The 111,972-nt window shown below is 73.1% G+C and carries 108 protein-coding genes and 1 riboswitch (2 of these 109 cut by a window edge); of the genes, 30 read left to right on the top strand and 78 right to left on the bottom strand.

Annotated features, from left to right (window positions below; genetic code table 11):
- The 3 genes in view from ACQPXG_RS16810 to ACQPXG_RS16800 are tightly spaced (each overlapping or abutting the next) and all read right to left on the bottom strand, a layout consistent with a single transcriptional unit that may run on beyond the window.
- On the bottom strand, window positions 1-164 hold the start of the coding sequence (locus ACQPXG_RS16810; protein ID WP_433468625.1) for an RluA family pseudouridine synthase. The gene continues 769 nt to the left of window position 1, outside the view; the window shows 164 of its 933 coding nt (coding positions 1-164); the start codon lies at window positions 162-164; its stop codon lies off the left edge, out of view.
- On the bottom strand, window positions 164-895 hold the full coding sequence (gene lspA / locus ACQPXG_RS16805; RefSeq protein WP_433468624.1) for a signal peptidase II: 732 nt from the start codon (window positions 893-895) through the stop codon (window positions 164-166). The genes ACQPXG_RS16810 and lspA overlap by 1 nt, the downstream gene beginning before the upstream one ends.
- Window positions 868-1,269, bottom strand: coding sequence for a TraR/DksA family transcriptional regulator (locus ACQPXG_RS16800; protein ID WP_433469981.1), 402 nt, complete (start codon window positions 1,267-1,269; stop codon window positions 868-870). Before ACQPXG_RS16800 ends, lspA begins: the two co-directional genes overlap by 28 nt.
- 720 nt (window positions 1,270-1,989) lie before the next feature.
- On the opposite strand from ACQPXG_RS16800, the gene ileS reads away from it, so the two are divergent.
- Both ileS and ACQPXG_RS16790 read left to right on the top strand, forming a co-directional pair.
- On the top strand, window positions 1,990-5,163 hold the full coding sequence (gene ileS, locus ACQPXG_RS16795) for an isoleucine--tRNA ligase (protein ID WP_433468623.1): 3,174 nt from the start codon (window positions 1,990-1,992) through the stop codon (window positions 5,161-5,163).
- Between the two features lie 93 nt (window positions 5,164-5,256).
- Window positions 5,257-6,054 (top strand): DUF1707 SHOCT-like domain-containing protein, encoded by a 798-nt coding sequence (locus tag ACQPXG_RS16790; RefSeq protein WP_433468622.1) that lies wholly within the window; start codon window positions 5,257-5,259, stop codon window positions 6,052-6,054.
- A gap of 33 nt (window positions 6,055-6,087) precedes the next feature.
- Here the strand turns inward: ACQPXG_RS16790 and ACQPXG_RS16785 are convergent, their stop codons facing one another.
- The 19 genes from ACQPXG_RS16785 to mraZ form a co-directional block, all read right to left on the bottom strand.
- Window positions 6,088-7,425, bottom strand: a complete 1,338-nt coding sequence (locus ACQPXG_RS16785; protein ID WP_433468621.1) for a hypothetical protein — start codon at window positions 7,423-7,425, stop codon at window positions 6,088-6,090.
- Between the two features lie 153 nt (window positions 7,426-7,578).
- Window positions 7,579-8,514, bottom strand: coding sequence for a DivIVA domain-containing protein (locus ACQPXG_RS16780; RefSeq protein WP_433468620.1), 936 nt, complete (start codon window positions 8,512-8,514; stop codon window positions 7,579-7,581).
- Window positions 8,515-8,571: 57 nt separating this feature from the next.
- A complete protein-coding gene (locus ACQPXG_RS16775; RefSeq protein ID WP_089312594.1) occupies window positions 8,572-8,868 on the bottom strand; it encodes a YggT family protein in 297 nt (98 codons plus the stop codon).
- A gap of 21 nt (window positions 8,869-8,889) precedes the next feature.
- Window positions 8,890-9,426, bottom strand: coding sequence for a cell division protein SepF (locus ACQPXG_RS16770; protein WP_433468619.1), 537 nt, complete (start codon window positions 9,424-9,426; stop codon window positions 8,890-8,892).
- Between the two features lie 105 nt (window positions 9,427-9,531).
- Window positions 9,532-10,245, bottom strand: coding sequence for a YggS family pyridoxal phosphate-dependent enzyme (locus ACQPXG_RS16765; RefSeq protein ID WP_433468618.1), 714 nt, complete (start codon window positions 10,243-10,245; stop codon window positions 9,532-9,534).
- On the bottom strand, window positions 10,242-10,970 hold the full coding sequence (pgeF, locus tag ACQPXG_RS16760) for a peptidoglycan editing factor PgeF (RefSeq protein WP_433468617.1): 729 nt from the start codon (window positions 10,968-10,970) through the stop codon (window positions 10,242-10,244). The genes ACQPXG_RS16765 and pgeF overlap by 4 nt, the downstream gene beginning before the upstream one ends.
- Window positions 10,967-12,436 (bottom strand): cell division protein FtsZ, encoded by a 1,470-nt coding sequence (gene ftsZ, locus ACQPXG_RS16755; protein ID WP_433468616.1) that lies wholly within the window; start codon window positions 12,434-12,436, stop codon window positions 10,967-10,969. Before ftsZ ends, pgeF begins: the two co-directional genes overlap by 4 nt.
- A gap of 237 nt (window positions 12,437-12,673) precedes the next feature.
- Window positions 12,674-13,420, bottom strand: a complete 747-nt coding sequence (locus tag ACQPXG_RS16750) for a cell division protein FtsQ/DivIB (protein WP_433468615.1) — start codon at window positions 13,418-13,420, stop codon at window positions 12,674-12,676.
- Window positions 13,421-13,483: 63 nt separating this feature from the next.
- Window positions 13,484-14,893 carry a UDP-N-acetylmuramate--L-alanine ligase gene (murC, locus tag ACQPXG_RS16745; protein WP_433468614.1) on the bottom strand — a complete coding sequence of 470 codons (1,410 nt, stop codon included), beginning with the start codon at window positions 14,891-14,893 and terminating at the stop codon, window positions 13,484-13,486.
- Window positions 14,890-15,984, bottom strand: a complete 1,095-nt coding sequence (gene murG, locus ACQPXG_RS16740) for an undecaprenyldiphospho-muramoylpentapeptide beta-N-acetylglucosaminyltransferase (protein WP_433468613.1) — start codon at window positions 15,982-15,984, stop codon at window positions 14,890-14,892. Before murG ends, murC begins: the two co-directional genes overlap by 4 nt.
- Before the next feature lie 39 nt (window positions 15,985-16,023).
- The gene (gene ftsW, locus ACQPXG_RS16735) at window positions 16,024-17,277 is read right to left on the bottom strand and encodes a putative lipid II flippase FtsW (RefSeq protein ID WP_433468612.1); all 1,254 of its coding nucleotides are present in this window, start codon (window positions 17,275-17,277) and stop codon (window positions 16,024-16,026) included.
- Window positions 17,278-17,279: 2 nt separating this feature from the next.
- Complete coding sequence (murD, locus tag ACQPXG_RS16730) at window positions 17,280-18,701, bottom strand: UDP-N-acetylmuramoyl-L-alanine--D-glutamate ligase (RefSeq protein WP_433468611.1); 1,422 nt, start codon at window positions 18,699-18,701, stop codon at window positions 17,280-17,282.
- Window positions 18,683-19,741, bottom strand: coding sequence for a phospho-N-acetylmuramoyl-pentapeptide-transferase (gene mraY, locus ACQPXG_RS16725; protein WP_433468610.1), 1,059 nt, complete (start codon window positions 19,739-19,741; stop codon window positions 18,683-18,685). Before mraY ends, murD begins: the two co-directional genes overlap by 19 nt.
- Entirely contained in the window at window positions 19,738-21,120 is a 1,383-nt protein-coding gene (locus ACQPXG_RS16720) for a UDP-N-acetylmuramoyl-tripeptide--D-alanyl-D-alanine ligase (protein ID WP_433468609.1), read from the bottom strand. Before ACQPXG_RS16720 ends, mraY begins: the two co-directional genes overlap by 4 nt.
- The gene (locus ACQPXG_RS16715; RefSeq protein WP_433468608.1) at window positions 21,117-22,652 is read right to left on the bottom strand and encodes a UDP-N-acetylmuramoyl-L-alanyl-D-glutamate--2,6-diaminopimelate ligase; all 1,536 of its coding nucleotides are present in this window, start codon (window positions 22,650-22,652) and stop codon (window positions 21,117-21,119) included. Before ACQPXG_RS16715 ends, ACQPXG_RS16720 begins: the two co-directional genes overlap by 4 nt.
- 81 nt (window positions 22,653-22,733) lie before the next feature.
- A complete protein-coding gene (locus ACQPXG_RS16710; protein ID WP_433468607.1) occupies window positions 22,734-24,953 on the bottom strand; it encodes a penicillin-binding transpeptidase domain-containing protein in 2,220 nt (739 codons plus the stop codon).
- 34 nt (window positions 24,954-24,987) lie between these two features.
- Entirely contained in the window at window positions 24,988-25,713 is a 726-nt protein-coding gene (locus ACQPXG_RS16705) for a hypothetical protein (RefSeq protein WP_433468606.1), read from the bottom strand.
- A complete protein-coding gene (gene rsmH / locus ACQPXG_RS16700) occupies window positions 25,710-26,726 on the bottom strand; it encodes a 16S rRNA (cytosine(1402)-N(4))-methyltransferase RsmH (RefSeq protein WP_433468605.1) in 1,017 nt (338 codons plus the stop codon). The genes ACQPXG_RS16705 and rsmH overlap by 4 nt, the downstream gene beginning before the upstream one ends.
- A 245-nt stretch (window positions 26,727-26,971) precedes the next feature.
- Window positions 26,972-27,403 carry a division/cell wall cluster transcriptional repressor MraZ gene (gene mraZ, locus ACQPXG_RS16695; RefSeq protein WP_433468604.1) on the bottom strand — a complete coding sequence of 144 codons (432 nt, stop codon included), beginning with the start codon at window positions 27,401-27,403 and terminating at the stop codon, window positions 26,972-26,974.
- Window positions 27,404-27,796: 393 nt separating this feature from the next.
- Here mraZ and ACQPXG_RS16690 point away from each other — a divergent pair, with 393 nt between their 5' ends.
- From ACQPXG_RS16690 to ACQPXG_RS16680, 3 genes are read left to right on the top strand one after another with little or no spacing between them, the layout of a single operon-like run.
- Window positions 27,797-28,813 (top strand): AAA family ATPase, encoded by a 1,017-nt coding sequence (locus ACQPXG_RS16690; protein ID WP_433469980.1) that lies wholly within the window; start codon window positions 27,797-27,799, stop codon window positions 28,811-28,813.
- Window positions 28,814-28,816: 3 nt separating this feature from the next.
- Window positions 28,817-30,106 (top strand): DUF58 domain-containing protein, encoded by a 1,290-nt coding sequence (locus ACQPXG_RS16685; protein ID WP_433468603.1) that lies wholly within the window; start codon window positions 28,817-28,819, stop codon window positions 30,104-30,106.
- Complete coding sequence (locus ACQPXG_RS16680) at window positions 30,103-32,559, top strand: transglutaminase TgpA family protein (RefSeq protein WP_433468602.1); 2,457 nt, start codon at window positions 30,103-30,105, stop codon at window positions 32,557-32,559. Before ACQPXG_RS16685 ends, ACQPXG_RS16680 begins: the two co-directional genes overlap by 4 nt.
- A gap of 78 nt (window positions 32,560-32,637) precedes the next feature.
- Here ACQPXG_RS16680 and ACQPXG_RS16675 read toward each other — a convergent pair whose 3' ends face one another.
- The 6 genes from ACQPXG_RS16675 to ACQPXG_RS16650 form a co-directional block, all read right to left on the bottom strand.
- The gene (locus tag ACQPXG_RS16675; protein ID WP_433468601.1) at window positions 32,638-33,030 is read right to left on the bottom strand and encodes a DUF3040 domain-containing protein; all 393 of its coding nucleotides are present in this window, start codon (window positions 33,028-33,030) and stop codon (window positions 32,638-32,640) included.
- Between the two features lie 147 nt (window positions 33,031-33,177).
- Window positions 33,178-34,443: a DNA polymerase IV gene (locus ACQPXG_RS16670; RefSeq protein WP_433468600.1), complete on the bottom strand. Its 1,266-nt coding sequence runs from the start codon at window positions 34,441-34,443 to the stop codon at window positions 33,178-33,180.
- 7 nt (window positions 34,444-34,450) lie between these two features.
- Window positions 34,451-35,236, bottom strand: coding sequence for a methyltransferase domain-containing protein (locus tag ACQPXG_RS16665; protein WP_433468599.1), 786 nt, complete (start codon window positions 35,234-35,236; stop codon window positions 34,451-34,453).
- Between the two features lie 58 nt (window positions 35,237-35,294).
- Window positions 35,295-35,711, bottom strand: coding sequence for a transcription antitermination factor NusB (gene nusB, locus ACQPXG_RS16660; protein WP_433468598.1), 417 nt, complete (start codon window positions 35,709-35,711; stop codon window positions 35,295-35,297).
- On the bottom strand, window positions 35,711-36,268 hold the full coding sequence (efp, locus tag ACQPXG_RS16655; protein ID WP_433468597.1) for an elongation factor P: 558 nt from the start codon (window positions 36,266-36,268) through the stop codon (window positions 35,711-35,713). The genes nusB and efp overlap by 1 nt, the downstream gene beginning before the upstream one ends.
- 33 nt (window positions 36,269-36,301) lie before the next feature.
- Complete coding sequence (locus ACQPXG_RS16650) at window positions 36,302-37,378, bottom strand: M24 family metallopeptidase (protein WP_433468596.1); 1,077 nt, start codon at window positions 37,376-37,378, stop codon at window positions 36,302-36,304.
- Between the two features lie 153 nt (window positions 37,379-37,531).
- Between ACQPXG_RS16650 and ACQPXG_RS16645 the strand changes: the two genes are divergently transcribed.
- The gene (locus ACQPXG_RS16645) at window positions 37,532-39,010 is read left to right on the top strand and encodes a flavin monoamine oxidase family protein (RefSeq protein WP_433468595.1); all 1,479 of its coding nucleotides are present in this window, start codon (window positions 37,532-37,534) and stop codon (window positions 39,008-39,010) included.
- Window positions 39,011-39,136: 126 nt separating this feature from the next.
- Window positions 39,137-39,844: a hypothetical protein gene (locus tag ACQPXG_RS16640; protein WP_433468594.1), complete on the top strand. Its 708-nt coding sequence runs from the start codon at window positions 39,137-39,139 to the stop codon at window positions 39,842-39,844.
- Here the strand turns inward: ACQPXG_RS16640 and ACQPXG_RS16635 are convergent.
- The 3 genes from ACQPXG_RS16635 to ACQPXG_RS16625 form a co-directional block, all read right to left on the bottom strand.
- The gene (locus ACQPXG_RS16635) at window positions 39,819-40,865 is read right to left on the bottom strand and encodes an LLM class F420-dependent oxidoreductase (protein ID WP_433468593.1); all 1,047 of its coding nucleotides are present in this window, start codon (window positions 40,863-40,865) and stop codon (window positions 39,819-39,821) included. The genes ACQPXG_RS16640 and ACQPXG_RS16635 overlap by 26 nt on opposite strands.
- 61 nt (window positions 40,866-40,926) lie before the next feature.
- Window positions 40,927-41,592: an enoyl-CoA hydratase-related protein gene (locus tag ACQPXG_RS16630; protein ID WP_433468592.1), complete on the bottom strand. Its 666-nt coding sequence runs from the start codon at window positions 41,590-41,592 to the stop codon at window positions 40,927-40,929.
- A 32-nt stretch (window positions 41,593-41,624) separates the two neighbouring features.
- Window positions 41,625-42,071, bottom strand: a complete 447-nt coding sequence (locus ACQPXG_RS16625; RefSeq protein WP_433468591.1) for a PaaI family thioesterase — start codon at window positions 42,069-42,071, stop codon at window positions 41,625-41,627.
- Window positions 42,072-42,172: 101 nt separating this feature from the next.
- Between ACQPXG_RS16625 and ACQPXG_RS16620 the strand changes: the two genes are divergently transcribed.
- On the top strand, window positions 42,173-42,748 hold the full coding sequence (locus ACQPXG_RS16620) for a TetR/AcrR family transcriptional regulator (protein ID WP_433468590.1): 576 nt from the start codon (window positions 42,173-42,175) through the stop codon (window positions 42,746-42,748).
- Between the two features lie 16 nt (window positions 42,749-42,764).
- Here the strand turns inward: ACQPXG_RS16620 and aroQ are convergent, their stop codons facing one another.
- The 4 genes from aroQ to aroC all read right to left on the bottom strand — a co-directional run bounded on the left by aroQ (window position 42,765) and on the right by aroC (window position 46,054).
- On the bottom strand, window positions 42,765-43,214 hold the full coding sequence (gene aroQ / locus ACQPXG_RS16615; protein WP_433468589.1) for a type II 3-dehydroquinate dehydratase: 450 nt from the start codon (window positions 43,212-43,214) through the stop codon (window positions 42,765-42,767).
- 73 nt (window positions 43,215-43,287) lie between these two features.
- On the bottom strand, window positions 43,288-44,361 hold the full coding sequence (gene aroB, locus ACQPXG_RS16610) for a 3-dehydroquinate synthase (RefSeq protein ID WP_433468588.1): 1,074 nt from the start codon (window positions 44,359-44,361) through the stop codon (window positions 43,288-43,290).
- On the bottom strand, window positions 44,358-44,867 hold the full coding sequence (locus ACQPXG_RS16605; protein ID WP_433468587.1) for a shikimate kinase: 510 nt from the start codon (window positions 44,865-44,867) through the stop codon (window positions 44,358-44,360). Before ACQPXG_RS16605 ends, aroB begins: the two co-directional genes overlap by 4 nt.
- A gap of 8 nt (window positions 44,868-44,875) precedes the next feature.
- Window positions 44,876-46,054 (bottom strand): chorismate synthase, encoded by a 1,179-nt coding sequence (aroC, locus tag ACQPXG_RS16600; RefSeq protein WP_433468586.1) that lies wholly within the window; start codon window positions 46,052-46,054, stop codon window positions 44,876-44,878.
- A 78-nt stretch (window positions 46,055-46,132) separates the two neighbouring features.
- Here aroC and ACQPXG_RS16595 point away from each other — a divergent pair, with 78 nt between their 5' ends.
- Window positions 46,133-47,140 (top strand): DUF2332 domain-containing protein, encoded by a 1,008-nt coding sequence (locus ACQPXG_RS16595; RefSeq protein WP_433468585.1) that lies wholly within the window; start codon window positions 46,133-46,135, stop codon window positions 47,138-47,140.
- On the opposite strand, the gene ACQPXG_RS16590 is transcribed toward ACQPXG_RS16595, so the two are convergent.
- The 13 genes from ACQPXG_RS16590 to ACQPXG_RS16530 all read right to left on the bottom strand — a co-directional run bounded on the left by ACQPXG_RS16590 (window position 47,137) and on the right by ACQPXG_RS16530 (window position 61,310).
- Window positions 47,137-50,109: a glycine--tRNA ligase gene (locus ACQPXG_RS16590; protein WP_433469979.1), complete on the bottom strand. Its 2,973-nt coding sequence runs from the start codon at window positions 50,107-50,109 to the stop codon at window positions 47,137-47,139. The two genes, ACQPXG_RS16595 and ACQPXG_RS16590, sit on opposite strands and share 4 nt — an antisense overlap.
- A gap of 52 nt (window positions 50,110-50,161) precedes the next feature.
- Window positions 50,162-50,911, bottom strand: coding sequence for a phytanoyl-CoA dioxygenase family protein (locus tag ACQPXG_RS16585; protein WP_433468584.1), 750 nt, complete (start codon window positions 50,909-50,911; stop codon window positions 50,162-50,164).
- A gap of 55 nt (window positions 50,912-50,966) precedes the next feature.
- Window positions 50,967-51,662, bottom strand: a complete 696-nt coding sequence (locus tag ACQPXG_RS16580; RefSeq protein ID WP_433468583.1) for an SseB family protein — start codon at window positions 51,660-51,662, stop codon at window positions 50,967-50,969.
- An 81-nt stretch (window positions 51,663-51,743) separates the two neighbouring features.
- On the bottom strand, window positions 51,744-52,850 hold the full coding sequence (locus ACQPXG_RS16575; protein WP_433468582.1) for a ring-opening amidohydrolase: 1,107 nt from the start codon (window positions 52,848-52,850) through the stop codon (window positions 51,744-51,746).
- A gap of 44 nt (window positions 52,851-52,894) precedes the next feature.
- A complete protein-coding gene (locus ACQPXG_RS16570; RefSeq protein WP_433468581.1) occupies window positions 52,895-53,857 on the bottom strand; it encodes a carbamate kinase in 963 nt (320 codons plus the stop codon).
- Between the two features lie 77 nt (window positions 53,858-53,934).
- The gene (locus ACQPXG_RS16565) at window positions 53,935-55,032 is read right to left on the bottom strand and encodes a CU044_5270 family protein (protein WP_433468580.1); all 1,098 of its coding nucleotides are present in this window, start codon (window positions 55,030-55,032) and stop codon (window positions 53,935-53,937) included.
- A gap of 73 nt (window positions 55,033-55,105) precedes the next feature.
- Window positions 55,106-55,651, bottom strand: a complete 546-nt coding sequence (locus ACQPXG_RS16560) for an RNA polymerase sigma factor (protein WP_433468579.1) — start codon at window positions 55,649-55,651, stop codon at window positions 55,106-55,108.
- Between the two features lie 57 nt (window positions 55,652-55,708).
- Window positions 55,709-56,893 carry a pyridoxal phosphate-dependent aminotransferase gene (locus tag ACQPXG_RS16555; protein ID WP_433468578.1) on the bottom strand — a complete coding sequence of 395 codons (1,185 nt, stop codon included), beginning with the start codon at window positions 56,891-56,893 and terminating at the stop codon, window positions 55,709-55,711.
- 74 nt (window positions 56,894-56,967) lie between these two features.
- Window positions 56,968-57,573 (bottom strand): response regulator transcription factor, encoded by a 606-nt coding sequence (locus tag ACQPXG_RS16550; protein ID WP_433468577.1) that lies wholly within the window; start codon window positions 57,571-57,573, stop codon window positions 56,968-56,970.
- Window positions 57,570-58,808: a sensor histidine kinase gene (locus ACQPXG_RS16545; protein ID WP_433468576.1), complete on the bottom strand. Its 1,239-nt coding sequence runs from the start codon at window positions 58,806-58,808 to the stop codon at window positions 57,570-57,572. Before ACQPXG_RS16545 ends, ACQPXG_RS16550 begins: the two co-directional genes overlap by 4 nt.
- A gap of 40 nt (window positions 58,809-58,848) precedes the next feature.
- Complete coding sequence (locus ACQPXG_RS16540) at window positions 58,849-59,655, bottom strand: ABC transporter permease (RefSeq protein ID WP_433468575.1); 807 nt, start codon at window positions 59,653-59,655, stop codon at window positions 58,849-58,851.
- Entirely contained in the window at window positions 59,652-60,581 is a 930-nt protein-coding gene (locus ACQPXG_RS16535; protein ID WP_433468574.1) for an ABC transporter ATP-binding protein, read from the bottom strand. The genes ACQPXG_RS16540 and ACQPXG_RS16535 overlap by 4 nt, the downstream gene beginning before the upstream one ends.
- 90 nt (window positions 60,582-60,671) lie before the next feature.
- The gene (locus ACQPXG_RS16530) at window positions 60,672-61,310 is read right to left on the bottom strand and encodes an NAD(P)-dependent oxidoreductase (protein WP_433468573.1); all 639 of its coding nucleotides are present in this window, start codon (window positions 61,308-61,310) and stop codon (window positions 60,672-60,674) included.
- 79 nt (window positions 61,311-61,389) lie between these two features.
- Here ACQPXG_RS16530 and ACQPXG_RS16525 point away from each other — a divergent pair, with 79 nt between their 5' ends.
- The gene (locus ACQPXG_RS16525) at window positions 61,390-61,965 is read left to right on the top strand and encodes a TetR/AcrR family transcriptional regulator (protein WP_433468572.1); all 576 of its coding nucleotides are present in this window, start codon (window positions 61,390-61,392) and stop codon (window positions 61,963-61,965) included.
- Here ACQPXG_RS16525 and codA read toward each other — a convergent pair.
- Together codA and ACQPXG_RS16515 are read right to left on the bottom strand one after the other, a co-directional pair.
- On the bottom strand, window positions 61,962-63,251 hold the full coding sequence (gene codA / locus ACQPXG_RS16520) for a cytosine deaminase (protein WP_433468571.1): 1,290 nt from the start codon (window positions 63,249-63,251) through the stop codon (window positions 61,962-61,964). The two genes, ACQPXG_RS16525 and codA, sit on opposite strands and share 4 nt — an antisense overlap.
- 8 nt (window positions 63,252-63,259) lie before the next feature.
- The gene (locus ACQPXG_RS16515; RefSeq protein WP_433468570.1) at window positions 63,260-64,660 is read right to left on the bottom strand and encodes an acyl-CoA synthetase; all 1,401 of its coding nucleotides are present in this window, start codon (window positions 64,658-64,660) and stop codon (window positions 63,260-63,262) included.
- Window positions 64,661-64,694: 34 nt separating this feature from the next.
- Here ACQPXG_RS16515 and ACQPXG_RS16510 point away from each other — a divergent pair, with 34 nt between their 5' ends.
- The 3 genes from ACQPXG_RS16510 to ACQPXG_RS16500 all read left to right on the top strand — a co-directional run bounded on the left by ACQPXG_RS16510 (window position 64,695) and on the right by ACQPXG_RS16500 (window position 66,149).
- A complete protein-coding gene (locus ACQPXG_RS16510) occupies window positions 64,695-65,306 on the top strand; it encodes a uridine kinase family protein (RefSeq protein ID WP_433468569.1) in 612 nt (203 codons plus the stop codon).
- A gap of 390 nt (window positions 65,307-65,696) precedes the next feature.
- Window positions 65,697-65,948, top strand: a complete 252-nt coding sequence (locus ACQPXG_RS16505) for a hypothetical protein (RefSeq protein ID WP_433468568.1) — start codon at window positions 65,697-65,699, stop codon at window positions 65,946-65,948.
- 78 nt (window positions 65,949-66,026) lie between these two features.
- The gene (locus ACQPXG_RS16500; RefSeq protein ID WP_433468567.1) at window positions 66,027-66,149 is read left to right on the top strand and encodes a hypothetical protein; all 123 of its coding nucleotides are present in this window, start codon (window positions 66,027-66,029) and stop codon (window positions 66,147-66,149) included.
- Window positions 66,150-66,179: 30 nt separating this feature from the next.
- On the opposite strand, the gene ACQPXG_RS16495 is transcribed toward ACQPXG_RS16500, so the two are convergent.
- Window positions 66,180-66,563: a VOC family protein gene (locus tag ACQPXG_RS16495; protein ID WP_433468566.1), complete on the bottom strand. Its 384-nt coding sequence runs from the start codon at window positions 66,561-66,563 to the stop codon at window positions 66,180-66,182.
- A 49-nt stretch (window positions 66,564-66,612) separates the two neighbouring features.
- Window positions 66,613-67,242: a TIGR03086 family metal-binding protein gene (locus ACQPXG_RS16490; protein WP_433468565.1), complete on the bottom strand. Its 630-nt coding sequence runs from the start codon at window positions 67,240-67,242 to the stop codon at window positions 66,613-66,615.
- A 74-nt stretch (window positions 67,243-67,316) separates the two neighbouring features.
- Here ACQPXG_RS16490 and ACQPXG_RS16485 point away from each other — a divergent pair, with 74 nt between their 5' ends.
- Together ACQPXG_RS16485 and ACQPXG_RS16480 are read left to right on the top strand one after the other, a co-directional pair.
- On the top strand, window positions 67,317-67,676 hold the full coding sequence (locus tag ACQPXG_RS16485) for a hypothetical protein (RefSeq protein ID WP_433468564.1): 360 nt from the start codon (window positions 67,317-67,319) through the stop codon (window positions 67,674-67,676).
- Between the two features lie 31 nt (window positions 67,677-67,707).
- Window positions 67,708-68,775 (top strand): hypothetical protein, encoded by a 1,068-nt coding sequence (locus tag ACQPXG_RS16480; RefSeq protein WP_433468563.1) that lies wholly within the window; start codon window positions 67,708-67,710, stop codon window positions 68,773-68,775.
- Window positions 68,776-68,782: 7 nt separating this feature from the next.
- On the opposite strand, the gene ACQPXG_RS16475 is transcribed toward ACQPXG_RS16480, so the two are convergent.
- Both ACQPXG_RS16475 and ACQPXG_RS16470 read right to left on the bottom strand, forming a co-directional pair.
- Window positions 68,783-70,600 (bottom strand): hydantoinase B/oxoprolinase family protein, encoded by a 1,818-nt coding sequence (locus ACQPXG_RS16475; protein WP_433468562.1) that lies wholly within the window; start codon window positions 70,598-70,600, stop codon window positions 68,783-68,785.
- The gene (locus ACQPXG_RS16470) at window positions 70,597-72,636 is read right to left on the bottom strand and encodes a hydantoinase/oxoprolinase family protein (RefSeq protein WP_433468561.1); all 2,040 of its coding nucleotides are present in this window, start codon (window positions 72,634-72,636) and stop codon (window positions 70,597-70,599) included. The genes ACQPXG_RS16475 and ACQPXG_RS16470 overlap by 4 nt, the downstream gene beginning before the upstream one ends.
- Before the next feature lie 143 nt (window positions 72,637-72,779).
- Here ACQPXG_RS16470 and ACQPXG_RS16465 point away from each other — a divergent pair, with 143 nt between their 5' ends.
- Window positions 72,780-73,154 carry an FKBP-type peptidyl-prolyl cis-trans isomerase gene (locus ACQPXG_RS16465; RefSeq protein ID WP_433468560.1) on the top strand — a complete coding sequence of 125 codons (375 nt, stop codon included), beginning with the start codon at window positions 72,780-72,782 and terminating at the stop codon, window positions 73,152-73,154.
- On the opposite strand, the gene ACQPXG_RS16460 is transcribed toward ACQPXG_RS16465, so the two are convergent.
- On the bottom strand, window positions 73,151-73,849 hold the full coding sequence (locus tag ACQPXG_RS16460) for an SRPBCC family protein (RefSeq protein WP_433468559.1): 699 nt from the start codon (window positions 73,847-73,849) through the stop codon (window positions 73,151-73,153). The genes ACQPXG_RS16465 and ACQPXG_RS16460 overlap by 4 nt on opposite strands.
- 209 nt (window positions 73,850-74,058) lie before the next feature.
- Here ACQPXG_RS16460 and ACQPXG_RS16455 point away from each other — a divergent pair, with 209 nt between their 5' ends.
- Window positions 74,059-74,904 carry a polysaccharide deacetylase family protein gene (locus ACQPXG_RS16455; protein WP_433468558.1) on the top strand — a complete coding sequence of 282 codons (846 nt, stop codon included), beginning with the start codon at window positions 74,059-74,061 and terminating at the stop codon, window positions 74,902-74,904.
- A gap of 156 nt (window positions 74,905-75,060) precedes the next feature.
- Here the strand turns inward: ACQPXG_RS16455 and cutA are convergent, their stop codons facing one another.
- From cutA to ACQPXG_RS16430, 5 genes are all read right to left on the bottom strand, one after another.
- Entirely contained in the window at window positions 75,061-77,475 is a 2,415-nt protein-coding gene (gene cutA, locus ACQPXG_RS16450) for an aerobic carbon-monoxide dehydrogenase large subunit (protein ID WP_433468557.1), read from the bottom strand.
- Window positions 77,475-77,960, bottom strand: coding sequence for a (2Fe-2S)-binding protein (locus ACQPXG_RS16445; protein WP_433468556.1), 486 nt, complete (start codon window positions 77,958-77,960; stop codon window positions 77,475-77,477). Before ACQPXG_RS16445 ends, cutA begins: the two co-directional genes overlap by 1 nt.
- Complete coding sequence (locus tag ACQPXG_RS16440) at window positions 77,961-78,824, bottom strand: FAD binding domain-containing protein (protein WP_433468555.1); 864 nt, start codon at window positions 78,822-78,824, stop codon at window positions 77,961-77,963.
- Entirely contained in the window at window positions 78,821-80,248 is a 1,428-nt protein-coding gene (locus ACQPXG_RS16435) for a uracil-xanthine permease family protein (protein WP_433468554.1), read from the bottom strand. Before ACQPXG_RS16435 ends, ACQPXG_RS16440 begins: the two co-directional genes overlap by 4 nt.
- A 203-nt stretch (window positions 80,249-80,451) precedes the next feature.
- Window positions 80,452-82,209, bottom strand: coding sequence for a PucR family transcriptional regulator (locus ACQPXG_RS16430; protein WP_433468553.1), 1,758 nt, complete (start codon window positions 82,207-82,209; stop codon window positions 80,452-80,454).
- A gap of 212 nt (window positions 82,210-82,421) precedes the next feature.
- Here ACQPXG_RS16430 and ACQPXG_RS16425 point away from each other — a divergent pair, with 212 nt between their 5' ends.
- From ACQPXG_RS16425 to ACQPXG_RS16405, 5 genes are read left to right on the top strand one after another with little or no spacing between them, the layout of a single operon-like run.
- A complete protein-coding gene (locus ACQPXG_RS16425) occupies window positions 82,422-83,393 on the top strand; it encodes a DUF2877 domain-containing protein (protein WP_433468552.1) in 972 nt (323 codons plus the stop codon).
- Window positions 83,390-84,841: an FdrA family protein gene (locus ACQPXG_RS16420; protein WP_433468551.1), complete on the top strand. Its 1,452-nt coding sequence runs from the start codon at window positions 83,390-83,392 to the stop codon at window positions 84,839-84,841. Before ACQPXG_RS16425 ends, ACQPXG_RS16420 begins: the two co-directional genes overlap by 4 nt.
- Window positions 84,838-86,250: a DUF1116 domain-containing protein gene (locus ACQPXG_RS16415; RefSeq protein ID WP_433468550.1), complete on the top strand. Its 1,413-nt coding sequence runs from the start codon at window positions 84,838-84,840 to the stop codon at window positions 86,248-86,250. Before ACQPXG_RS16420 ends, ACQPXG_RS16415 begins: the two co-directional genes overlap by 4 nt.
- 29 nt (window positions 86,251-86,279) lie before the next feature.
- Entirely contained in the window at window positions 86,280-87,185 is a 906-nt protein-coding gene (locus ACQPXG_RS16410; RefSeq protein ID WP_433468549.1) for an aldose 1-epimerase family protein, read from the top strand.
- A 50-nt stretch (window positions 87,186-87,235) separates the two neighbouring features.
- Window positions 87,236-88,456 carry a DUF6986 family protein gene (locus ACQPXG_RS16405; RefSeq protein WP_433468548.1) on the top strand — a complete coding sequence of 407 codons (1,221 nt, stop codon included), beginning with the start codon at window positions 87,236-87,238 and terminating at the stop codon, window positions 88,454-88,456.
- On the opposite strand, the gene ACQPXG_RS16400 is transcribed toward ACQPXG_RS16405, so the two are convergent.
- A complete protein-coding gene (locus tag ACQPXG_RS16400; protein WP_433468547.1) occupies window positions 88,453-89,328 on the bottom strand; it encodes a nitroreductase/quinone reductase family protein in 876 nt (291 codons plus the stop codon). The two genes, ACQPXG_RS16405 and ACQPXG_RS16400, sit on opposite strands and share 4 nt — an antisense overlap.
- Before the next feature lie 90 nt (window positions 89,329-89,418).
- Here ACQPXG_RS16400 and ACQPXG_RS16395 point away from each other — a divergent pair, with 90 nt between their 5' ends.
- Window positions 89,419-89,889 (top strand): MarR family winged helix-turn-helix transcriptional regulator, encoded by a 471-nt coding sequence (locus tag ACQPXG_RS16395; protein WP_433468546.1) that lies wholly within the window; start codon window positions 89,419-89,421, stop codon window positions 89,887-89,889.
- Here the strand turns inward: ACQPXG_RS16395 and ACQPXG_RS16390 are convergent.
- Genes ACQPXG_RS16390 through ACQPXG_RS16375 form a run of 4 tightly spaced genes read right to left on the bottom strand, consistent with a single transcriptional unit; the run spans window position 89,867 to window position 93,647 of the window.
- Complete coding sequence (locus tag ACQPXG_RS16390; RefSeq protein WP_433468545.1) at window positions 89,867-90,460, bottom strand: nucleotidyltransferase family protein; 594 nt, start codon at window positions 90,458-90,460, stop codon at window positions 89,867-89,869. The genes ACQPXG_RS16395 and ACQPXG_RS16390 overlap by 23 nt on opposite strands.
- Before the next feature lie 18 nt (window positions 90,461-90,478).
- Window positions 90,479-91,603: an XdhC family protein gene (locus ACQPXG_RS16385; protein ID WP_433468544.1), complete on the bottom strand. Its 1,125-nt coding sequence runs from the start codon at window positions 91,601-91,603 to the stop codon at window positions 90,479-90,481.
- Window positions 91,596-92,741: a vWA domain-containing protein gene (locus ACQPXG_RS16380; protein WP_433468543.1), complete on the bottom strand. Its 1,146-nt coding sequence runs from the start codon at window positions 92,739-92,741 to the stop codon at window positions 91,596-91,598. Before ACQPXG_RS16380 ends, ACQPXG_RS16385 begins: the two co-directional genes overlap by 8 nt.
- A gap of 3 nt (window positions 92,742-92,744) precedes the next feature.
- Complete coding sequence (locus ACQPXG_RS16375; protein WP_433468542.1) at window positions 92,745-93,647, bottom strand: AAA family ATPase; 903 nt, start codon at window positions 93,645-93,647, stop codon at window positions 92,745-92,747.
- Between the two features lie 116 nt (window positions 93,648-93,763).
- Between ACQPXG_RS16375 and ACQPXG_RS16370 the strand changes: the two genes are divergently transcribed.
- Complete coding sequence (locus ACQPXG_RS16370) at window positions 93,764-95,026, top strand: sulfite oxidase (protein WP_433468541.1); 1,263 nt, start codon at window positions 93,764-93,766, stop codon at window positions 95,024-95,026.
- Between the two features lie 39 nt (window positions 95,027-95,065).
- On the opposite strand, the gene ACQPXG_RS16365 is transcribed toward ACQPXG_RS16370, so the two are convergent.
- Entirely contained in the window at window positions 95,066-96,349 is a 1,284-nt protein-coding gene (locus tag ACQPXG_RS16365) for an RNA-guided endonuclease InsQ/TnpB family protein (protein ID WP_433468540.1), read from the bottom strand.
- A gap of 107 nt (window positions 96,350-96,456) precedes the next feature.
- Between ACQPXG_RS16365 and ACQPXG_RS16360 the strand changes: the two genes are divergently transcribed.
- On the top strand, window positions 96,457-97,095 hold the full coding sequence (locus ACQPXG_RS16360) for a hypothetical protein (protein ID WP_433468539.1): 639 nt from the start codon (window positions 96,457-96,459) through the stop codon (window positions 97,093-97,095).
- 15 nt (window positions 97,096-97,110) lie between these two features.
- Here the strand turns inward: ACQPXG_RS16360 and ACQPXG_RS16355 are convergent, their stop codons facing one another.
- Together ACQPXG_RS16355 and ACQPXG_RS16350 are read right to left on the bottom strand one after the other, a co-directional pair.
- The gene (locus ACQPXG_RS16355) at window positions 97,111-98,112 is read right to left on the bottom strand and encodes a carbohydrate kinase family protein (RefSeq protein WP_433468538.1); all 1,002 of its coding nucleotides are present in this window, start codon (window positions 98,110-98,112) and stop codon (window positions 97,111-97,113) included.
- Entirely contained in the window at window positions 98,109-99,158 is a 1,050-nt protein-coding gene (locus tag ACQPXG_RS16350; protein ID WP_433468537.1) for a LacI family DNA-binding transcriptional regulator, read from the bottom strand. The genes ACQPXG_RS16355 and ACQPXG_RS16350 overlap by 4 nt, the downstream gene beginning before the upstream one ends.
- Window positions 99,159-99,296: 138 nt before the next feature.
- Here ACQPXG_RS16350 and ACQPXG_RS16345 point away from each other — a divergent pair, with 138 nt between their 5' ends.
- The 3 genes from ACQPXG_RS16345 to ACQPXG_RS16335 are packed head-to-tail and all read left to right on the top strand — an operon-like array spanning window position 99,297 to window position 102,150.
- Window positions 99,297-100,319: a sugar ABC transporter substrate-binding protein gene (locus ACQPXG_RS16345; protein ID WP_433468536.1), complete on the top strand. Its 1,023-nt coding sequence runs from the start codon at window positions 99,297-99,299 to the stop codon at window positions 100,317-100,319.
- A gap of 8 nt (window positions 100,320-100,327) precedes the next feature.
- Window positions 100,328-101,326 carry an ABC transporter permease gene (locus ACQPXG_RS16340; protein WP_433468535.1) on the top strand — a complete coding sequence of 333 codons (999 nt, stop codon included), beginning with the start codon at window positions 100,328-100,330 and terminating at the stop codon, window positions 101,324-101,326.
- A complete protein-coding gene (locus ACQPXG_RS16335) occupies window positions 101,323-102,150 on the top strand; it encodes an ATP-binding cassette domain-containing protein (protein WP_433468534.1) in 828 nt (275 codons plus the stop codon). Before ACQPXG_RS16340 ends, ACQPXG_RS16335 begins: the two co-directional genes overlap by 4 nt.
- 19 nt (window positions 102,151-102,169) lie before the next feature.
- Here ACQPXG_RS16335 and ACQPXG_RS16330 read toward each other — a convergent pair whose 3' ends face one another.
- The 6 genes from ACQPXG_RS16330 to ACQPXG_RS16305 form a co-directional block, all read right to left on the bottom strand.
- Entirely contained in the window at window positions 102,170-102,616 is a 447-nt protein-coding gene (locus tag ACQPXG_RS16330) for a PH domain-containing protein (protein ID WP_433468533.1), read from the bottom strand.
- Window positions 102,609-103,484, bottom strand: coding sequence for an ATP phosphoribosyltransferase (gene hisG, locus ACQPXG_RS16325; protein WP_433468532.1), 876 nt, complete (start codon window positions 103,482-103,484; stop codon window positions 102,609-102,611). The genes ACQPXG_RS16330 and hisG overlap by 8 nt, the downstream gene beginning before the upstream one ends.
- A gap of 65 nt (window positions 103,485-103,549) precedes the next feature.
- Window positions 103,550-104,062, bottom strand: coding sequence for a 6,7-dimethyl-8-ribityllumazine synthase (gene ribH / locus ACQPXG_RS16320; protein ID WP_433468531.1), 513 nt, complete (start codon window positions 104,060-104,062; stop codon window positions 103,550-103,552).
- Window positions 104,059-105,315 (bottom strand): bifunctional 3,4-dihydroxy-2-butanone-4-phosphate synthase/GTP cyclohydrolase II, encoded by a 1,257-nt coding sequence (locus tag ACQPXG_RS16315; protein ID WP_433468530.1) that lies wholly within the window; start codon window positions 105,313-105,315, stop codon window positions 104,059-104,061. Before ACQPXG_RS16315 ends, ribH begins: the two co-directional genes overlap by 4 nt.
- A complete protein-coding gene (pnuC, locus tag ACQPXG_RS16310) occupies window positions 105,312-105,953 on the bottom strand; it encodes a nicotinamide riboside transporter PnuC (protein ID WP_433468529.1) in 642 nt (213 codons plus the stop codon). The genes ACQPXG_RS16315 and pnuC overlap by 4 nt, the downstream gene beginning before the upstream one ends.
- Window positions 105,950-106,543, bottom strand: a complete 594-nt coding sequence (locus ACQPXG_RS16305) for a riboflavin synthase (protein WP_433468528.1) — start codon at window positions 106,541-106,543, stop codon at window positions 105,950-105,952. The genes pnuC and ACQPXG_RS16305 overlap by 4 nt, the downstream gene beginning before the upstream one ends.
- Before the next feature lie 71 nt (window positions 106,544-106,614).
- Window positions 106,615-106,745, bottom strand: a riboswitch (FMN riboswitch).
- Between the two features lie 144 nt (window positions 106,746-106,889).
- Between ACQPXG_RS16305 and ACQPXG_RS16300 the strand changes: the two genes are divergently transcribed.
- Window positions 106,890-107,327: a DoxX family protein gene (locus ACQPXG_RS16300; protein ID WP_433468527.1), complete on the top strand. Its 438-nt coding sequence runs from the start codon at window positions 106,890-106,892 to the stop codon at window positions 107,325-107,327.
- A 147-nt stretch (window positions 107,328-107,474) separates the two neighbouring features.
- On the top strand, window positions 107,475-108,968 hold the full coding sequence (locus ACQPXG_RS16295; protein WP_433468526.1) for a P-loop ATPase, Sll1717 family: 1,494 nt from the start codon (window positions 107,475-107,477) through the stop codon (window positions 108,966-108,968).
- Window positions 108,969-108,972: 4 nt separating this feature from the next.
- Here the strand turns inward: ACQPXG_RS16295 and ACQPXG_RS16290 are convergent, their stop codons facing one another.
- The 4 genes in view from ACQPXG_RS16290 to ACQPXG_RS16275 are tightly spaced (at most 13 nt apart) and all read right to left on the bottom strand, a layout consistent with a single transcriptional unit that may run on beyond the window.
- Window positions 108,973-109,611 carry an HAD-IA family hydrolase gene (locus tag ACQPXG_RS16290; RefSeq protein ID WP_433468525.1) on the bottom strand — a complete coding sequence of 213 codons (639 nt, stop codon included), beginning with the start codon at window positions 109,609-109,611 and terminating at the stop codon, window positions 108,973-108,975.
- Complete coding sequence (rpe, locus tag ACQPXG_RS16285; RefSeq protein WP_433468524.1) at window positions 109,608-110,285, bottom strand: ribulose-phosphate 3-epimerase; 678 nt, start codon at window positions 110,283-110,285, stop codon at window positions 109,608-109,610. Before rpe ends, ACQPXG_RS16290 begins: the two co-directional genes overlap by 4 nt.
- Window positions 110,286-110,297: 12 nt before the next feature.
- A complete protein-coding gene (locus ACQPXG_RS16280; RefSeq protein ID WP_433468523.1) occupies window positions 110,298-111,236 on the bottom strand; it encodes a phosphatase PAP2 family protein in 939 nt (312 codons plus the stop codon).
- 13 nt (window positions 111,237-111,249) lie between these two features.
- Window positions 111,250-111,972: the 3' portion of an RsmB/NOP family class I SAM-dependent RNA methyltransferase gene (locus ACQPXG_RS16275; RefSeq protein WP_433468522.1), read on the bottom strand. The gene runs 684 nt beyond the window's last position; the window shows 723 of its 1,407 coding nt (coding positions 685-1,407); its start codon lies beyond the right edge, outside the window; the stop codon is at window positions 111,250-111,252.

The following is a 111,972-nucleotide window of genomic DNA, read 5'->3' as shown; positions in this document are numbered from 1 at the left end:
CGCTCGGACTTGGTGGCCACCTGGGCGCCGTCCAGCAGCACCTCGCCGGCGGCGATGATCTCGGCGGCGCTGCCCCGCGACACCCCGAACAGCCGGGCCAGCGCGGCATCGACCCGCTCGCCCTCCAGGCCGTCCGGCACGGGGAGGCTGCGCACCTCGCCCATCAGGACTTCTCCTCCGGCGCCGGAACCTCGGCCTCGTCGCGGGTCTCGGGCCCGGGCGCGTCATCGGCCTCGTCATCGGCCTTGGACCCGGCCTCCGGTTCGGGTTTCCCGGCCTGGGGGGCGGTCTCGCTCGCGGGGCCGGTCTCGTCCTCGCCGGGGGCCTGGTCCTTGCCGGTGATGCGCGTCCCGTCGACCTGGAGCCCGCGCGCCGCCAGCAGGACGGCCAGCACACCGCCGCAGACGATCGCCGAGTCGGCCAGGTTGAACACCGGCCAGTGCGGCAGCTGGATCCAGTCGACGACATGGCCCTTGAGCGGGGCCGGGGCCCGCAGCAGCCGGTCGATGAGGTTGCCGATCGCGCCGCCGAGCAGCAGGCCGAGGCAGACCGCCCACGGCGCGCTCCGCAGGTTGCGGGCCGTCCGCAGGATCGCCACCACCACGCCGCAGGCGATCAGGGTGAACACGATCGTGTAGCCGGTGCCGATCGAGAACGCGGCGCCGCTGTTGCGGGTCTCGCGCAGCGTCAGCAGCCCGCCGAGCAGCCGGACCGGCTCCCGGTCCTGCAGCGTCGCCACCACGACGATCTTGGACACGATGTCGGCGGCGAGCGCGGCCAGGGCCACGCCGACCAGCACGCCGACGCGGCGCGGCCGAGGAGACCCCGTGGTCTCCCCGGCCTCGCGCTCTGGGTTCGTTGAGTCGCTCAGCGACGTTCCTCGCGTTGTTTGCATGTCACACACAGGGTCGCACGCGGAAAGACCTGGAGGCGCGCCTTGCCGATCGGCTTGGCGCAGGACTCGCAGGTCCCGTACGTGCCGGCTTCCATCCGCTGGACGGCCCGCTCTATCTGGGCGAGCAGGTCCTGTGAATTGTAGGCCAGCGCGAGCTCGTGCTCGCGCTCGTAGGTCTTGGCGCCCGCGTCGGCCTGGTCGTCGCCGGCCCCGTCGCTGGTGTCGCCCTCGGCGATCTGGCTCGCGGACGCGGCGATCTCGGCCCGCAGCGCCGAGATCTGCTCCTCCAGGCCGGCCCGCACCTCGGCGAGCTCCTCCGGCGTCCACTGGTGCTCCCCCTCGCGGACCGGCAGCGCCGCGGCCGTCGCCGTCACCGGCTCCCGCCGGTCCCGCACCCCCGCCTTGCCGGCCTTCCCCGCCTTCGCCGGCGCCCGCCTGCCCTGCTTCGCGGCGGCGCCCGCGGCCGCGGGACTCGTGGCGGCGGGCGGCTTGGCCGCGGCCGTCCTCCCGGTCGCCGTCCTGCTCTGGGACGGCCGCGCCGGGCCCCGGGTCTTGCTTGCGGCGGGCGTCGCGCCCTTCCTCGCGCCGGGCATGTCGGCCTCCCTCGCGCTGGTCGCCTCGACGGGCAGTGCGGGCAGCATTGGTCCCCTCTCTCAGACACGGTAAACAACCTGGGCCGTGTTACCGACCGCTTATGCCCGGTCGCCGATCGGCGGGAAACCCCAGGACACCGCACGAGATCGCAAAGGAACCGCGCGGCCCCGCGCGGCGCGGAAAACGGGAAGAGGAAGGGACCGGCGTGCGTTAAAGTCTGGACGAGCAGTCGTATGGCAGGCGCTGATGGGGACACCTGCCGCCGCACGCAGCCATGAGCGACCCGGGGACGGTGCGAGCCCGGGGGCGAGCCCGGCGGTCTGATCACCCCGGAGCCGCCGGAAGAACCGCCTCCCTCCACGGAGCGCGCGAGACCCGGCAGCCGAGACTCGAACGAAGCGGGCCGTGCCGTCCAGGCATGGCCAAGGAGGGTGGTACCGCGGGGCGTACGCCTCGTCCCTCCGGTCAACGTGCCCACGTCGATCCGGAGGTCCGCCATCGTGAGCCGAGCTTTTCGGCCGCTGCCCGCGCAGGTCGATCTGCCCGCCCTGGAGCGGGACATGCTGCGCCGCTGGCAGGAGAACAAGGTTTTCGAGCGGTCGCTGGAACGCACCGCGTCCGGTACCCCGTGGGTGTTCTACGAGGGGCCGCCGACCGCCAACGGCATGCCGGGCGTCCACCACGTCGAGGCCCGCGTGTTCAAGGACGTCTTCCCCCGCTTCAAGACCATGAAGGGCCACCACGTCCCGCGCAAGGCCGGCTGGGACTGCCACGGGCTGCCCGTCGAGGTCGCCGTGGAGAAGGAGCTCGGCCTCACCGGCAAGAAGGACATCGAGGAGTACGGCGTCGCGGAGTTCAACGCCCGCTGCCGCGAATCGGTCCTGCGCCACGTGGACGCGTTCGAAGAGATGACCGAGCGCATGGGCTACTGGGTCAACACCGACCAGGCGTACCGGACGATGGACCCCGAGTACGTCGAGGCCGTCTGGTGGTCCCTGAAGCAGGTGTTCGACAAGGGCCTGCTCTTCCGCGACTTCCGCATCACGCCGTACTGCCCCCGCTGCGGGACGGGCCTGTCCGACCATGAGCTGGGCCAGCCGGGCGGGTACGAGACGGTGTCCAGCCCGTCGGTGTACGTGCGGATGCCCGTCACGTCCGGCCCGCTCGCCGAGATGGGCGCCGCACTGCTCATCTGGACCACGACCCCCTGGACGCTGGTGTCCAACACCGCCGTGGCCGTCCACCCGGACGTCACCTACGTCGCGGCCCGCCCGAAGGGGTCGGACGAGGTGCTCGTCGTCGCGGAACCCCTCCTGGACCAGGTGCTCGGTGAGGGCGCCGAACGGCTGGCCACGTTCCAGGGCACCGAACTTGAGCGGACGACCTACCAGCGGCCCTTCGAACTGGTCGACATCCCGGACGCGCACTACGTCGTCCTGGGCGACTACGTCACCGTGGAGGACGGCACCGGCCTCGTCCACCAGGCGCCGGCGTTCGGCGGCGACGACATGGCCGTCTGCAAGCGCTACGGGATGCCGATCGTCAACCCGATCGGGCCGGACGGGCGCTTCCTGCGCGAGGTCCCCCTGGTCGGCAACAAGTTCTTCAAGGACGCCGACGAGCCGCTCACCGACGACATGCGCGCGCGCGGGCTGCTGTTCCGCGGCGGCCACTTCGAGCACAGCTACCCGCACTGCTGGCGCTGCCACACGCCGCTGCTCTACTACGCGCTCCCCGCCTGGTACATCCGCACCACGCAGATCAAGGACCGGCTGCTGGAGGAGAACGAGAAGACCAACTGGTACCCCGAGACGGTCAAGCACGGCCGGTACGGGGAGTGGCTGCGCAACAACGTCGACTGGTCGCTGTCCCGCAGCCGCTACTGGGGCACGCCCCTCCCCCTGTGGGTGTGCGGCGCCGACGAGGACCACGTCACCTGCGTCGGGTCGCTCAAGGAACTGGGCGAGCGGGCGGGCGAGGACCTGTCCGCCCTCGACCCGCACCGCCCCTTCGTCGACGACATCGCGTTCCCCTGCCCCGAGTGCGGGACGGAGGCGCGCCGAGTCCCGGACGTCATCGACGCCTGGTACGACTCCGGGTCGATGCCCTTCGCCCAGTGGGGCGCGCCCTTCCGCAACAACGAGGTCTTCGAGAGCTCCTACCCGGCGCAGTACATCTGCGAGGCCCAGGACCAGACCCGCGGCTGGTTCTACTCCCTCATGGCCGTCGGCACGCTCGTGTTCGACCGGTCGTCCTACGAGAACGTCGTGTGCCTCGGGCTGATCCTCGCCGAGGACGGCCGCAAGATGAGCAAGCACCTCGGCAACGTCCTCCGGCCCATCCCGCTGATGGACGAGCACGGCGCCGACGCGGTCCGCTGGTTCATGGCCGCCAACGGGCTGCCCTGGGCGTCCCGCCGCGTCGGGCACGCCGCCCTGGAGGAGATCGTCCGCAAGGTCCTCCTCACCTACTGGAACACCGCGTCCTTCTTCGTCCTGTACGCGAACGCGGCGCAGGCGCAGGGCCGCGCGTGGACGCCGGACCGGCTGTCCGAGGCGCCCGCCCCGGCCGACCGTCCGCTCCTGGACCGCTGGGCGCTCGCCGAGCTGCACGGCACGGTCCGCGAGGTCGACGCGGCGCTGGAGGAGTTCGACACGGCCCGCGCGGGACGGCGCCTCTCCCAGTTCGTCGACGACCTGTCCAACTGGTACGTGCGGCGTTCGCGCCGGCGCTTCTGGGAGGGCCCGGAGACGCCTGAGGGCTCGGCCGCGTTCGCGACGCTCTACGAGTGCCTGGAGACCCTCACCCGTCTCATGGCGCCGATGGTCCCGTTCATCACCGACCACGTCTGGGACGTCATCCGCCCCGAGGACGCCCCCGAGTCCGTGCACCTCGCCGACTGGCCCACCGTCGACGAGGCACTGCTCGACGAGGAACTGACCGCGCAGATGGCGCTCGTGCGCCGCCTGGTCGAACTGGGCCGTGCCGCCCGCTCGGCGAGCGGCGTCCGGACCCGGCAGCCCCTGGGCCGCGCCCTCGTCGGCGCCGCCGGCTGGTCCGCGCTGCCCGCGCAGCTGCGCGCCCAGATCTCCGAGGAGCTGAACGTCCTCGGCTTCGAGGAGCTGTCCTCGATCGGCGGCGACCTGGTCGAGTACGAGGTCAAGCCCAACTTCCGCGAGCTGGGCAAGCGCTACGCCAAGGACACACCGAAGGTCGCCAAGGCGATCACGTCCGCCGGCCCGGCGGACCTCGTGCGGGCGCTGCGCGCGGGCTCCGCCGAGGTCGAGGCCGCCGATCTCGGCACGGTGCCGCTCGGCCCCGACGACGTGATCGTCACCGAGCGCCCGCGCAGCGGGTGGGCGGTGGAGAGCGCCGCCGGCGAGACGGTCGCGCTCGACCTCGCCGTCACGCCCGAACTGCGCCGCGCGGGCCTGGTGCGGGAGGCCGTCCGGCTCGTCCAGGAGGGCCGCAAGGCCGCCGGGCTGGAGGTCACCGACCGCATCGACCTGTGGTGGGAGGCCACCGGCACCGACCTCGCCGAGGCGCTGCGCACCCACGGCGGCGAGCTGGCCGCCGAGGTCCTCGCGGCCACGGTGGCCGAGGGCCGCCCCGAGGGCCTCCCCGCCACCCGCGACGAGGACCTGGGCCTCACCTACTACCTCCGCAAGGCGTGATCGTTCTCCGCCGGGCCGCATCCGGATGCGGCCCGGCGGAGAAGTTTCGTGATGGGGTTCTTCGCGACACATCGCGTTTGCGATGATGGGCGGGTGAATCTTCCCGAGCAGCCTTCGGGCTCCGAACCTCCGGCGCGGCCCTCCCCCGCGAGCATGCGCGCGTCGGACGCCGACCGCGACGAGGTCGCCGACCGCCTGCGCGAGGCCCTGGCGGAGGGGCGCATCACGCCGGAGGAGCACGCCGAGCGCATCGACGCCGTCTACAACGCCAAGACGTACGCCGAGCTGGAGCCCGTCCTCAGCGACCTGCCGCCGGAGTACGCGCCGCGCCCCCGGGTGGACCTGCGCAAGGAGCCGCAACCGCTCGCGCCGCCCCCGCCGCAGTCGCCCAACATCGTGGCGATCTTCTCCGGGGCGGAGCGGAAGGGCCGCTGGCTCGTCGAGCCCACCACCAACGTGTCGTGCGTGTTCGGCGGAGTGGACCTGGACTTCCGGCAGGCCGTCCTCAGCCGGAGCGAGGTGACGATCAACGTCAACTGCGTCTTCGGCGGCGTGCACATGATCGTGCCGCCCGGGGTCAGGGTCGTCGGGTCCAACGTGGCGATCTTCGGCGGGAACGATCTGCCGGAGGACGACACCACCGACCCGGACGCGCCCGTCATCCGGCTGACCGGGATGCTGCTGTTCGGCGGCGTCTCGGTGCAGCGCCGCGCGCCCAAGGAGAAGGGCGGGCGACGCGACCGGCACCGGGAGATCCACCAGCTGCACAGGCGGCACCGCGAGGAAATGCGGGAGCTGCAGCAGGAGCGGCACGAGGAACGGCGGCAGCGGCGGGACGAGCGCCGTGACCGGCTCCGCGAGCTGCGGGACGAGCGCCACCGCGGCCGCTGATTCCGGCCCCGCGCCCGCCCGGGCGCGGGCCGGTCAGTCGCGTACGTGCTCGCGGTCGGGCTGGCAGACCAGGCAGGGCGTGCAGCCCCGCGACTTGGCCTCGGCGCGGGACAGCGACTCCAGGTCGTCGGCCTCGTCGCCGATGTCCTCGATGAGGGCGCAGTCGACGCGGTGGTAGCGCTTGGTGCCGCTCAGGATGCGGACCTGCGGGCCGTCGCCGTCGGGCTCGTCCGCGGACGGCTCGGACGGCTCGGACGGCTCGGACGGCTCGGCGGGCTCCTGCTCCGCGACCGGCTCGGGTTCCGGTGCGGGGGCGTCCTCCTCGCGGGGCCGCGGGGCGGGCGCCGGGGCGTCGGCCAGGCCGAGCGCCGCGGAGCCGAGGTCGACGGTGATGTCCGGCGGCGCCGATTCGGTCTCAGCGGGCCGTTCCACCGCGGAGTCGTCCTCCGTCTCGGCTTCGGCGGGATCGGCCTTCTCCGGCGCCGTGAGAGCCTCCTCGGGCTCTTCGCCCGCCATACCGGACGCGAAGACGCCCGCGACGGGGATGTCCGCCCGGGTCGGCCCCGCCTGACCCCGCACCGGGGTGTCCGGTTCCGCGGCGGGCTCGTCCGCCTGCGGGATCTCGGTCGTGGCGTCGAACGCGCCGCCGGGATCGCCCGAGGCGGGCTTGTCGAACGAGGGGGGCTCGTCGAACGAGGTGGGCGCGGACGCCGACTTGGCGAGGCCCGCCAGGCCGCCCTCGGATCGCTCCACGCCGGGCTCGCGGATCGCGGGTCCGGCCCCCGCCGCCTTGCCCGCGTCGGGTGACGCGGGTGCCGACACCGCGGCGCGCGCCGCCAGTGCGGTGTCGGGCATGCAGGCGGTACAGGGGCTGAACCCCTCCTCCTTGGCCTCGGCGAAGGTGAGCTCCTCGGTCTCCCGGCCGGCGAGCTGCCGGCAGGTGTCGAGGTGGTAGCGCTTGCGGCCGCGGACGACGAAGACGAGCGCGTCGTCCGGGACGTCGACGGCCGGGGCGGGGAGTTCCACCTCGTCGTCGGCTGGCTCCACGGCCGGAGGCTTGGCGTCCGGCACGCCCTGGGCGTTCGCCGCCGGGGCGGGAGGCTCGGCCTTCCCGCGCTTGTCCTTCTTCTTGGCCTTCTTGCCCGAGCGGGCGGGAGCGGGCGGGGCGCCCGGGCCGAACAGCTCCTTGCGCCGCAGGAACACCCCGATGGCCAGGCAGAGCGCGGAGACGATGCTGACGGCGATCGATATGTAGATCACCACCAGCGCGTCCAGGCCGAAGACCTGTGCGCTGTCTCCGTTGCCGGCGACGATTCCCGCTACCAGCAGGGCGATCGCCACCACCACGAGAACGCCACTCAGGATGATCACAGGGTCTCTCCCACTCGTTCGGACCGCTCGGTTCCGGGCCGCGCGAGGGGCCCGGCGGCCGGCCACGAGGGGGCCGCCCGGCGCCGCGGGGATGGCGGCTCGGCCATCCCCGGCGCGGCGATCAGAACGACACTATCGCCTGCGGCTGCCCGGTCAGCGCCTGTCGTGCGGCGGGTTGTCGCCGCCCGAGTGGAACGCGCCGGTCGCCGAGTGCTGGACCTGCTGGGTGTGCTCCGGTGCCGGGAAGGCGCCCGGCGCCGGCGCCGGCGCCGGTCCGCCCGCGGTCCCGTTGCGGTTCTCGGCGTGCGGCAGCGAGTTCTGCGGGCTCGGCTGCGGGGCCGGCTGCGGGGGGTTCTGCGGCGACTGGGCCGGAGCCGCGCCCGGGACGGCCGCGAACGCGCCGGTCTCGGTGCTGCCCGCCTCGAGATCGCGCAGCTGGCCCTCCAGGTACACCTTCAGGCGGCTGCGGTACTCGCGCTCGAACGCGCGCAGGTTGTCGACCTCGCGCTCCAGCTCCTCGCGCTGCTGCACGAGCGAGCCCATGACCTGGCGGTGCCGCTCCTGGGCGTCGCGGTCGAGGGCCTCGGCGCGGGAGCGGGCCTCGCTGACGATCTGGTCGGCCTGCCGGCGGGCCTTGCCGAGGATCTCCTCGGCCTCGCGGCGGGCGCGGCCGAGCGTCTCGTCGGCCTCCCGGCGGGCGTCGGCGATCGCCTGGTCGGCGGTCTGCTGGGCCAGCGCGAGGACGCGGGCCGCGGTGTCCATGTTGTCCTCGCCGGTGGGCGCGGGAGCCATGCCGAGGCCGCCGAGCACGGGCTCCGGCTCGGGCTGCGGCTGCGGTTCGGGACGAGGAGGCTCGGGAATCTTCTGGACGTCCGGCTTCGGCTCCACGATGGGGGCGGCCATGGCGGGGACCTTGCCGCGCAGGCACTCGGCCAGCTTGGCCCGCAGCTCCTCGTTCTCCTGGATGAGGCGGTCGAGCTCGGCCTCGACCTCGTCGAGGAAGGCGTCCACCTCCTCCTCGTCGTACCCCGGCCTCAGCCTGGTGGTACTGAACTGCTTGTTCCGCACATCGGCGGGTGTCAGCGGCATGTTCTCGTCTCCTTGGCGCGCTTGGAGTCTGTCCCCGAAGGACGGTATCCGATCGACCTAACCTCCGCCGAATATGGAGCCGACGAAGACGATCAAGACCCAGACCACAAGTATGAGCACGGTGAAGCTGAGGTCCAGTGCAACGTTACCCAGCCGGATGGGCGGGATGAAACGCCTGAGCAGCTTCAGGGGCGGATCGGTGACCGTGTAGGTCGCTTCGGCGATCACCAGCACCACCCCGGTCGGCTTCCATTGCCGGGCGAACGACTGCAGGACCTCCAGGACCAGCCTCCCGATCAGGAACAGCAGGAAGAGGTACAGAACGCCCTGCAGGACGGATCCAACGATGTTCACGGATACTCTCGCATGCGACTCTCAGCTTTGGTTGAAGAACCCTCGTTCTGCCATCCGGGCCTTGTCCTCGGCCGTCACCTCCACGTTGGCGGGCGACAGCAGGAACACCTTGTTGGTAACACGCTCGATGCTGCCGTGCAGGCCGAACACGAGACCCGCCGCGAAGTCGACCAGACGCTTGGCGTCGCTGTCGACCATCTCGGTCAGGTTCATGATCACCGGCGTGCCCTCCCGGAAATGCTCCCCGATGGTCCTCGCCTCGTTGTAGGTCCTTGGGTGCAGCGTAGTGATACGCGCAAGGTCGGTGGTACCCGACTCGTAGAGCGCCACGGAGCGTCGCTCGATCGTCGACGTGGAGTGATGGTCGCGATCCCGGTCCGAGGTCTCTTCCGCTCGGGTAAGCTGACCGCCGGATTCGTCCTCGCGACGACGGCCCTGGCCGGTGTCGGTCTCCTCGTCGTAGACCTCGTACTCGTCGTAGTCGCCGTACTTGTCGTCGTAACGGTCGTCCTCCACCAGGCCGAGGTAGACCGCCATCTTGCGCATCGCGCTGGCCATACGCCCCTCCGTGTCCTGTGGATGCGGCGGCCGGGCGCGTCCGGCACCGCTGTGGACTGGTCCGTCGTGGCGGCCCGCGTTCCGGCAGGTACCACTGGGGGGACATTACCTGACGATTGCCCGTCGGCCGCCGAGCAACGCCGTACCGACCCGCAGGTGTGTCGCGCCGCACGCGATCGCCTGTTCCAGATCGCCGCTCATACCCGCACTGACGATCGAGGCGCCCGGATGGTTCCGCCGCAGTTCCTCCGCGACCCCCGCGAGGCGGGTGAAGGCGGGCAGCGGGTCGGCGCCGAGCGGCGCGACGGCCATCACCCCGCCGAGCTCCAGGCCGGCGGCCCCGGCGATTTCGTCGGCCAGTCCCGGGACCGCGCCGGGGGCCGCCCCGCCCCGCCCTTCGGCCTCGTCCAGCGACACCTGGACGAGGCAGCGGAGCGTGCGGCCGGCCCGGACGGCGCCGTCCGACAGGCCGGTGACCAGCCTCGACCGGTCCACGGAGTGGACGACGTCGGCGTACCCGGCGACGGCGCGGGCCTTGTTGGTCTGCAGGCGTCCGACGAAGTGCCAGGTGAGCGGCAGGTCGGCGCATTCGGCGGCCTTCGGGCGGGCCTCCTGGTCGCGGTTCTCCCCGACCTCGGTGAGCCCGAGCCCGGCCAGCAGCCGCACGTCGGACGCGGGGAACGTCTTGGTCACCGCGATCAGCGTGATCTCGCCCTCGTCCCGCCCGGCGGCGGCGCAGGCGGCGGCGATGCGCGCCCGGACCGCCGCGACGCCCTCGGCGATCTCGGCGCGCCGCTCGGGAGCGTCCGGTCCGGTCACGCGTCTTCCTTGAGCCAGACATACCCGGCGAAGCGGCCGGTGTTCCCCTCGCGACGGTAGGAGTAGAGGACCGGGTCCTCGATCGTGCAGCGCGGGTCGGCGTCCACCGCGGTCACTCCGGCGGAGGCGAGCTGCTCGGCGACACCGGCGCGGATGTCGAGACCGGGCGTGCCCTTCGACGTGGTGGCGTAGGCGGCGGGGACGGCCGCGGCGACCTCGTCCCGCATCCGCGCGGGGACCTCGTAGCAGCGGCCGCACGCGGCGGGACCGATCGCGGCCGTCATCCGCGCGGGGTCGGCGCCCCGTTCGCACATCGCCTTCACCAGCGCCGGCACGACGCCCGCGGCCGTTCCGGGACGGCCGGAGTGCGCGGCGCCGACGACCCCGGCGGCGGGATCGGCCAGCAGCACGGGCGCGCAGTCGGCGACGAGGACGGCGAGGGCGAGGCCGGGGACGGTCGTGACGATCGCGTCGACCGGACCGGGCAGATCGGGGGACGTGACGAACGCGACGTCGGCGCCGTGCACCTGCCGCATGAAGACGGTGCGTCCCGGGTCGGCGCCGAGCGCGGCGGCGGCGCGCCGCCGGTTGTCCAGGACGGCGGCCGGGTCGTCGCCGACCGCGCCGCCGAGGTTGAGGGAGTCGTAGGGGGGCCTGCTCACGCCGCCGGCGCGGCCGGTGAAGCCGGCGCCGACGCCGTCGCCCAGGGCGACGGCGGTGATCACTTCAGGAAGTCGGGGACGTCGAGGTCGTCGTCCTCGTCGAACACCACGGGACGGCGGCGCTGCCCGGAGGAGGCGGGGCCGCCGTCGTTCTCTCCCGCGTGCACGCGGGACGACGCCTGCTCGGAGGGCGGGCGGGGCGCGGGGGTGCGCGCACCGCCGGACTCGCCGGACGATCCCGCCTCGCGGTCGCCCGGAGGCCCGGGCTGCCCGGACGAGGTCCCCTCGGGCCGGGAGGGCTCGCCGCGTCCGGCGGCCCGGTCGCCCTGGCCCTGCGCGGCCGGCTGCGCCCGGTCGCTCTCGGGCCGCGGCGGAGCGGGGGCCGGCGCGGACGGCGCGGCGGCGGCCTGCGCCACCGACTGCTGCTGCGCGGACGGCTGGCTTCCCGCGGCCTCGGCCCGCCCGACCCGGCTGGGGATCGGGTTGGCCGGGGCGGCGGGCGCGGGTGCCGGCGGCGGGACGGGCCGCGGCGGCGGCGGTGGGAGCCGCTTGCTCTCCGGCCCGGGGGCCGGCTTGGCGGGGCGCCCCTCGTCGAAGCCCGCCGCGATCACCGTGACCCGGACCTCGTCGCCGAGCGCGTCGTCGATGACCGCGCCGAAGATGATGTTGGCGTCGGGGGCGGCCGCGTTGGACACCAGCTGCGCGGCCTCGTTGATCTCGAACAGGCCGAGGTCGGAGCCGCCGGAGATGGACAGCAGCACGCCGTGCGCGCCGTCGATGCTGGCCTCCAGCAGCGGGCTGGAGATCGCCATCTCGGCGGCGGCGACCGAGCGGTCGTCGCCGCGCGCAGATCCGATGCCCATCAGCGCCGAGCCGGCGCCGGACATCACGGACTTGACGTCGGCGAAGTCGAGGTTGATCAGGCCCGGTGTGGTGATCAGGTCGGTGATGCCCTGGACACCGGAGAGGAGGACCTGGTCGGCGGCCTTGAACGCGTCCAGCACGCTGACCTGCCGGTCGGAGATCGACAGCAGCCGGTCGTTGGGGATGACGATGAGGGTGTCGACCTCGTCGCGCAGCGTCTCGATGCCGGCCTCGGCCTGCATGGCGCGGCGCTTGCCCTCGAAGCTGAACGGCCGGGTGACCACGCCTATCGTCAGCGCGCCGAGCGAGCGGGCGATGTTAGCGACCACGGGCGCGCCGCCGGTGCCGGTGCCGCCGCCCTCCCCGGCCGTGACGAAGACCATGTCGGCGCCCTTGAGCACCTCCTCGATCTCCTCCCGGTGGTCCTCGGCGGCCTTGCGGCCGACGTCGGGGTTCGCGCCCGCGCCGAGACCCCGGGTGAGCTCGCGGCCCACGTCCAGTTTCACGTCGGCGTCACTCATCAGCAGCGCCTGGGCGTCCGTGTTGATCGCGATGAACTCGACGCCCTTGAGTCCCTCTTCGATCATCCTGTTGACGGCGTTGACGCCGCCGCCGCCGATGCCGACGACCTTGATGACCGCGAGGTAATTCTGCGGTGCTGCCACGACGAGGGGCCTTTCCGCTCTCTCCGACCGCCCTGACCGGTCTGCCGACCGTGCCGCCGCGGTGTTCCCGACCTGTGTGCATGTTGGGTGCGGGTTTGAACCCTCACCCTCAACTTGAGGCTTACACTTATGTCAACCTGAGGACTGATACGGACAGTAGGGCGGCCTTACCGCCAGGGTCAACTAACCTGCCCCCAACCGCTCCGGCGTGTCGCATCCGGTGCGCATCCGCCCGGGTCACTTCGTCTTGAGCACCTCGGGCGAGCTGATATCGACGGTGCGGATCGCGCGCCCGGCGGCCGTGCGCCGCAGGGCCTCCAGAAGCCGGATCTTCTCCGCCGACCGTTCCGCCGCGCCCCACTCCACCGTCTGGCCTCCCGCCAGGTACAGGGTGACGGCCTCCGGGCCGGTCGCCTCCACCTCGGTGAGCCTGTCGCCCAGGCTTTCGGGCAGGCCGGTGAGCACCGTGAGCGCCGCGAGGGTCGCCTTGTCGGACGGCCCGGGCGACGCGACCGTCAGCGTCGGAAGCCCCGGCGGCCGGGACTCGCCGTCGGCGACGGTCACCCCGTGCCGGTCGAGCAGCAGGTAGCGGCCGCCGCGGGCGAACACGGCCACCGGCACCCGTTCCCGCACCACGATCCGCACCGTGCCCGGCCAGTGCCGCTCGATCTTCACCGAGTCGACCTCGCGCAGCCGCTCCACCCGGTCCCGGACCGCGCCGGTCCGGAGCCGCGCCATCGGCGTCCCGAGATCGATCCCGGCGGCGGCCACCACCCGGTCCCGCGGCGCGAGGTGGGTGCCGGTCACCTCGACGTGCCGCACGACCAGCAGCCGGGACCCGAGCAGCACCCAGCTCACCGCGCCGAGCGCGCCGAGGACCAGCAGGGTGACGAACACCACCTTCCACCGGTTCGGACGGCCGCGACCGCCGGGCGCCGCGTCCTCGTCCGGCGCCGCGAGCCGGTCCGTCCGCGCCTCGGTCATGACCCAAGCTTGACAGTGTTCCGCCCGTCCGCCGCCGACCGCGCGGGCCGCGGCGTGTCATCCTCACGCTCCGGCGAGACGTTCCAGCACGATCGGGCCCAGCTGCGTCACGTCCCCGGCGCCCAGCGTGATGACGACGTCGCCGGGCCTGGCCAGCGACGCCGCGATGCCGGGCGCCTCGTCGCGGACCGGGACGTACACGGCCTCGGTGCCCGCCGGGACGGCGTCCGCGACGAGCGCGCCGGTCACCCCCGGCTCCGGGTCCTCACGGGCGCCGTACACGTCCAGCACGACCGCGACGTCGGCGAGCCCGAGCGCGGCGCCGAACTCGGCGGCGAAGAACCGGGTGCGGCTGTACAGGTGCGGCTGGAACACCGCGACGATCCGGCCCTGCCCGCCCTTCTCCCCCAGGTAGTCGCGGGTGGCCTCCAGGTCGGCGGTCAGCTCGGTCGGGTGGTGGGCGTAGCTGTCGAACACCTCGACGCCGCCCGCCTCGCCCTTGCGCTCCAGCCGCCGCATCGCCCCGCCGAACCCGGCGAGGCCGGCCCGCACGGCCTCCTCGTCCGCGCCGAGGGCCCGCGCGACCGCGACCACGGCGGCGGCGTTGAGCGCGTTGTGCCGGCCGGGGACGGCGAGCGCGACCTCGCCGGCGCCCTCGATCCCGAACCGGGAGCCGAGGCCGCGCGGGGTGAACCCGGTCACGCGCAGGTCGGCGCCCTCGGCCGCCCCGTACGTCAGCACCGTCAGCCCGCGGGCCCGCGCCTGTTCCGCCAGCTCCATCGCGACGGGGTCGTCGGCGCCGGCGACGAGCGTCCCGCCTGGCTCGATCCGGTCGACGAAGCGGGCGAAATTCTCCTTCACCTTCTCGAAGCCGCCGTAGTTGTCGAGGTGGTCGGCTTCGACGTTGGTGACGACCGCGATGCGCGGGGTGTACATGAGGAACGACCCGTCGCTCTCGTCGGCCTCCGCGACGAACACGTCCCCGGTGCCCTCGTCGGCGCCGAGCCCGGTGGTGACGAGCTGCCCGCCGATGCAGTAGGACGGGTCGATGCCGGCGTGCTGGAGCGCCACCGTCAGCATCGACGTCGTGGTGGTCTTGCCGTGCGTGCCCGCCACCGCCACGGCGCGCCGGCCCGCCATCAGCGAGGCGAGCGCGGCGGAGCGGTGCAGGACGCGCAGCCCGCGCTCGCGGGCGGCGACCAGCTCGGGGTTGGTCTCCCGGATCGCCGTGGACACCACCACCGTGTCGGCGTCGCCCACGTGCGCCGCGTCGTGCCCGACGAAGACCTTGGCGCCGAGGTCGCCGAGCTGGGTGAGCAGCTCGGAGTCGCGCGCGTCGCTGCCGGACACCCCGATGCCGCGGCGCAGCATGATGCGGGCGACGCCGGACATCCCGGCGCCCCCGATCGCGATGAAGTGCACCCGGCCGAGCTCGCCGGCCGGCACCACCTCGCCGGGGTCGATCAGGCTCATCGGGCGGCGCCCGCCGAGCGGACCACGTCGTAGACCATCCGGGCGAGCGCGACGTCGGCGTCGCGGCGTCCCATCCGGCCGGCGGCCTCCGACATGTGCGCGACGCGGGCCGGGTCGGCCAGCACCGGCAGCAGGTGCCGCGCGATCCAGTCGGGCGACAGCTCGGCGTTGTCGACCAGCATGCCGCCGCCCGCCGCGACGATCGGCTCGGCGTTCAGCCGCTGCTCGCCGTTGCCGATCGGGAGCGGGACGTACACCGCCGGCAGCGCGACCGCGGCGAGCTCGGCGCAGGTCATCGCGCCCGCGCGGCACATCGCCATGTCGGCGGCGGCGTAGGCGAGGTCCATCCGGTCGCAGTACGGGATGGTCACGTACTGGGGGCCGCCGGACGCGGGCTCGGGCTCCTCGGTGTTCTTCGGCCCGACGATGTGCAGCACCTGGATGCCCGCCTGCCGGAAGTACGGCGCGGCGGCGACGGCGGCCTGGTTCAGCGAGCGGGCGCCCTGCGAGCCGCCGAAGATCAGCAGCGTGGGCAGGTCGGGGAGCAGCCCGAAGTAGGAGCGGGCCTTGTCGCCCATCGCGAGCCGGTCGAGCGTCGCGATCTCGCGTCGCAGCGGGATGCCGACGAACGTGGAGTTCGGCAGCGGCGAGTCCGAGTGCGACACCGCGACGTGGTCGGTGAAGCGGGCGCCGAGCTTGTTGGCGAGGCCCGGCTTCGGGTTGGCCTCGTGCACGATGATCGGCACCTTGCGCTTGCGCGCCGCCAGGTAGCCGGGGGTGGCGACGTAGCCGCCGAACCCGACCAGGACGTCGGCCTGCGCCTGGTCGAGGACGGACGCGGCCGCGTTGATCGCCCCGCGGAGCCGGCCGGGTACCGACAGCAGCTGCGGGGTCAGCGTGCGCGGCAGCGGCACCGGCGGGATCAGGGCGAGCTCGTAGCCCCGCTGCGGGACGAGGCGGGTCTCCAGCCCCCGCTCGGTCCCGAGGCAGACGATCCCGGTGTTCGGGTCGTTGCGGCGCAGCGCGTCGGCGAGCGCCAGGGCGGGCTCGATGTGTCCGGCGGTGCCGCCGCCGGCCAGGACAACCCTCATGTCCGTTGACAACTCCTCAGCGTGTTCGGAAGGGGGATTTCAACGCCGTGCCAGACCCAGCCAGCTTAGAGCCCTCACGACCGGTCCGGGACCCCGTGCGGAGAGTGCCTGCCGCGCGCCGGGCTCCCGTTTGGCGAACGCGAGCAGCATCCCGAGCGCGAACAGGGTCGGGATCAGCGCCGAGCCTCCGTAGGAGACCAGCGGCAGCGGGATGCCGGTGATGGGCAGGACGCCGATGACGGCGCCGATGTTCACGATCGCCTGCACCACCAGCCACGCCGTGGCGCCGGCGGCGGCGAGCCGGGTGAACGGGTCCTTCACGCGCCGCGCGATCCGCAGCCCGGCGTAGGCGAGCAGCCCGAACAGGCCGAGCACGACGAGGGCGCCGACCAGCCCCAGCTCCTCCCCCACGATCGCGAAGATGAAGTCGGTCTCGGCGTGCGGCAGATAGTCCCACTTGGCGCGCCCCTCCCCGAGACCGGTGCCGAAGAACCCGCCCGAGGCGACCGCGTACAGCCCCTGGGTGCCCTGGTAGTTGATGGTGAGCTTGTTGCCGGAGGAGTCCAGGAAGCCGGTGAGCCGCTGCATCCGGTACGGCTCGACGACGATCAGGATGGACACCAGCAGGCAGACGAGACCGCCGATGCCGAGGAACAGCCGTCCGGGCGCGCCGACGACCCACAGCAGCGCCAGGAAGATCGTGAGGAGCACCAGCGTGGTGCCGAGGTCGCTGCCCAGCATGACCAGCAGGACGAGGACCCCGGCCCCCGGCATCAGCGGGACGAGCAGCGGCCGCCACTCGGTGAGCTGGCCGAGGCGGTCCTTGCGGGCCAGCAGGTCGGCGCCCCACAGCACGAGGGCGAGCTTGGCGAGCTCGGACGGCTGGATCTGCACCGGGCCGAGATCGACCCAGCGGGTGGCGCCGCCCGCGCTGCGCCCGAGCCCGGGGACCAGCACCATCGCCAGCGCGACGACCGACAGCAGCAGCAGCGGGTAGGCGAGCGCGCGGAACGTCTTCACCGGCAGCCGGGACGCCAGCCACATCCCCGGCAGCCCGATCGCCACCCACATGGCCTGCTTCTGGAACAGCGTGTACGCCGAGCCCGTCGCCTGGAGCTGCTTGACGCTGGACGCCGACAGCACCATCGTCAGGCCGAGCGCGAGCAGCATCACCGAGCAGCCCAGCACCAGGTAGTAGGAGGTGAGGGGCCGGTCGAGCAGTCCGACGGCGGCGACCACCTGCTCCCGTGGCCCCGGACGCCGGCCGCTCTCCTCCTCGGCCGCGGCGGTCACGGCTAGCCGGCGTTTCCGGCGGCGAGGCGTCCGACGGCCGCGATGAAGGCGTCCCCGCGGGCCGGGTAGTCGGCGAACATGTCGAAGGACGCCCCGACGGGCGCGAGCAGCACGGTGTCCCCGGGGCGGGCGAGGCCGGAGGCTTCGTTGACGACGCGGTCCATGGCCCCAGTGTCGGTGTCGGGGACGTCCACCACCGGGACATCCGGGGCGTGTCGCGCGAGTGCCTCGGCGATCCGGTGCCGGTCGCGCCCCATGAGTACGACCCCGCGCAGCCGCGCGGCGCACGAGCGCACGAGATCGTCGACGTCGAGGCCCTTGAGAAGGCCGCCGGCGATCCACACGACCGGCTCGTAGGCGGCGAGGGACGCGGCGGCGGCGTGCGGCTGGGTCGCCTTGGAGTCGTTGACGTAGGCGACGCCGGCGACGTCCGCGACGTGCTGGATGCGGTGCGGGTCGGGCACGAACGCCTGGAGCCCCGCGCGGACGGCCTCGGGCGGCACGCCGAACGCGCGGGCCAGCCCGGCGGCGGCCAGCGCGTTGGCGACGTTGTGCGGCGCGAACGGGCGGACGTCGGCGAGCCCGGCCAGCTCCTCCGCCTGGCTCACGGGATCCCCGGTGAACGCCCGGTCGACCATCAGCTCCTCGACGACGCCGAGCTCGCCGGGGCGCGGCACCTGGAGGGTGAAGCCGACCTTCCGGTCCAGGCCCTCGGCGCGCTCCGCGAGCGCGGTGGACGTGGCGTCGTCGGCGTTGTAGACCGCGACGCAGCCGGGGGCGAAGATCTTGGCCTTGGCGCCGACGTAGGCGTCCATGGAACCGTGCCAGTCGAGGTGGTCCGGCGCGACGTTCAGCACCGCCGCCGCCTGCGGGGCGAGCGTGCTGGACCAGTGCAGCTGGTAGCTCGACAGCTCGACCGCCAGGACGTCGTACGGCTCCGCGACGGCCTCGACGATGGGGGTTCCGACATTTCCGACGGCCAGGGCCTTGTGGCCGGCGGCGGTGAGCATGCACGCCAGCATCCGCACGACGGTGGTCTTGCCGTCCGTCCCCGTGATGGCCAGCCAGGGCGCCGCATCCGGCGCACGGAGCCGCCACGCCAGCTCGACCTCGCCGATGATCTCGATCCCGGCCGCGGCGGCCGCGGCGAGCAGCGGCACGTCCGGCCGCCAGCCCGGCGAGGTCACGACGAGCTCGGTGCCCGCCGGGAGGCCCTCCCCGTCGCCGAGCCGGACGGTGACCCCGCGGGCCTCCAGCTCGGCGGCGTGCCCGCGCTGCTCCGCGCCGTCGCGGGCGTCCACGACGGTGACGCGGGCGCCGCGCCCGGCGAGGACGCGGGCGGCGGCGCGGCCGGACACGCCGAGCCCCGCCACGCACACCGGCAGGCCGTCCCAGGGGCGGTCGCTCACTTCTTCGGCATCCATTCCAGGTAGAACAGGCCGATGCCGATCGCGACGAACGTCGCCGACATCAGCCAGAACCGCACGACGATCGTGGTCTCGGCCCAGCCGGACAGCTCGAAGTGGTGCTGCAGCGGGGCCATCTTGAACACCCGTTTCCTGGTCAGCTTGAACCCGCCGACCTGGATGATCACCGACAGCGTGATCATGACGATCAGGCCGCACAGGATGGCGAGCAGGAACTGGGTGCGGGTGAGGATCGCGAGGCCGACCAGCACGCCGCCGAGGGCGAGCGAGCCGGTGTCGCCCATGAAGATCTTCGCGGGCGGGGCGTTCCACCACAGGAAGCCGAACACGCCGCCGAGCACGGCCGCGGCGACCACCGCGAGGTCGAGGGGGTCGCGGACGCTGTAGCAGTTGGGGGCGAGGGCGGCGGCGCAGCTGTTGCGCAGCTGCCAGTTCCCGATGATCACGTAGGCGGCCAGCACCATGCCGGCCGGGCCCGCCGCGAGGCCGTCCAGTCCGTCGGTCAGGTTCACGCCGTTGGACATGGCCGCGATGAGCAGCAGCGCCCACACCACGAACAGGTACGGGCCGATCGAGGGGCCGAAGTCGCGCAGGAAGGACAGGTGTGGGTCGGCGGGGGTGACGTCGTAGCCGTTGGGGAAGTTCAGCGACCCGACGGCGAACACGACGCCGACGAGGATGATGCCGATCATCTTGGCGCCGCTGCGCAGCCCGAGGCTGCGCTGCTTGAACACCTTGATGTAGTCGTCCACGAACCCGACGAGGCCGAGGCCGGTCATCAGGAACAGCACGAGGACGCCCGAGATCGTGGGCGCGTCCCCGGTGAACAGGTGCGCCGCGGCGTAGCCGACGAGCGAGCCGACGATGAAGACCGTCCCGCCCATCGTGGGGGTGCCGCGCTTGTTCAGATGGGCCTCGGGGCCCTCGTCCCGGATCATCTGGCCGTAGCCGAGCCGGTTGACGATCCGGATCCACACCGGGGTGCCGACCATCACGAAGACCAGCGCGATCCCCGCGGCGATGATGATGTTGGTCATCGGCCGCCCTCCGCGAGGAGCGCCTCGGCCACCCGTTCCAGGCCGGCCACGCGGGAGCCCTTCACCAGCACGACGTCCCGCGGCGCGAGCCGCTCCCTGAGCACGGTCACCGCCGCGCCGACGTCATCCACCTGTACGCACTCTCCCGTCCATGACGCCACCTGCCCGGCCCCTTCGGCCATCGCCGCCGCTTTCGGGCCGACGACGACGAGGCCGGCGATCCCGCTGCGCGCGACATGCTGCCCGATCTTGGCATGTTCCGCCACGGCGGAGTCGCCGAGTTCGGCCATCTCGCCCAGCACCGCGTAGGCCCGGCGTCCGCGGGCCATGTGGGCGAGCACGTCGATCGCGGCGCGGGTCGAGTCGGGGTTGGCGTTGTAGGCGTCGTTCACCACGGTCACCCCGTCGGCGCGTTCGGTGACCTCCATCCGCCAGCGGCTCACCGGCACGGCCGCCGAGAGGGCCTCGGCGACCGCGGCCGCGGCCAGTCCCGCCGCGCGCGCGGCGGCGGCCGCGGCCAGCGCGTTCGGGACGGCGTGCGAGCCGTGCAGGCGCAGCGCGACGGGCGCGCGGCCCTCCGGCGTGACCAGCGTGAACCGGGCCCGGCCCTGCTCGTCGAGGGTCTCGTCCTCGGCGCGGATCATCGCGTCCGGGGAGCGGCCGAACGTGACGACCCCGGCCCGGGTGCGCGACGCCATCGCGGCGACCAGCGGGTCGTCGGCGTTCAGGACGGCGGTCCCGCCCGGCGGCACCGCCTCCACGATCTCGCCCTTGGCGCGGGCGATGTTCTCCCGGCCGCCGAACTCGCCGACGTGCGCGGTGCCGACGTTCAGCACCACGCCGACGTCCGGGCGCGCGATGCCGGTCAGGTAGGCGATGTGACCGATCCCACGCGCGCCCATCTCCAGGACGAGGTGGCGGGTGCCGGCATCGGCGCGCAGGACGGTGAGCGGCAGCCCGATCTCGTTGTTGAACGAGCCGGGCGGGAAGACCGTGGGGCCGGCGCCGCTCACGACCTGCGCGATCAGGTCCTTGGTGGAGGTCTTGCCCGCCGACCCGGTGACCGCGACGACGGTCAGGCCGGGCAGCCGCTCCAGCAGCCCCCTGGCGAGCCGCCCGAGCGCCTCCTGGACGTCGGGGACGACCACGCAGGGCCCGTCCACCGGGCGCTGCGCGAGCACCCCGGCGGCCCCGGCCGCCAGCGCCCCGGCCGCGAAGTCGTGCCCGTCCGCGCGCTCGCCCTTCAGCGCCGCGAACAGCGCGCCCGGCTCGACCGCGCGGGAGTCGATGACCGCGGGACCGCTCACCACCACGTCCGGAGGCCCGTGAAGGGTGCCTCCTGTGATCTCCGCGATCGTCGACAGCGGAAGTGGGATCACGCCTGCGTCCCGTCCCCTCTAGTCCCTCGTGAGTGGTGCCGGAGCGCGGCGCGGACGACCTCGCGGTCGTCGAACGGATGCACCTCGCCCGCCACGTTCTGGCCCTGCTCGTGGCCCTTGCCCGCGACGACGAGGACGTCGCCGCGGCGGGCCCGGCCGACGGCGAGCGTAATCGCGGCGGCGCGGTCGGGCTCCACGACGATGTGCGCGCGCTCCGGCTGCGGCACCTTGAGCCCGCCCTCGACCATAGCGGCGAGGATCCCGAGCGGATCTTCCGACCTCGGGTTGTCGTTGGTGAAGTACGCCGTGTCGGCCAGCCGGGCGGCGGCCTCCCCCATGAGCGGGCGCTTGCCGCGGTCGCGGTCGCCGCCGCAGCCGAGCACCACGACGAGGTCGCCCTCGGTGACGGGCCGCAGCGCGTTCAGGACGGCCTCGACCGCGCCCGGCTTGTGCGAGTAGTCGACGAGGGTCACGAAGTCCTGGCCCTCGTCCACCCGCTCCAGCCGGCCGGGGACGCCGGGCAGCGAGGCGACCCCGCGGACCGCCGCCTGCAGTGGGATGCCGGCCTCGACCAGCGCGACGATCGCGGCGAGGGCGTTGGCGACGTTGAACGGGCCGGCGAGCCGGACCTCGCCGTCGGCCTCGATCCCGCCGGGCCCGACGACGCGGAACACGCTGCCGTCGGCGCCGACGCGCACGTCCTCGGCCCGCCAGTCGGCGGCCGGGTCCCCGGACGGCGAGAACGTCGTGGCCGGCACCGTGGCGATCTCCAGCAGCTCGCGGCCGTAGTGGTCGTCGAGGTTGACCACGCCGACGCGGGAGTACTCGGGCGTGAACAGCCGCGCCTTCGCGAGGAAGTAGTCCTGCATGGTCGGGTGGTAGTCCAGGTGGTCCTGGGACAGGTTGGTGAACACCGCGACCTCGTAGCGGGCGCCGCCGACGCGGCCCTGCACGAGGGCGTGGCTGGACACCTCCATCGCGGCGGCGCCGACGCCGCGCTCGCGCATCATCGCCAGCAGCGCGTGCAGGTCGGTGGCCTCCGGCGTGGTCAGCGCGCTCGGCACCCGGTCGCCGCCCACGCGTATCTCGACGCCGCCGACCAGGCCGGTCTCGACACCGGCGGCGCGCAGGCCCGCGTCCAGCAGGAACACCGTCGTGGTCTTGCCGCTGGTGCCGGTCACGCCGATGAGGGTGATGTCGCGTCCGGGCTCGCCGTACACCCACGACGCGACGTCGCCGAGCCGGGCCCGGACGTCGGCCGTCACCAGGACCGGCAGGCCCGTCGCCGCCGCCCGGTCGTACCCGTCGGCGTCGGTGAGGACCGCCACCGCGCCCGCCTCGGCGGCCTGGGCGGAGAACTGGGCGCCGTGTGCGCGCGCGCCGGGCAGCGCCGCGTAGATGTCGCCGGGCAGCACCGCGCGGGAGTCGTGCGTGATCCCCGTGGCCGACACCTCGTCCCATCCGTGCCGTCCGATGCCGAGAAGCGCCGCGAGCCCGCTCAGCGGACGAGCCGGATTGGTAGTGGGACGCATGGCGTTTCTTTCGGTGCGAACGGAACGGGACTGCTGGGACACGGGTGGTGGACTCACAGGCGAGGAGGGTACTCGCTGCGGTCAGTCTCGGGCGTAGATCTCGGTGATCGGCGGACGGCTCCCGGTCGGCGGGATCTTCTCGGACTGCAGGGCGAAGCTCATCACGTCCTTGAAGACCGGTGCGGCCGCATCGCCACCATAGTGGCTGCCCCGCTTCGGGGCCTGCAGGACCACCTGCACGACCAGCCGCGGATCGTCGGCCGGGGCGAACCCGGCGAACGACGCGGTGTAGCCGCCGCCGTCGTAGCACCCGCAGCGCGGGTTCACGATCTCGGCGGTGCCGGTCTTGCCCGCGACGCGGTATCCCTTGATCTGGGCCTTCGGCGCGGTGCCCTCCTTCGTCGTGACGCCCTCCAGCATGTCGCTGATCTGCCGGGCGGTCGTGGCGCTGATGACCTGCCTGCGCTGCGGCGCGGGCGCGGGCGCGAACCTGTCGTGCTCGCCGACGGTGCCCGCGACGAGGTTCGGCGCGACCCGGACGCCGCCGTTGGCGATCGTCGCGTACACGCTCGCCATCTGCACCGCGTTCACCGAGACCGTCTGCCCGAACGCGATCGGGTAGCGGTCGGTGCCCGACCAATTGGCCGGCGGTTCCAGCAGGCCGGGCGTCTCACCCGGCAGCGGCAGGCCGGTCTTCTGGCCGAACCCGAAGTCGCGCAGCGTCTGGTAGAGCTGCTGCGAGGTGATGCTCTCGCTGGCCATGATGGTGCCGACGTTGCTGGACTTGGCCAGCACACCGGCGAACGTGAGCGGCTCGGGCGCGTGGTCGTGCGAGTCGTGGAACACGACGTCGTACTTCTTGATCTTGTCGGGGACGGTGTAGGGCGTCTTCGGCGTCACGCCGCCGTGCTGCATGACGGCGGCGGCCGTGACGACCTTGCCGGTGCTGCCCGGCTCGTAGGCGTCCTGCACCAGCGGGCTGCCCCACCGGGACCGGTCGGACGCGGCGTAGCGGTTCGGGTCGAACCCGGGCGCCGAGGCCATGGCGAGGAGCCGGCCGGTGCGCGGGTCCATGACGATCACGCTGCCGCTCGCCGCCCCGGTGGCCCTGACCTGCTTCTCGATCGCCTCCTGCGCCTTGAACTGCAGGTCGCGCTGCAGCGTCAGGCGGACGCCGCTGCCGGGCACGGACGGGCGCTTCTGGTCCTCGCCCATGGGGATGTGCTGGCCCTCGGGGCTGATCTCCACCCGCTGCCAGCCCGCCTTGCCGGCGAGCACGTCGTTCAGCGAGCTCTCCAGGCCGGCCGCGCCCTTCCCCGTGTCGTTCACGAACCCTATGACGCTGGCGGCCAGCGAATCGTTGGGATACTCCCGGCGATATTCCGGCAAAGTCCCGATACCGAGGAAGTTCCATGAGCTGACCAGCCGCGCCTGGTCCGGGCGGACCCCGTGCGCCAGGTACACGAACTTGGTGTCCCGCTTGCTGATCTGCTTCATCAGGCTCGCGGGGTTCAGCCCGAGCGTCGGGGCCAGCGCGTTGACGATCGGCTGCCGCTTCTCCGGTTCGATGAGCGACGGGTCGGCGAAAATCGCCCGTGCCTCCACGGTCATCGCGAGAGGGTTGCCCTGCGCGTCGGTGATGTCGCCGCGGACGGCGGGCAGCTTGATCTCCCGCATCCGCTGGAGCATCGCCTCCTCGGTGTACTTGCCGGACTCGATCGTCTGGAGCTGGACGAGCCGCCCCGCGAACAGCGACAGCACGAACGCGACGACGAGCAGCCCGACGTTCAGCCGCTTGAGCGGGTCGCGCCGGTGGAACGGGACGCGGGGCCGCGGCGGCCGGCCGGGCGGCCGCCCGGAGCCCCCGCCGGGGCGCGGGCCGCGCGGGCCTCCACCGCCCGTCTTCGGCCTCGCGCCCTCGCCGCTCCGCGCCGTGCGGCCGGTACCGCCCTTCCCGGGCGTGCTCTTGGCGGGCGCCTTCTTCTGCGCCTGCCGGGTGGACGTTCCGGCCGTCCCCTTGCGCTGAGTCTCCGTGCGCTGGGTCTCCGCGCGGGGGGTGGGGACCATGCCGCTGCGCGCGGGACGGCGGGCGGCGCTGCCCTTCTTGCCCGGCCGTCCCGCGCCGTCGGCTCGCCCGCCGGGCGGGCGCGGTGTGCCCCCGGTCTGACGCCCGGACGCGCGCGCCGCGCCCGGGCCGTTCTTGTCGTCCCGCCCGGCCGCGCCGCGCGGACCGCGCCCGTCCGAGCCGCGTTTCCGGCCGGGCGGCGGCCCGGCGGTCCCGCGTCCCGGCCCTTTCGTCACCGTGTCCCCCGCTCCCCTGTGTGCTCGCGCCCGCTCACGGCGCCCCGTGCCCGCGCCCGCCGCCGGTCCCGGTCGGGCCGGCGCTCCCGCCGGGCGGCGTGGCGCCGTTGCCGGGCCTGCCGGCGGTGGCGGCGGGCGGGACCCCGTCGCCGGGCACCACGGTGCCGGGGACGCCGAGGACGCCCGCCGCGCCGGCCGACGCGGCCGCCGCGTGCGGGACGGGACGGATCTTCCCGCCGTTCGCCCGGCCGGTGTCGGTGGAGAAGAAGGCCGGGTCCTCGCCCTGCTTCATGCCGAGCGCCTCCGCCTTGTTCGACAGCTGCTGCGGGGAGCCCTCCCGGGCGATCTCCTCCTCGTAGGCCTGGCGCTGCTGGTCGAGCTGCTTGTTGCTCTGCTGCAGCCGCGTCAGGGTGAACGCGTCCTTGGCCAGGACGGTGTTGAGCAGCAGCAGGCTCACCAGGGCGCCGCCGAGCAGCCCGACGATAAGCAGGACGAACGGCGCACGCGGCGGCGCCTGGGCGGCGCGGCGCGGCGTGCCCGGCTTCGCGCTCTTCGCGGACGCGGCCTTCCCCGCCGTCTTCGCCGCCGCAGTCTTCGCCGCCGTCGCCTTCGTCTTCGACGGTGCGCTCTTCGACGGTGCGGGCCGGACGGACGGAGTCTCCTTGCCGGGGGCCTTGGCCGGTGCGGCGGTCGCGTCCGGGCGCTCCGGGGCCCGCTTCTTCGGCGCCTTGGTCGGCGGACGCCTGCTCGTCGTGGTCATGTCGCCTCCCGGACCCGCTCCGCGGCGCGCATCCGCACCGATCCGGCCCGTGGGTTGGTCGTGGTCTCCTCGTCGGACGGCAGCTCCGCCCCGCGCGTCAGGAGCCGGAACCTCGGCTCGTGCGCGGGCAGCGGGACGGGCAGGTCCGGCGGGGTGGTGTCGGCCGCCTGGGCGGCGAGGACCTGCTTGGTGATGCGGTCCTCAAGGGAGTGGTAGGACAGGACGGCGACCCGGCCGCCGACCGGAAGCGCGTCCAGGGCGGCGGGCAGCGCCCGGCGCCAGATGTCGAGCTCCCCGTTCACCTCGATGCGCAGCGCCTGGAAGGTGCGCTTGGCCGGGTTGCCGCCGGTGCGGCGGGTCGCGGCCGGGATCGAGGTGCGCACCAGGTCGGCGAGGCGCCGGGTGGACCGCAGCGGGGCGCGCTCGCGCTCCCGGACGATCGCGGAGGCGATGCGCTGGGCGAACCGCTCCTCCCCGTACTCGCGCAGGATGCGGGCGAGCTCGGCGGCGGGGTAGCCGTTGACGACCTCCTCCGCGGTGAGGCTCTGGGTGCGGTCCATCCGCATGTCGAGCGGCGCGTCGTAGGAGTAGGCGAAGCCGCGGCCGGACTCGTCCAGCTGCGGGGAGGACACCCCGAGGTCGAACAGGACGGCGTCCACGGCGGGGACGCCGAGCCCGCGCAGCACCGCCGGGATCTCGTCGTAGACGGCGTGCTCCAGCGTGACGCGGTCGCCGAACGGCGCGAGCCTGCGCGCGGACCGCTCCAGCGCGGTCGTGTCGCGGTCGAGGCCGATCAGGCGCAGCTCCGGGACGGCCCGTAGCATCGCCTCGGCGTGACCGCCCATGCCGAGCGTGGCGTCGAGGTACACGGGCGCACGGCCGGTGACCGCCTCGGCGGCGGGGATGAGAAGTTCGAGGACGCGGCCGAGCATGACCGGCACGTGGCCGCTCTCCGGCCCGTGGCCCCCGGTCGTGCGGTCGCCGCCTGCGGACGCGTGGTTCCCCACGTCCATGCTTCACCCCCTGTACTGCCACCTCGCTCGCGGACTGTGTGGCATCGCCGGACCGGACCGCCCCTGCCCCCGGCGGCGGCCTCGCCCGGCCAGGTCCCCATCCGCTGCCCTAGAGGAAGATCACCGCGTTGTCCGCGGGGGGTCGCCGTCTGGCACCGGGGAAGCTGCGCCAGCTGGCTCGGAGAGCGGCTGGAGACCTGGCCGAACGTGGGCCATAGCCGGTCAACGGACCGACGAGTCGTTTCTCAGAGGATCCCTGGCAACACCTCCTCCGAGACGTCGGAGAACGTCTGCTCCTCCTGCTCCAGGTAGGTCTCCCAGGCCGCGGCGTCCCAGATCTCCAGACGCGTGTTGGCCCCGATGACCGTGCAGTCGCGGGTGAGCCCCGCGTACTTGCGCAGCGGCGGAGGAATCGTGACGCGGCCCTGCTTGTCGGGTACCTCGTCGGACGCACTGGCGAAGAAGACCCGGCTGTAGCCCCGCACCGCCTTCTCGGTGACCGGAGCGGCACGCAGAGCCTCGGTAATCCGCTGGAACTCCGCCATGGGGAAGACGTACAGGCAGCGTTCCTGGCCCTTCGTGATCACCAATCCCCCCGACAGCTCCTCGCGGTACTTCGCCGGCAGGAACAGTCGTCCCTTGTCGTCGAGGCGCGGTGAGTGGGTGCCGAGGAACACCGGCCCCACCTCCCGTGCCGCGTGAGGTGCTACCGCCCCCCACGGCGCCCCACTCTACTCCACTCTTCCCCACCGTCAACAAGAAAAACACCGTCCACGCACCGTTTTCACGAGCAAAACCGCAGGTCAGCAGGGGTGGTGCCGAGTGGAGCCCAGGGGCGCCCGCCCCGCGTGCCGGACTCCCCGGCGAGACGAGTCAGACCGGTTCCACGGGGGATCACAGGGGCGGTGGAGCGAAGTGGAGTGCTCCGGCCGGACCTCGCCGGTGCTCACCGTGGAGCACAATTGGCTCGCGTTCCACATGAACATCGCGGTGTGCGTTCCGACGACGTACTGTCGGTTGGGACGGCTGAGGAGGGTTTGGTGGCAGTAGGCACGCACGGCGAGTCGTTCATGGAGACCGACCCCCCGGCATCCCACCCGGCCCGGCAAGGCGCCAGGGAGCACGACGCGGCGGACGGCGGGCTCGACGGGCTCGCCAAGGTCGCGAACAAGATCCGCGGCGCGGTGGAGTCGGTGATCGAGGGCAAGCCCTCGGTGGTGCGGCTCGCACTGACGGTGCTGCTGGCGGAGGGGCACCTGCTGATCGAGGACGTGCCCGGGGTCGGCAAGACGATGCTCGCGAAAGCGCTCGCACGCTCGGTCGACTGCTCGGTGCGGCGCGTCCAGTTCACACCCGACCTGCTGCCCAGCGACATCACCGGGGTCAGCGCCTACAACCAGGAGCTGCGCGAGTTCGAGTTCAAACCGGGGCCGGTGTTCGCCAACATCGTGGTCGGCGACGAGATCAACCGGGCCTCCCCGAAGACGCAGTCCGCACTGCTGGAGTGTATGGAGGAGCGCCAGGTCACGGTGGACGGCACCACCTACTCGCTGGAGCCTCCGTTCATGGTGATCTCCACCCAGAACCCGGTGGAGATGGAGGGCACCTACCCGCTGCCCGAGGCGCAGCGCGACCGGTTCACCGCCCGCATCTCGATGGGCTACCCGGACCCCGCCGCCGAGATGGAGATGCTCGACACGCACGGCGAGACGTCGCCGCTCGACCGGCTCACCCCGGTCGCGCACGCCGCCGACGTCCGCGACCTCATCGAGGTGGTGCGGCGCCAGCACGTCTCGCCCGCGGTGCGGCAGTACGCGATCGACCTCGTCGGCGCCACCCGGAGGCATCGGGAGCTGCGGCTCGGCGCGTCCCCGCGGGCGACCCTGCACCTGGTGCGGGCCGCGCGGGCGTACGCGGCGCTCGACGACCGCGACTACGTCGTCCCCGACGACGTCCAGGACCTCGCCGTCCCCGTCCTCGCGCACCGGCTGCTGCCGACCGCCGAGGCGCAGGTGGAGCGGCGCCGTCCCGAGCAGGTCGTCGCCGACCTGGTGAAGCGCCTGCCGGTGCCCTCCCCCGGGAAGTGAGCGGTGCGACGAGCGCTGGCCGGCCTGACCACCCGCGGGCGGTCCTTCGTGGCCGCCGGGACGACCGCGATCGTCTGCGCGGTCGTGCTCGGCGAGCGCGACCTGCTGCGCGCCGGGGTGCTCGTGCTGGTGCTGCCGCTGCTGTGCACGCTCGCGGTGTCGCGGACCCGCTATCGGCTGGCGTGCGCGCGGCGGCTGGAGCCGGCGCGGCTGCCGGTCGGCCACGAGGCACGCGTCGACCTGCGGCTGGAGAACGTGTCGAGGCTGCCGAGCGGCCTGCTGATGGTGGAGGACCGGGTCCCCTACGCGCTCGGCGGGCGGGCGCGGTTCGTGCTGGAGCGGATCGAGTCGCACGGCACCCGTGAGCTGGGGTACCGGATCCGCTCGGACGTGCGCGGCCGCTACCGGGTGGGGCCGCTGACGGTCCGGCTCGCCGACCCGTTCGGCATGGTGGAGCTGGTCCGCTCGTTCAGCCTGTCCGACACGCTCACGGTGACGCCGGCGATCGTCCCGCTGCCGCCGAGCCGGCTGTCGGGCGCGTGGACGGGCGGCGGCGACAGCATCGCGCGCGCGCTCTCCGCCGCGGGAGAGGACGACGTCGCACCGCGCGACTACCGGCACGGCGACGACCTGCGCCGCGTGCACTGGCGGTCCACCGCCCGGCGCGGCGAGCTGATGGTGCGGCGCGAGGAGCAGCACTTCCAGAGCAGCGGGACCCTGTTCCTCGACACCCGCCGCTCCGCGCACTGGGGCGACGGGCCGGCAGGGTCCTTCGAGCAGGCCGTGTCGGCGACCGCGTCGATCGGCGTGCACCTCGTCCGGACGGGGATGAGCCTGCGCTACGTCACCGACGCCGGGGAGGCGCTGCCGGCCGCTCCGTCCGAGGGGGCGTTCGAGGGGCTGCTGCTCGACGCGCTGGCCGTGGCCCGCAGGTCCAAGGCCGGGACGCTGTCGGCGGGGCTCGCCGCGCTGCACGGCGCCCACAGCCGGGGCCGGGAGGGCAACGGGCTGGTCATCGCGGTGTTCGGCGTGCTGTCGGAGGAGGAGGCCCGCACGGTGGCCGCGGCGCGCCGCGGCGGCGGCACCTGCGTGGCGGTGCTGGTCCAGGGCGGGACCGGGCCGGAGACGGCGAACGCCGGAACGAACGCCACGAAGACGGCCGAGGAGACGGCCGCGGGGCTGCTGCGCGCGGGCGGCTGGCGGGTGGTGACCGTCCGGGCCGCCGCCGACCTGGCCGGGGCGTGGAGGCAGGCCGGCAAGGCCGGCGAGAACTTCGTCAGGGACGGCTCATGAGGATCCGGATGACGGTGATGGCCGGGCTGGCGACGCTCGCCGGCTCGCTCGGCCTGTACCCGCTGTTCGAGAAGGCCGGATGGTTCTGGGCGGGGCTCGGCGCGGTGCTGGCCGTGTCCGGCGGCGGGCTGCTGGCCAGACGGCTGCGGATGCCCGCGCTGGTCGGCCTCCTGTTCGGGCTGGGCTCCCTGCTGCTCTACCTCAACCTGGTCTACGCCGCCGACAAGGCGTGGTTGGTGTTCATCCCCTCCCCCGAGTCGGTGCGCCACCTCGGCGTGCTCGCGGACGAGGGCTGGCGGGCGGCCAACCGGTACGCCGCGCCGGTCCCGCTCGTCCCGGGCATCGCGATGCTGACCGCCGCCGGCATCGGCCTGGTCGCCGTCCTGGTCGACCTGCTGGCCGTCCGGCTGCGCCGCACCGCGCCCGCCGGGCTGCCGCTGCTGGCCATGTACAGCGTGCCCGCGGCCGTCCGCGAGGACGGCGTCGGCTGGCTCGCGTTCGGTGTCGGCGCGGTCGGCTTCCTCGCCCTGCTCATGGCCGACGCCCGCGAGCGCGTCGGCGGCTGGGGCCGGACGGTGACCACGGGCCGCCGCCCGCGGGAGGTCCCGATGGCCGGCGCCGCACCGGCGCCCGGGGACTACGCCGAGCCGCCGGACGCCTCGGCGCTGGCGGCGAGCGGCCGCCGGATCGCGGCGGGCGCGGTCGCCGTCGCCGTGCTGCTGCCGGCGGTGGTCCCCGGCCTGCAGCCGCGCGGCGTTTTCGGGCTGGGCGGCGGCTCCGGCCGGGGCACCCAGACGGTGACGACGCCCGACCCGCTGGTCAGCCTGAAACGGGAACTGACCCGGCTGGACGACTCGGTCGTCCTCACCTACAAGACCGACGACCCGGAGAGCCCCGGCTACCTGCGCCTCTACTCCCTCGACCGGTTCGACGGCGACCGGTGGACCTACAGCCCGCTGAAGAGCAGCTCCAAGGACCGCCTGTCGGACGAGCGCACGCTGCCCTCGCCGCCGGGGCTGACGGTCGCGCCCGTGCACGAGGTGACGACCAGGGTGCACGTGCGGCCCGAGGTCCAGAACATGACGTTCCTGCCGGTGCCGTACGCCCCGTCCCAGGTGTCGATCAAGGGCGACTGGCGGGTGCACGACCAGTCGCTGATGATCTACTCGCTGCGCGACTCCGCGGGCGGCCGCTCCTACACCGTGAAGAGCCTGCTCGCGGAGCCGACCGCCGGGCAGCTCGCCGGGGCCGGCGCCTCCCCGGCCGAGATCGTCTCGCACTACACGGCGGTGCCGAGGAACGTCCCGCAGCAGGTCCGGAACCTGGCCGCGACCGTCACCGCCGGGTCGGCGAGCGCGCTCTCCCAGGCGGTGAAGCTACAGCGCTGGTTCACCCTGACCGGCGGGTTCAGCTACGACCTAACCGCGCCGGCGCCGCAGCGCGGCAGCGACCTCGTCGACTTCCTCCTGCACAGCAAGCGCGGCTACTGCGAGCAGTACGCCGCCGCGATGGCGCTGATGGCGCGCATCCTCGGCATCCCGTCCCGGGTGGCGATGGGGTACACGCCGGGCAGCGAGGTCAAGCCCGGCGAGTGGGTCGTCCGGTCACAGGACGCGCACGCCTGGCCGGAACTGTACTTCGAGGGCTCGGGATGGGTGCGGTTCGAGCCCACCCCCGCCGGCGCCGGCGGGCAGGGCACCGCCGTCGCGCCCGGATACAGCCGTCCCGCGGTCAGCACCGGCGGCGGGCCGGAGAGCGAGGTCGCGCCGGAACCCGACTCCTCGTCCCCCGCCGGCGCCGCGACCGCCACGCCCACCGGACCCCGGCACCGCAACGACGAGGGCGCGGGCGGCGCCGCCGGCGCGCAGGACGAGGGCACGGGCGGGTCCTCCGCGGCGCCCTGGCTCGCCGGCGCCCTGCTGACGCTGCTGCTGATGGGCGTGCCGATGGCCCTGCGGATGGTCACCCGGCGGCGCCGCTGGGCGGCCCTGACGCCCCCGCCCGTCCCGCCGGCGGGCGCGCCGCCGGCCCGCGCGCCCGACCCGGCCGGGGCGGCGCACGCCGCGTGGCGGGAGATGCGCGCCGACGCGCTCGACCACGGGCTCGAATGGCGGGCCAGCGACTCCCCGCGCGCCACCGCCCGCCGCCTCGGCGAGCTGCTCGAACTGGACGCGGCGGGCGCGCAGGCCCTCACCCGCATCGCCCGCGCCGAGGAACTGGCCCGCTACTCCAGGACCCGCTCCGCCGAGCCGCCGGAGCGGCTGCGCGCCGACGTCCGGACCGTCCGGGAGGCGTTCGCCTCGTCCGTGGGGCGCACGGCACGCTGGCGGGCCCGGCTGCTGCCGCCGTCGACGGTCGCGCAGACGGGCTCCGCGCTCCGCACGGCCCTGGACCGCGCCCTCGACCTCACCGCCCGCCTGAACGAGCTCCCGGCCCGCCTACGCCGCCGCTAGGCGCACGCCCCCGGACACACGTTCGCCCCGGCCCCGCGCGACCACGCGTGGCCGGGACGATCAACGCAAGCGGAAGGCTCAGTCGCCCTCGGTGCGGCGGCGCCAGCGTTCTTCCATGCGCTCCATGAAGCCCGCCTTGGCGGGGCGGGCCTGGCGTCCTCCGCCGCGTGCGGGCTCGTTGCCGATGCCGGTCATCCGCTTCCAGCTCGTCAGCGCCCAGACGCAGCAGACGACCATCAGCAGGAAACCGGTCACGCTGACGGCGATGGTGACCGTGCCCTCGTTGATCACAAGACCGGCCATCAGGGCGCACACGCCCACGACGAACCCGAAGGCCGCCTTGACGATCCGGCGCTTGTAGTGGACCTGGGGGTTGGTCGAGCGAACCGCGTGAGCGAACTTCGGATCCTCGGCGTACAACGCCGATTCGATCTGTTCGAGCATGCGCTGCTCGTGCTCAGAGAGCGGCACGGCACCTCCCAACGACAGCTCCGCGACGGGGTATCCGATGCGGGACGCGAACGTCAACGGTGATATGCCCAGAATACGAGCACTGTCGAGCGTACGAAAGCGAACGGCCCCCCGAGGGCTCGGTGCCGGTCACCCCACAGCCTTCTTTCATTGTCCTCTGCCCCTGCCGTCCCGTCCGTCACCATCCGCCGCACGCCTGACGAGCGCGGCGGGTCGCACCGCGCCGCGGCCGAACCGGTGCGCGACCTGGTCCATGGCTTGCTCGGCCTCACGCCAGCCGTTTGCCGGCTCGTCGAAGGCGAGCTGACGGGGGGCCTCGCCGGCGGGGCTCAGGTTCTCGACCCGCACCCCGACCAGACGGAGTCGTACCCGTTCCAGCCCGGCCGCCTCGTACAGCTCGCGGGCTGTGATATAGATCACACGTGCGAGATCGGTCGGCTCGCTCAGCGTGCGCGCCCGCGTGATCGTCTTGAAGTCCGCCATCCGCAGTTTGACGCTGACCGTCCGCCCGGCGTTCCCGCTCTCGCGCAGGCGCGCGCCGACCTTCTCCGCCAGCCGCAGCAGTTCCCGCCGGATGACCTCCGGGTCGTCGATGTCGGTGTCGAAGGTCTCCTCGGCACCGATGCTCTTGTCGGGGGTGTGCGGGTCGACCTCCCGGGGGTCGCGTCCCCACGCCAGCTCGTGCAGGTGCGCTCCGAGCGCGTTGCCGAGCTCGCGCTGGAGGGTGGCCGGCGGGACCTGGGCGAGCTGCCCGACCGTCCGGAGGCCGAGCCTGGTGAGCGTCTGCTCCGTCCGCTCCCCGACGCCCCAGAGGGCCGCGACGGGCAGCGGGTGCAGGAAGTCGACCACGCCGTCGGCGGGCACGACGAGCAGCCCGTCCGGCTTGCACCGGGTCGAGGCCAGTTTCGCGACGAACTTGGTGCTCGCGACGCCCACCGAGCAGGTGATGCCCTGCTGGTCGCGGACCTGGTCGCGGATCAGCTGCGCGATCACGGCAGGACGGCCGAGCCGCCGTCGCGCGCCCGCCACGTCCAGGAACGCCTCGTCCAGGGAGAGGCCCTCCACCAGCGGGGTGACGGAGCGGAAGATCTCGAAGACGGCCGCGGACACGCGGGAGTACTTGCCGTGGTCCGGCGGCAGGACGACCGCCTGCGGGCACAGCCGCCGCGCCCGCGTCATCGGCATCGCCGAGTGCACGCCGAACCCGCGGGCCTCGTAGGACGCCGCGGACACCACCCCGCGCGGCCCGGCGCCGCCCACGATGACGGGACGTCCCCGCAGCTCGGGACGTTCGAGCAGCTCGACGCTGACGAAGAACGCGTCCATGTCCACGTGCAGGATGGCGCAGCCGGTGTCGTCCGCGGGCGGGCCCGGCTGCGGCCCCGGCCGGTGCAGCTGCTGCTTGCGACTCACGGCTCGGCTATCCGGCCGGTTTGTCGGCCACCAGGTGCAGCTGGGTGGCGAGGTCGCGCAGGACGGGGTGGACGGCCGCCACCGACTCCAGCGCGATCAGCGCGTCGGCGGAGTCGGCGTCGCCGTCCACCAGGCCGCCCGGCACGAGGTCGGCGAAGATCCGGACGCCGTGCAGCTCGGCGACCCGCAGGCCCGCGCCGCCCACCAGCGCCGACAGCGTCTCGCGGGTGAACCGGCGGGGCATCCGGTCGCCCTCGCCCCACCGTCCGGCCGGGTCGGTCAGCACCCGCCGGGCGTCGTCGAAGTGCCCGGACACGGCGCGGTGCAGCGCGGCGGCGACCTGGCCGGCCACCAGCACGCTGACCGAGCCGCCCGGGCGGACGGTGCCGGTCAGCGCCGCCATCGCCGCGCCCGGCTCGTCGACGTACTCCAGGACGCTGTGGCACAGCACGAGGTCGGCGGCGTCCGGGCCCAGCAGGTCGGGCAGGTCGACGGCGTCGCCCTGCATCGCGCGGACGCGCACCCCGGACTCGGCGGCGCGGCGCTCCAGCGCGGCCAGCGCGTCCGGGTTGGAGTCGATCACGGTGACGCGGTGCCCCAGCTCGGCGAGCGGGACCGCGAACCCGCCGGTGCCGCCGCCGACGTCCACCACGTCGCTCTGGCCGGCCTCGGGGGTGATCCGGCCGAGGACCGTGCGCAGGGCGTCCCACAGAACGGCGCTGCGCACCCGGCTGCCGCCCCGCACCCGCTTCTGTTGCCGGCCGGTCACGGCCACTCCCCTAACGTCGCTCATCGCCGTCCAGCCTAGCCGCCCGCCGTCCCCGGCCGGGGGCTGGACGACGATGCCGGTGCTAGAGGGTGAGGGAGGGCTTGAGCTGCTGGAGCCGGGCCAGCAGGCCGTTGACGAAGCGCGGGGACTCGTCGGTGGACAGTTCGGTGGCGAGGCCGACCGCCTCGCTGACCGCGACGGCGTCGGGGACGTCGTCCACCCACAGCAGCTCGAACGCGCCCATCCGCAGGACGTTGCGGTCGACGACGGGCATCCGCTCCAGGGTCCACCCCGTCGCGTAGGTGGCGAGCAGCTCGTCGATGCGCTCCCGGTGCTCCTGGACGCCCTCGATCAGCCGGACGGCGTGCGAGTACTCGGCCAGCTCGTCCTGGTTGGGGCGGCCGCGCCCGGCGAGCACCGCCGTCGGCTCCTCCTCCCGCAGCTCCGCCGCGAACAGGATGTCCAGCGCGAGCTTCCGCGCCTTGGTGCGAGCCGCCATCAGGCGCGGCCGAGGTACTCGCCGGAGCGGGTGTCGACCTTGATCTTCTCGCCGGTGGTGATGAACAGCGGGACCTGGACCTGCGCGCCGGTCTCGACGGTGGCGGGCTTGCTGCCGCCGGTGGAGCGGTCGCCCTGCAGGCCGGGCTCGGTCTCGGTGATCTCCAGCACGACGGCGGCGGGCAGCTCGACGTACAGCGGGTTCTCGTCGTTGAACGCGATCACGGCGTTCTGCTCGGGGAGCAGGTAGTTCGCGGCGTCGCCGACGACGGTCTCCGGGATGTGCGGCTGGTCGTAGGTCTCGGTGTCCATGAAGACGAAGTCCTCGCCCTCGCGGTAGAGGTACTGCATCTCCCGCTTGTCGACGCTGGCCACGTCGACCTTGGTGCCGGCGTTGAAGGTCTTGTCGACGACCTTCCCGGACAGCACGTTCTTGAGCTTGGTGCGGACGAACGCGCCGCCCTTGCCGGGCTTGACGTGCTGGAACTCCAGGACGGTCCACAGCTGGCCGTCGAGGTTCAGCGTCATGCCGTTCTTCAGGTCGTTCGTCGTCGCCACTGCGTTGTTCTCCCGGTCCCGAACCCGCGCGCCCTAAAGGACGAGCAGGTCTTTCGTCGTTGTGGTGAGGAGCTCCGGCCCGTCCGCGCGGACGACGACCGTGTCCTCGATGCGGACTCCGCCCCGGCCCGCGAGGTAGACCCCCGGCTCCGCGGTGATGGGAACCCGATCCGTCAGTTTACCGGTCTTGTCGTACCCCATGAGCGGCGCTTCGTGGATCTCCAGGCCGACGCCGTGCCCGAGGCCGTGGGTGAACGCGTCGCCGTGCCCGGCCGCCGCGATGACGTCGCGGGCCGCGGCGTCGACGTCCTTCGTCTCGGCGCCGGGGACGGCGGCGTCCAGCCCGGCCCGCTGCGCCCGGTGGACGAGGTCGTAGAGGTCCCGCTGCCAGCCGGCGGGCTCGCCGATCGCGACGGTCCGGGTCATGTCGGCGTGGTAGCCGTCGTAGAGGGCGCCGAAGTCCATGGTGACGAGGTCGCCGCGTTCCAGCTCGCGGCCGCCGGGGTGGTGGTGCGGGACGGCGCCGTTCGGCCCCGAGGCGATGATCGACGCGAAGGCCGGGCGTTCGGCGCCGAAGTCGACCATGGCCCGTTCGAGCGCGATCGCCACGGCCCGCTCGGTGACCCCGGCGCGGATCTCGGGGAGGACGGCCTCGAACGCGCGGTCGGTGATGGCGCAGGCCTCCCGCAGAAGGGCGATCTCCTCCTCGTCCTTGACCATGCGGAGCTCCTCGACGAGGTGGCCGAGCGGCGACAGCCCGGTCTCGGCGTCGTCGAGGAGGGCGGTGTGCTGCTCGACGGTCATGTCGTGCGCCTCGAAGCCGACCCGGCGGTGGCCGTCTTCGGCCGCCCGCTTCACCAGCACGCCGGCCACCTGCCGGTCGACGAGGACGGGCAGCTCCGGGCAGACCTGCGCGGCCATCCCGGCGTACCGCCCGTCGGTCGCGAGCACGGCCCGCCCGTCGGCCGGGACGAGCAGCGCGGCCCGGGAGCTGTCCAGGCCGGTCAGGTAGCGGACGTTGACGAGCCGGGTCACCAGCAGTGCGCCGGCACCGCGGTCCGCGACGAGCGCGCCCAGCCGGCGGCGCCGTGCGATGTGCGTCTCCCCCATGGGCCCGACTCTAGATCATCGTTCCCGGACGCCGTCTCAACGGGATCACAGAACATGAAGAACCCTCGACTTTTCCCCGAGGCCCGGCCTAGCGTGGCCGGTCGTGTGCTCCGTCCGTCCCCCCGCATGGACTTCCCCCGGGAGTGATTCACCTTGACCCGAGTCAGCCGCCGCAGACTGCTCGGCACGGGCGCCCTCACCGCCGCCGGAGCCGTCGTCTCCACGGCCGCGGCCCCGTCCGCCGCCGCCCGCACCGCCCCCCTGAGCACCGACGTGGTGATCGTCGGTGCCGGCCTGTCCGGTCTCACCGCCGCCCGCGATCTCGTGGCGGCCGGCCGGTCCGTGCTCGTCTTAGAGGCGCGGGAGCGGCCGGGCGGGCGCGTGTACGGGATGCCGCTCGGCGACGGCACCACCAACGAGGGCGGCGCCGAGTTCATCGGCCCGACGCAGGACCGCATCGCCGCGCTCGCCAAGGAGATGGGCGTCGACACCTACGCCACCTACAACGAGGGCAAGAACGTCTACTACCGCAACGGCCAGCGGTCCCTGTACGCGACCGACGGCATCCTCGGCGCCGTCCCGCCGGACTGGGGCGTGGTCGACCTGGAGGTCGCGCTGCTGAGGCTCGGCGGCATGATCAAGGACGTGCCGGTCGGCGAGCCGTGGAAGGCGGCGAAGGCCGAGGAGTGGGACGCGCAGACGTTCCACACCTGGTCGCGGGCCAACACGCTGAGCGGCGGCGCGCGGTTCCTGATGGACGCGTTCGCCTCCTCGACCCTGTCGATGCGCTCGCAGGAGATCTCGCTGCTCTACCTGCTGAACTACGCGGCCTCGGCGGGGAACGAGAGCACCCCGGGGACGATCGACCGGCTGATCAACACCAGGGGCGGCGCGCAGGAGTCCCGCTTCACCGGCGGCTCGCAGGAGGTGCCGATCCGGCTGGCCGCCAAGCTCGGCGACGTCATCCGCTACAACGCGCCGGTGCGGTCCATCGTCACGGGTTCGGGCGGTGTCACGGTCAACGCGGAGGGTGTCACGGTGTCGGCCAGGCGCGTCATCGTGGCGATGTCCCCCGCGATCGCCGGCAAGATCGACTACTCGCCGGCGCTGCCGGCGAGCAGGGCGCAGCTCATGCAGCGCTACCCGATGGGCTCGATCGCCAAGTTCGTCGCCGTCTACGACACGCCCTTCTGGCGCGCGGACGGCCTGACCGGGCAGGCGGTCGCCGACAGCGGCGCGATCGACGCGACGTTCGACAACAGCCCGCCGGACGGATCGCGCGGCATCCTGATGGGCTTCATGAACCAGGCCAACATCCGCAAGCTGGACGCCGCGTCCGCGGACGACGTCAGGGCGGCGGGCCTCGCCTCGTTCGCCAAGCTGTTCGGCGACAAGGCGGCGAGCCCGAAGCTGACGGCGTTCCAGCGCTGGGACAACGAGACGTGGAGCGGCGGCGGCCCGGTCGGCGTCGCCCCGCCCGGCGCGCTGACCGCCTTCGGCCCGGCGCTGCGGGCGGCGTGCGGCCCGATCCACTGGGCCGGCACGGAGACGTCCGACTACTGGACGGGCTACATGGACGGCGCGGTCCGCTCCGGGGAGCGCGTCGCCAAGGAGGTCGGCGCGGCGCTCTGACACCGCCCTCCCGGAGCCGTTCCCGCACGTTCCGCCGGCCGCGAAAAGTAAGGATCAAGTGGCGATCCGGCCGGCGGAACCGTGCATCTCATCCAAGGACAGGGATGGACGACGGAACGGGTTCCGATGGTGCGGTACGGGAATCGGCCGAACTGGGCCTCCGCGGCGCTGCTGGCGGTCGGCGCGCCCCTGGCCGGGCTCGCGCTCGTCGTCGGCCAGGCCGCCCTGACCGCGAACGGCCCGTCGGCGCTGGCGGACAACTGGGCGGGCACGGCGCTGCTCTTCGTGATGATGATGGCCGGGTACGCCCTGATGGTCTTCACGCAGTTGCGCTACGAGAACATCCTGGTGTTCTTCGGCGCCTTCCTCCTGCTGTTCATCGGGGTGGCCTTCATCGCCGACGCGGTCTCGGACCAGGCTCTGCAGGAGCGCGGCCGGACCACGGCGTGCACGGTGCAGAAGGTCGACAGGCGCGAGGTCACCACCACCGACAGCGACGGGCACACCACCACGGACGTCTACTACGACCACGAGCTGGCCTGTGCCGAGCCGCGGGTGCGGAAGATGACCACCGGCTCCCCGGTGGCGGAGCGAGGCGGCCGCGTCCAGGTCGTGTACGACCCGCTCGGCCGCCTCGGCCCGCGTCCCGCCGGTTCGGTGGGCGATCCGGGCACCTCCCTGAAGCGGGGAGCCGCCATGTTCGGGGGCGGAGTCCTGCTGCGCGTGCTGTTCGAGCTGAACGTCCCGCCGTTCCGCGCAGGGCTGGGACTGGGGCGCGGGTGGCGGACGCGCCGGGCGCGGCGGTCCCTCAGAGGCCGGCGGCCATCTCCTTGACCTTCTCGATCAGGGCGAGGCGGCCCTTGTGGTCGCCCGCGATCGGGGTCACGTTGAGCGTGGTGACGCCGGACTCCTTCATGGCGGCGAGCCGTTCGCGGACGTGGCCCTCGGAGCCGATGAGGGACATCTTCTCCAGCAGCTCCTGCGGGACCTTGGCGGCGGCCTCGTCCTTCTTGCCGTCCAGGTACAGGTCCTGGATCTCCTCGGCCTCCTTCTCGAAGCCGTAGCGGCGGGCGAGGTCGTTGTAGAAGTTCTTGCCCTTGGCGCCCATGCCGCCGATGTAGAGCGCGGCCATCGGGCGCCCGAACTCCAGGAAGCCCTGGACGTCGTCGCCGATGGCGAGCGGGGACTGCCCGACCACGTCCAGTTCGCCGAGGGCCGGGTCGCGCTTGGCCTTGCCCGCCGCGAGGGAGGGGCCCCAGACGTCCTTCGCCTTCTCGGGCATGTAGAAGATGGGCTCCCAGCCGTTGGCGATCTCCGCGGTCAGCTCGACGTTCTTCGGGCCGATCGCGGCGACCAGGATCGGGATGTCGGCCCGCACCGGATGGTTGATGAGCTTGAGCGCCTTGCCGAGGCCGGTGCCCTGGCCCTCCGGCAGCGGCAGCTTGTAGTGCCTGCCGTCGTGCTGCACCCGCTCGCGCCGCCACACCTTGCGGCAGATCTCGATGATCTCCCGGGTGCGGCCGAGCGGCGCGGTGTAGGGGACGCCGTGGAAGCCCTCGATGACCTGCGGGCCGGACGCGCCGATGCCGAGCGTGAACCGCCCGTCCGAGACGTAGTCCAGGCCCGCGGCGGTCTGCGCGATCGCGGTCGGGGTGCGCGAGTAGATGTTGAGGATGCCGGAGGCGATCTCCACCCGCTCGGTCCTGGCGGCGATGTAGCCCATCTGGCTCACCGCGTCGAAGCTGTACGCCTCCGCGACATAGACGATGTCGAGGCCGGCCTTCTCGTAGTCGGCCAGCTCCTCGACGGTCTCCTTGAAACCGCCCGAGTAGCTGAGCGCCATCCCGATGCGCATCGGCATCCTCCCTAACCGAATCCGATTCCAGTCGAACGTAACCTACTCCGCCGCGCCGCGGTCAGGGCAGGGCGGGACCGCGCAGCGCGTCGAGCGCCGGCCGGTACAGGCCGGTGCGGATCTTCGCGACGGTCCCGCCGTCCTTGCCCGCCAGCGCCGCCGCCGACTCGACGGCGGCGGGCAGGACCTCGTCCTCGGCGGCGGTCCGCTGCACGATCCCGGCCGCGCGCGCCTCCTCCGCGGTGTAGCGGCGGCCGGTGAGCATCGCCTCGTGCGCGGTGGCCTTCGGCAGGCGTCCCGTGATGAGCGCGTTCATCCCGGGCGTGAAGCTCATCCCGAGATCGACCTCGGGCAGGCAGAAGTAGCCCCGGTCCGTCCGCATGACGGCGACGTCGTGGCAGAGGGCGAGCATCCCGCCGCCCGCGAACGCGTGCCCGTTCAGCGCCGCGACGGTGGGCATCGGCAGTTCCAGGACGCGCGCGAACAGCCCGTGGACGCGCCGCAGGTACTCCTCGAACCGGTCCTGGTTGGCGCCGAGCCAGTCCAGGTCGAGGCCGTTGGAGTAGAACTTGCCGGTTCCCACGGTGACCAGGGCGCCGGGCCCGTCGTTCTTGGCCACGGTGTCGAGCGCCCCCTCGACCGCGCCGAGGAAGTCCGGACCGAACCGGTTCTCACCGGCGTCGAACCGCAGGACGTACACGTCTCCGTCGCGCTGGAGGTCGATCACGTGGCTCTCCTTCATCCGTGCCTGACCGAACCCTACTCGGGAGTAGCCGCCGGGAAGACCATGCAGGTGGTCGTGCCGTGGGCGACCAGCTTGCCGTCGGCGTTGACGATGCGCCCCTCGGCCGTGGCGACCTTGCGTCCGACGTGGACGGTCGTCCCCTCGCACACCAGACGGCCGCCCTCCAGCGGCACCGCCCGGACGAAGTTCACCTTGAGCTCCAGCGTGGTGTAGCTCGCCCCCTCGGGCAGCGAGGTGTGGACCGCGCAGGCCATCGCCGAGTCGAGCAGCGTGGACATGATGCCGCCGTGCACGGTGCCGAGCGGATTGCTGAAATCGGACCGCGGCGTGAGGGCGAACACCACCCGCCCGGGCTCCAGGGTCTCGGCCGTCATGCCGAGCAGCGCGCCGATGCCGTAGCCCTTCTCCACGCCCATGTTGAGCAGATCCTTCAGCTGCTCCAGGCCCGCCGTGGTCTCCATGCGCGCTCCCCAATCGGTATGACGTCCGTCATAACAAGCTTTTTCCATGACGCTCGTCATGGTCAACGCGACGACCGTATGATGAATGTCATAATCGGTCCATGGGGACGGACAGCCGGGAACGCATGGTGCGCAGCGCCGCCTACCTCTTCCGCGAGCGCGGCTACAGCGGCACCGGGTTCCGCGATGTCATCGCGCACAGCGGCGCCCCGCGCGGGTCGATCTACCACCACTTCCCGGAGGGCAAGGCGCAGCTCGCCGAGGAGGCCGTCCGCTACGCCGGGGAGTTCCTCAACGCCGGCATCCTCGCCGCCACCGAAGGCGGCGACGCCGCGTCCGCGGTCGACGCCTTCGTCGGCTGGTGGCGCCAGGTCCTGATCAAGAGCGAGTTCCGGGCCGGCTGCCCCATCGTCGCCGTCACCATCGAGTCCCACGACGAGGCCCCGCAGCTGGCCGCGGCGGCCGCGGCGGCGTTCGGACGCTGGCAGGACACCCTCGCCACCGGCCTCGGCAACGCCGGAGTCCCCGACGACCGCGCCTCCCGCCTGGCCCGCCTCATCGTCGCCGCCGTGGAGGGCGCCACCATCCTCTGCCGCGCCCACCGCGACGTCGCCCCGCTCGACGACGTCGTCGCCGAACTCAAGGACATGGCGAGGAAGGCGGCCGAGGAGGACTGACGGGGCCGCGTCGGGGTCAGGCGGTCCGCTGCTCGGCGATCAGTTCGGCGATGGCCTGGAGCGCCAGGACGTAGGACATCGTGCCGAAGCCGGCGATGGTGCCGGTCGCCACGCCGGCGACGACGGAGGTGTGGCGGAACTCCTCGCGGGCCGCCGGATTGGTGATGTGGACCTCGACGAGCGGGGCGGTGCGCTGGGCCAGCGCGTCGCGGAGGGCGTAGGAGTAGTGGGTGAAGGCGGCCGGGTTGAGCACCATCGGGATGCGCTCGTCGGCGGCCTCGTGCACCCAGCGCATCATCTCGGCCTCGTCGTCGGTCTGCCGGACCTCGACGCTCAGGTCCAGGCGGCGGCCGGCGTCGCGGCACAGGGCGGCGAGGTCGTCGAAGCTGGTCGTCCCGTACTTGTCGGGCTCGCGCACGCCGAGCCGCCGCAGATTGGGCCCGTTCAGCACGAGAACGCGAGTCACCTGACGCTCCCTTCTGGGGGGCGACCCCCAGACCCCCGCAGCCGGTCGGCCGACGATCCTCGCTCCGCTGCGGTCATCGGCCGACCTCCCGGTAAGCCGCGGCGAGCAGTTGCTCGTCCGGGCCTTCGAGGCGGCCGGGCTCGGCGACGCCGTCCAGGACGACGAAGCGGAGCGTCGTGCCGCGCGACTTCTTGTCGATGGTCATCGTGGCGCGCAGCCCGGCCCAGTCCGCGGCGTAGGAGACCGGGAGGCCGACGGACGTGAGGACGTCGCGGTGCCGCTGGACGACCTCGGCGGGCAGGCGGCCGGCGAGGCGGGCCAGCTCGGCGGCGTAGACCATGCCGATCGCGACGGCGTGGCCATGGCGGAACCGGTACTCCTCGGCCTTCTCGATGGCGTGCGCGAGGGTGTGCCCGTAGTTGAGGATCTCGCGGAGCCCGCCCTCCCTGAGGTCGGCGGACACCACGTCGGCCTTGACCTGGATCGCGCGTTCGACCAGCTCGCGGGTGTGCGGGCCGTCCGGGGACGCGGCGCCCTTCGGGTCGTCCTCGACCAGTTCGAGGATCTTCGGGTCCGCGATGAACCCGGCCTTGATGATCTCCGCGAGGCCGCTGACGTAGTCCTCGCGCGGCATCGTCATCAGCGTGGCGAGGTCGCACAGCACGCCGGCGGGCGGGTGGAACGCGCCGACGAGGTTCTTGCCCTCGGGGATGTTGATGCCGGTCTTGCCGCCGACGGCCGCGTCCACCATGCCGAGCAGCGTGGTCGGCACCAGCACGGCGCGCACGCCGCGCAGCCAGGACGCCGCCGCGAACCCGGCGAGGTCGGTGGTCGCGCCGCCGCCGACGCCGACGACGGCGTCCGTCCGGGTCATGCCGAACCTGGCGAAGGACGACCAGAGCCCGGCGAGAACGCCGATCTCCTTCGCCGCCTCGCCGTCCGGGACGGGCAGCGCGCTGACCGTGTACCCGGCCTGTTCGAGCACCCGGCAGACGGGGCGGGCGATCTCCGGCAGCCCCTCGGCATGGACGACGGCGACGGTGCGGGCCCGGTCGCCGACCATGGCGGGCAGCTCGCCGAGCACGCCCGTGCCGATGACGACGTCGTACGGGTCGGCGCCGCCGACGTGCACCCGCGCCTGCGTCACCGCGGGCTCCCCAGGGCCTTCGCGATCTCCTCGACGATGTCGGCGGGCTCGCGGCCGTCGGTGTCGACGTGGACGGTGCCGAGCCGCTCGTAGATCGGGAGGCGCTCCTCCAGCAGCTTGCGCATCTGGCTGCGCGGGTTCAGCACGAGCAGCGGCCGCGCGGACGCCAGCCCGACCCGCTTGATCGCCTCCGACAGCCCGACCCGCAGGTAGACGACGGTGTGCCCGGCCAGCAGTTCCTGGCTCTCCGGCGCGAGGACGGCGCCGCCGCCGAGCGCGACGACGCCCTCGTGCTCGGCGAGGGCCGCGGCGACGGCCGCGCCCTCCAGTTCGCGGAAGCGCTCCTCGCCGTCGTCGATGAAGATCTCGCCGATCGGCTTGCCCGCGACCCGCTCGACGTCGGTGTCGGTGTCGCGCAGCGCGACGCCGAGCCGTTCCGCCAGCGCGGTGCCGATCGTGGTCTTGCCCGAGCCCGGCGGCCCGATGATGACTGCCTTCGGTCGCATGGTCCCGTTCACTTGATCGTCAGGGAGGACAGGTATCCCCGCAGGTTGCGGGCGGTCTCCTCGGCGGAGTCGCCGCCGAACTTCTCCAGCGCCGCGTCCGCGAGGACGAGCGCGACCATCGCCTCGGCGACCACCCCGGCGGCGGGGACGGCGGTGACGTCGCTGCGCTGGTTGATCGCCTTGGCGGGTTCGCCGGTCTTCACGTCGATGGTGTCCAGCCGCCGCGGCACCGTGGAGATCGGCTTCATCGCGGCGCGGACCCGCAGCACCTCTCCGGTGGTCATGCCGCCCTCGACGCCGCCGGCCCGGTTCGTCCGGCGGCGGACGCCATCGGGCGTCGCGTCGATCTCGTCGTGCGCCCCGGACCCGGGACGGCGCGCGGTGGTGAACCCGTCGCCCAGTTCCACGCCCTTGATCGCCTGGATGCCCATCAGGATCCCGGCGAGCCGCGAGTCGAGCCGCCGGTCCCAGTGGACGTGGCTGCCGAGACCGGCCGGCAGCCCGTAGGCGAGGACCTCCACGACACCGCCGAGGGTGTCGCCGGCCTTCTTGGTCTCGTCGATGTGCGCGACCATCTTCGCGGACGCCTCGTCGTCGAAGCAGCGCACCGGGCTCTCGTCCACGCGGGCGAGGTCGCCGGGCCCGGGCAGGACGCCGTCGGGCGCCCCGACCTCGCCGAGCGCGATCACGTGGCTGAGGACGTCCACGCCGAGGGCCTGCTTGAGGAACGCCTTGGCGACCGTGCCGAGCGCGACGCGGGCCGCGGTCTCCCGCGCGCTCGCGCGCTCCAGCACGGGCCGGGCGTCGTCGAACCCGTACTTCTGCATGCCGACGAGGTCGGCGTGCCCGGGCCGCGGCTGCGACAGGGGGGCGTTCCGCGCCTGGGCGGCGAGGACGTCGGCGTCCACGGGGTCGGCCGACATGACCGTCTCCCACTTGGGCCACTCGGTGTTGCCGACCTCGATCGCGACCGGCCCGCCGAGCGTCACCCCGTGCCGGACGCCGCCGAGGATCGTCACCTTGTCCTGCTCGAACTTCATCCGGGCACCCCGCCCGTGGCCGAGCCGGCGGCGGCGCAGTTCCTCGGCGATGTCCCCCGAGGTCACGCGCACACCGGCCGGCAGCCCCTCCACGATCGCGGTGAGGGCCGGGCCATGGGACTCCCCCGCGGTCAACCAGCGCAGCATGCCAACGATCCTATTGACTCCGTGCCCCCGCCTGTGACGGCGTCCAGCATCTGAGAGGCTCGTCGGAGGAGGTGGGGAATGAGAGGGGCCTTGCTCACCCAGGCACAGGCGTGCGCCGACCTGGGATCGCCGATGTACGCGGAGCTGCTCACCCGTGCCGCGGGCGACCCGGGCGAGGCGGCCGCCGCGGTCCTGGGAGACCGCACCGGGCCCGGCTTCGTCCTCGGGATGCTGGGCACCGTGCACCGTCTCGTCCTGGAAGGGCGGGTGCCCGAGCTGGCCGCCCACTACCCGACCGCCGGCGGGACGGAGGATCCGCTGGAGGCATGGCCCGCGTTCCGGGACGTACTGGCCGAGCACGCCGCGGAGATCCGGGAGGGGCTCACCGACCCGCCGCAGACCAACGAGGTCGGGCGGGCGGCCCCGCTGGTCGGTGGCCTCCTCGCGGCCGCCGCGGCCACCGGTCTGCCGATCAGGCTGCTGGAGATCGGCGCGAGCGCGGGGCTGAACCTGCGCGCCGACCATTTCCGCTTCCTGCACGAGCGCGGCGCGTACGGGCCGGAGTCGCCGGTCGTCCTGCCCGGCGCCTGGCGGGGTCTTCCTCCGGTGGACGCCCCGCTCGCCGTCACGGAGCGGCGAGGGTGCGACCCGAACCCGCTGGACGTGACGTTCCCGGAGGCGCGGCGGCGGCTCCTGTCCTACGTGTGGCCCGACCAGACGGCGCGGGTCGAGCGGCTGCGGGCGGCGTTCGAGGTGGCCGCGCGGGTCCCGGCGACGGTCGTGCGGGCGGGCGCGGCGGACTTCCTGGACGGTCTCGCCCCGGAGCCGGGCGTCGTGACGGTCGTGTGGCATTCGACGATGCGCGCGTACCTGTCGGGAGAGGAGGGCGCCCGGGTCGACCGGCACATCGAGGCCGCGGGCGCGTCCGCCGCCGCCGGCGCGCCCGTGGCCCACCTGTCGTTCGAGGGACGCGACGCCTCCCGGCTGGACGCCGCCCAGGTCGTGGCGCTGCGGCTCTGGCCGGGCGGGGAGCGCCGGATCCTCGGCGAGGGCCCGTCGCACGGCCTGCCCACGACCTGGCTCTAGGCGATCTCCCGCCAGTCGAGGACGGGCGCGGCCAGGTCCCGGACGGCGGCGAGGAAGCCGAGCCGGTTGGCGCGGCAGGCCGGGTCCTCGTCCATGACCATCACGTCGTCGAAGTAGGTGTCGATGGGCGCGACGAGGGCGGCCGCGGCCGCGGAGAACTCCGGGAGGGCCGGGCGTGCGGGCAGTTCGGCCCGGACGCGCGTGAACGCCTCTTCCAAGACCTGCTCCGCGGGCTCGGTGAACAACGCCGGGTCGTAGCCGGCGTCCGTCCCGTCCGGGACGATCCGCAGGACGCGCTGCAACGCCGTCGTGAGCCGCTCGAACCGTGACGACCGCAGAAGGTTCGCCAGGTCGGCCGCGGCCTGGGCCGCGCGGGCGGGCGCACCGGCGTGCGGGAGGACGGCCCTGACGATGTTCACCGGATGCCCCTCGTCCAGGAGGTTCTGTTCGAGGCGCCGCGCGACGAACCGCCCGGCCTCCGCGATCGCCTCGGCCGGGACCTCGACGGGCTGGTGCCGGGCGGCGAGGGCGAGGCCGTCTCCGACCGTGACGGGCGCGAGGCGCGGGACGTCCCGCAGGATCGCGGTGAGGGCGAGCGCGGCCCGCCGCAGGCCGAACGGGTCGGAGCTGCCCGTCGGAGCGGACCCGACGGCGAACAGCCCGGCCAGAAGGTCCAGCCGGTCGGCGACGGCGAGGACCGCCCCGGGCAGGCCGCCCGGCAGGGCGGCGCCGGCCGCGCGGGGCAGTTCCATCTCGTAGAGGGCCTGCGCGACGGCCTCGTCCTCGCCGGCGCGGCGGGCGTACTCGCGCGCCATGGTCCCGGCGAGGCTCGACAGCTCGATGACCATGGACGAGGCCAGGTCGAACTTGGCCAGCCCGGCGGCGCGGCGGATCGTGTCCCGCTCCCCCGCGGCCGGATCGAGGCGGTCGGCCAGCTCGGCGGCGATCGCGGCGATGCGCGCCGACCGGTCGGCCATCGACCCGAGGCGCTCGGTGAACGTGAGCTTGGCGAGCCCCTCCTTGATCTGCGCGGGTGTACTCCGCAGGTCCTGCTGGTAGAAGAACGCGGCGTCCTCGTAGCGTGCGCGCAGGACCGCCTCGTTCCCGGCCCGGACGGCGTCGTGGTCGCATTCGCCGTTGGCGACCGTCACGAAGTGCGGGAGAAGCCGTCCGGTGGACGCCCGCACCGGCAGGTACCGCTGGTGCTTGCGCATGACCGTGGTGAGGATCTCCTCGGGCAGCTCAAGGTACTTCTCGTCGAACGAGCCGAGGATCGTCACGGGCTCCTCGACCAGGTCGACGATCTCCTCGACGAGGTCCTGCTCGGCGGCGAAGTCGATCGTCCCGGCGCGCCGCCGCGCGAGCACGCCCGCGTCCTCGACGATGCGGGACCGCCGCCGCGACGGCTCGGGCTCGATCCCGTGCTCGCGGAGCGTCGTGATGAGGGACGAGGCGTCCGCGACCTCGACGAGCGGCGTTTCCGCCGTGCGGTGGACGCGGGTCGTGCGGCCGGCGGTGATGCCGGAGACGGTGAACGGGATCTCCGCGCCGTCCAGCAGGGCGAGCAGCCAGCGGATCGGGCGGGCGAACGACAGGCCGGGCGCGTTCCACCGCATGTTCTTCCCGGCGCGGAGCCCGGCGACGATGTCCGGCAGCAGCTCGGCGAGGACCTCGGCGGCGGGACGTCCCACCACCTTCCGGATGTATCCGGCGTACTCCCCGCCCGACAGGGTGATCCGCTGAACGTCCTCCACCGCGATGCCCTGGCCGCGCGCGAACCCCTGCAGGGCTCGCGTCGGCTCCCCGGACGCGTCGTAGGCGGCGGCGAGCCGCGGGCCCTTCACCATCTGCTCGGTGTCGGGCTCGCGCGGCTCCAGATCACGGACGACCGCGATGATCCGGCGGGGCGTGGCGCACGTGTCGAGCGAGGACGCGTCCGTGATCAGCCCGGCCTCCTCCAGCCCGGCCAGCAGCCGTTCCGCCACCTGCGACGCCGTCCGGGCGACCTCGTGCGGCGGGAGCTCCTCGACACCGATCTCCAGCGCGAACGAGCCGGCCGCGGCGAGGTCCGGCAGAACGCCCCGCCCGGCGACGGCGGGGCCGGTCGCGGCGTCGCCGAGAGGATGCCCCAGCTCGGCGCGGCGCTCCACCCACAGCGCGGCGACCTCGTGGGCGAGGCCGCGCATCCGGGCGAACGCGCGGGCGCGCTCGGTCGTGCCGATGGCCCCGCGCGCGTCCAGGACGTTGAACGCGTGCGAGCACTTCAGCACGTAGGAGTGGGCGGGGACGGGCAGCCGGGCGTCCAGCATCCGCCGCGCCTCGGCCGCGTAGGACTCGAACAGCTCCCGGTTCGTCGCGATGTCGGCGTCGTCCAGGTAGTAGCGGCTCATCTCGTACTCGGCCTGCCCGAACGCCTCGCCATAGGAGATGCCGGGGGCGTACGCGATGTCCTTGAAATGGGAGACGCCCTGGAGCGCCATCAGGATGCGTTCCATCCCGTAGGTGATCTCGACCGACACCGGATCGAGGGTCAGCCCGCCCGACTGCTGGAAGTAGGTGAACTGGGTGATCTCCAGGCCGTCGAGCCAGACCTCCCAGCCGAGCCCCCACGCGCCGAGCGCGGGCGACGCCCAGTCGTCCTCGACGAACCGGACGTCGTGCGCGCGCAGGTCGATCCCGAGTGCGGTGAGGCTGCCGAGGTAGAGCTCCTGCGCGTCGCCCGGCTCCGGTTTGAGGATCACCTGGAACTGGGTGTGGGTCTGCAGCCGGTTCGGATTGTCGCCGTACCGGGAGTCGTCGGGGCGGACGCTCGGCTCGGTGTAGGCGACCCGCCACGGCTCCGGCCCGAGGACGCGCAGCGCGGTGGCCGGGTTGAGCGTGCCCGCGCCGACCTCGGTGTTCATCGGCTGCGCGACGAGGCAGCCCCGTCCCGCCCAGTACCCGGTGAGCCGGATGAGCGCGTCCTGCATGGTCAGCACGGAATTCTCCAAACGGGGTAGGGCGGCCTCAAGCCTAGAAGCGTCAGCGCCCGAGACCTCGCTGGATCGCCGCCCGCACCGGAGACGATTCGGGGAGCGGCCCCGACGGGAGCAGCGGGGGCTGCGCCATGAACTTGACCTCCGTGCCGCGGTGCGGCTGCGCCGCGTGCACGAGGAACGGATGACACAGATAGACGTCCCCGGCCCGGCCGGTGGCGAACGCGACGGGACGGTGTTCGGACGCCGGAACGGCCTTCCCCGCGAGATCCAGCATGCCGAGCCCGGCGTCGCCCTCGGGTTCCAGGATCGGCGGGACGTCCAGATGGGAGCCGACCCGGATGCGCGTGGGCGCGTCGTCCTCGCCCACGTCGGAGAACAGGAAGAGCATCAGCAGCGCGCGGCCCCTGGAGGCCAGGTTCACCCGCCACTTCATGAAGTCGGACGGGTCGTCGCCGGGGAAGCTCGCGTCGATGTGCCAGCCGTCGTCGCCCGGCGGCTCGTCGCTCGGGAACCGGACCGGGAACGTGCCGAGGCTGCCGCGCGGCAGCCAGGCGCCCTTCCCGACGGCCGTGTCGAACGCGGCGTGCAGGCGGGGCGTGTTCACGGCGGCCCGGAACGGCTCCTGCGGGTAGTCGCCGAGCCGGACGACCGGCCGCGTCCAGGTCGAGCGGTCGCCGGCGTCGCAGCCGGTGTCCCGCCAGAGGATCTCGCGGCCCCGCTCGGCCAGCTCCCGGGGGAAGGCCTCCTCGACTCGGACGAACCCGTCGGTGATGAAGGCGTCAACGTCGATCATGACGCCAGCGTGCCAAGACGGGCGCGGCGGACGCGAACGATTTACCGGCGCCCGGTCACCTGCGCACGACGTTCAGCTCGACGCCGCCGACGATGCGGCCGCGCAGCACTTCGGCGAGCCGGTCGGACACCCGCTGCACGGTGCGGCGCTCGTCGTGGCCGGGGACGACGGCGAACCGGACGGCGACCTCGGCGGACGTGCCCTCGGTCACGCGGACGCCGCTGACGGACTGGTCGGAACCGAACGCCGCCTCGACGGCCGCGAGGATGTCGGGGTCCTCGTGCGGCGGCGGGATGGGGCGGCCCTCGGCCAGCAGGTGCAGGCGCAGGCCGTCCACCGCGAACGGGACGGGGCCCGCCACGTCCACGACCAGGGCGTCGGCGCCCTCGTCCAAGGTGGCGCGGCACGCGTCGCCGCCGCGGACCGTCACGGGCCGGGCGTCGGCGCGCCACGCCTTCATCGTCTCCCCGCAGGTGAACGCGAGCACCCCGCGCCGCCCGTCGTCGCCGAGCAGGGTGGGCAGCGCCATGTCGCTCGACTTCTCCCGGCGCAGCTCGCCGGGGGCGACGTCCTCCTCCTCGGTGAGGACGGCGACGATGGGGACGAGGAGCCGCGCGCCCTGCAGCCGCCGCAGCACCGTGTGGGCGCCGACGCGGCCGGACGCGTACCCGGCGAGCGCCTCGCACAACCGGGGGTCGGCGCTCCCGTCGTCCCCGGGGAACTGTGGTTCGGGAATGGTCAGTCCGGACACGGCAGGAAGGCTATAGCCTCCGGCGACCGCGGGGGGCGACTATCCGGATACTCTCCGCTTTCCGGCGGGCGCCGGCCGGCATCAGCCGAGATCGGCGATGGCCGCGACGGTGCCGCCGCCGGACGGCCCCTGGTGGACGGCCGCGACCGACACGAACACCGCCGGGTCGCCGGCGACGGACGCGGCGACGCCGCCGACGCACGCCTTGATCTGCCGGTGCCAGTGCACGTCGGAGTCGTCCAGCATGATGTTGCGGCGTCCGCGGACCGAGCCGGTCGGGTCGGCCTCGCACTTGATGAAGACGTTCACGAGCCGGTCACCGAGGTCGGAGGTGCGGGGCCGGTCGGGCAGGTCGAGGCCCGCCGTCCTGATCGCGTCCCAGATGCCGTCGGCGTCGAGGGCGTCCTTCATCACACCGTGCCCGGCCCGGTACCGGCCGCCGATGCCGCGGACGTTGCCGACGACGACGATCTGCGCCCGGTCCAGTTCCACCCCGGACGAGCAGGACGCCACCGACGAGTACAGCGACAGGTCCTTGTGGATCCGCTCCGCGGACGGCGTCTCGATCTCGCCGAGCGCGACGGCGATGCCGAGCGCGGTCGTGGAGTTGGAGATGTCCATCGACTTGAGGGTGTCCTCGGTGACGACGTCGCGGCCGCGCGACCTGGCGTCGTTGATCGTGTCGAGGGTGAGCAGCGGCGTCTTGGTCTGGACGTAGTGGACGTCCGCGGGGTCGTCGATTCCGGCGATCTTCATGGCCTCGCGGACCCCGGCGGCGACCGTCTCGACCATCGCGGGACGGCCGATGTCCTCGGGCAGGATGATGTCGCTCATCGCGACGCCGACCGAGAGCCGCGGCTCGTCCGACCTCGGCGCCTCCGCCGGATCGACGGTGGCGAACACGGTCGCGTGCGGGCTGAGCACCCCGTCGGTCCCGCCGGACCACACGAGCGGGACGCGCGCCACCTCGTCCGCGGGCCGGGTGCCCTTGGCGATGAGGACCTCGCGGAACGCCCGGTCGGCCAGCAGCCGGGTGTAGTCGTTCACCCCGCCGTTGCCCTCGGTCTTGCCGACCACGGCGAGGACCCGGTCGGCCTCCAGCACGCCGTCGTCGATCAGCCGGGCCAGCCCGGACGCGTCGGTCACGCTCTCGATGGGGATCTTGCGGACTTCGATCGGATCGGGCACGTCATCGCTCCTCAGCTGCTCTGCTCATCGGTCTCTACCCCGGGTCAAGCCTCGACGACCGTCCCGGCCTCGCCGTGCACGGCGCCGCCGAGCCGGGCCAGCGACGCGATCGCCGCACGCCGCCCGCCGGCGGCGACGAACCGCACCACCGCCTCGACCTTGGGACCCATGCTGCCCCCGGCGAAGTGCCCGGCGGCGGCCAGCTCCGCCAGCTCCGCCGCCGTCGTGCGGCGCAGCGGGCGGGCCCGCGGCGTCCCGAACCCGGTCATCGCGTTCTCGACGTCGGTGGCGATCACGAGGGTGGTCGCGCCGAGGCGCCGGGCCAGCAGCTGCGCCGCCAGGTCCTTGTCGACGACGGCCTCGACGCCGCGCAGCGTCCCGTCCGTCCGGACGACGGGCGCTCCCCCGCCGCCCGCGGCGACCACGACGTGCCCGGCCTCCAGCAGGACGGCCGCCGCGTCGGCGTCCAGGATCTCCAGCGGTTCCGGCGAGGCGACGACGCGCCGCCAGCCCCGCTCCCCGAACCGTTTCCACGCCTGGCCGAGCGCCATCGAGCGGCGTGCCTCCTCCTCGGGGAAGTAGCGGCCGATCGGTTTGGCGGGCGCGTCGAACCCGGGGTCGGACGCGTCCACCAGGGTCCGCGTCACGACCGTGGACACCGGGCGGGCGGCGCCCCGCGCGCACAGCGCCCGCTCCAGCGCGTTCATGACCATCACGCCCACGGTGGCCTGGGTCTGCGCGCCGCACCAGTCCAGCGGGACGGGCGGCACCACGCCCGCCGCCAGCTGGTTCTTGATCAGCAGGTTGCCGACCTGCGGCCCGTTCCCGTGCGTGAGCGCGACCCGCGCGCCCGCCGCGACCAGCTCCGCGACGGGCGCCATCGCTGCCTCGATCGCCGCCGCCTGGGCGTCCGGGGTGGCGCTGCCGTCCGGTGCGGTCATGGCGTTGCCGCCGAGCGCGATCAGGATCCGCTCGCCGCTGAGCGTCCCCCCGCCGTTCCAGGTCACGGACGGACGCTAACCCGCGCGAAGGGCGGCGCTCATGGGCGAAATCCGCCCAACGAGCGCCGCTTCTTCGGCAGTTTCTAGAGGCGTGCGCCGAGCGCGCCGACCCACCCCATCTTCTCGTAGGTGGTCACGCCGGTCCCGTACCCGGACTCCCACATCCGGAATTCGAGCAGGTCGGCGGTCTTCGCCGAGATGACCAGCCGGGACTCGGTCGCGTTCGCGCCGCCGTCCGGGGCCTCCTTCACCGCGACCGCCATGCCGGGACGGCCGAGCCGGTCCGTCGTCCTGCCGATCATCCGGATCCCCGGCTGACCGGCGAGGACCTTGAACAGCGCCGACTTGGTACCGGGCGTGATCGGCCCGGCGAGCAGGTCGCGCGCCGTCTCCCAGAGGTAGGCCGTGAACGTGCCCGTGAACGGGTTCTCGGAGGCCTTCAGGTCACGCGCGTAGCGGTCGCGCAGCACCGCCTGCAGGCGCCCGGCGTCCGTGGGCAGGGACGCCAGCTCCTTGAAGGAGACCACGTCGCTGCCGATGGACGGCTGCGACGGCCCCTCCCAGATCCGCTTCTCGTTCGAGCCGGAGACGAGCCGGGGGGAGCCGTCCTCGCGCCAGCGGGCTTCGTCTCCGGCGGTCGGGAAGACGAGCTTCTCCGGGCCGCTGGTCTTGCGCCCCTTGCCCCCGTCGCGCGCGAGCCAGCCCTCGCCGGGGGTCTCGATGGACGCCCGGTAGGAGATCTTCTTTTTCACCTTGCGGGCGTCCGGCCCCTTGCCGACGACGACCGTGCGGTGCCCGCCGACCTCGCTCGACGTCCGCTGCCGGTCGTACCAGTAGCGGCCGGTCGCGGCCGGGGCCTTGGCCGCAGCCGTGGCGCTGGCCAGCAGGAACGTGCGCGCGTCGACGGCCTCCCGCCCCGCCGCGGGCGGCCGGGACGCGGGCTCGCCCCCGTTCGCGAGCACGACGGTCCCGGCCGCGGCGCAGGCCGCGGCCGCCACCCCGGCGACGAGCAGCACGGGACGGCGGGCGCGGCGGCGAGGCGCGGCGGCGGCGTGCATGGCGCGCGCGAGGTCACCGTCGCGGCGGCGCGCATGGGCGTCGCCGGCCAGCTCGTCCAGCGCGGCGGGCTTCAGCTCGCGGAAGATCGTGTCGGCGTCCTTCATCTTCTCTCCGGTTGTCATCGGGTCCTACCTTTCTGGGGGCGACCCCCAGACCCCCGGGCCCAGCGGCCCGACGATCCTCGCTTCGCTGCGGTCATCGGGCCGCCTCCTCGGCGACCGGGGCGGGACGGGCAGGGGCTGCGGCGCCGGCGGTGTCCAGGGCGCGGGTCAGGCGTCTGCGGGCCCGGTGCAGCCGGACGGCGAAGGCGGGCACCGAGCAGCCCATGGCCTTCGCCGCCTGCCGGGGGTCGAGGCCGTGCCAGTTGACGAGCGCGAGGATCTCCAGGTCGCGCTCGGCCAGCGTGGCGATGGCGGACAGCGCGGTCTCGCGTTCGATCACGTGCTCGGCGACGTCCCACGCGGCGAGGTCGCCCGGCGTGGTCAGCGCCCGGATCCGCTCGGCGAGGGCGCGGCCGCGGTTGCCCCGGTCGCGCTGCTTGTGCAGCAGGTTGCGGGCCACTCCGAGCAGCCACGGCAGGGCCGGGTCGCGGACGTCGTCCAGCCGCCGCCAGGCGATCAGGAACGTCTCGCCGGCGATGTCCTCGGCCGTGTGCGGCTCGGCATGGGTGAGCGCGTACGCGAGGACGCGCCGGTGGTTCTCGTCGTACAGGCGGGTGAACCGTGTTTCGGGATCATCCACGAAGAACCTCCCGTCGGGGTCGGTTGTCGTGGAGTAATCCCGAACCGGCGGGTCCGTTTACAGGCGGCCGCCGGTTTCTCGGCCGAGGCGGGCGAGGCGTTCCACGGCCTCGTCGATGACCTCGTCCTTCTTGCAGAACGCGAACCGGACGAAAGGCGCGCCCGCCTCGGCGTGGTCGTAGAAGACCTGGGTCGGGATGGCGACCACGCCCGCCTTCTCCGGCAGGGCCCGGGCCAGCTCCATGCCGTCGGTGAACCCGAGCGGCCGGATGTCGGCCTGCACGAAGTACGTCCCCTGCGGCCGGTAGGTGGCGAACCCGGCCGCCTCAAGGCCGATGATGAGACGGTCCCGCTTGGCCTGGAGCGACTTGCGCAGCTCCTCCACCCACGGGATCTCGTTGCGCAGCGCGTACGCGGCCGCACGCTGGTAGGGCGCGCTGACCGCGTAGGTGAGGAACTGCTTCACGGTCTGGACGGCCCGGACGTACGGCGCCGGCGCGGTCACCCAGCCGGTCTTCCATCCGGTGACGGAGAACGACTTGCCCGCGGACGACACCGACACCGTCCGCTCGCGCATGCCGTCGAGCGTCGCCAGGGGGATGTGCGCGGTCTCGTCGAACGTCAGGTACTCGTACACCTCGTCGGTGATCGCGACGAGGTCGTGCTCGCGGCAGACGTCCGCGATGGTCTCCAGTTCGGCGCGCGTGAACACGGTGCCGGCCGGGTTGTGCGGCGAGTTCACCAGGATCGCGCGGGTGCGCGGCCCGACGGCGGCGCGCAGCTCGTCCGGGTCGAAGGTGAAGCGTCCCTCCGCGGGCCGCAGCGTGACGGGCCTGCGCACCGCCCCGGCGAGCGCGATCACGGCGGCGTAGGAGTCGTAGTACGGCTCGAACACGATGACCTCGTCGCCCGGGCCCGCCAGCGACAGCACCGACGCCGCGATGCCCTCGGTCGCCCCGACGGTCACGAACACCTCGGTCGCCGGGTCGTACGCCAGCCCGTACCGCTCCAGCCGCTGCGCCGCCACGGCCTCCCGGAGCTCCGGCAGCCCCGGCCCGGGTGGATACTGGTTGCCGCCCGAGCGGATCGCCTCGACCGCCATGTCCAGCACCCCGGCCGGGCCGTCCTCGTCCGGAAACCCCTGGCCCAGATTGATGGACCCGGTCCGGACGGCGAGAGCCGACATCTCGGCGAAGATCGTCTCGCCGAATTCCCGCATGCGCTCGACCAGTGGCTCACTCACGCCACAAGATTAGACGCCCGCCCTCCCCGCGGGCCTGGCATGGTCGGATCCGGCCCCGGTCAGATCCGGCCCGGTCAGATCCAGCCCATTTCCCGGGCGGTCTGGAAGGCGCCGGCGCGGTTGGACTCGCCGAGCTTGGTCATGGCGGTGGAGAGGTAGTTGCGGACGGTGCCCTCGGACAGGTGCAGCCGGGTCGCGATGTGGGCGGTCTCGGTTCCGGTGCCGGTGAGGCGGAGGATCTCGCGTTCGCGCGCGGTGAGCGGGTTGTCGCCGGCCGCCATCGCGCCGGCGGCGAGTTCGGCGTCCAGGTAGCGGCCGCCGGCGTGGATCTTGCGGATGGCGGCGGCGAGTTCCTGGGTGGGGGCGTCCTTGGCGACGAAGCCGCGGACGCCGGCGGCCATGGCGCGGCGCAGGTAGCCGGGGCGGCCGAAGCTCGTGAGGATGCAGACGGCGCAGCGGGCCCCGGACGCGTTCAGCTCTTCGGAGACCGTGAGGCCGTCCGCGCCCGGCATCTCGATGTCGAGGACGGCCACGTCCGGGTCGTGTTCGGCGACCGCGGCGGCGACCTCGTCGCCGCGGCCGGCCTCGGCGACGACCTCCAGGTCGGGTTCGAGGCCGAGGAGGGCGGCGACGGCGCCGCGGATGAGGTGTTCGTCGTCGGCCAGCAGGACGCGGATCACGCGGGCCTCCCCGCCGCGACGGCCTCGCCGGACTCCGCCCCGTCCCCGCTCGGGAGCGGGACGGTGGCGCGCAGCAGGAACCCGTCACGGCCGTGCCGCCCGGCGCTGATCTCGCCGCCGAGCACGGCGACGCGCTCGGTGAGTCCGGTCAGCCCGGAGCCCGCGGCGGTCTCCGCGCCGCGCACGCCGTCGTTGCGCATCTCCATCACCACGGAGTCACCGTAGAGGGTGAGCGTGATCGCGCAATGCCGGGCCTCGCTGTGCTTGATCACATTGGTGGCGCCCTCGCGGATCACCCAGGCGAGCACCGAGCGGACCTCCGGCGGCGGCCCGTCCGGGAACTCGCCGATCTCGCAGCGCACGCCGGCGGCCTCCAGCACGGCCCGCACCCCGGCCAGCTCGGCGTCCAGCTCGACGGCCCGGTAGCCGCGGACGGCGGCGCGGACCTCGCGCAGGGCGGTCCGGGCGGCGCGCTGGACGTCGGCCATCTCGGCGTGTGCCCGGTCCGGGTCGTCGTGCGCCGTCCGCATGGCCAGCTCGCTCTTCACCGCGATGAGGGACAGGCTGTGGCCGAGCAGGTCGTGCAGGTCGCGGGAGAAGCGGAGCCGCTCCTCGGTCACCGCGAGCCTGGCCATGGCGTCGCGGGCGGCGTGGGACTCCTGGTGCAGGTCCCACATGCGCCGCTGGTACCGGTTGACGAACACGACGAACCCGCATGTCGCGGTGTAGATGACGAACAGGACCGGGAAGATCGCATACCAGGGCGCGTCACTGTCGGGGTAGAGGTGTTCCGCGGCGAGTGTGGCGACCGCACCGCAGTAGGCCCCGGTCCCCGCGCACAGCGCGATGATCTGCCAGCGGCCCAGCGGGGAGAGCACCACGGCGGAGATCCAGAAGACGGGGATGACGCTGAACCACGGGCTGGTGAGCAGCATCAGGCTGAGCGCACCGGCGACGACGCCGCTGACCACGATGTCGCGCAGCGGCGCGCCGCCGTCCAGCCCCGCCCGGACGAGCCGCGCGTAGTACCAGGTGAGCAGGGCGAGCCCCGTGACCACCGCGGCGATGAGGGGCACGCCGCCGGCACCGTCGCTGTAGGCGGTCGTAAGCCCGCCGAGGCTCGGCGCGATGAAGCCGAAGGCGGCGATGAGGAACGAGCGGTACGTCACCCGCCGGTAGCGCTCCAGCCGGCGGCCCGCCTGCTCCTCGATGTCCGCCGTTGTCGCGACCGTCATGTCCTTGTCCCTCCCGGCATCGCACTGTAATCGGTGGCGCTCAGGCGTGCCGCGGTTCCCAGCGGAACCAGCGGGCGGCGAGAGCGCGGCCGAGCGCCGCCCAGAAGACCAGGACGAGGAACGACCGGATGCAGGAGAGCCAGCCTTCGGCGAGGCCGACGGACGGGTGGCCGGCCCGCTGGACGAAGTCCTGGCCGAAGTCCTGGCCGAAGTAGCCGGTCCGGACGATCTCCACGACCGGGCTGAGCGGGACGAACCGGCAGATCTCCTGGAGCCACCCGGGCAGGCCGTCCATCGGGAACATGACCCCGGCGCCGAGCATGCAGCCGAACATGATCGGCAGGACGGTCAGCTGCGCGAGTTCGGCGTTCGGGGTGATCCCGGACACCGCGAACGCCAGCGTCGCGAACACCACGACGCCGCCCGCGAGCCCGGCCAGCATCAGGACCGGGTCGGCGGGGAGCCGGCCGCCCATCGCCGCTCCCAGCACCGCGACCAGCGCGATCGCCTGCACGGTGTACATCGCGGTCGCGGTGAGGATGCTGCCGCCCGTGATCTCCGCATCCGACAGGGCGGTGCCGCGCATCCGCTTGAGCGTGCGGTCCTCGCGCCGGGCGGTGAATACGTTGACGAGGTTCATGAAGACGGCGAAGACAAGGAAGAACCCCAGATGACCCGTGCCCTGCAGGAGGGCGCCGTCCACTCCGTCGATCTCCTGGCCGCGCATGGGGACGAGCATGCCCGCGAACAGGATCGGCAGGCCGAAGACGGTGAACAGGGCGGTCCGGTTCCGCCAGAGCAGGGTGAGGTCGAGGCGGGCGACGCTGAGCATGGCGGAGGTCTTCATGGGGTCGCTCCTTCGGCGGTGCGGAGGAAGACGTCTTCGAGGGACGCGCTGCGCGCCGCCAGGCCGTCCAGCCGGACGCCCTCCCGGTCGGCCCAGCGCAGCAGCTCGTACAGGCCGTCTTGGAGACCGGCACTCTCGACGGTGTAGGACGCGGCGGCGTGGCCGCGGTCCACGGTGATGTCGGCGCGGGCGCCGTGCAGGTCGGGGAGTTCGGCGACCTGGAGCCGTTCGGGGAGCTGGAAGGTGACGCGGTCGCCGTACCCGGCGACGACGTCGGCGACCGTGCCGGACGCCTCGATCCGCCCGCGGTGCATGATCGCGAGGCGGTCGGCGAGGTGCTCGGCCTCCTCCAGGTAGTGGGTGGTGAGCAGGACGGTCGTGCCGCCGGCGACCACGTCCCGGACGGTACGCCAGGTCGCCTGGCGGGCTTCGGGGTCCATGCCGCTCGTCGGCTCGTCCAGGAAGAGGACGGCGGGCCGGCCGAGCAGGGCGAGCGCGAGGTCGAGGCGGCGTTTCTGCCCTCCGGACAGCTGCCGCACGCGCACGCCGGCCTTGTCGGTCAGGCCCGCGATCGCGATCGCCTCGCCGCGGTCGCGGGCGGACGGGGTGAAGGCGCGCCAGTGCTCGACGGTCTCGGCGACGGTGAGGTCGGCGAAGAAACCCCCGTCCTGGAGCATGATGCCGATGCGCGGCCGGACATCCCGGCGTTCCCGGTGCGGGTCGTGGCCGAGGACCCGGACCGTGCCCCCGTGGACGGCCCGGTGTCCCTCCAGGGTTTCGAGTGTGGTCGTCTTCCCCGCGCCGTTGGTGCCGAGCAGCGCGAACAGCTCGCCCTCGCCGACCTCGAAGGAGATCCCGGCGACGGCCTCGAAGTCCCCGTACCGCTGCCGCAGCCCGTCCACGCGGATGGCCGAGTTCGTTTCCATGCCCCCAGCGTCGCGAGGACGGGCGTGCACGGGTAGAAGCGCGTGTCACCGGTTCCGGCGGCGCCTGTCAGCCGATCGGCATGACACCTGTCATCCGGCGACGCTGACGACGTGCCCGATGGACGACGGGTCGCCCGCCACGTCGAGGAGGGCGGTGGCCAGGTCGGTGCGGGCGATGGACACACCGCCGAAGACGTTGCGGTCGGCCGCCTTCCGGTAGCGCCCGTTGCCCGGTCCGTTCGTCAGGCGGGGCGGGCGGACGATCGTCCAGGCGAGGCCGGAGTCGCGGGTGAGGGCCTCGGCGGCGCGCATGTCGGCGAACGCGTGCTTGAGGAAGCGCCCCAGCAGCGGCTTGGCCACGAACCGGGTGAGGGGGTCGTCGCCCGGCCCGGCGTGGAGACCGGACGCGCTGGTGAGCACGAACCGTTCCGTCCCGGCGGCCGCCATCGCGGCGACGATGCCGCGCGTGCTGTCCGCGCAGACGCTGGTCGGCCGGCCGCCGTCGCGGGTGCCGATGGCGGTGACGACCGCGTCGCGTCCCTTGACCGCCTCCTCGATCGCGGCCGGGTCCATGACGTCGGCCTGGACGACGTCGGCGCAGGCGCGCAGTTCGGCGGGCAGCCCGGCCGGGTCGCGGACGACGGCGGTCACCTCGTGCCCGGCGTCCAGGGCCCGCCGGACGGCGTGCATGCCGGTGCCGCCGGTCGCCCCGAAGATCGTGATCCTCATCGGGTCCCCTTCGATGGTGAGTGAATACTTACTAACCTCTATCGTGGTGAGCATCCACTCACCTGTCAAGGGGGCCTCATTGAGCGCGCGCGAACGGATCCTGGACGCCGCGGCGGACATCATGCGGCGGCACGGGGTCGCCCGCGCCACCACCAAGGAGATCGCGAAGGCCGCCGGCTACTCCGAGGCACTGCTCTACAAGCACTTCCGGGACAAGGAGGAGCTGATGCTGAACGTCATCAAGGAGCGGATGCCGGCGTTCGCGAAGGCGTGCGTCCCGGGCGAGGGGTCCCTGGAGTCCAATCTCGCCACGATCGTCCATGGCGGGCTGCGCTTCTACCGGCAGGCGTTCCCGATGATGGCCTCGATGGTGGCGCAGCCGCGGCTGATGGTGGCGACCCGCGAGTCGCTGCGCAAGTACGGCGCGGGCCCGCAGGAGCCGGTGCGCGCCCTCACCCGGTATCTGGACGCCGAGCGCGGCCTCGGCAGGGTCGCGGCGGACGCCGACACCGCGGCGGTGGCGGCGCTGCTGATGGGCGCCTGTTTCCAGCAGGGGTTCCTGCACTACTTCGCCGAGGGCGACGGCGGCCCGGACCTGCCGGAGTCCGTGGCGCGGGACCTGGTCCGCCCCGTCCTCGCCGAACTGCTCCCCTAAGGGCGCCGGTCGCGCGCACGGACGAAGTCGACGTCCTCCGGCTCGCGTCCGGGCCAGGTCAGCCGGGTGACCGCGGGCGGCGTCTCGGCGACGAGCCGGCCCCGCGCGATCACATGGCTCGGGCGGGTCTGCCGCCGGACGGCGTCGAACGGCGACGCGGCGGGCAGGACGACCAGGTTCGCGGGCCGGCCGGGCTCGACGCCGTACCCGTCGCCGAGGCCGAGCACCCTGGCGGCGCGCCCCGTCACCATGGCGAACGCCTCGTCGATCTCGGCGGCGCCGGTCAGTTGCGCGGCGGCGACGCCGGCCAGCGCGACCTGCAGCGGGGACGCGGTGCCGAGCGGGAACCACGGGTCCATGACGTCGTCGTGCCCGAACGCGACGTTCACCCCGGCGCCGAGCATCTCCTTGACCTGGGTGAGGCCGCGCCGTTTGGGATACGCGTCGAACCGGCCCTGCAGGCACAGGTTGGCGAGCGGGTTGCAGACGAGGTTGACGCCCGAGCGGGCGAGGATGCGCTGGAGCTTGTAGGAGTAGGCGCCGTTGTAGGAGCCCATCGCCGTGGTGTGGGAGGCCGTGGCCCGGTCGCGGAGCCCGCCGCGCCGCGCGAGCGTGGCCAGCACCTCCACGAACCTGGACTGCTCGTCGTCGATCTCGTCGCAGTGCGCGTCGAGCCGCAGCCCGTACCGCTGCGCGATGCCGAACGCGATCTCCAGGGAGCGGACGCCGTCCTCGCGGGTGTCCTCGAAGTGCGGGATGGCGCCGACCGCGTCCACGCCGCGCCGGGCCGCCTCCTCCAGCAGTCCGGCGCCGTCGTCGAAGGAGCAGATGCCCTCTTGGGGGAACGCGACGATCTGGAGCCCGATGACGTCGGCGACCTGTTCGCGGACTTCGAGCATCGCGTCCAGCGCGACCAGCCCGGGGTCGGTGACGTCCACGTGGCTGCGCACGTGCAGGACGCCGTTGGCGGCGTACCAGCGCAGCACCTCCGACGCGCGGGACACGACGTCCTCGCGGGTGAGGGACGTCTTGCGCTCGCTCCAGACGGCGATGCCCTCCCACAGTGAACCGGACGCGTTCCAGCGCGGTTCACCGGCGGTCAGGGTCGTGTCGAGGTGGACGTGCGGCTCGACGAACGGCGGGGTGACGAGGTTTCCGGCGGCGTCGGCGAGCGCGTCGCCGGCGAGTTCCCCGGCGGGCGCGATGCGGCCGAAGCGGTCGCCGTCGATCCCGATGTCGTGCAGGCCGTCCCGGCCGATGAGCCGGGCGTTCGTCACGAGGCGCATGCGACCCCTCAAGGCGTGATGTCGGTCAGGCGGGTCTTGACGACCTTGCCCATGGCGTTGCGGGGCAGCGAGCCGACCAGGTGGACGACGCGCGGCCGCTTGTGCACCGACAGGCGTTCGGCGACGAAGTCGATGAGCTGCTTCTCGCCGACCCCTTCGGCGACGACGTAGGCGGTGACCTGCTCGCCGAGGTCGTCGTGCGGGGTGCCGACGACCGCCGCCTCCCGGACCGCGGGATGCGCGAGCAGCGCGTTCTCGATCTCGCCGGCGCCGATCCGGTAGCCGCCGCTCTTGATGAGGTCGGTGGACGCGCGGCCGACGATCCGGTGCCAGCCGTCCGGGCCGATCGTGGCGATGTCGCCGGTGCGGAACCAGCCGTCCGCCGTGAACGACTTCGCGGTGGCCTCGGGGCGGTTGAGGTACCCCTTGAACAGCAGCGGGGCGCGGACGTGCAGCTCGCCGGGCGTCTCCCCGTCCGGGGGGACGGCGGAGCCGTCCTCGGCGGCCAGGCGGGTCTCCACGCCGGGCAGCGGGGTGCCGACGTAACCGGGCCGCCGGTCGCCGCCGGCGCGCGCGCTGAGCGTGATGAGCGTCTCCGTCATGCCGTACCGCTCGACCGGGCGGTGCCCGGTGAGTCCGGCGAGCCGCTCGAAGACGGGCACGGGAAGGGGCGCGCTGCCGGACACGAGCAGGCGGGCGCCGCGCAGGGCCTCCGCGGCGGACGGGTCCGCCGCGGTCCGCGACCAGACGGTGGGGACACCGAAGAACAGGCTGCCGCCGTCGTTCTGCGCCGCCGCCGCGTACAGCTCGGGCTTGGGGCGCCCCGTGTGGACGAGCGGCGAGCCGACCCGCAGCGGGCCGAGGACGCCGAGGACGAGCCCGTGCACGTGGAACAGGGGCAGCCCGTGGACGAGGACGTCGCCGGGCGTCCAGGCCCAGGCTTCGGCGAGCGCGTCCAGCCCGGCGGCGATGGCCCCCCGCGAGATCAGAACGCCCTTCGGCGCGCCCGTCGTCCCGCTCGTGTAGAGGATCAGCGCGGTGGCGTCGGCGGGAACCTCGTCCCGCACACTCCCGTTGTGCGGCAGCGCGCCGACCGGGAGCAGCGGCGGTTCGCCGTCCACGGGCTCCGCGTCGCCGGCGGCCAGCAGCAGGCCCGCCCCGGAGTCGCCGAGGATGTGCGCGCGCTCGGCCGGCCCGGAGTCCGGCGGCAGCGGCACCACGGGCACGCCGGCGAGGATGCCGCCGACGACCGCGGCGACGGTCTCCAGGGACGCCGTGGCGTGCACGGCGACGGCGTCGGCGCCCCGGATCTCCGCGGCGACGGCGGACGCCCAGCCGAGCAGCTCGTCGCGCGGCAGTTCCCGTCCGGCGACCCGCACCGGGCCGCCCGTCCCGCCGAGCAGGTCCATCACTCGCCCCTCTCCTTCTCGTCCAGCTGGAAGTATGCCGTCCGTGCCGGATTCCGCCATGACCTACCCCGCGCTCGCCGCGCGGCTGCTCGTCCTGCCGCCGTCGTGCGGCCCGGTCCGGATCGTCGCGGTGGACGGCCCGAGCGGCGCGGGCAAGTCGACGTTCGCCGACCACCTGGCGGAGGTCCTGGTCGGCGCGCCCGTCATCCGGTCGGACGACTTCCGCGTTCCCTGGGACGCCGACCCGCTGACCTGGTGGCGTCCCCTCCGCCGCACGGTGCTCGACCCGCTGTGCGACGGCCGTCCCGCCGTGCTGCGCCGCTACGACTGGCATCACGACCGCTACGGGCCCGAAGAGGAGATCCCGCCCGCGCCCGTCCTGTTCGTCGAGGGCGTCGGCTCGGCCTGGGCGAAGTCACCCGCCGCCTGCCGCATCTGGATCGACGCGCCCCACGATCTGCGCCGCGCCCGCGCCATCGACCGGGACGGCCCCGAGTACGCCGAAGCCTGGGACGCCTGGGCCGTCCGCGAGTCCGCCCTCTTCGCCGCCGACGGCACACGGGCCCGCTGCGACCTGGACGTGGACGGCACCACCTTCACCCAACACCGTTTCAAGGTGCGCCCCGCAGCCGAGGGGACCACGTGATGACCTCCGTGCGATCCGATCTCCCGAGGGCTTGGAGGTCCGGACCGTCCTGCCGGGCGCGCCCACCGAACCGGTCCTTCCCGAGAGGGGCGGAGCGGTCCTTCAATATGTACCAATAGCGAACTCGGGATGTTCCGAATCCGTCTCCGAATTGGTCCCTGTAAAGTGCGGCGAGCGCATCACAAGAATGAACCGCACAAAGCGTGGCGATAAGTGTCTGCTCCCCTACAATGCGGAGTCATGTCACATCCACCCCCATACGGCCAAGGCCCCCACGGTCCTCCCCCGTACCACGGGGCAGACCCTTACCCGCCTCACCGCGTCCCGGACCCTTATCAATCCCCGCGCGGCGATCATCACCGCCGTGACGGCGCCGGAGCCGTCGCCGGCGTGATACGTGTGATCACCGGCTTCGTCGCGGCGATCTTCCTGCTCCACATCGTGTTCGTCGTGTTCGAGGCGAACCAGGGCAACGGCTTCGTCCACGGCGTCTACAACTTCGCCAAGGTCCTGGTGCTCGGCCTCGGCGACGTCTTCACCCCCGATGACGCCAAGCTCGGGGTCGCCCTGAACTACGGACTGGCGGCACTGCTCTACGTCGTCGTCGGCCAGCTCGTCATCAGCGCGTTCAACCGCCGCTGACCGTCTGAGCCGCCGATCCTGGCGTTGTCCGCGAGGGCCGGACGACGTCAAGATCGGCCTCACGGCGCCGGGTACCGCTTGATCCCCTCCAGCAGCGCCGCGAACTCGGGCCTGCACATCGTCGAGGCGCTGTCCTCCACCTGCGGTGTGACCCAGGACCCCGGCGGCGGCAAATGGATATGGGCGCGGATCGTCCCGTAGAACGAGCGGCCGGGCGTCAGGGCGCTGTGATCAGACGGGCTGGATGCGGGCGCGCAGGAGGCAGAACTCGTTGCCTTCCGGGTCCGCCAGGCAGTGCCAGCTCTCGGTGCCGGTCTGACCGACGTCGGCGGGCCTCGCGCCGAGAACGAGCAGCCGCTCCAGCTCGGCGTCCTGGTCGCGGTCGGTGGCGCTGACGTCGATGTGCAGTGGGAGCTTGCCGGTCCGCGGGTCGCTGCTGGGGCTGAGGATGAGAGTGGGCTGCGGGCCGCCGAAGCCGGCGCCGGGCGGCCCGATCTCGATGCTTCCGTCGTCCTCCCGGCCGAGTTCGACGTAGCCGAGGACCTCGCGCCAGAACGCGGCGAGCCGCTCGGGGTCGGCGGCGTCGATGACCAGCTCACTGATGCGGCATGCCATGGCCGTCAGTGTAGGTAGACGACCTTGGCCAGGCGATCGGGTTTCGTGCTCATTGGTGTCGCCCCCGACCGGCCGTGTCGAACTCCTCGCTTCTGTGGAGGTCCCGGCCGAGGAAGGCCAGCAGGCGCCGGTGCGCGGGCGCGGTGACCGGAGCCGGGATCTCGGGGCCGAACATCCCCGTGCGGCGGAAGGCATCGAAGTCCATGTCCCGCATCGTCGCGAGAAGGCTGTCGCACGCCGGATGGTCGACGAGGTGTTCCTGACCGGTGGCGACGGCGAGGTCCGCGCCGTGGACCAGGACCTCGGTGAGATGGATCGTCGCGGCCATCGGCCCGGGGACGGCGCCGAACCCAAGGCGCACGGTGGCGGTGAGCGCGTCCGGCCGGTGCCATGCCGCACGGTCGAGGGCGGCCGCGGCGGCGAACGCACCCCGCGGGTCGGCACCCAGCCAGTCGTCCTCGTGACGGCCGCCGGGGTCGGCGCCGGTGAGTTCGGCGGCGAAGATCCGCATGCCGCCCACCAGATGGTTGAGCTCGGTACGCACGTCCCAGCCGGGACAGGGAGTGGGGGCTCCCAGCCGGTCGGGGGTGATGCCCTCGACGATCGCCGTGGTCATGTCCTGCCGACGGGTGAACGGTCCGCCGCGATCAAGGAGGGGCTTGCACGCCGGTGAGATCATCAAATGCAAGGATCGGAGTTGCGGAGTCACGATTCGCCTCAAAACGGCATGAGCGAGGACCCTGGGATCAGCTCATGATGATCAATGTCGATCGCACCAGCGTCGCCATGGGGGACGATGTCCTCCCCCATGCTCAGACGATCGAGCTGCCGCCTGAGACGTCCCTGGCCCATGTCGTCGCTCATCTGCTGGAGCGGCACTTCCTCGCGACGATCGCCGGCGGAAAGGCCACGTGGATTCTCGTGGCCGGCGGTCCGCTGGCCGTCGTGGCACAGCAGTGGGACGAACCTCGCTTCCCCGTCGACCCGTCCCGGCCGATCGGCTCGTTCGCCGCGGAGGGGGCCGGCGTCTCGCTCATGTTCAGGTACTGGAAGCAGAACGACCCCGACCGTGTCTTCGAGGACCTCGCCGCCGGACGCGAACCTGAGCGATGATCGCGCGGTGGGCAGGAGCAGGGAGACATGCATGCCGTGGCACCGTTCGGTCTCGCAGAAGGCCGCCGAGGCCGGGCTGGGCGCCGTCCGGCGGGTGCACCGGCAGCGCCGGGACTGGCCCGACTGGATCCGGCTGGCGCCCGGGATTCCGCTCTTCGGCACGGCGGTGGGCGTGGTCGCCGTCTTCGACTGGCGTCTGATCTTCCTGCTGCCCGTCCTGGCCTGGGTGGGCCTGGCCTGCTGGGTGCACCTGGCGCCGCTGCCGGGGCCGCACGGCCCGCGGCTCCGGTTCGCCGTGTGCGAGGGCGGGGTGCTGGTGCTGTCGCGAGCGGCCCCCGTCGCCATCCCGTGGGAGACGGTGACCACGCCGAAGTTCGGCGTGAAAAGGACGACGCTGCGGCTCATGTGGACCGACGGCACCGACGAGCGCCACCTGGACGTCGGGCCGGTGAGCGGTCGCCGGGACCTGGGCAGGGCGGTCGCGAACCGGGGGCCGGTGCGGGCCCGGGCGGCGCCGCGGCTGGCGGTCGTCGCGGTGGGCGCGGCGACTCTGGCGCTTGTGGGATGGATGGCGCAGCCCTGGCTGGTTCGCGCCGTCTTCGGGGAGAAGCCCGAGAAGCTGGAGGATCTCGCCCGCCTCTGCTCGCTGCAACCCCGCCCCTTCGACGGCGTCGCCCCCTACAAGGGAGCGGGCCCGCACCCGCTGGTGTTCTTCGGCGAAGGCGGGGGACGTCCCGACCTCGCGACCGCCGGCGACGGCAGGGCCCGGCCGAAGCCGGACGAGGTACAGCTGGTGGCGTGCAGCGAACCGGCGGGCCGGGTGTCGGACACGCCGCTCCAGGTCTGCGACTACCAGGGCGGCCTGCGCCTGGAGTCCTACCAGGGCCGCCGGCATCTCGACGTCTTCGAGGCGCGCACCGGCCGCAGAGTCGGGCGGCAGACGCTGACCGGTCCCGGCGGCGCGGGAAAGTGCGCCCCTTATCAGCTCGTCCACGGGGATCCGCCCTACACCGACCTCCGGCAGACGGACACCTCTCCCCCGATGAGCGAGTACGAGGCGGCGCTGCGGGCCTACGTCACCGGCCCGCGGCGCTCCTAGGCCGCCGTCACCGGTCGAGGGCGTCGACGTCGGCGGAGGCGGCACCGCCGGAGAGCTCGGAGTAGCCGGGACCCCGGTCGAAGAACGGGACGGTGCCGCGCTCGGCGCGCAGACGCGCGCGGAGAGTCTCGGTCGCCGCCGCGTCCACGAGACCGTCGGCCAGGACGACGCCGTAGTCGTCGCGGGCGCCGTCCAGGGACACCTTGCCGTCGCGCACGTCGGCCGCCACACGGGACGGATCGCGGTTCAGCGGGTCGCCCCAGCCGCCTCCACCGGTCGTGCGGATGCGGATGATCTGACCGGCGCGGACGGGCCGGTCGTCCACGAGGCCGTCCATCTCCTCGCCGTCGATGTCGACGCGGAAGGGACGTCCGGCGCGGCCCCCGTTGACGCCCCAGCACGACAGGATCGAGCGGTCGGCGATCGACATGTAGTGGGCGTCGCGGAGCATCCGGATGTGCTTGTCGTAGCCGAGGCCGCCGCGGTACTCCCCCGGCCCGCCCGAGTCGACGGCCAGGCCGAGCCGCTCGACGACGAACGGCCAGCGCGCCTCGGCGAACTCGGCGGGGATGTTGCGGGAGTCCGGCACGACGTGGATGGTGTCCTCGCCGTCGGCGTAGTAGCGGCCGCCGGAACCGCCGCCGAGCACCTCCCGCATCAGGTAGGGGCCGCGGTCGTCCTCCCCGTAGACGCCGGTGTAGCGGATCGTCTCCTGGTCGGCGGGCATCCGGCCGCCGGTCGCCTTGGCGAGGACCCCGGCGAGGACGCCGAGCAGCCGCAGGATCACGAAGGTGCGGGCGTTCGTCGGCGCGGGGAAGACGGGCGTCAGCAGCGTGCCCTTCTCCGGGAACCGCATCTCGATGAGCGGCACCACGCCCTCGTTGACGTCCAGTTCGGCGGCCCGCTCCGGTGTGTCGGCCAGGTTCCGCAGGACGGGCGCCAGCCACTTCTTCAGGAACACCCCGCCGGAGTAGTCGCCCGCGTGGTTGATCGGGCCCTTGGCCTGCGGGGACGTCCCGGTGAAGTCGATGACCAGGGGAACGGCCGCCGCCTTGTCGACGGTCAGCGTGATGCGCTGCGTGTGCAGGCGGGGCGGGTCGACGCCGTCGTGCTCGGCGTAGTCCTCCCAGACGAACGTGCCGTCCGGGATCTTGGCGAGGAGTTCGCGGCGGAACGTCTCGGTGGTCCGGTCGATGATCGCGTCGAAGCACGCCTCCACGTCCGCGCGGCCGTAGCGGGCGAACAGGTCGCCGAGCCGGCGGGCGCCCATCAGGCACGCCGAGCACTCGGCGTCCAGGTCGCCGGCGAGCGAGTCCGGCATCCGCGAGTTGCGGATCATGATGGCCAGCGCCGCCTCGTTCGGGACGCCCCGGTCCCACAGCTTGATCGGCGGGACCATCAGGCCCTCCTCGAACGCGCTGCGGGCATGGCTCGGCATCGAGCCGGGGACGGCGCCGCCGATGTCGTCGTGGTGCCCGAACGCCTGGACGAACGCGATCACCTCGTCCTCGTGGAACACCGGGACCGTCACGCACAGGTCCGGCAGATGCCCGATGCCGCCTTCCGACAGGTACACGTCGTTGTGGAAGAACACGTCGCCCGGACGCATCTCCTCCGGAGGGAAGTCCCGCGCGATCGGCTGGACGAGCGCCGAGTACGACCGCCCGGTCAGCTTGCGGAGGCGCCGGTCGTGGATCCCGGCCCGGAAGTCGTGCGCGTCCCGGATCATCGGGGACCGCGCCGTGCGCGCGATGGCCGTCTCGACCTCGCGCTCCACCGACGCGAGCGTCCCCTCCACGATCTCCAGCAGGATCGGATCGATCATCGCGTCACCACCAGGTTTCCGTGGCCGTCGAGGCGTGCCGTGAAGCCGGGGTGCAGCGGGAGCGTCGAGCCGAACTCCTCGATGACGGCCGGGCCCTCGATCGTGTCTCCCGGGGCGAGCCTCTCCCGCCGGTAGATCGCGGTCTCCTCCCATGCGTCGAAGTAGACCGTCCGCCCGCCGGTGCGGGCCCGTGCCGGATCGCCGTCGCCCGGCGGACGTTCCACCAGGCGGGGACGTTCGATCGGGCCGATGCCGGAGACGCGCAGGTTGACCCACTCCACCGGGTGGCGCGGGTCGTCCCGGTAGCAGTAGCCGTAGAGCGCCTCGTGAGCGTCGTGGAACCGGCGGACCGCCTCGGCGCGGAACGCGTCGTCCGGCGGCCCGGCGGGCGCGGGGACCCGCACCTCGAACGCCTGCCCGTAGTAGCGCAGGTCGGCGGAACGGGCGAAGCGCCGGCGGTCCTCGGGGAACCCCTCGCGGGCGAGCGCGTCCGCGGCCTCGCGTTCGAGGTCGGCGTAGACCTCGCCGAGCAGCGCCGGGTCGAGTTCGGCGTCGCGGACGACCCGCGTCCGGACGTAGTCGTTCTTCACGTCCACGGTGAGCAGCCCGAACGCCGACAGGTTGCCGGGGTTCTCCGGGACGACCGCCGCGGGCAGGCCGAGGACGTCCAGCAGCCGGCACGCGAGCAGCGGCCCGGAGCCGCCGAACGCGACGAGCGGATAGTCGCGCACGTCGAGGCCCCGCTTCACGGTGATCTGCCGGATGGCGTTGGCCTGGTTCCACGCCGAGATCTCCAGGATCCCGGCCGCGGCCCGCTCGAACGGCAGGCCGAGCTCCTTGGCGAGGGCATCGAGTCCCGAGCGCGCGGCGCCGACGTCCAGGGGTACCTCGCCGCCGAGCAGATGCGGCGGGATGCGGCCGAGCACGGCGTGCGCGTCGGTCACCGTGACCTCGGCGCCGCCGCGCCCGTAGCAGAGCGGGCCCGGGTCCGCGCCCGCGCTGCGCGGCCCGACCTTCAGCGCACCCTCGGGCGACCGCCACGCCACCGATCCGCCGCCCGCGCCGACCGTGACGATGTCGATCATCGGGATCTTCACGGGGTGGCGGCCGATCGAGCCCTCCGTCGTCAACGTGGGTTCGCCGCCGAGCACGACCGCGACGTCGGTGGACGTCCCGCCGCCGTCCAAAGTCACGACGGAACCGTGGCCGCTATGCGAGACGACGAAGGCAGCGCCGAGCGCCCCTGCGGCCGGGCCGGACAGCACCGTCGTGATCGGCTGCCGGGCGACCTCGTCCGCCGACAGCACGCCGCCGTTGCTCTTCATCACCAGCAGCCGGGACGCGACGCGCTCGGCGATCCGCGCCAGGTACCCGTTCATCGCCGGCTTGACGGCGGCGTCGACCAGCGTCGTCACCGACCGCTCGTACTCGCGGTACTCGCGCAGCACCTCGCACGACAGCGACACCACCGCGTCCGGATGCTCGCGGGCCAGCACGTCCCGCATCGCGAGCTCGTGCGACGGGTCGGCGTAGGAATGCAGGAAGCACACCCCGATCGCGAGAACCCCCTGGTCGCGGAACCATCGGGCCGCCGCGACGGCCGACTCCTCGTCGAACGGGCGCAGTTCGGCGCCGGTGTGGCCGAGCCGCCCGCCGACCGTCCGGACCCGGTGCGCCGGGACGATCCGCGGCGGCTTCACCCAGAAGTAGCTGTTGCCGTAGCCGTCCGGGACGCTCTGCCTGGCGATCTCCAGCACCGACTCGAATCCCTCGGTCGTGACGAACCCGAGGTCGTCGATCCGGTCCTCCAGGAGACGGTTCGTCGCGACCGTCGTCCCGTGCGACAGCGCCGCGACGTCCTCCGGCCCCGCGCCGAGCAGCCCGAGGATCTTCGCCACGCCGTCCGCGAACCCCTCCGCCGGGTCGGCGGGGGTCGAGGGCGTCTTGGTCGTGGTCAGGCCCCCGTCCTCGTCCAGCGCGACGACGTCGGTGAACGTCCCGCCCGTGTCGATCCCGATCCGCAGCCGCCTCGCCATGCCGAAAGGTCTACCGGACGCCGCCCACCTGCGAAACCGTCGCAATCTGCCAACGGACGCGGCGTTCTTTCGTGAGGCCGCGCGGAGGCTAGGCTGAACACTTCCATCCGACGCATCCGACGACACACCGCTGGAGCCTCTTCATGGCGCTTGAACGCCCCGAGATCGACTTTCCCGAGGGACAGCCGCCCACGTACCTCGACATCACCGACATCACCGAGGGCGACGGCCCCGAGGCGACCAAGGGGTCGCACGTGTCGATGCACTACGTCGGCGTGTCGTGGTCCACGGGCGAGGAGTTCGACGCGTCCTGGAACCGCGGCGGCACCCTGGACTTCCAGCTCGGCACCGGCCGCGTCATCAAGGGCTGGGACATGGGCCTCGCGGGGATGAAGGTCGGCGGCCGGCGCAAGCTCGTCATCCCGCCGCACCTCGCCTACGGCGACCGCAGCCCCAGCCCGGCGATCAAGCCCGGCGAGACGCTCATCTTCATCGTCGACCTGATGGACGTGTCCTAGCGGTTCGAACGGCGGGCGATCCGGGACCAAGACCGGCCCGGACGCCCGCCGTTGCCGTGCCCGGGGCCGGGACGGCGTCCGAGGAGGTAGCCGAGGGCGACGCCGGCGAGGGCGACCGCCCCGCCGGCGGCGAACGCGACGGTCATCGGCCAGGGCGCGGAGGCCCGTTCCGGCACGGCCGCGGCGCGTCCCGCGTAGACCGGGCCCGCGCCGGACGGGGCCGGCGCGGCGGCGGGTCCGGGCTCCGCGGCGGGCGCGGGCGCGGTGATGTCGCGTTCGACGGCGGCGAAGAACTCCCCCGCGGTCCGCTTGGCGACGCCGCCCAGCATCCGCTGCCCGACGCCGCCGACCATCCCGCCGACGACCGCGTCGGCGTCGTAGTCGATGCGGGTCGTCCCGTCGCCGTCCGACAGCCGGACGCGGACGGTCGCGTCGACCGTGCCGGGTGCCCCCTGCCCGCGGGCGCGCAGCACGAACGAGCGGGGCGGATCGGGATCGGCGAGTTCGACCTGCCCCACGTAGGTGCCCTGGATCGAGGCGACCCCCGCCGTGACCGTCATGCGGTAGGTGTCGGGCCCCGTCTCCTCCAGGGAGCGGCACCCGGGGATCGTCCTGGCCAGGACGGCCGGGTCCTGAAGCGCGTCCCAGACGCGGTCGAGCGGCGCGGCGACGCTGGCACTGCCGGTGAGCTGCATGACCCGACTTTAGAGAACGCCGCCGCCCCGCCGAACGGCAACATGTGCCGAGTACACGCCGAGGGTTGGGCAGATGCGCCCCGAAAGCGGCCGGGAATGGTCAGATATGTCGCGCAGGTTCCGCCGGGTGCGAACCCCGGTCCCCACCCGCGCGTCAACCGATGCGGAACCACCACGGCCCGTCCCCCAGCGAACGGAGTACGCGGCAGATGCGAGGGAAGACGCCCGTCATCGCGATGGTCGCCGCCGGCGTGCTGGGCGCGGCCGCGGGCGGCTGGCCCGTCCTGACCGCCGGGAGGGGCGGCGGCTCCGGGCCGTCCATGCGGACGCAGCTCGCCACGGTGCTCGGCGACCAGAGATGGGCGACGCCGAAACCCGGGTCGTGGACGATGCCGCAGCCCTCCGCCGACGGCCTGCCGCCGGTCATCACCGACATCGACACTCAGGACCGCGTCGTCTTCCTCACCATCGACGACGGCTACACCTACGACTCCGAGTTCGTGAACCTCGTCCGCAAGGAGAAGGTTCCGATCATGACGTTCCTGACCTCGACCTACATCAAGGGCCAGGGGCAGTACTTCTGGGCCATGCGCAACGCGGGCTCGGCCATGGAGAACCACACCGTCAGCCACCCCAACATGGCGACACTGGGCCCCGAGGCGCAGAAGAAGGAGATCTGCGACTCCTCCGACGCGATCGCGAAGCAGTACGGGCGCCGGCCCGAGATCTTCCGGCCCCCGTTCGGCAGCTACAACAAGACCACGCTGCAGGTCGCCAGGGAATGCGGCATCAAGTCGGTGCTCATCTGGTCGGCCGAGTTCTACAACGGCACCTCCGGGCCCGGCGTCGGCTACAACGGCTTCGCCCGCCGCGACGGCGCCAAGGGCTTCAAGCCCGGCGACATCATCCTCATGCACTACCGCAAGGGCCTCGCCGGAGAGCTGCAGATGATCCTCGGCTGGATCAGGCAGGCCGGGTTCCGGCCCGCCGCCGTCCAGAACTACCTGCCCAGATCCCTCGGCGGCAACGCCCCCGACAAGCCCGGCCCCGCCTGAAACCGACCTTCCCGGAGGAATCCCGGTTACGCCGAACGCCCGGGCGGCCCTTCACTAGGGTCAACACGCTGGCGGGGTTGAGGTCCCCCGCTACCCGAGCCGACCCCGCCAGCATCAGACTCGGGGGCCCGGCGTCCCCGCCCGGCCGCCCAGGCGTCAGCCCGCCCGCACGCCCTCCCGGACCCGCAGCGACGGGTCTCCTGCGGCGCGGAGCCGCAGCGTGTACAGGGCGTCCGGGGAGAGCGGCATCGCGTCCACCCGGATGCCCTCCGCGTCCTCCACCGCCGACGCGATCACCGCCGACACCGGGATGACGCCGGCCTCCCCCGCGCCCTTGATGCCGAGCGGGTTCAGCGGCGACGGCGTCTCCAGATGATCGGTCTCGATGCGCGGGACCTCCGTCGCGTACGGCATCAGGAAGTCCATGAACGACGCGTTCAGCAGCTGCCCCGACCCGTCGTACACCATGCGCTCGTACAGCGCGCCGCCGATGCCCTGCGCGACTCCGCCGTGGATCTGCCCCTCGACGACCATCGGGTTGATGAGCCGCCCGCAGTCATGGACGACCGCGTACCGCAGGACGGCGATCTCGGCCGTGTCCGGGTCGATCTCCACGATCGCGGCGTGCGCCCCGGCCGCGAACGTCGACCGCACCGGCGAGTAGTAGTCGCGCCCCTCCAGGCCCGGCTCCTCCCCCGGCGCGACGGGCGGCTCGGTGACGGGCCGGCCGACCGCGAACTGCGTCGCCGCCGCGGCCTCCTCGTCGAACGCGTACCGCAGCGGGTTCGACAGGACCGCGACCGTCCGCAGCGGCACGGCCGCCGACAGGTCGCCCCGCACGTGCACGATCCCGTCGGTGATGTCCAGGTCGTCCGGGTCCGCTTCGAGCGCCTCCGCCGCGATGCGCAGCGCCTTGCGGCGCACCTTCCGGCAGGCCAGCGCGATCGCGTTGCCGCTCATCACCGCCGCGCGGGACGCGAACGTCCCGACCGCGTACCCGAACCGCCGCGTGTCGCCCGTCGTCACCCGCACGTCCTCGACGGGGACGCCGAGCTCCGCGGCGGCGATCTGCGCGAACACCGTCTCGTGGCCCTGCCCCTGCGAGGTCAGGCCGGTCGAGACGTGCACCCGGCCGGCGGTGTCGATCTCGACGTGGCCGCCCTCGTACGGGCCGACGCCGGTGCCCTCGACGTAGACGCCGAGGCCGATGCCGATGCGGCGGCCCCGGGCCGCGGCGGCGGCGCGCTCGGCCTCGAACCCGTCCCAGCCGATCAGCTCCCGCGCCTTGCGGAGCAGCTCGGGGTAGTCGCCCGAGTCGTAGATCAGCGGACGGCCGTCCTGGAACGTGAGGCCCTGGTCGTAGGGGAACTCGCCGGGCTGGATGAAGTTCGCGGCGCGCACGCCGGCGCGGTCCCGGCCGAGGTGGCGGGCGATGCGGTCCATCGTCCGCTCCATGCAGAACACGCCCTGCGGGCGGCCCGCGCCCCGGTACGGGGTGACGATCAGCGTGTTGGTGTAGAGGCTGACGACCTCCGCCCGGTACGCGCCGATCTTGTAGGGGCCGAGGAGCTGGGTGGACGTGACGATCGGGATGATGATCCCGTACGGGGTGTAGGCGCCGTGGTCGTGCAGGATCCGCACGTCCAGCCCGAGGACGCGGCCCGCGTCGTCGAACCCGACCCGGACGTGCTGGAGCTGGCCGCGTTCGTGCGCGGCGGACACGAAGTGCTCGCGGCGGTCCTCGGTCCACTTGATCTCGCGGTCCAGCAGCCGCGCCGCCCACGGGACGACCACCTCCTCGGGCCACGGGTGGACGATCTTCACGCCGAAGCCGCCGCCGACGTCCGGCGCGATCACCTCGACCTTGCCGTTCGGCAGCCCGAGCCGCGCGGCGATCGCGGCCCGCACGCTCGTGGACGCCTGCGTGGACGAGTACACCCGCAGCGAGCCGTCGTCGGCGTCCCACCGCGCGTAGACGCCGCGTCCCTCCAGCGGCATGGACGCGCTGCGCTCGATCGAGAGGCCGAACTCCAGCACGTGCGGCGCGGCGTCGATCGCGGCGCGGGCGTCGCCGTTCTCCTGGACGAGGACGGCCCCGACGTTGCCGGGCACGTCGTCGTGGACGAGATGCTCCGCCCGCTCGGCGTTCTCGATGCCGACGACGGCGGGCAGCGGCTCGTACTCGACGCGGATGCGTTCGGCGGCGTCCTCCGCCAGGTAGCGGTCGCGGGCGACGACCATCACGACAGGCTCGCCGACGTGCCGGACGACGTCGCGGGCGAGGGGGTATCCGGTGCGGCCATGGGTCAGCGCCGGGTGCGGGATGAGCAGCGGCAGCGGCTCCCCCACCCGCCCCGGGAGGTCCTCCCACGTGTAGATGGCGACCAGCCCGTCGACGTCGAGCGCTTCCGACACGTCGATGTCGGCGATCCGGGCGTGCGCGTGCGGGGACCGGACGAACGCCGCCGCCAGCGCGTCCCGCCCGAGGTCGTCCAGGTAGCGGCCGCGGCCGGTGAGGAGCCTGCCGTCCTCGCGCCGCCTGACCGGTTCGCCGAACACCCGGGTGCCCATCACGACTCCTCGGCGATCAGCTCGGCGGCGCGGTGCACCGATTTCACGATGTTCTGGTATCCGGTGCAGCGGCACAGGTTCCCCGAGATCCCTTCGAGCACCTGGTCGTCCGTCGGACGCGGCGTCTCCCGCAGCAGCGCCGTAATGGTGCACAGGAACCCCGGTGTGCAGAAGCCGCACTGCAGCCCGTGGCATTCACGGAAGGCGCGCTGCACGGGCGACGGCGTCCCGTCCGCGGCGGCGAGCCCTTCGACGGTCGTGATCTCGTGGCCGGAGGCGGTGACGGCGAACATCAGGCACGACCGCACCGGCTCCCCGTCCAGCAGGACGGTGCAGCAGCCGCAGACGCCGTGCTCGCAGCCGACGTGCGTGCCGGTGAGCCCGAGATCGTGCCGGAGCAGGTCCGACAGCAGCCGCCGCGCCGGGACGCGGGCCGCGCGGTGCGTCCCGTTGACGGTCAGCGCGACCTCGAAGTCCTCCTCCATCTACTCCCCCGCCTTCCGCATCGCCGCGGCCGCCGCCGCGTTCAGGGCGCGCTCGGTCAGCACGCCGGTCAGGTGCCGCCGGTACCCGGCGCCCGCGTGGATGTCCGGTTCCGGGTCGATCCGCTCCCGGACGTGGGCGGCGGCGGCCGCCCAGTCGCCGTGCGGCCCCGCGGCCTCGGTCAGGTCGAGGACGAGCGGCGTCGCGGAGACGCCGAGGTACCCGGCGCGGGCCGCGTGGATCCGGAGATCTTCGTCCAGTGTGACGACGGCGGCGACGCCGGCGAGCGCGTAGTCGCCGTGCCGCCGTGCCGTCTCGGTGAACGCGGTGCCGGTGCGGGGCGGGGCCGCCGGGAAGAATGCGGAGACGGCCAGCTCACCGGGTTCGAGCGCCGATTCGAGCGGCCCCCGGAAGAACTCGGCGGCCGGGATCGTGCGGCGGCCCCGGGCCGACGCCGCCTCGACCGTCCCGCCGAGGACGGCGAGCACGGCGGGCAGTTCGGCGGCGGGGTCGGCGTGCGCGAGGCTGCCGACGGCCGTCCCCCGGTTGCGGATGACGGGATGCGCGACGTGCCGGAGCGCCTGCCCGAGGAGCGGCTGGACGGCGGCGGCCTCCGCCGAGCGCTCCACCCGCGCGTGCCGGGCGAGCGCGCCGACCCGCACGCCCTCGTCCCCGGCATGGAGGGTGTCCAGCTCGGCGACCCGGTTGATGTCGACCAGGTCGGACGGCGCGGCGAGCCGCATGTTGAGCAGCGGGATGAGGCTCTGGCCGCCGGCGAGCACCTTGCCGCCGGGCGCGGCGGCCAGCGCGGCGAGGGCCTCGCCGAGCGTGCCCGGTGCGTGGTAGCCGAACGGAGGTGGTTTCACCGCGTCGGGCCGCCGATCTCCGTCTCCGACGGCGCGATGACGCCGCCGCCCGAGTCGTCCGGTTTACGCAGCACGTTCAGGACGTGGTAGCCGAGCAGGACGGCGATGGTGCCGAGCGCGATGCCCTGCAGCGGGAAGTCGTCGGTGATCTGCAGCGTCACGTTCCCGATCGCCAGGATGATCCCCGCCGCCACCGGGACGAGGTTGACCGGGTCGGCGAAGTCGACCCGGTTCTCGATCCAGATCTTCGCGCCGAGCAGGCCGATCATCCCGTACAGCACGACGGTGATGCCGCCGAGCACGCCGCCGGGCGTCGCGGCGACGAGCGCGCCGAACTTGGGGCACAGCCCGAACAGGATCGCCACGGCCGCGGCGACGTAGTAGGCGGCCGTCGAGTAGATCCGGGTCGCGGCCATGACGCCGATGTTCTCGGCGTAGGTGGTGGTGGGCGAGCCGCCGACCGTGCTCGCGATGGCGGTGCCGATGCCGTCGGCGGTGATGGCGCGGCCGAGGACGGGGTCGAGGTCGTCGCCGGTCATCGCGGACACGGCCTTGACGTGCCCGGTGTTCTCCGCGATCAGCGCGATGACCGCGGGCAGCGCCAGGAAGACCGCCGAGGTCTTGAAGTCGGGCCCGTGCAGGTCCGGGAACCCGAACCAGTCGGCCGCCTTCACGGCCGCGAAGCCGACCCGGTCGTGCGGGAACGCGGTGGCGACGCAGTACGGGCCCTCGGCCGTGCATGCCTTGCCCGCACCGTCCAGCAGATTCTGGCCCGGCAGCACCGACGTGATCTGCCCCGCGGTCTTGTCGAGGATCCACGAGAGGGCGAAGCCGAACACGAGCGCCAGCAGGATCGTGATGCGCGCCCAGAAACCGCGCAGCAGCACCGCGCAGAGGACGGCGAAGCCCAGCGTCGCCAGCGCGACCCACTGGTCCTGCGGCCAGTAGACGGTGGCCACCACCGGAGCGAGGTTGAACCCGCTGAGCATGACGACGGCGCCGGTCACCACGGGCGGGAACACCCGCTGGATGAGGTCGCCGCCCGCGAAGTGGATGAGCACGCCGATCACGGCGAGCACGGCGCCCGCCACCAGGATCGCCCCGGTCACGGTCGCGCTGTCGCCGCCCGCCGCGCGGATCGCCGCGACCGCCCCGACGAACGAGGCGCTCGTGCCGAGGTAGCTCGGCACCCGGCCGCCGACGATCAGCAGGAACAGGATCGTCGCGACCCCGGACATCATGATCGCCAGGTTGGGGTCCAGGCCCATCACGACGGGGAACACGAACGTCGCCCCGAACATCGCCACCACGTGCTGCGCGCCGATGCCGGCGGTGCGCGGCCACGACAGCCGCTCGTCCGGCCTGACGACCTCCCCGGGCGGCGGCGTTCGCCCGTCGCCGTGCAGCTTCCAGCCGATCACCATCGGGGCCCTCCTGCTCAGCCGACCGCGTTATGCGGGCAAGGTAGATCTACCCCGGTGGGCGGGCATCGGCGACATCTGCCAAAGCCCGCGGCCGGTATTGGGAGGACCGGCCGGTGTACCGGCGCGTCGATCCGGAAGGACGTCCCCCGGCCCACCGCGACCCCGCGTGGCGTCCCGGGATCACCGAGACCGCGACACTACCCTCAGATACCGCGCATGCGCAGTACGTGAAGGGCGAGGGTGAGGTTGAGCCGTAGATGCGCGTCCTCGGTGAACGCTCCGAGCATCCGTTCCAGCTTGCCGATGCGGTACCGCAGCGTGTTGTAGTGGAAGTGGAGCCGGCGGGCCGTCTCGGCGACGTTGAGGTTCGTCTCCAGCAGCACCTGCAGGGTGCGGCGCAGGTCGACGAGCTCCGGCTCGTCGTCGGCGGCGAGGTCGCCCAGGGTCTCCCGGACGAACGCGTGCAGCTCGTCCGGGTCGGAGACGAGGCTCAGCAGCCGGTACACGCCGAGCTGGTCGAAGTGCGCCCGCGCGCCCGCGCCGTTCAGCTGGCGTCCGACCCGGACGGCCTTCACCGCCTGCTCGTACGCCTCGGGCAGCGCCGCCGGGGAGGTCACCGTCCGGCTGATGCCGGTGGAGAACGTCCGCCGCACCGGCAGGTGCTCGGCGAAGATCGACGAAGCCTCCTTGACCATCGCCTGGACGGGGCCGCTCGCCCATTCGGCGGGGTCGTCGCCGTCGGCGCCGACGACCGCGACGACCTCGTGCGCGAAGCTGGCGACGGCCGCGCCGCGGTCGTACCGCCGGACGGCCGTCGTCCACGCGGCCGCCAGCCGTTCCTGCGCGGACCGCTCCTCGGTACCGCGCACGCCGCGCGCCCCGCCGTCGGGCTCTGCGGTCTTGCCACGGCCCTTCCCGTCGGTCTCGGCGGCGCCGCGCGGGCGTCCGTCGAGCTCGGCGACGAGCACCATCATCGGGCGGTCCAGGTTCCAGCCGAACCCGCCGCAGTGCGCGACGACCCGGTCGTCGCCGCCGGCGCGCCCGGCGAGGATGTCGCGCAGGAAGTCGGCGCGGTACTTGCTCTCCACCGCCGCGACGGCCTGCTGCTTGGTCACCACGAGCGCGGCGACGGTGGCGGCCCGCTCCAGGATGCCGAGGTCGGTGCCGCGCAGCGTGCCGGCGGGGCTGAACGCGACGATCCGGCCGTGGTCGAAACCGCCCGCCATCACGGGCACGACGAGGTGGTCGCCGGTGCCGTGCGCGCCGATGACGCCGCAGCCGCCGCGGCCGCACTCCGCGTGCCGGCCGGCGTCGAACGCCCGCATCGCCTGGACGTGCTCGTCCGGCCCGGCGCCGGCGAGCACCCGCTGCTCGCCGTCCAGCACCACGACCGCGACGTCCAGCAGCGTCGCGACCTCGTCCACGACCTCCTGGAGCCCGCCGCCGCACAGCACGATCTGCACCAGCGCCCGGTGCACCTCCTCGGTGCGGGCGAGGACGGCCGCCTGCCGGTTCAGGATGTCGGTCAGGACCTGGTTCAGGATGTCGTCGAAGCCGACGTCGTTCGGGAGCAGGATCAGGGGGAAGCCGCGCCGGTCGGCCTGCGCGATCATCTCGGCGGGGAGCGAGTCCAGGTAGCGGCCCAGTTTGATGGCCAGGGCCGCGAGGCCGCGCTCGTCCAGGTCGGCGACCAGGTTGTCGAGCGACTGGGGGGTGTTGCGGAGGGGGTAGCCGGTGGTCAGGAGCAGCTCGTTCGGTTTGACCCACGACAGGATGTCGGGGACCTCCATCACGTTGAGCCGCTGGACGACGCGTTCGAGTCCGGCGCGTCCGGCGATGAGGCGGGCGCCGTTCAGGGTGCTGACGCCGAGGACCTCGCCGACCGACAGGCCGTAGGTCAGAGTTCCGGTACTCGCGAGCCGGAGGGCCGGTGGGCCCGGGTCCGCAGTGGTGTAGCTCATGCCAGGGGTCACCTCGCCTTTTGGTGCGTACATCGCCCGTTACGGCGTGATCGCTACCGGTTTCTGATCAACACTGACAACAAAGACGAACGATGACAACCATCCTTGGCAGCTTTCTCCATACGTCCGGTGCGAGGGCCGTTCTACGGTCGTCGCGGAGGCCGGGCCGCCCGTGTGCCGGGCGGCCGCCGACAACGGCCTCGGGAGGATCCGTGACCGCTCTCGTCCGCGACCCGATCCGGCTCCCGGCCCGGCCCGGACGGCGGCCCCCCGCCGCCGGCGCCGCGAGCCTCGCGCTGCGGCCGGTGCTCGACCCGCCGCGCCGCGCGGCCCGGGTGATCGCCGTCTTCCCGGCGGCGCTGTACCTGGAGATGCGGGGCGGCCCCGAGCCGCGCGTGCTCGCCGTCGTCACCTCCGACGCCGGCCGGCTGCCGAACGCGGTGGTGGTCGTCGCCACCCGCCGCGAGCATCCGTTCCGGTCCGTCCGCGAGGGCGGCGAGGCGTTCGTGGGCGACGGCCGGATCGAGGCCGACGGGCTGAACGTGCGCGTCCGCCGCTGGTGGGACCCGTCCCCGGCGCTCGGCGGGATGCAGCCGGCCGCGCTCGCCCGCGGCCTGCGCGCCCTGGAGGCCGAACTGACCGCCGCCGGCGCGCTCACCGCCGCAGGGCCGGCGGGCGAGGGGCTGATGGGCGGGGGCCTCACCGGGCATCCGGACCCGGCCGCGCTCGCGGGGGCCTGCGCGGCGGGCGACCTGGCGGGCGCCGTGGAGGCGGCCGAGCGGATCGTGGGCCTCGGCCCGGGGCTGACACCGAGCGGCGACGACATCCTGTGCGGCCTGCTCGCGGCGCTGCGGCTGGTCGGCGGCGCCGTCCGGCACGGTGATACGGCGGTGTGGCTGGCCGACTGGCTCGGCGCGGCCGTCACCGCGGACGCCGGCACCCGCACGACGGCCCTGGCGGCGACGCTGCTGCACTGCGCGGCCGCGGGCAACGCGGGCGGCGAGGTGACCGCCGTCCTGCGCTGCGTCGCGGGCCACGAACCTCCGGCCGCGGCCGTGCGGCGCCTGCTCGCGGTCGGGCACACGTCGGGCACGGACCTGGCGCACGGCGTCCTCGCGGGCTGCCGCGCCGCCCTCGCCCTCACCTCCTCCTCCGCCCAGCATGCTCCGAGGGTGACCGCGTGACGGATTGGGTCGAGGTGCGGCGGGGGAGCTACCACGATTCGGTCACGCTCATGCGGGTGAGCCGGCTGATGTCGGAGCGGCCGGGCGTCGCCGGGGCGATGGTCGCGATGGGCACGGAGCCGAATCGCGAGATGTTCGGGCGGATGGGGTTCGGGGTGCCGGACGAGGCCGGGCCGGACGATCTGGTCGTGGCCGTCCGCGTGGCGGACGGCGGACTCGACGAGGCGCGGGAGGCACTCGACGCGCTGCTGCGCGAGGCGTCCCGCCCGCCCGCGGAGCCGGGCGGGCTCGGGGCGGCGCCGGCCAGGACGACGGGGTCGGCGGCGTCCCGCGGGGACGCGACCGTGGCGCTGCTGTCGGTGCCGGGGCCGCACGTGTTCCCCGAGGCGATGGACGCGCTCGACGCCGGGCTCAACGTGATGATCTTCAGTGACAACGTGCCGCTCGCCGAGGAGATCGCGCTGAAGGAGGCGGCGGCGCGGCGCGGGCTGATCGTGATGGGCCCGGACTGCGGGACGGCGGTGATCGGCGGCGCGGGCCTGGGGTTCGCGAACGCGGTGCGGCCGGGCCCTGTCGGCGTCGTCGCGGCGTCCGGGACGGGTGCGCAGCAGCTGATGTGCCTGCTGGACGCGGCCGGCACCGGCGTCAGCCATGTGCTGGGCGTCGGGGGGCGGGACCTGTCGCCGGAGGTGAGCGGCCGGTCGGCGCTGGCGGCGCTGGCGGCGCTGGACGCCGACCCCGGCACCGAGCTGATCGTGCTGGTGTCCAAGCCGCCCGCGCCGCAGGTGCTGGACCTGATCCGGGAGGCGGCGCGGCGGCTGGACACCCCCGTGGTGTTCGCGCTGCCGATGCCCGGCGAGGACGACCTGACGCGGGCGGCGGAGAAGGCGCTGAAGGCGCTCGGCCGGACCGCTCCCGAGTGGCCGCGCTGGCCGTCGTCCCGGCGTCCGGCGCGCGCGGGCGGGCGGGCGCTGCGCGGGCTGTTCGCGGGCGGGACGCTGCGCGACGAGGCCGAGATGATCGCGCGGGACGCCTTCGGCCGGGACCTGGAGGCGCGCGGCCACCGGTTCACCGACTTCGGCGACGACGCCTACACGCGGGGCCGCGCGCACCCGATGATCGACCCGACGCTGCGCCTGGAGGCGCTGCGGGACGAGGCGGCCGACACCGGGTGCGGGGTCCTGCTCCTGGACGTGGTGCTCGGGCACGGCGCCGAACCCGACCCGGCCGCCGCGCTCGCCCCGGTCATCGCGGAGGCGGTGAAGGACCGCCCGGATCTCGCCGTCGTCGTGTCGCTGTGCGGGACGCCCGCGGACCCGCAGGACCGCGACCGCCAGGCCGCCGCGCTCCGCGACGCGGGCGCGGACGTGTTCGCCTCCAACGCCCAGGCTGCCCGGCACGCCCTCGCTCTGGTGGAGGAGCCGCCGGCGGAAGGGACGTCCCGATGAACGACCAGCGGCACCTGCTGGGCGGGCTGCTGTCCCGCGAGCCGAACGTCGTCGCGACCGGCGTGGACGTGCTCGCCGCCGCGCTCGCCGACCAGGCCGTCCCGGTGGAGACGGTCGACTGGCGGCCGCCGCCGGCCGGGACGGAGGCCGCGCTCGCCGCGGTGCTCGGCGCCCCGGGGCACGCGGAGGCCAACGCCCGCGCCGTCCAGCGGATGGTGTCGGCGCGTCCGCACCTGGTGGACGTCCGCCCGGCGAGCGACGTCCTCGGCCTGGAGAAGGGGGCGTTCCTGCACGCGGGGCCGCCGCTGGAGTGGGAGCGGGCGTCCGGCCCGATGCGCGGCGCGCTCGTCGGCGCGATGCTCCTCGAAGGGCTCGCCGAGACGCCGCGCGGCGCCGAACGCACGCTGGAGCGCGGCGCGGCCTCGTTCGAGCCGTGCCACCACCACGCGGCGGTCGGGCCGATGGCGGGCGTCGTCAGCCCGTCCATGTGGATGCTGGTGGTCGAGGACGCCGAGCACGGCGGCACCTCGTACTGCTCGCTCAACGAAGGCCTCGGGAAGGTGCTGCGGTACGGGGCGTACGGGCCGGAGGTGATCGAGCGGCTGACGTGGATGGGCGAGGTGCTCGGCCCGGCGCTGCGGGCGGCCGTGCGGCGGCACGGCCCGCTCGACCTGGTGTCGCTGATCGCGCAGGCGCTGCAGATGGGCGACGAGCTGCACAACCGGAACCGGGCGGCGACGTCGCTGCTGCTGCGCGAGCTGGCGCCCGCGCTGGCCGCGGCCGAGGACGTGCCCCGGGCGAGGGCCGCCGAGGCGCTGCGGTTCGCGGCGGACAACGACCACTTCTTCCTGAACGCGGGCATGGCGGCGGCGAAGGCGTGCGCGGACGCGGCCCGGGACGTCCCCGGTTCCAGCCTGGTCGTGGCGATGGCCCGCAACGGCACCGACTTCGGCATCCAGGTGTCGGGCACGGGCGACCGCTGGTTCACCGGCCCGGCGGGCGTTCCCGACGGCCTCTACCTCGGCGGGTACGGCCCGGACGACGCCAACCCCGACATCGGCGACTCGGCGATCACCGAGACGGCCGGGATGGGCGGGTTCGCGCTCGCCGCCGCGCCGGCGATCGTCCGGTTCGTCGGCGGCGAGGTCCCGGACGCGGTGGCCGCCACCCAGCGGATGTACGAGATCACGCTCGCGGAGCATCCGGCGCTGCAGATCCCGCTGCTGTCGTTCCGCGGCACCCCGGTGGGAGTGGACGTCACCCGCGTCGTCCGCACCGGGATCCTGCCCGTCATCGACACCGGCATCGCCGGGCGGGAGGCCGGCACCGGCCAGGTCGGCGCCGGTCTCGTCGAACCGCCGGCGAACGTGTTCGCCGACGCCCTGCACGCCCTCGCGGAGATCGCGTAGCGCTCCCGGCAGCGGGTAACGTCCCCGGCATGAGCGAGCCGATCACCGGGGAGCAGTTCGCCCTGAGCGCCGGGCCGTACCAGGCCGTCATCACCGAGTCGGGCGCTAGCCTGCGCGAGCTGACGTACGAGGGGCGGCCGGTCGTCCTGTCCCACGGTGCCGACGAGCCCGCCCCGGCGGCGTTCGGGCATCTGCTGATCCCGTGGCCGAACCGCATCGACCGCGGCCGCTACGAGTACGGCGGTTCGGCGCACCAGCTGGACGTGTCCGAGCCCGCCCGCGACTGCGCGATCCACGGCCTGGTCCGCTGGGCGTCGTGGAAGGCGGCCGGGCACGAACCGGACCGGGTGCGGCTGACGCACCGGCTCCTCGCGACCGCCGGCTATCCGTTCCGGCTGGACCTGGAGGTCGAGTACGCGCTGGACGCCGCCGGGGGACTGCGCGTCCGGCACAGCGTGCGCAACGCCGGGACGAAGACCGCGCCCTACGGCCACGGCGCCCACCCCTACCTGACGGTCGGCGAGCCGATCGACGGCTGCACGGTCACGCTCGGCGCCGACCGGTACATCCCGGTGGACGAGCGGATGGTCCCGTCCGGCCCGTCCCTCGACGTCACCGGAACAAGGTACGACCTGCGCGAGGGGCCCGTCTTCGGCGACCGGCGCATCGACAATGCGTTCGCCGACCTGAACCGGGACGGCGCCGGCCGCGTCTGGGTGGTCCTGTCCGGCGGCGGCCGGACGGTCCGGCTCTGGGCCGACGAGGCGCACCCGTGGATGGAGATCTACACCGCCGAGAACGCCCCGGCCCCCCGTTCGGGTCTCGGCGTCGAACCGATGACCTGCCCGCCGAACGCGTTCGCCTCCGGGGAGGGCGTCATCGACCTCGAACCGGGCGCGGAGTTCCACGGCACCTGGGGCATTCTGGCGTCCTGATCACGCGGGATCGGTTCCCTAGCCGGTGCGGGTTGAGGGATCATGTGCTGGTGAACCTCAGCGTCTCCTCGTACGACGATCTGTCCGCGCGCATCGCCGCCGTCCGCGACGCTCACGGCGAGCGCTTCCCCGGCGGCGCGGAAGGCCGCCAGCCGGTGCACACGGTGTACGTTCCGGCCGACCGGTTCTCCCGCTCGACGCCCGCCGACTTCGGCGCCGAGGCGCTGCGGCTGCTGAACACCCACACGCCGGGCGCCGGGTCGTTCGGCGCCGCGTTCGGGCTGGACCCGGAGCTCGCCGGCCCGGTCCGCGAGCGGGTCGCGGCGAAGCTGTCGGGCGAGCCGGTCGAGGACGTGCGGATCGACTTCGAGGACGGCTACGGGGTGCGCGACGACACGGAGGAGGACGCGCACGTCGCCCAGGTCGTCGAGGCGGTCGCCGCCGCGTACCAGGTGAAGGGCCTCCCCCACTACTGGGGGGTGCGGGTCAAGTCGTTCGCCGACGGCGGCCACGAGCGCGCGATGCGGACGCTGGACGGGTTCCTGACCGCGCTGCGCGACCGGCTCGGCAGGCTGCCCGGCGGGTTCACCATCACGTTTCCGAAGGTGATGTCGACCGACCACATCAGGTTGTTCGTGGAGTTCCTGGACCGGCTGGAGACGGCGCTCGGGCTGCCGCAGGGCATCCTGCGGTTCGAGATCCAGGTGGAGACGCCGCAGGTGCTGTTCGACGACGAGGAGAACCGGGTCGGGCTGCAGGCGCTCGTCGCCGAGGCCCAGGGCCGGATCACCGCCGCCCACTTCGGCGTGTTCGACTACACCGCGGCGCTGGGGCTGCCGCCGCACGAGCAGCGGCTCGACCATCCCGCGTGCGACTTCGCCCGGCACATCATGCAGGTGTCGCTCGCGGGCACCGGGGTGCGGCTGTCGGACGGCTCCACCAACGTCATCCCCCGCAACGACGGTCCCGACGAGGTCAACGGGGCGTGGGCGGTGCACGCCGCGCACGTCCGGCACTCCCTGCAGCACGGCTTCTACCAGGGCTGGGACCTGCATCCCGCGCACCTGCCCAGCCGGTACGCGGCCGTGTACGCGTTCCACCTGACGGGCGTCGACGACGTGATCGGCCGGGTCCGGGCCTGGCACGAGCAGGCGGCGGGGAACGCGAGCGGCGTGCTGGACGAGCCCGCCACCATCAAGGCGCTCACCGCCCGCCTCCGCCGCGCCGTCGACTGCGGCGCCCTGGACGAGAGCGTCCTGCCAGCGTCCTAACCCCGCCGGGGACCGGTCCTCCAGAGCGGGCCGACCGCGTTCATGACGCTGCCGAGCTGCTCCTCCTCGTAGGCGAAGTGGGCGTCCAGCTCGGCCGTCATCCGGTCGAGTTCGGCGCGGACGTGCGCGGGGTCGCGGGCGCCGGGATCGTCCAGCATGGCCTGGAGCGCCGCCCTGGTCTCGGTGACCTTGACGTGCTCGCGGCGGAGCCGGCCGATCACCGGGGCGAGGCCCGGGAACTGGGCTTCCAGGCGCGGGAACGCGCGCCCCTCCTCGTTGTCGTGGTGCTCGCCGAGGACGCCGCAGACCGACACGCAGTGCTCCCGCAGCCGGGCCGCCAGGTCCGTGGCGCCGCCGGAACCGTCGTAGAAGGCGTGGACGTCCTTGCGGAGTTCCGCCAGCCGCGCCCGCAGATCGTCGTGGATCTTCACCAGCTCGTCGCCGATGGCCCAGGCACGCCCGTCCAGGGAGCCGCGGTGAACGGCCACGACCGGGATGACGCGGCTGGTCTTGCGCTGGTACTCGGCGTACGCGGGGACGAGTTCGCCGCGCCGCGCGTACAGCTTGTCGCGTTCGCCGCCCTTGACGGGGATCGCGACGCCGTCGAAGGTCTCGGTGCCGACCTCGACGGTCACGCGGGGGTCGGCTCGGACGTTGTGGTACCAAGCCGGGTTCGCCGGGAGGCCGGCGTTGGTGGCGAACACGAGCAGGCGCTCCCCGTCCGCCATGTAGCCGAGCGGTGTGGTGTGCGGATCGCCGGTCCTGGCACCCGTGCTGGTCAGCAGCAGGAGGTCCGCGCCTTCGAACCGGCCGCCGACCTTGCCGGCGTTCGCCCGGAACTCCTCGATGATCTGCCGGTTCCACTCGCTCATGGCAGGGCTCTCCTATCCTGGACGCGATCGAATATTTTGCTTTGGAAGCAAAGTCTTTTGCAGTGCAAAGCTATTTTGGATGTGCAGGCAATGTCAACCGATGAGAGCGCGGGCCCGGACGTCGACGACGGCATCCGGACGATGCTGCTGCTGATGCCCCGGCTCGTCTCGGCGGCCAAGCGGATCAGGGTGCCCGCCGAGCTGTCGTCCTTCGACCTCGCGCCGCGGCACCTGTCGCTGCTCGCCTACCTGCTGTTCGACGGGCCGATGACGGTGAACGCGCTGGCCCGCCGGCTGGAGGTCGCGCCCGCGACGGTGAGCCTCATGGTGGGCGACCTCAGCCGCCAGGGCATCCTGGAGCGCCGCGAGGACCCCGCCGACCGGCGCCGCACCATCGTCAGCGTCGCGGACGAGCACCTCCCCGCGATCAACGGGTGGCTCGGTCAGGGCGCGGGCGCCTGGCGCACCGCCCTGGAGCCGCTCACACCGGAGCAGCGCAAGATGTTCATCGGCACGCTGCTCGCCTACGAGCGCGCCGTCACCGACGCTCGCGGCGGTTGAAGGCGGCCATGTCCTCGGGGGTGTCGATGTCGTCGGGGGCGGCGACGTCGTCGCAGGGCACGGGCGTGACCAGCTCCGGGTGGGCGCGCAGGTAACCGCGCGCCCCCTGGTCGCCGACCGCCGCCTCGGCGACGCCCGCGAAATGCTCCGCGCTCAGCAGCACGGGATTGCGCGGCGCTCCCCCGTAGGTCGCGACGGCGATCCCGGCGCCCGCCTCGTACGCGGCGACGAGCCGTCCGACGGCGGCCGGCGTCACGAGGGGCTGGTCGACGAGCGCGACCACCACGGCCGGGCAGGCGGGCGGCAGGGCGGCGAGGCCGGCGCGCAGGGAGGAGCCCATGCCGTCCCGCCAGTCCGGGTTCGGGACGACGACGGCACCGATGACCTCGATCTGCGCGGCCCCCGCCACCACCACGACCGGGGAGCAGCCCCCGTCCCGCAGCATCCGCACGCCCCGGTCGACGAGGCGCTCGCCGTCCAGCTCCAGCGTCGCCTTCGGGCGCCCGAGGCGGCTGCCCTCCCCCGCCGCGAGCAGCAGGCCCGCCGGGGTGTCCGCTCCGTGCAACGTCATCCAGCGAGGGTAGTCCGCTCAGGTCGCGTCGGCGTGGATCCGGCCGCTGGTGTCGGTGAGCGGGCGCCCGGACCCGCCCCAGCGGAGCTGCACGAGCTCCGCCGCGATCGACACCGCCGTCTCCTCCGGCGTGCGGGCACCGAGGTCGAGGCCGATCGGCGAGCGCAGCCGTCCCAGCTCGGCCTCGGACAGGCCCGCCTCCCGCAGCCGCGCCAGACGGTCGTCATGGGTGCGGCGCGAGCCCATCGCGCCGACGTAGCCGGCGTCCGTGCGCAGCGCCACCTCCAGCAGCGGCACGTCGAACTTGGGGTCGTGGGTCAGGACGCAGATCGCCGTCCGCTCGTCGATCACGGCGCGCGTCTCGTCCAGGAACTTGTGCGGCCACTTCACCACGACCTCGTCCGCGTCGGGGAACCGCTTGGGCGTCGCGAACACGGGCCGCGCGTCGCACACCGTCACGTGGTAGCCGAGGAACTTGCCGATCCGCGCGACGGCCGCCGCGAAGTCGATCGCGCCGAACACCAGCAGGCGCGGCGGCGGGGCGAACGAGTGCACGAAGACGGTCAGGTCGTCCAGCCGCCGCTCGCCCTCGGGGCCGTAGTGGCGCTGACCGGTGAGGCCCTGGGCGAGCATGCCGCGCGCGTCGTCGTCCACCGCCGCGTCGAGCCGGGCGGCGTGCGGGGCCCCGGGCGCGAGGGACCCGGACGCGCGGTCGCTCCAGACGACGCGGCGGGCGCCGATCCTCCCGGGCCCGGCGACGATGGTGGCGACCGCGACGGGCTCGTGCGCCTCGATCGCCGCGGCGACCTCCGCGAACTCGGGGAACGTGCCGGGCCCGACCGGCTCGACCAGCACGTCCAGGATGCCGCCGCAGGTCAGGCCGACGGCGAACGCGTCGTCGTCGCTCACCCCGTACCGCTGGACGACGGGCTCCCCGCTCTCCAGCACCGACTGCGCCAGCTCGTAGACGGCGCCCTCGACGCAGCCGCCGGACACGCTGCCCGCCACCTCCCCGCCGGGCGACACCGCCATCGCCGCGCCCGGCGGCCGCGGCGCGCTGCGGAAGGTGTTCACGACGGTCGCCAGACCGAACGTCTCACCGGAGGCGTACCAGCCGGCGATGTCCCCGAGAACGTCACGCATGCGCCCTCCCCTTGTTCCCTGCCAACCTGTTCCCGGCCAACCTGTTCCCGGCCACCAGCCGCGCGAGCTCCTCCATGGCCCCGAGGCTGTGCCCGGACGTGAAGTCGTCCACGTGCGGCAGCGCCGCCGCCATCCCGGCGGTCAGCGGCTCGTACCCGGGACGCGCCTTGTGCGGGTTCGCCCACACGACCCGGTGCGCGAGCCGGTGCAGCCGCGCCATCTGCTCGCCGAGCAGCCCGGCGTCGCCGCGCTCCCAGCCGTCCGACGCGATCACCACGACCGCGCCGCGGGCCAGCCCGCGCTGCCCGAACCGGTCGAGGAACTCCTTCAGCTCCTCGCCGAGCCGCGTGCCGCCGCTCCAGTCCGGGATGCTCTCGGACGCCGCAGCCATCGCCGCGTCCGGATCGCGGTGCCGCAGTTCGCGGGTGAGGCGGGTGAGGCGCGTCCCGGCGCTGAAGACCTCGACGTCCCGCCCGCCGGACCGGGCCGCGGCGTGCGCGAACCGGAGCAGCGCGTCCGCGTACGGGCTCATCGACCCGCTGACGTCCACGATGAGGACCACCCGGCGCGGCCGGGTGCGGTGCGCGCGGTGCCGCAGCAACGACGTCTCACCGCCCCGCCGCAGCGTCTCCCGGACCGTCCGCGCGGGATCGAGGCGCCCGCCCGACGCGGGCGCGAACCGCCGGGACCGGCGCCGCTCGGCACCCGCGTCCAGCACCGCGATGAGCCGCGCGACCTCGGCGCGCTCGGCGGCGCTCAGCCGTGCCACGTCCCGGTCGCGGAGCACCTCGATCTCGCTGGCCGCGGCCGCCTTCATCTCCCCGGCCTCCCCGTCGCCGCCCTGCGCGCCCTGGTCGGGCACCGCCATCCGGCGGACGACCACGGGCGGCGTCCGCCGCCCCGGCCGGACCGTCGCGCCGGAGAAGTACGCGGCGAAGCACCGGTCGTACCGGTCGAGGTCGTCGGGGTCGGCGCACAGCGTCAGCCGTCCCGCCCAGTACACCTCGTTCGGGTCGAGGACGTCGAGATGGTCGAGCGCCGCCAGCATCGCCTGGACGCGCTCGGGATCGGCCGCCCCGCCCGCCGCGCGCACCGTCCTGGCGAAGCCGACCATCGTCTCGGTGACGTCCCGCTCCACGGCTCATCCCCCGTTGAGCAGGGCCTCTAGCCCGCCGCCGAGCACGCGCTGCTGGTCCTCGCGGTACTTGAGCACGGCGCCCAGCGTCACCGCCGCCGTCCCCGGGTCCAGCTCGCGGACGCCGAGGGCGACGAGCGCCTCCGTCCAGTCGAGCGTCTCCGCCACGCCGGGCGGCTTCAGCAGGTCGGTCGCGCGCATCCGCTGCGCGGCGCGGGCGACCTGGCCGGCGAGCCGTTCGGCGGCGTCCGGCAACCGCCGCCTGATGATCGCGACCTCGCGGTCGAACGACGGATGCTCCAGCCAGTGGTACAGGCAGCGCCGCTTCAGCGCGTCGTGCACCTCCCGCGTGCGGTTGGACGTGACCACGACCACCGGGGGCCGCTCCGCGCGGATCGTCCCGAGCTCCGGCACCGTGATGGTGAAGTCGCTGAGCACCTCCAGCAGGAACGCCTCGAACTCGTCGTCGGCGCGGTCCAGCTCGTCCACCAGGAGCACGCTCGGCGACGTCTCCAGCGCCTGGAGCAGCGGCCGGGCCAGCAGGAACCGCCGGTCGTAGAGCTCGCCCTCCAGGCGCGACACGTCGCTGACGCCCGCCGCCTCCGCGGCCCGCAGATGCAGGAGCTGGCGCGGGAAGTCCCAGTCGTACAGCGCCTGGGAGGCGTCCAGGCCCTCGTAGCACTGCAACCGGATCAGCGGCGCGCCGAGCCCGCGCGCGAGCGTCTTGGCCAGCTCGGTCTTCCCGACGCCGGCCTCGCCCTCCAGGAACAGCGGCCGCCCCATCCGCAGCGCGAGGAAGCACGCCGTCGCGAGACCCTCGTCGCACAGGTAGGCATGCCGGTCGAGCAGGCCCGCGAGCTCCGCGGGCGATCCGACCCGGTCCACGGTCATCGACGCCGCCTCCCCCACGGCTCACAGGCTACTCAGCCCGGGACGGAACGCGCACGCCTCCTCCCCATACCTTTTTCCTGGTAAAAAGGTATGGAAAGTTGACTTTTGATCGCCTGCTGCGCAGCATCGGTGGCATGCGACCCGGTGAGCAGGACGAAGCCGACCTGACCGACGAAGCGACCTACGAGAGCGTCCGCTCCCCGTCCCGGCGGGGGCTGCTGCGGATGTCGGCGGGCGCGGGGCTGACCGCCGGGCTCGGCGCCGGGCTGACCGCCGCCTTCGGCCCGGATCCGGCGTCGGCCGCGACCGGAATCGTGAAGCCGCTGCCGCCGGAGTTGTTCATCGAGCACGGCACCAACGCCGAGATGCGCTGGGAGGCCATGCGCGGCCAGGGATACCTCACCCCTGCCGACCGGTTCTTCGTCCGCAACCACGTGGCCACGCCGCTCATCGACGCGCGCACATGGCGGCTCAGGCTGTGGGGGACGGGTCTGCGCGAATCCCCCGCCGAGGACCGGCCCATCGAGTTCTCGTACGCGGACCTCCGTCGATTCCCCGCGGAGACCATCACGTCGTTCATCGAGTGCACCGGGAACGGACGCGGGTTCTATGCGTCCCAGCAGGGGCAGGAGGTGTCAGGTACTCCGTGGAGGCTGGGCGCGGTGGGCGTGGCCCAATGGCGCGGGGTCCGCCTGTCGGCCGTCCTGAGGCGCGCAGGTATAACCCGTCAGGCCGTGGACATCCTGCCGCGCGGGCTGGACGCTGACTACGTGGACAAGGGCGAGAATCTCGGCCGCGTGCGGCGTCCCCTTCCCGTGGCGAAGGCCATGAAGGACGTCCTGCTCGCCTACGAGATGAACGGCGCACCCCTGCCGCCCGACCACGGCCACCCCGTCCGCCTGGTCGTGCCGTCGTGGGTGGGCATCGCGTCCATCAAGTGGCTCGGCGACATCCAGGTGGCGGACGAGCCGCTGTTCTCGCCGTGGAACACCCGCTACTACCGCCTGTTCGGGCCTTCCTATCCGGAGGAGGGGACCGCGCCGCTGACCCGGATGAACGTCAAGTCCGCGTTCGAGCTGCCCTGGGACACCGCACTGCCGGCACGCCCGCAGCTCCTGCACGGCCGGTCCTGGTCGGGCAACGGGCGGATCCGGCACACCGAGGTCAGCGTGGACGGCGGCCGGACGTGGCACCGCGCGCGCCCGCTCGACCATCACCCGAACCCGCGCGGGTGGGTCCGCTGGGAGTTCCCGTGGCGTCCGGAGCGCCGCGGACGGTACGAGCTCCTGGCGCGGGCCACCGACGAGACCGGCGCGTCCCAGCCCCCGACCGTCCCCTACAACACGCTCGGCTATCTCTTCGGCGCCGTCGTACGGCACCCGGTCACGATCGTCTGAGAGGACCCCCATGGCACTGTGGAAGCCAGACCCGACCTTCTACGCCTCCCCGCGCGACGCCGCCTCCGCGCCACCCGAGAAGCTCGCGGACTCTACTGCTACCGTTGGCCTCCGCCGACGCCCTGACCGGGCGTGGCCGCCTTCCCTCACGGGTCGGGTTTCCTGCTTCGATGCGAGCTGCCTCGGGGTCTCGCCCTTTGGTCTTGCGCCCGCTCCACAGGCTGTCACCGCCAGCCCGGCGGCCAGAATGTTCTTGGCGGCGTTGATGTCCCGGTCGTGCCGGGCGCCGCAGTCTGGGCACACCCATTGACGCGTGCCCAAATCAAGGTGCGCAAGCAGATGCCCGCATGCGCCACACGTTTTAGAGGACGGATACCAGCGGTCGATAACGACCACTCGGCGCCCAAACCGAGCGGCCTTGTTCTCCAGCATCGACCGGAACTCCGCCCACCCACTGCAGGAGATCACCCGCGCCAAACGAGAGTTGCGGACCATGCCGGACACGTTCAAGTCCTCGATGACGATCACGTCGTAGCGACGAACAAGCTCCGTGGTGGTCTTGTGCAAGAAATCGTGGCGGGCGTCGCGCACACGAGCATGCCGTCGCGCGAGCTTCCGCCTGGCCTTCTGGCGGTTCCGCGAGCCCTTGATCTTGCGGGCCATCATCCGCTGGTAACGCCTGAGTCGCCGCTCATGGCGCTGCATGTGCCTGGGATGGGCAATGCGGTCGTCATCGCTGGTGACCGCGAAATCCTTCAAGCCCAGGTCCACACCCACCATCTCGCCGGTGGGCACAGCGGGGGCAGAATCCTCCTCGTCCACCACGAGGGTGATGAACCAGCGGCCGTCCGGCTCACGCGACACGATCACCATGGTCGGCCTCAGGACAGCCAGGTCCACGTCTGGCCACGACCACACCACCTTCAGCGGCCCTGCGGTCTTGGCCAGCCACAACCGGCCATCTCGCATCCGGAACGCCGAGCGCGTGTAATGCGCGGATTGGCGTCCGGAACGCGATTTATAGCGCGGGTAACGGGCACGTCCGGCGAAGAAGTTGGTGAACGCGGCGTGCTGATGCCGCAGCGTTTGCTGCAGCGGCACGGAAGACACCTCGTTCAAGAACAGCAACTCGGGGGTCTTCTTCCAGACGGTCAACGCCGCATCGGTCTGCTTATACGACGTCTGCCTGCCTTCGGCGCGATATCTGGAATGTCGCTCGGCGAGGGTTTTGTTCCACACAAGCCGCACACAACCAAACGTGCGGTTCAGCATCACCGCCTGCTCTGCGTCCGGATAAGCCCGGCATTTGAAGGCCGTCCTCACGACAATGAAACTACAGCGATCCCGCGTCCGCGTAGGGAGAACGCCGAGGATGGTGCGCGTCCCCCCGTCCACCCGGATTTTCGGACCCTCCAGGTTGAAGGTGCTGAATGAACGACGGATCGCTCGCCGCCCTTGTGGCGCTCGGCGCGTTCCACGGCCTCAACCCCGCCATGGGCTGGCTGTTCGCGGTGGCCCGCGGCCTCCAGGAGCGCAGCCGCGCCCTCGTGCTGCAGTCCCTCCCGGCCATCGCCGCGGGCCACGCCGCGTCCGTCGGGGCCGTCGCCGTGCTCATCGCGCTCACCAGCTCCGTCGTCACGAGCCAGGCGGTCGCGATCGGCGGGGGCGTCGTGCTCGCCGGGTTCGGGCTCTGGCGGCTGCTGTCGCGGCGCCACTTCCGCTGGGTCGGCATGCGGATCTCGCTGTGGCAGCTCGCCGGCTGGTCGTTCCTGATGTCGTCGATGCACGGGGCGGGCCTCATGCTCCTGCCCATCCTCACCTCGTCCGGGACGGCCCCGGCGCGCCACGACCACGGCCTGGCGTCGTCCTCCGGAAGCGCCCTGTCGACCGGGATCTTCGTCACCGCCGTGCACACCCTCTCGATGTTCGCCGTGGCGGGCGTGATCGCGGTGCTCGTGTACGAGATCGTCGGCCTTGCGGTCCTCCGGCGCACCTGGTTCGACCTCGACCGCGTCTGGGCCGTCGCCCTCATCGGCGCCGGGACGGTCACCGTCTTCACCGCGCTGTGAGGTGCGGGCGCGGTGCTACGCCCCGGCCGGGTCGCGATCGGCGCCGGCCGGGGCACGCCCCAGGACCGGATCCAGGACGTCCGCCGGCAGCCGGTGCGCCCAGGGCGGGTCCGCGCCGGGCACCCGGACGGTCTCGGCGGCGACCCGGGCCGCGAACCCGAGCGCGGCCCGCACGTCCTCGGCGTCCAGATCGTCCAGCCGGCCGCCGAGCCGCCCGGCGAGGCCGAGGGCGTGCAGCATCCCGGCCATGAACGCGTCGCCCGCCCCGACGGTGTCCACTGCCCTGACGGCGACGGCGGGCACCTCGACCGGCCGCCCGCGCAGCGAGGCGACCGCGCCGCCCGCGCCGAGGGTCAGCACCACGAGCGCCACGCCGTCCGCGTGCCAGGCCTTGGCGACCTCCTCGAACGACCCGCCCGGGACGAGCTCGCGCAGGTCGTCGTCGCTCAGCCGGAGGACGTCGGCCTGCCTCGTCCACCGCGCGAGCCGTTCCCGGTACGTCGCGGACGGGACGATGCCCGGCCGCACGTTCGGGTCGACCGAGATCGTGGCGTGCGGCCGCATCCGCTCCAGCAGGTCCTCGATGAGAGGGCCGCCGGGGTCGGTGACAAGCGCCAGGGACCCGGTGTGCACGGCGCAGGCGCCGTGCGGGATCCGCGCCTCCAGCTCGTCCCCGGTCCATTGCCAGTCGGCCGTGCCCTCGGCGTAGAAGTCGTAGGCCGCCTGCCCGTCCGGACCGACCGCGGTGACGGCGAGCGTGGCGTTCTCCGGCGCCTCGACCGCCCCGGACACGTCCACGCCGGACGCGACCAGGTGACGCCGCAGCATCCGCCCGAACGGCCCGCCGTTCAGCCTGCCGAGGAAGCGCGTCGGCGTGCCGAGGCGGGCGAGGGCGACGGCGGTGTTGGCCGGGCCGCCGCCGGGCCGCACGTCCAGGCGCAGCCCCTCGCCCGCGCCCCCCGCCCCGGGCAGGAAGGCGTCGGCCACCGCCTCGCCGATCACCGCGATGTGGTTCATGGTCGTTCATCATCTCCGATCGGGACGCCGCGCCGCGAAACCGGCTCCGGCGGGCACCCGCAGGACTCCCGGTGCCGGAAGGACGGGTCGAGCCGCACCGTCTCCGGCGTGCGCCGCGGATCGCCGATCCGGTCCAGGAGCATCCGGACGGCGCGGGCGCCGATCTCGTGGATCGGCTGCGCCATGGTGGTCAGCCGCGGCCGGAAGTGCTCGGCCCACTCGAAGTCGTCGAAGGAGACCAGCGCGACGTCCTCCGGCACCCGGACGCCGAGCCGCCCGAACGCCCGCATGGCGCCGATCGTCATGTGGTTGTTCGCGACGACGAACGCCGTCGGCGGGTCCGCCAGCGCCAGCAGCCGGCCCACCGCCGTGTCGGCGTCCTCCGCGTTCGACCAGCCCGACACCGTGAGCCGCTCGTCGAGGTCGAGCCCGGCCCGTGCGAGGCCCGTCCGGTACCCTTCGGCGCGCTCGTCGCTGGTGCGCAGGCCGGTCCGCCCGGAGATCATCGCGATCCGCCCGTGCCCGAGTCCCGCGAGATGCGCGGTGAGCAGGGCCGTCGGCTCGACGTTGGCGACGCCGACCTGGTCGAAGCGATCCGAGGCGCAGCGGTCCACCAGCACCGCGGGGACGCCGAGCTCGGCCAGGTAGCCGAGCGGGCGTCCCCGCGGGCCCCCGCTCGTGGCGAGCAGCACCCCGTCCACCCTGCGCTGGTGCAGGGCCTCCACGACGGCGAGCTCGGCGCCCGGGTCGTCGTGGGTGTCGGCCAGCAGCAGCGTGTACCCGGCCTTCCCGGCCTCCGTCTCGATCGCCGACACGATGTCGGCGAAGTAGAAGTTGGTGATCGCGGAGATCGCCAGCCCGATCGTGTGGGTGCTGCCGCTGACCAGGGACTTGGCGATGGTGTTGTGGGTGTAGCCGGTCGCGTGGATGGCGTCCATCACCACCTGCCGGGTCTCCTCCTTGACGAAGCGCGTCCCGTTGATGACGTGCGACACCGTGGAGACCGAGACCCCGGCCACCCGGGCGACATCGGCCATCGTCGCCATTCGGCCCCCTCCTCGGAAAATCTTCGGCGCAAACGCTTGCGCAAACGCTTTCGCGTTCCGCAAGATAACGCCTACGCATCCCGGATGTAACCCCTTACCGGTAACCGGCGAACGCCGGGACCCCCCGAGGAGGCCCCCATGGCCGTGACGACACCCGCCCTCCGGCGCCGCACCCGCCCGGCGGCGCTGGCCCTGACCGTACTGACCGCGCTCGCCCTCGCCGGCTGCGGCTCGGGCGCCGGCGCCGACTCCGGCTCCGGCGGCAAGGTCAAGATCGGGCTGATCACCAAGACCGAGACCAACCCGTTCTTCGTGAAGATGAAGCAGGGCGCCGAGAAGCAGGCCGCGGCCGACGGCGCCACCCTGATGACCGCCGCCGGCAAGTTCGACGGCGACAACGAGAGCCAGGTGACGGCGATCGAGAACATGATCGCGGCCGGGGTGAAGGGCATCCTGATCACCCCGAACGACACCAAGGCGATCGTCCCGGCGCTGGAGCGGGCGAAGGCCAAGGACATCCTCGTCATCGCCCTCGACACCCCCACCGACCCGCAGTCCGGCACGGACGCGCTCTTCGCCACCGACAACCTCAAGGCGGGGCAGCTGATCGGCGCCTACGCCAAGGCCGCGATGAAGGGCAAGCCCGCCAAGATCGCCACGCTGGACCTGGCGCCGGGCATCACGGTCGGCAAGCTCCGCCACGACGGTTTCCTGCAGGGCTACGGCATCAAGGAGGGCGACCCGTCCGTCGTCTGCTCGCAGGACACCCAGGGCGACCAGGCCAAGGGGCAGACCGCGATGGAGAACTGCCTCCAGAAGGCGCCCGACATCAATCTCGTCTACACCATCAACGAGCCGGCGGCGCTCGGCGCGTACAACGCGCTCAAGGCCAAGGGACGTGACAAGGACACCCTCATCGTCTCCGTCGACGGCGGCTGCACCGGTGTCCGCGCCGTCAAGAGCGGCCAGATCGCCGCGACCTCCCAGCAGTACCCGCTGAAGATGGCGCAGCAGGGCGTCGACGCCGTCGTCCAGTTCGCCAAGAACGGCAAGAAGGCGAGCGGCTACACCGACACCGGCGTCACTCTGATCACCGACAAGGCCGAGACGGGCGTGCAGTCCAAGGGCACCGCCTTCGGCCTCGCCAACTGCTGGGGGTAACAGCGTCCATGACCACGACAACCACCACGGCGGCACCGGCCACCGGGGCGCCACCCGCGTGGCGCGGCCTGCTGTCCGGCTCCACCGTCGGCCCGCTGGCCGCCCTCCTGCTGGCCTCCGCGTTCTTCGCGATCCGCACCGACACCTTCCTCACCGGCGGGAACATCTCGCTGATCATCCAGCAGGTGATGGTCGTCGGCACCCTCGCGATCGGCCAGACGCTGATCATCCTCACCGCGGGCATCGACCTGTCCAACGGCGCGATCATGGCGTTCGGCGGGATCGTGATGACCAAGCTCGCGGTGGACGGGACCGTGCCGCCGCTCGTCGCGATCCTGCTCGGCATCCTCGTCTGCACGGCGTTCGGGCTGGCGAACGGCATGCTCGTCACCCGGATCTCGCTGCCGCCGTTCATCGTCACGCTCGGCATGCTGAACGTGGCCTTCGCGCTGACCCACATCTACTCCAACGAGGAGACGGTCACGGGGCTGCCCTCGTCCCTCACCTTCCTCGGCGAGACGTTCCCGCTCGGCCGCACCGACGTGACCTACGGCTCCGTCCTCGCCATCGCGCTGTTCCTGCTGTTCGCCTACCTGCTCGGCCAGACGGCGTGGGGACGGCACGTCCACGCGACGGGCAACGCGCCCGAGTCGGCTCGGCTCACCGGCATCCCCACCAAGCGGCTCCTGCTCGGCGTGTACGCCCTGGCCGGCACCGTCTACGGGATCGCGGCGCTCCTGCTCGTCGCCCGCACCGCCGTCGGCGACCCGAAGGCCGGCCAGACCGACAACCTCGACAGCATCACCGCGGTCGTGCTCGGCGGCACGAGCCTGTTCGGCGGCCGCGGCTCGGTGATCGGCACGCTCATCGGCGCCCTCATCGTGGGAGTGATCCGCAACGGGCTTCAGCTCATGGGCGTACGGTCGATCTACCAGATCCTCATCACCGGCGTCCTGGTCATCCTCGCCGTGACCGTCGACCAGCTCTCCCGCAGGAGGACCCGATGAGCGAAACCGTCATGTCCGCCCGCGGCCTGGTCAAACGCTACGGGCAGGTGACGGCGCTGGACGGCTGCGACTTCGACCTGCTGCCCGGCGAGGTCCTCGCCGTCATCGGCGACAACGGCGCGGGCAAGTCGTCCCTGATCAAGGCGCTCACCGGGGCCGTCCAGCCGGACGCGGGCGAGATCTCGCTGGACGGCGTCCCCATCCGGTTCCACGGCCCCCTGGACGCCCGCCGGAAGGGCATCGAGACCGTCTACCAGGACCTCGCCGTGGCGCCCGCCCTGGACATCGCCACGAACCTGTTCCTCGGCCGGGAGATCCGCCGCCGCGGCCCCCTCGGCGCGGCGTTCCGGCTGCTCGACAAGCCCCGGATGCGCGCCGAGGCCGCCCGGCACCTGGCCGAGCTGAAGATCGGCATCCAGTCGATCACCCAGCCGCTGGAGTCGCTGTCGGGCGGCCAGCGGCAGGGCGTCGCCGTCGCCCGCGCCGCCGCGTGGGCCCGGCACGTCATCGTCCTGGACGAGCCCACCGCCGCCCTGGGCGTCAAGGAGTCGGGCCAGGTGCTGGAGCTGATCGGCCGCATCCGCGACCGCGGCCTCCCGGTCGTGCTGATCAGCCACAACATGCCGCACGTCTTCGAGATCGCCGACCGGATCCACATCCAGCGGCTCGGCCGCCGGGAGGCGCTGATCAAACCGTCCGACCACTCGATGTCCGAGGTCGTCGCCGTCATGACCGGCGCGCTCCGCCTCGGTGAGAAGGAGGGCGCCGTGGTCGTCGACGAGGCCGCCGCCTCCGCCGCCGGCATCCGCGCCGACGACGGGTGACCCGGGCGCGCCGGAGGCGTCAGACGGGTTCGGGGGTCTCGCCCCGGGCGCGCAGGAGGGTCCGGAGCTCGGCGACCTGGCGGGCGGCGAGGGTCTTCTCGGCGCCGTTGATGCCCATCGCGCCGATGGAGGTGCCGTCGGCCAGGTCGAGGGTGGGCCAGGGCTCGCCGACGCTCATCGAGACGTCGACGACCTCGGGCCATTCGAGGCGGCGGGTGCGGAACGCGTTGACGACCGTGAGGCCGGCCTCGTCGGCGGCGACGCGGCAGCGGGCCAGCATGTGCAGGATCCACGCGATGAACGCGCCGAACGCGATCATCAGGATCCGGTCGAACAGCTTGAACTGCGGCGCCACCACCACGGCGAGCACGACCATGCCGAGCACGATCACGCCCGCCGTGAGGTAGGCGACGAGCCGGGTGGTGCGGGGACGCCACACGGCCGGCAGCGCCGGAGTCTCAGTCAACGATCTTCGCGATGGGGATTTCGAGGATGTCGTGCGCGCCGGCCGCCTTCAGCGCCGGGATCAGCGTGTTGACGCCGCGCTTGGCGACCACCGACTCCACGGCGTTCGACTCGCCGCCGGCCAGCGAGGTGACCGTGGGCGACGCCATGGCGGGCATGATGTCCAGGACGTTCCGCAGGTCGGCCTGCGCGACGTTGAGCTTCAGCAGCACCTTGCCGCGCGCGCGGATCACGCCCTGCAGAAGAAGGGCGATGTCCTCCATCGCGGCCCGCTTCTCCGCGTCCTCGTAGGCCTCGCGGTTCGCGACCAGCTCGGTGTAGCTGGTCAGGAGCGTGTCGAGGATGCGCAGGCCGTTCTTGCGCAGCGACGAGCCGGTCTCGGTGAGGTCGACGATCGCGTCCACGATGTCGGGCACCTTCGCCTCGGTCGCGCCGTAGGACGGGACGACCGTGGCCTTCACGCCGTGCTTGTCGAGGAACCGCTTGGTCATCGCCGGGAACTCGGTGGAGATCCGGACGCCCTCCGGCAGGTCGGACACCGTCCGCCAGGGCGCGCCGTCCGGCACCGCCATGATCACCCGGACGGGGTTGGACGTCGCCTTGGAGTACTTCAGCTCGCCGAGGCCGACCACGTCGGAGTCGGTCTCCGTGATCCAGTCACGGCCGGTGATGCCGAGGTCGAAGAGCCCCTGTTCGAGGTAGGTCGGGATCTCCTGCGGGCGCAGGACGCGGACCCGGTCGATGCGGGGGTCGTCGATGGAGGCGCGGTAGTCGCGGTCCGACGCCCGCTGGACGGTGAGGTCCGCGGCGTCGAACAGCTGCATGGTCGCCTTCTCCAGCGACCCCTTGGGCAGGACGAGTGACAGCACGGAATTGCCTTTCGGATGGGTGACGTACGGATACCGGGTGCTTCGGGAGCCCAGATGCTCCCTGCCTAGGAGCCCAGATGCTCCATGCCGTGCCCGGCGTGACCGTGATGCCGCAGACCTCGCAGGGTCAGTGCCGTGTCGAGTGCGGCCACAGTCGCCTCCCATCCCTTGTCCTCGGAGCTGCCAGGCAGCCCGCTGCGTTCCAGCGCCTGCTCAATGGTGTCACACGTGAGGACGCCGTTGCCCACCGGAGTCGACTCGTCGAGCGCGACACGGGTCACACCGGCGGTCACGGAGTCGCACACGTAGTCGAAATGGGCGGTCGCGCCCCGGATGACCGCGCCGAGGCAGACGACCGCGTCGAGGTCGCGGGCCATCTGCTGGGCGACCACGGGCAGTTCCAGCGCGCCGGCGACGCGGACCACGACGGGCTCGTCGATGCCGCACGCCTTCGCCGCGGCGAGCGCGCGGTCCAGCAGCCGGTCCGTGACCGGCTCGTGCCAGCGGGTGCAGACGACGCCGAGCGTGAGCCCGGCGGCGTCGACGGTGATGTCCTCGGGGCGCCCCGCGCCGCTCATGAGATCCCCTCGATCTGGTGTCCGAGACGGTCGCGCTTGACCGTCAGATAGCGCCGGTTGTGCTCGGTGACGATGACGGGCATGGACTCGCGTCCCCGCACCTCCACGCCGAACCCGTCCAGGCCCTTCAGCTTGTCCGGGTTGTTGGTGAGCACCCGCACCGAGCGTACGCCCAGCTCACGCAGCATGTGCGCGGCGTTGGAGTACTCGCGCGCGTCGGCGGGCAGCCCGAGCTCCAGGTTGGCGTCGACGGTGTCGGACCCGTTGTCCTGGAGCGCGTACGCCTGGAGCTTGGCGAGCAGGCCGATACCGCGGCCCTCGTGTCCGCGCAGGTACAGGACGATGCCGCGGCCCTCTTCGGCGATGCTCTCCATGGCGGCGTCCAGCTGGGTCCCGCAGTCGCAGCGCTCGGAGTGCAGGACGTCACCGGTGAGGCATTCCGAGTGCGCCCGGACCAGGACGTCCTCACCGTCGCCGATGTCCCCGAGCACCAGCGCGATGTGCTCGCCGCCGTCGATGGCACTGGAGAAGCCGACCGCGCGCCACGTCCCGAACCGGTTGGGCAGGCGGGTCTCGACGACACGGGTGACCATCGCCTCGGTGCGCCTGCGGTACTCGGCGAGTTGTTCGATGGAGATGAGCTTGAGCCCGTGCTCCTTGGCGAAGATCTGGAGTTCGGGCAGGCGCGCCATGGTGCCGTCCTCGTTCACCACTTCGGCGAGGACGCCGGCCGGGGCGAGCCCGGCGAGCCGCGCGAGGTCGACGGCGGCCTCGGTGTGGCCGCGCCGCCGCAGGACGCCGCCGTCCCGGTAGCGGAGCGGGAAGATGTGGCCGGGCCGGACCAGGTCGCGCGGCTCGGACGCCGAGTCGCACAGCGTGCGGATCGTCTTGGCCCGGTCGGCGGCGGAGATGCCGGTGTCGACGCCCAGGCGAGCGTCCACGCTGACCGTGTACGCGGTGCGCATCCGCTCGGTGTTCTGCGCCGTCATCAGCGGGATCTGCAGCCGGTCGAGGTCGGCGCCCTCCATCGGGACGCAGATGACGCCGCTCGTGTAGCGGATCGTGAACGTCAGCAGCTCGGGCGTCGCCTTCGACGCCGCGAAGATGATGTCGCCCTCGTTCTCGCGGTCCTCGTCGTCGACGACCACGACGGCGCGTCCGGCCGCGATGTCCTCGACCGCCGACTCGATGGAGTCGAAGATCCCCGTGCCGTCGGTCCCCGTGCCGTCGAACACTGTGTCGTTGCCGCTCATGCGGTCACCGCCTTCTGCTTCGGGGCGCGCACGCCCCTGGATTCCCGGAGCCAGTTCCTGAACCCGGCCATCACCATCACGAAGAAGATCCCGTAGACCGCGCCGGAGACGTACAGCCCGGACTTGAGCGCCAGCGGCACTCCCACCAGGTCGACGAGCACCCAGACGATCCAGAAGTCGACCAGCGCGCGGCTCTGCGCGAACGTCGCGACCGCGCTGCCGACGAAGATGTACGCGTTCGCCCACGGCGACCAGGCGACCTTGAGCCAGTCGAGGTGGACGAACAGTTCGGCGACCACCGCCGTCCCGATGAGGAGGGCGCCGATCAGCACGGCGCGTTCCTTGAGGGTCGCCTGCCGGACGACGAGGCCGCCGCCGTCTCGCCGTCCACGCGTCCACATGGCCCATCCGTAGAACGCGAGACCGCAGAACAGCACCTGCTTGAGGGCGTTCCCCGGGGCGTGCGCGTGCAGCGACGCGGCCAGCAGCAGGAGAGCGCCGACGAGCTGGACGGGCCACGTCCAGAGGGTCTTGCGCATGGCGAGCCAGACGACGGCGAGCGAGAGCACGTTGCCGACGAGGTCGGTCCACAGGATGTGCTCGCCGAAGACCTGGAAGCTCGCGTTCAGCCAGTTCACGACCGGTCACCCAGCATGCGCTCGACGTACTTGGCGACGACGTCGACTTCGAGGTTCACCGGGTCGCCGGGCTTCTTGTGGCCGAGCGTGGTGAGGGCGAGTGTCGTCGGTATGAGGGCCACGCTGAACCGGTCGGTGCCGGCCTCCACGACCGTGAGGCTGATGCCGTCCACGGTGATGGAGCCCTTGTCGACCAGGTAGCGGCTCAGTTCCGGGGGCAGGGACACCGTGACCACGTCCCACCGCTCCCCCGGCTCGCGGGAGACGATCTCACCGACGCCGTCCACGTGCCCCTGGACCAGATGCCCGCCGAGCCGGTCGGAGAGCCGCACGGGCCGTTCCAGGTTGACCTTGGAGCCGGGTTCCAGCGCGCCGAGGCTGGACTTGTCGAGGGTCTCCTTGATGGCGTCGGCGGTGAAGATCCCGTCCTTGACGTCCACCACGGTGAGACAGACGCCGTTGACCGCGATCGACGCGCCGTGGACGGCGTCCTCGGTGACGAGCGGTCCGCGGACCGTGAGTGCGACCGAGTCCCCCTGGGGGTCGATCGCGACGATCTCGCCGAGCTCCTCGACGATGCCGGTGAACATCTCCCGGGCCTCCCTTTTCAAGGCTCCGGGGGACGTACCGACGTCGGCGCACGCCCTTTGGCAAGGGCGTACCGCGCGCTGCCTCCCATCCGGACTTTCACCGTCGGTCCCGGAGTTCCACCGGGTCAACCGGCCGATGGCTTCGGCCGGGTCGCGGACTGTCACCGCCGGTTCGGAATTTCACCGACCCCGGAGCACGCGTTCATGCTTTGCCAACCAGTGTGCCACGCATTCCATTCCGCGCCCTTGTGACCATCGCCACGATCGGGGCCGCCGGACCGAAAGGTAGATACTTAAACGTTCAACGATCTTGGAGCCGGGGTAGATCACGGGACACAAGTGACGCATGACGACATTCCCCCTGGAGGCAGTCATGGACGTCGTCGCCCTCATCGCCCGCATCGCCTTCACGGCGATCTTCGCCGGCGCCGCGGTCGGCCATCTCACCGCCACCGAGGCGATGGCGGGCTACGCGGCCGCGAAGAAGCTCCCCATGGCCAAGCTCGCCGTCCAGGTCTCGGGCGTGTACATCGCCGTAGCCTCCGTCCTGCTCATTCTCGGCATCTGGCCGGACCTCGCCGCCATCGCCCTCGTCCCGTTCCTGCTCATCACGGCCTTCGTCTTCCACGACTTCTGGACGCAGGAGTCACCGGAGATGCGCCAGCAGGAGCAGAACCAGTTCAACAAGGACATCGCCCTGGCCGGCGGCGCGCTCGCCCTCTTCGTCCTCTACGCGTCGGACGGGCACCCAGGCCTCACCCTGGTCGGCCCGCTCTTCACCTGACGACCCCCGCGCCGCCGCGGCCGATGGTGACCGCTGTCCCGCCCGGCCCGGCGGCGCGGCCTCGCACTGCGGGCGGGTCTTGCCGGGAGCCGGGGGCGGGGTGAAACTTGTTTGCGGAAAACCCATGTCGCGGATCCGGGAAGGCTCATGGCCAAGTTGTCCTTGTCGCCCAAGATCTTCGATGTTCTCGACTTCGGTACACCGTCCGCGGAACGCGACATATCCCGGGGGCTTGAGAAGTACTTCGTGGAGTCCCCGGCCTACCAGCGGGTCCGGTCCGGGGCGAAGACGATCCTGATGGGCAACCGCGGGTCCGGGAAGAGCGCGATCTTCCAGGTGCTGGCGAAGCGGGAGCGCGCCGCCGGCAGCCACGTCATCGAGCTGTCGCCCGACGACTACTCCTACGAGCTGCTCAGTTCGACGATGGAGGCGGAGCACGCCGGCTCGTGGGCCAAGCAGGGCGCCTACGCCGCCGCCTGGAAGTACCTGATCTACGTCCTCGTGATGAAGGCGCTGGCGCGCAAGGGGATGCGGCTGACCAAGGGCGGCGGCCGGGAGATCCACAACTACATCCGGGACAACCACGGCGCCCAGCAGCTCGGCACGCTGTCGCTGCTCGTGTCCTATCTGAAGCGGCTGGAGGCCATCAAGATCGGGCCGATCGAGGCCGGGCTGCGGACCCGGGAGCTGGACCGGCTCTACAAGCTGGAGGAGATCCAGAACCTGCTGCCGGCGCTGCGGAAGGTACTGGACAGTCAGCGCGTGGTCGTGCTCGTCGACGAACTGGACCGCGGCTGGGACTCCTCCGAGGACGCCAAGGCGTTCGTGTCCGGGCTCTTCCAGGCGTGCGTCTCCATCAACGGACTGCACCGGAACCTGCGGGTCTACATCTCGCTGCGGCAGGAACTCTACGACGACATCCCCGCCCTCTACGAGGACGCGCAGAAGCACCGGGATCTGCTGGAGAAGATCTACTGGTCCGAGGAGTCGCTCCTCCAACTGATCGCCAAGCGGATCCGCCACTCGGCCCACGAGAAGGGCTTCGACGTCGATGCCCTGGAACGTGCCGGAGACCGGGCGTGCTGGTCGGCGGTCTTCGCCTCGCCGCCTCCGGGCACGGGGCGGGACGGGTCGTTCGGCTACATGGTCGACCGGACGCTGTACCGGCCGAGGGAGCTCATCCAGTTCTGCTCGGAGGCGCTGGAGCAGGCCAGGGGACGCGCCTCGAAGCTGCCCGTGCCGTACTCGGCGATCGAGCGGTCCGAGTACGGCTACTCCTCCGAGCGGACCAAGGACATCGCCGCCGAGTACCGCTCGCAGTACCCGGGCCTCCTCGGCGTCTTCGAGGTGTTCCGCAGCCGGCCGCACACCTTCGGCCGCGAGGAGCTGGAGCTGCTCTGCCTCGAACTGGCGTGCGGCGACATCCCGACCCGCGGGGCCGAGTCATGGCTGCCGTGGTGCGACCCGAACGAGCTCATCGAGATCCTGTGGCGGGCCGGGCTCCTCACCGCCCAGCCCGCCGAGAACGGCCGGTTCCTCGGCAGCCATCAGGTCCAGCACCTCAACCTCGCGGCCGTCCGGCGCTTCCGCGTCCACGAGATGTTCCACGCCTCCCTCGGCATCGACGCGAACGGGGGCTGACGGCTCAGCCGGTGGCGAGGCGCAGCCCGCCGGCCGTGATCGTCACGCGGGTCAGGTCCCGCACGGTGTGGTGGGCCGCTCCCACGGACTCCGGCGGGTGGCTGGTGAGCACGGCCACCACGGTGGCACCGGCCGCACGGCCCGCGGCTATGCCGGCGGGCGCGTCCTCGATGATCACGCAGGAGGCGGGGTCCACGCCGAGTCGCCGGGCCGCCTGGAGGTAGCCGGTCGGGTCCGGTTTGCCGTTGGGGACGTCATCGGCGGTCACGACGACGGACGGCAGGGACACGCCGGCCACGTCCGTGCGCGTCTTCAACTGCGCCCTGTCCATGGACGTGACGAAGGCGTGAGGCAGGCCGTTCATGTTCGCCAGAAGGTCCATGGCGCCGGGAAGGGCGGTGATGCCGTCGGTACCGATGTTCTCCAGGGCGTCCAGGCGTGCGGTGGCGTCGCCGACCTGGTCCGCAGGCAGGAACTCGGCCACACGGTCACCGGTCGGGCGGCCGTGGGCGTCCGCCAGGAACTCGTCCGGGTCGATGCCGTATTCGGCGGCCCACTCGCGCGCCGCGCGCTCGATGAGGGGCGTCGAGTCGACGAGGGTGCCGTCCACGTCGAACAGGACGGCCGCGCAGGGGAGGATCACCAGTCCGCCTTCGCCGTCGCCTCTTCCGCCTGACCGCGGAGCCTGCGGACGGCCTCGGCCGGGTCGTCGGCCCCGTAGACGGCGCTGCCGGCGACGAACACGTCGGCTCCCGCGTCCGCGCAGCGCTCGATCGTCTCGGCGCTGACGCCGCCGTCGACCTGGAGCCAGATGGGCAGGTCGCGGCCCTTGATGAGCTCGCGGGCGCGGCGGACCTTCGGCAGGACGACGTCCAGGAACTTCTGACCGCCGAAGCCGGGCTCGACGGTCATGAGAAGGAGCATGTCGATCTCGCCGAGGAGGTCTTCGAAGCCGTCCACCGGGGTGGCCGGATTGACGCCAAGGCCCGCGCGCGCGCCGGCGGAGCGGATGGCGCGCAAGGTGCGGATGGGGGCCTTCGCGGCCTCGGCGTGAATGGTGACGCTCTTCGCTCCGGCCTCGGCGTACTCCGGGGCCCAGCGGTCTGGATCCTCGATCATCAGGTGGCAGTCGAGCGGCAGCGCGCTGTGCCTCAGCAGGGCCTGGACGACGGGCAGCCCCAGGGTGAGGTTCGGGACGAAATGGTTGTCCATCACGTCGACGTGCACCCAGTCGGCGGAGTCGGCGATGCGCGCGACGTCCTCGGCCAGGCGGGCGAAGTCGGCGGACAGGATGCTGGGTGCGATCTGTGGAGCCATGATGCCCAGAGTCTATTGGCGCAGTTCGGCCCGATCTCCCCCCGGCCGGGTGAGCCCGGGGGTGGGACGGGCGGACAGGCGGAGCCGGACGAAGACCTCGGGTGCGCCGGCCGTGATCCACAGGGCGAGCAACGCCTGGACGACGAACGCCTGGACCACGTTGGTCCCGGCGAAGACGGCGATGACCGCCGCGCCGGCGAGGCCGACCGGGAGGCGCGCCAGGCGTTGCCAGGGCTTTCCGCCGGGCTCGAACCAGCCACGGGCCGCGAGCACGGAGAAGCCCATGAGGGCGCCGCCCAGGGCGCCGGAGGCCTGGGCGGAGTCGGTCAGCGTGATGGGGCCGGTGACGCCTCCGGCCGCTCTGATCGCCTCCGCCCAGGCTCGTGGCCATTGCCAGCCTTGAAGTGGCTGCACCGCTCCCCAGGCCGCCGCCAGCAGGACCAGGGAGACCGCCAGGGAGAGAACCATCTGCACGGCCAGATGCCGGCGCGTCCACCACGGGACGACGATGGGCTCCAGCCCGAGGACGGCTACCAGAAGGACCAGGCCGACCCCCCAACCGGCCAGGACCTGGCCGATCGAGTGGACGCCCAGGTAAACGCGGGAGACCCCGATCAGGACGATGATGGCGGCGGCGCCCGCCCACACTGCCGTGCGCCTCGTCTGGGCGGCGGAGAAGCCCCAGCCCGCGACGCCGTTCTGGGCGTGGCCTGACGGCATCCCGAAGGACGTGAGCGACTGCCTGCCCTTGATGCCGGGGTCCGTCCAGTACGGGCGAGGCGCGTGGAAGACCAGCTTGAGGAGCGAGTTCACGACGGCGCCGAACAGCAGGACGACCGCGGCCCGCGCGGCGAAGCGCGGCGCCACGCACCAGAACAGCGCCAGAAGCAGGGGGACGTAGAAGGCCGCGCTGCCCAGGTACGACACGAAGAGCATGAAGCCGGTCAGCACGGATCCCCCAGGGCTACGTGCGGCGCAGAAGGGCCAGGAACATCGCGTCCGTGCCGTGGCGGTGCGGCCAGAACTGCGCGTACGCGCCGTCCCCCACACCGGTGAGGCCCGGCGCGAGCTCGGTCAGGACCGCCGGCGCGTCGAGCCGTTCGACGTCCTCCCGCTTGCGGAGGACGTCGTCCACCACCACACGGGTCTCGGCCAGGTGGGGCGAGCAGGTGACGTAGGCGACCACGCCTCCGGGCCGGACGGACTCCAGCGCCGTGGTGAGCAGCTCCCTTTGCAGCGGGCCGAGCTCGGCGACCGACTCGGGGCCTCGGCGCCAGCGCGCCTCGGGACGGCGGCGGAGCGCGCCGAGGCCGGTGCAGGGCGCGTCCACCATGACCCGGTCGAAGGAGGCCGGACGCCAGGCCGGGGCGGTGCCGTCGGCGGCGACCACGCCCGCCCGGTCGTCGACCGCGCGCCTGACGAGCCCGGCACGGTGCGGCTGGACGTCGGCTGCGAGAAGCCGTGCGTCCCGCTCGGTAGCAAGGGCCGACAGCAGGCCGGCCTTGCCGCCGGGGCCGGCGCAGAGGTCCGCCCACCGTGCGTCCGGGCCGTCCAGAGGAACCTTGGCCAGAGCCAGGGTGACCATCTGGCTGGCCTCGTCCTGGACGGCGGCGCGCCCATCCGCGATGGCGGCGATACCTGCCGGGTCACCCTCGGCCAGAACTGCGGCGTAGGGCGAGTAAGGGGC

Source organism: Spirillospora sp. CA-128828 (genome assembly GCF_050945415.1).
Classification (GTDB): domain Bacteria; phylum Actinomycetota; class Actinomycetes; order Streptosporangiales; family Streptosporangiaceae; genus Spirillospora.
The sequence above is the reverse complement of the archived record's forward strand: the minus strand, read 5'-3'. Positions and strand labels throughout refer to the sequence as shown.

Excerpts from the sequence above, each read along its gene's own strand:
- lspA (WP_433468624.1), bottom strand. The coding sequence starts at position 895 with ATGCAAACAACGCGAGGAACGTCGCTGAGCGACTCAACGAACCCAGAG.
- ACQPXG_RS16780 (WP_433468620.1), bottom strand. The coding sequence starts at position 8,514 with ATGCCGCTGACACCCGCCGATGTGCGGAACAAGCAGTTCAGTACCACC.
- ACQPXG_RS16770 (WP_433468619.1), bottom strand. The coding sequence starts at position 9,426 with ATGGCCAGCGCGATGCGCAAGATGGCGGTCTACCTCGGCCTGGTGGAG.
- ACQPXG_RS16750 (WP_433468615.1), bottom strand. The coding sequence starts at position 13,420 with ATGACCGAGGCGCGGACGGACCGGCTCGCGGCGCCGGACGAGGACGCG.
- murC (WP_433468614.1), bottom strand. The coding sequence starts at position 14,893 with ATGAGCCTGATCGACCCCGGCGAGGTGGTGCCGGCCGGCGAGCTCGGC.
- murG (WP_433468613.1), bottom strand. The coding sequence starts at position 15,984 with ATGAGGGTTGTCCTGGCCGGCGGCGGCACCGCCGGACACATCGAGCCC.
- murD (WP_433468611.1), bottom strand. The coding sequence starts at position 18,701 with ATGGATGCCGAAGAAGTGAGCGACCGCCCCTGGGACGGCCTGCCGGTG.
- mraY (WP_433468610.1), bottom strand. The coding sequence starts at position 19,741 with ATGACCAACATCATCATCGCCGCGGGGATCGCGCTGGTCTTCGTGATG.
- ACQPXG_RS16715 (WP_433468608.1), bottom strand. The coding sequence starts at position 22,652 with ATGCGTCCCACTACCAATCCGGCTCGTCCGCTGAGCGGGCTCGCGGCG.
- ACQPXG_RS16705 (WP_433468606.1), bottom strand. The coding sequence starts at position 25,713 with ATGACCACGACGAGCAGGCGTCCGCCGACCAAGGCGCCGAAGAAGCGG.
- rsmH (WP_433468605.1), bottom strand. The coding sequence starts at position 26,726 with ATGGACGTGGGGAACCACGCGTCCGCAGGCGGCGACCGCACGACCGGG.
- ACQPXG_RS16690 (WP_433469980.1), top strand. The coding sequence starts at position 27,797 with ATGGAGACCGACCCCCCGGCATCCCACCCGGCCCGGCAAGGCGCCAGG.
- ACQPXG_RS16680 (WP_433468602.1), top strand. The coding sequence starts at position 30,103 with ATGAGGATCCGGATGACGGTGATGGCCGGGCTGGCGACGCTCGCCGGC.
- ACQPXG_RS16665 (WP_433468599.1), bottom strand. The coding sequence starts at position 35,236 with ATGAGCGACGTTAGGGGAGTGGCCGTGACCGGCCGGCAACAGAAGCGG.
- nusB (WP_433468598.1), bottom strand. The coding sequence starts at position 35,711 with ATGGCGGCTCGCACCAAGGCGCGGAAGCTCGCGCTGGACATCCTGTTC.
- ACQPXG_RS16650 (WP_433468596.1), bottom strand. The coding sequence starts at position 37,378 with ATGGGGGAGACGCACATCGCACGGCGCCGCCGGCTGGGCGCGCTCGTC.
- ACQPXG_RS16640 (WP_433468594.1), top strand. The coding sequence starts at position 39,137 with ATGGTGCGGTACGGGAATCGGCCGAACTGGGCCTCCGCGGCGCTGCTG.
- ACQPXG_RS16635 (WP_433468593.1), bottom strand. The coding sequence starts at position 40,865 with ATGCGCATCGGGATGGCGCTCAGCTACTCGGGCGGTTTCAAGGAGACC.
- ACQPXG_RS16625 (WP_433468591.1), bottom strand. The coding sequence starts at position 42,071 with ATGGAGACCACGGCGGGCCTGGAGCAGCTGAAGGATCTGCTCAACATG.
- ACQPXG_RS16620 (WP_433468590.1), top strand. The coding sequence starts at position 42,173 with ATGGGGACGGACAGCCGGGAACGCATGGTGCGCAGCGCCGCCTACCTC.
- ACQPXG_RS16605 (WP_433468587.1), bottom strand. The coding sequence starts at position 44,867 with ATGCGACCGAAGGCAGTCATCATCGGGCCGCCGGGCTCGGGCAAGACC.
- aroC (WP_433468586.1), bottom strand. The coding sequence starts at position 46,054 with ATGCTGCGCTGGTTGACCGCGGGGGAGTCCCATGGCCCGGCCCTCACC.
- ACQPXG_RS16595 (WP_433468585.1), top strand. The coding sequence starts at position 46,133 with ATGAGAGGGGCCTTGCTCACCCAGGCACAGGCGTGCGCCGACCTGGGA.
- ACQPXG_RS16590 (WP_433469979.1), bottom strand. The coding sequence starts at position 50,109 with ATGCAGGACGCGCTCATCCGGCTCACCGGGTACTGGGCGGGACGGGGC.
- ACQPXG_RS16585 (WP_433468584.1), bottom strand. The coding sequence starts at position 50,911 with ATGATCGACGTTGACGCCTTCATCACCGACGGGTTCGTCCGAGTCGAG.
- ACQPXG_RS16565 (WP_433468580.1), bottom strand. The coding sequence starts at position 55,032 with ATGACAACCGGAGAGAAGATGAAGGACGCCGACACGATCTTCCGCGAG.
- ACQPXG_RS16545 (WP_433468576.1), bottom strand. The coding sequence starts at position 58,808 with ATGACGGTCGCGACAACGGCGGACATCGAGGAGCAGGCGGGCCGCCGG.
- ACQPXG_RS16540 (WP_433468575.1), bottom strand. The coding sequence starts at position 59,655 with ATGAAGACCTCCGCCATGCTCAGCGTCGCCCGCCTCGACCTCACCCTG.
- ACQPXG_RS16535 (WP_433468574.1), bottom strand. The coding sequence starts at position 60,581 with ATGGAAACGAACTCGGCCATCCGCGTGGACGGGCTGCGGCAGCGGTAC.
- ACQPXG_RS16530 (WP_433468573.1), bottom strand. The coding sequence starts at position 61,310 with ATGAGGATCACGATCTTCGGGGCGACCGGCGGCACCGGCATGCACGCC.
- codA (WP_433468571.1), bottom strand. The coding sequence starts at position 63,251 with ATGCGCCTCGTGACGAACGCCCGGCTCATCGGCCGGGACGGCCTGCAC.
- ACQPXG_RS16515 (WP_433468570.1), bottom strand. The coding sequence starts at position 64,660 with ATGGACCTGCTCGGCGGGACGGGCGGCCCGGTGCGGGTCGCCGGACGG.
- ACQPXG_RS16510 (WP_433468569.1), top strand. The coding sequence starts at position 64,695 with ATGCCGTCCGTGCCGGATTCCGCCATGACCTACCCCGCGCTCGCCGCG.
- ACQPXG_RS16495 (WP_433468566.1), bottom strand. The coding sequence starts at position 66,563 with ATGGCATGCCGCATCAGTGAGCTGGTCATCGACGCCGCCGACCCCGAG.
- ACQPXG_RS16490 (WP_433468565.1), bottom strand. The coding sequence starts at position 67,242 with ATGATCTCACCGGCGTGCAAGCCCCTCCTTGATCGCGGCGGACCGTTC.
- ACQPXG_RS16485 (WP_433468564.1), top strand. The coding sequence starts at position 67,317 with ATGATGATCAATGTCGATCGCACCAGCGTCGCCATGGGGGACGATGTC.
- ACQPXG_RS16480 (WP_433468563.1), top strand. The coding sequence starts at position 67,708 with ATGCCGTGGCACCGTTCGGTCTCGCAGAAGGCCGCCGAGGCCGGGCTG.
- ACQPXG_RS16475 (WP_433468562.1), bottom strand. The coding sequence starts at position 70,600 with ATGATCGATCCGATCCTGCTGGAGATCGTGGAGGGGACGCTCGCGTCG.
- ACQPXG_RS16470 (WP_433468561.1), bottom strand. The coding sequence starts at position 72,636 with ATGGCGAGGCGGCTGCGGATCGGGATCGACACGGGCGGGACGTTCACC.
- ACQPXG_RS16465 (WP_433468560.1), top strand. The coding sequence starts at position 72,780 with ATGGCGCTTGAACGCCCCGAGATCGACTTTCCCGAGGGACAGCCGCCC.
- ACQPXG_RS16460 (WP_433468559.1), bottom strand. The coding sequence starts at position 73,849 with ATGCAGCTCACCGGCAGTGCCAGCGTCGCCGCGCCGCTCGACCGCGTC.
- ACQPXG_RS16455 (WP_433468558.1), top strand. The coding sequence starts at position 74,059 with ATGCGAGGGAAGACGCCCGTCATCGCGATGGTCGCCGCCGGCGTGCTG.
- cutA (WP_433468557.1), bottom strand. The coding sequence starts at position 77,475 with ATGGGCACCCGGGTGTTCGGCGAACCGGTCAGGCGGCGCGAGGACGGC.
- ACQPXG_RS16445 (WP_433468556.1), bottom strand. The coding sequence starts at position 77,960 with ATGGAGGAGGACTTCGAGGTCGCGCTGACCGTCAACGGGACGCACCGC.
- ACQPXG_RS16435 (WP_433468554.1), bottom strand. The coding sequence starts at position 80,248 with ATGGTGATCGGCTGGAAGCTGCACGGCGACGGGCGAACGCCGCCGCCC.
- ACQPXG_RS16430 (WP_433468553.1), bottom strand. The coding sequence starts at position 82,209 with ATGAGCTACACCACTGCGGACCCGGGCCCACCGGCCCTCCGGCTCGCG.
- ACQPXG_RS16415 (WP_433468550.1), top strand. The coding sequence starts at position 84,838 with ATGAACGACCAGCGGCACCTGCTGGGCGGGCTGCTGTCCCGCGAGCCG.
- ACQPXG_RS16410 (WP_433468549.1), top strand. The coding sequence starts at position 86,280 with ATGAGCGAGCCGATCACCGGGGAGCAGTTCGCCCTGAGCGCCGGGCCG.
- ACQPXG_RS16400 (WP_433468547.1), bottom strand. The coding sequence starts at position 89,328 with ATGAGCGAGTGGAACCGGCAGATCATCGAGGAGTTCCGGGCGAACGCC.
- ACQPXG_RS16395 (WP_433468546.1), top strand. The coding sequence starts at position 89,419 with ATGTCAACCGATGAGAGCGCGGGCCCGGACGTCGACGACGGCATCCGG.
- ACQPXG_RS16390 (WP_433468545.1), bottom strand. The coding sequence starts at position 90,460 with ATGACGTTGCACGGAGCGGACACCCCGGCGGGCCTGCTGCTCGCGGCG.
- ACQPXG_RS16385 (WP_433468544.1), bottom strand. The coding sequence starts at position 91,603 with ATGCGTGACGTTCTCGGGGACATCGCCGGCTGGTACGCCTCCGGTGAG.
- ACQPXG_RS16370 (WP_433468541.1), top strand. The coding sequence starts at position 93,764 with ATGCGACCCGGTGAGCAGGACGAAGCCGACCTGACCGACGAAGCGACC.
- ACQPXG_RS16360 (WP_433468539.1), top strand. The coding sequence starts at position 96,457 with ATGAACGACGGATCGCTCGCCGCCCTTGTGGCGCTCGGCGCGTTCCAC.
- ACQPXG_RS16355 (WP_433468538.1), bottom strand. The coding sequence starts at position 98,112 with ATGAACCACATCGCGGTGATCGGCGAGGCGGTGGCCGACGCCTTCCTG.
- ACQPXG_RS16350 (WP_433468537.1), bottom strand. The coding sequence starts at position 99,158 with ATGGCGACGATGGCCGATGTCGCCCGGGTGGCCGGGGTCTCGGTCTCC.
- ACQPXG_RS16345 (WP_433468536.1), top strand. The coding sequence starts at position 99,297 with ATGGCCGTGACGACACCCGCCCTCCGGCGCCGCACCCGCCCGGCGGCG.
- ACQPXG_RS16340 (WP_433468535.1), top strand. The coding sequence starts at position 100,328 with ATGACCACGACAACCACCACGGCGGCACCGGCCACCGGGGCGCCACCC.
- ACQPXG_RS16335 (WP_433468534.1), top strand. The coding sequence starts at position 101,323 with ATGAGCGAAACCGTCATGTCCGCCCGCGGCCTGGTCAAACGCTACGGG.
- ribH (WP_433468531.1), bottom strand. The coding sequence starts at position 104,062 with ATGAGCGGCGCGGGGCGCCCCGAGGACATCACCGTCGACGCCGCCGGG.
- ACQPXG_RS16315 (WP_433468530.1), bottom strand. The coding sequence starts at position 105,315 with ATGAGCGGCAACGACACAGTGTTCGACGGCACGGGGACCGACGGCACG.
- ACQPXG_RS16305 (WP_433468528.1), bottom strand. The coding sequence starts at position 106,543 with ATGTTCACCGGCATCGTCGAGGAGCTCGGCGAGATCGTCGCGATCGAC.
- ACQPXG_RS16300 (WP_433468527.1), top strand. The coding sequence starts at position 106,890 with ATGACGACATTCCCCCTGGAGGCAGTCATGGACGTCGTCGCCCTCATC.
- ACQPXG_RS16295 (WP_433468526.1), top strand. The coding sequence starts at position 107,475 with ATGGCCAAGTTGTCCTTGTCGCCCAAGATCTTCGATGTTCTCGACTTC.
- rpe (WP_433468524.1), bottom strand. The coding sequence starts at position 110,285 with ATGGCTCCACAGATCGCACCCAGCATCCTGTCCGCCGACTTCGCCCGC.